Origin of the sequence: Streptomyces sp. R33, assembly GCF_041200175.1 — a bacterium.
Lineage (GTDB): Bacteria > Actinomycetota > Actinomycetes > Streptomycetales > Streptomycetaceae > Streptomyces > Streptomyces katrae_B.
The window spans coordinates 4,832,909-4,943,610 of sequence record NZ_CP165727.1 but is presented as its reverse complement, the minus strand read 5'-3'; the positions used below and the strand labels follow the sequence as shown (position 1 = coordinate 4,943,610).

Below are 110,702 nucleotides of genomic sequence, written 5' to 3'. Positions count from 1 at the left end.
GCGTCACGTACCGGGCCGCGAACTCCAAGTCGTCGTTCGTCGCGTACCTGCTCGCCGTGGCGCCCGACGGAACGGCGCACATCGTCACGCACGCCCCGTACTCCGACCTCGACTCACCGCCGGACAGCCTGGTCAGCGCCGACATCGAGCTGCAGGCGACGGCGTACGACGTCCCGCGCGGGCACCGGCTGATGCTGGTGATCGACGCCCGCGACCCGTTCTACGGGGACGCCAACCTGCCGCGCGCGACGCTGGCCTTCACCTCCCCGGAGGCCACGCCGTCGTACCTGGACCTGCCGCTGGGATGACGGCCCGATGAGGACTGCGCCCGCACCACCGGGCACCCCCGTGGCCGGCGGGGCGGGCGCAGTCCCGGACCCGACGGGTTCAGGAGGGCCGGGCGGTGCGGCGCGTCAGGTCCATCGTCCAGTTGAGGAGCCAGGTCGCGCCCTCGTCGAGGGAGAAGTACTGCTCCCAGCGGGCGGAGTCGGCCCGGACGTCCTTCCAGACGAACCGCGCCCGGACGGCCTTGCCGGCGTGGGTGTCCTCGCCCTCGAAGACGCCGGTGCCGTCCGTGAAGCGGCCGGTGACCGGCGGGAAGAGGGTGCCGGTGCGGCGGCTCGCCCAGTACAGCGACCACTGCTCGCGCTCCGGGTCGTACAGGCGCAGGGTCAGGCCGGCGAAGCCCTTCGTCGGGAACTCGATCTCGTCGAAGTTCGCGGCGCCGTCGAAGTGGCGGGAGGCCTTGGACAGGGCCGGGAACTCCTCCCAGTCGCTGTCGGGGTCGAGGAAGTCGGTGCGCCAGCGGTTGGTGACGTCCCAGGTGCCGAAAAGAAAGTCGAAGTCGTTCATGCCCCGCACCGTAGGAGGATTCCACTGACATCCTGTGTCAGTGAAGTCCAGCCGACTGCTGTCGATCCTGCTGCTGCTCCAGACCCGGGGGCGGATGACCGCCGCCGAGCTCGCGCAGGAGCTCGAGGTGTCCGTACGCACGGTCTACCGCGACGCGGAGGCGCTGGCCGCGGCGGGCGTCCCGCTGTACGGGGACGCCGGGCACAGCGGCGGCTACCAGCTGCTCGCCGGCTACCGGACCCGGCTGACCGGGCTGAGCACGGGCGAGGCGGAGGCGCTGTTCCTGAGCGGGATGCCGGGTCCGGCGGCGGAACTCGGTCTCGGGCAGGCCCTGTCGGCGGCCCAGCTGAAGCTGCGGGCGGCCCTGCCGGCGGAGCTGCGGGAGCAGGCCGACCGGATGCGGCTGCGGTTCCACCTGGATGCGCCGGGGTGGTACGCGGAGCACGAGGAGACCCCGTACCTGGCGCAGGTCGCGGACGCGGTGTGGCGGGGGCGGGTGATCGAGGTCCGCTACCGGCGGTGGAAGGAGCCGCAGGAGGTGGACCGGCGGCTCGAGCCTTACGGGCTGGTGCTGAAGGCGGGCCGCTGGTACCTGGTGGCCGCCCCGGCGGAGCCCTCCGGGCGGTCCGGGGCGGCGGGCGCGGCAGGGCCGCGGACGTACCGGGTGGACCAGATCCTGTCGGTCCGCGAGACGGCCGAGGAGTGCCTGCTGCCGGAGGGCTTCGAGCTGGCGGCGCACTGGCGCAGGACCCAGGAGGAGTTCCATGCGCGGCTCCATCCCGAAGAGGCGGTGGTACGGCTCTCCCCGCGGGGCGCCGCGCGGCTGACGGGGGCCCAGGCGCGGGCCCTGGCCGCCGGGGGCGCCCCGGACCCGGAGGTGGCGGGCTGGACCCGGGCGGTCCTGCCGATCGAGTCGCAGGAGCAGGCGCAGGCGCAGTTCCTGGCCCTGGGCCCCGACGCGGAGGTCCTCTCCCCACCGCCCCTGCGGGCCCTGATCCGGGATGCGCTGGGGGCGATGACGGCCCGGTACGGGGACGGGGAACGAGACGGATCAGGCCCCGACGCCTGACTCGCCCAGGCGGATCGTGCCCGGGATCAGGCGGCGACCGCCTTGCGGCCCTGGGAGCGGACCGCGCCCATGCTCGCCCCGATGACCAGCGCGATCGCCAGTGCGTCCAAAGCCGACATCGCCTGGTTCAGGATCAGGAACCCGGCCGTGGCCGCGATCGCCGGCTCCAGGCTCATCAGGACCGCGAACGTCGGTGCGGGCAGGCGGCGCAGCGCCAGGAGTTCCAGGGTGTACGGCAGGACGGAGGACAGGACGGCGACACCGACCCCGAGGGCCAGGGTGCTCGGGACCAGGAGGTCGGAGCCCGCTTCGACCACGCCCAGCGGGAGGGACAGCACCGCCGCCACCGCCATGGCGAGGGCCAGCCCGTCCGCCTGCGGGAAGCGGCGGCCCGTACGCGCGCTGAACACGATGTACGCCGCCCACATCGCGCCCGCTCCGAGGGCGAAGGCGGCGCCCAGGAGGTCGAGGCCGCCGAAGCCGCTGCCGCCGCCGTGGGTGGCCAGCAGGGCGACTCCGGCCAGGGCCAGGCCCGCCCACAGCAGGTTCACCAGACGGCGCGAGACGGCGACCGAGAGGACCAGCGGGCCGAGCACCTCGAGGGTGACGGCCGGACCGAGCGGGATCCGGTCGATGGACTGGTAGAAGAGCCCGTTCATGCCGGCCATCGCGACGCCGAAGGCGACGACGGTGACCCAGTCCGCGCGCGAGTACCCGCGTACCTTCGGGCGGCACAGGGCCAGCAGCACCAGCGCGGCGGCCGCCAGCCGCAGCGTGACCACGCCCGCGGCGCCCGCCCGCGGCATGATCATGACCGCGAGCGCGGCGCCGAACTGCACCGAGACCCCCGCCGCGATCACCAGTGCGACCGGGCCGAAGCGCGACGGGCCGGCGGCCGGCGGGAGGGCCGGAACCGCGGGGGCGACGGCCACCGGGGTGGGGGTGGGGGCGGATTTGGGGGAGGGTGCGGGCATTCATCCAGACTAAGGGGTAGGTAAGGGCCATCGGGGCGTGCGTTGCCTTACAGGTGCGTTGCCTTACAGGCCCTCCGCCAGCAGCTCCGCCAGGTGGCGGGCCGCGCGGCTTCCGCCGTCGGAGAGCTGGGCGATCTGGGTACGGCACGAGAACCCGTCCGCCACGATCGCGGCGCCGGGCGGGGCCGCGCGCAGGGCGGGGAGCAGCTGTTCCTCCGCGCAGGCGACGGAGACCTCGTGGTGGCCCGGTTCGAAGCCGAAGTTCCCGGCGAGGCCGCAGCAGCCGCCGCTGAGCTCGCCGCTCAGCCCGGCCCGCTCGCGCAGCCGGCGGTCGGCGGAGTCGCCGAGGACGGCGTGCTGGTGGCAGTGGGTCTGGCCGACGGCCGGGCGGTCGAGGCGGGGCGGCTGCCAGTGGGGGGCGTACTCCTCGAGGGTCTCCGCGAAGGTCCGGACGGCGCGGGCGAGGCGCTGCGCGCGCGGGTCGTCGGGGAGGAGGTCGGGGAGGTCGGTGCGCAGGGCTGCGGCGCAGCTGGGTTCGAGGACGAGGACGGGGTCCTGGACGTGCGGGTCGCCCACGGCGTCGAGGGTGCGGCGCAGGACTTTGCGGGCGCGGTCGAGTCGGCCGGTGGAGATGTAGGTCAGGCCGCAGCAGACTCCCGCCGGGGGGAGGTCCACGGCGAGGCCGGCGGCCTCGAGGACGCGGACGGCCGCCTGGCCGGTCTGCGGGGACAGGTACTCGGTGAACGTGTCGGGCCAGAGCGTGACGCGGGGCCGGTCGGAACCCTGCGGGCGGCCTTCTCCCCCGCCCCGCCCCTTCCCGGACCCCGGCCTGCCGGGGGCGAGCCCGGTCGAAGGGCCGGAGGGCTGCGCGTTGCGGCCCGCGCCGTGCCACCAGCGGGTGAACGGCTCGCCGGCCAGCGGCGGGAGGGGGCGCTGCGGCGTCAGGCCCGGCAGGCGGAAGCGGCGGGCCACCGCGTTCGCGGGGGCCGTGGCGCGGAGGGCGGCGATCAGACGGAGCCAGGCCGGCAGGCCGCCCAGGGTGTAGTGGGACAGCGGCCGGATGCGGCCCGCCCAGTGGCGGTGCAGGAACTCCGCCTTGTACGCGGCCATGTCCACGCCCACCGGGCAGTCGCTGCGGCAGCCCTTGCAGGCCAGGCAGAGGTCGAGCGCCTCCGCGACCTCCGGCGAGCGCCAGCCGTCGGTCACGATCTCCCCCGCCAGCATCTCGTGCAGCAGACGCGCCCTGCCCCGTGTGGAGTGCTGCTCCTCCCCCGTCACCCGGAACGACGGGCACATCACCCCTTGCCCGGGCGCGTCCGTCGAGCGGCATTTCGCCACGCCCACGCAGCGGGCCACTCCATCCGACAGGCCCCCACCCGGCAGGACCGCGAAGCGCAGGTTCTCGTCCAGGCGGGCAGGGCGGACCAGGATGTCCGGGTTCATGCCGCCCGCCGGGTCCCACACGTCCTTGTACGCGCCGAAGAGCCGGACGACCTCCTCCCCGTACATCCTCGGCAGGAGCTCGGCCCGCGCCTGCCCGTCCCCGTGCTCCCCGGAGAGGGAGCCGCCGTGGGAGACCACCAGGTCCGCCAGGTCCGAGGAGAACGCCCTGAAGCGGGCGATCCCCGCCTCCGACACCAGGTCGAAGTCGATCCGTACGTGGACGCAGCCCTCGCCGAAGTGCCCGTACGGGGTCCCGCGCAGCCCGTGCGCCGCCAGCAGCGCGCGGAACTCCCGCAGGTACGCGCCCAGCCGGGCCGGCGGCACCGCGCAGTCCTCCCACCCCGGCCAGGCCATCGAGCCGTCCGGCATCCGCGTCGCCGTGCCCGCCGCGTCCTCACGGATCCGCCACAGCGCCCGCTGCCCCGCCGGGTCCGTGACCACGGCCGAGTCCACCGCGTCGGCGGCCCGTACGAGGGACCGGGCGGCGCCCTCGTCCCCCATCTCGACGAACAGCCAGGCTGCCCCGCGCGGGAGCCCGGCCGCGCCGCGGACCAGGTCGGCCGCCATGCCCTCCACCGTCAGCGGCCCGAACCGGAGCAGCCCCGCCGCCGCGTCCGCCGCCGCGCTCTCGTCCGCGTACCCGAGGACCGCGAGCGCCGGCGCGCGCGGCGCCTCCACCAGGCGTACGACCGCCTCGGTCACCACCCCGAGCGTGCCCTCGCTCCCGCAGAACGCCCGGGCCACCTGCACGCCCCGCTCGGGCAGCAGCGCGTCCAGCCCGCCGTATCCGGAGATCCGCCGCGAGAAACCCCCGCCCCCGGCCATGCCCGTACGCAGCACCGCCAGGTTCTGCGACACCAGTTCGCGCAGGCCCGCCGGGGCTCCCGGCCAGCCCGTGCCGAGCCGGTACGAGGAGCCTCCGTACGCCGTCACCGCCAGCTCCGCCACGTTGTCCGCGGTGGTCCCCCAGGCCACCGAGTGGGCCCCGCACGCGTTGTTGCCGATCATGCCGCCGAGCGTGCAGCGGGAGTGGGTGGAGGGGTCCGGGCCGAAGGTCAGCCCGTACGGGCGCGCCGCGCCGCGCAGCCGGTCGAGCACGAGGCCCGGCTGGACCACGGCCGTGCGGGCGTCCGGGTCCAGCGACACGAGGGCGTTCATGTGCCGGGTCAGGTCCAGCACCACGCCGACGCCCGTGGCCTGCCCGGCGATCGACGTGCCGCCGCCGCGCGGGACGACCGGTACGCCGGCGTCCGCGCAGATCCGCAGCGCGGCCGCCACGTCCTCGGCGTCGCGCGGCGCGACCACGCCGGCCGGGACGCGCCGGTAGTTCGAGGCGTCCATCGTCGCGAGGGCGCGCGCCGCGGCCCCGAAGTCCACCTCCCCGCGCAGGTTCTCCCGCAATGTCCGTTCGAGTTCCCCGGGTGACGTCACGGCCCCACCCTCCCACCGGCCGGACTCGTCTCATCGGGTGGACGCGCCTCCAAGGCGTGGACCGGGACCGGATACGCTCCGCTCGTGGCCGAGATCCAGATTCCCGCTGACATCAAGCCCGCCGACGGACGCTTCGGCGCGGGCCCCTCCAAGGTGCGGACCGAGGCGCTGGACGCCCTCGCCGCCACCGGTACCTCCCTGCTCGGAACCTCGCACCGCCAGGCCCCGGTCAAGAACCTGGTCGGCTCGGTGCGTCAGGGCCTGCGGGACCTCTTCTCCCTCCCCGAGGGCTACGAGGTGATCCTGGGCAACGGCGGCTCCACCGCCTTCTGGGACATCGCGACGCACGGGCTGATCGAGCAGAAGTCCCAGCACCTGACCTTCGGCGAGTTCTCCTCCAAGTTCGCCAAGGCCGCGAAGCTCGCGCCGTGGCTGGACGAGCCGACCGTGATCTCCTCCGAGCCGGGCACGCACCCCGAGCCGGCGGCCGAAGCGGGCGTCGACGTGTACGCGTACACGCACAACGAGACCTCGACGGGTGTGGCCGCACCGGTCAAGCGCGTCGCGGGCGCCGACGCCGGGTCACTCGTCCTGGTGGACGCGACCTCGGGTGCCGGCGGCCTGCCGGTGGACATCATCGAGTCCGACGTCTACTACTTCGCCCCGCAGAAGTCCTTCGCCTCCGACGGCGGTCTGTGGCTGGCGGCGTTCTCCCCGGCGGCCCTGGAGCGCGCGGCGCGCGTCCACGCGTCCGGCCGGCACATCCCGGAGTTCTTCTCGCTGCCGACGGCGATCGACAACTCGCTGAAGAACCAGACGTACAACACCCCGGCGCTGTCCACCCTCTTCCTGCTGAACCAGCAGCTGGAGTGGATGAACGGCCAGGGCGGCCTGGAGTTCACGACCGGCCGTACGGCGGCCAGCGCGCGCAACCTGTACGGCTGGGCCGAGGCGTCGAAGTACGCCACCCCGTTCGTCACGGACGCCGACAAGCGCTCCGCCGTCATCGGCACGATCGACTTCTCGGACGACATCGACGCGGCCGCCGTCGCCAAGGTGCTGCGCGCCAACGGCATCGTGGACACCGAGCCGTACCGCAAGCTCGGCCGCAACCAGCTGCGCATCGCGATGTTCCCGGCGATCGACCCGGCGGACGTGCAGGCGCTGACCGCGTGCATCGACTACGTGATCGAGAAGCTCTGACCGCACCCCGCCTCCGGTACGCGTACGGAGCCCCCGGTGACCTCGTGTCGCCGGGGGCTCCGTCGTTGCGTACGCGGCGCGCGGTCCGGGACCCGGCGAGCCGGGAGGCGGAGCCGTCGTCGGCCGCACGGGCCCGGCACGGGCCCGGCCGCCCCGACTGCCGGGGGCCGCACGCGATACCTTCATGGCCTCGGCATTCGGCATTCGGTGAATGCAGTGCAGTGCAGGACAGCTTGGAGGCAGCGGCGTGAGCGTGCGAGTGACGGCGGCCCAGGGTGGCGTGGACCCCTTCGGCACGGCCCGGCTGCGGCGCGGGGTGCTCGACGCCTGGGGCGCGGGCCCGGCCCGCTTCCGGGAGGACGCCAACGCCGAGGAGGACCTGGCCCTCGGCGGCTACCGCGACCGGCTCGTCGTCGAGCTGGCGCAGAACGCGGCCGACGCCGCGGCCCGGGCCCGGGTGCCCGGCCGGCTCCGGCTCACCCTGCACCCCGGCGAGGGCGGGCACGCGGTGCTGGCCGTCGCCAACACCGGTGCCCCGCTGGACGCGACGGGCGTGGAGTCGCTGAGCACCCTGCGGGCCTCCGCGAAGCGGGAGTCCACCGGTTCGGGTGACACCGTGGGCCGCTTCGGCGTCGGCTTCGCGGCCGTCCTCGCGGTGTCCGACGAGCCCGCCGTACTCGGCCGCCACGGCGGTGTCCGGTGGTCCCTGGCCGAGGCCCGCGAACTGGCCCGCGACGCCGCCAACGGCAGCCCCGGCCTCGGCGACGAACTGCGCCGCCGTGACGGGCACGTCCCGCTGCTGCGGCTGCCGCTGCCCGCCGAGGGCACCGCCCCCGAGGGCTACGACACCGTGGTCGTCCTCCCGCTGCGCGACGCCGCCGCCGGGGACCTGGTGCAGCGGCTGCTGGCCGGCATCGACGACGCGCTGCTGCTCACCCTGCCCGGGCTGGCCGAGATCCTCGTGGAGACCCCGGAGGAGGGCACCCGTACGCTGCGCCGCCGCGACGAGGGCGCGTACACCGTCATCGAGGACTCGGCCGGCGGCGCCGACGGCGAGACCCGCCGCTGGCGCACCGTCCGCCACAGCGGCCCCATCGCGCGGGCGCTGCTCGCCGACCGGCCGGTCGAGGAGCGGCTGCGGCCGACCTGGACGGTGTCCTGGGCCGTGCCCGTCGACACCGACGGCGCTCCCGTACGCCCGGCCACCGCAAGCGTGGTGCACGCGCCGACCCCGACCGACGAGCCGCTGGGCATCCCCGCCCTGCTCATCGCGACGCTGCCGCTGGACACCACCCGCCGGCACCCCGCGCCGGGGCCGCTGACCGACTTCCTCGTGGAGCGCGCGGCCGACGCGTACGCCGAACTGCTGGGCGCCTGGGACCCGGTGACCACCGCGCTCGTGGACCTCGTACCCGGGCCGCTCGGCAAGGGCGTCCTGGACGGGGCGCTGCGCGCCGCCGTGCTGCAGCGGCTGCCCCGTACGGCCTTCCTCGCCCCGGCGGCGCCGGCCGAGCACGCCGAGCACGCCGAGGAGCGGGCCGCCCTGCGCCCCTTCGAGGCCGAGGTGGTGGAGGGCGCCGGCGCCGAGACCGTACGGGTCCTCTCCGAGGTGCTGCCGACCCTGCTCCCCGCCGGGCTGGAGCGCCGGCCGGAGCTGCGCACGCTGGGCGTGGGCCGGCTGCCGCTGGGCGACGCCATCGAGCGGATCGCGGGCATCGAGCGCGGCCCGGAGTGGTGGCACCGGCTGTACGACACCCTGGCCGGGGTGGACCCGGACCGGCTCTCGGGCCTGCCGGTGCCGCTGGCCGACGGGCGGACCACGATCGGCCCGCGCCACGTGCTGCTGCCCGACGCGGAAACCCCGAAGGACCTGGCCCGGATGGGCCTGAAGGTGGCCCACCCGGACGCGGCGCACCCGCTGCTGGAGCGCCTCGGCGCGCTCCCGGCGACGCCCCGCGCGGTCCTGACGACCCCGCAGGTACGGGCCGCGGTGGCCGCCTCCCTGGACGCCGGGGAGGTCTGGGACGAGGACGCCCTCGACGCGGACGAGCTGGCCGAGGTGGTCCTGGGCCTGGTCCGGGACGCCGACCTCGAGCCGGGAGACGAGCCGTGGCTGGGCGCGCTGGCCCTCCCGGACGAGGACGGCGAGCTCACGCCCGCGGGCGAGCTCCTGCTGCCGGGCTCCCCGCTGGCCTCGGTGATCCGCGAGGACGAAGTCCCGTACGTGGACGCCGAACTGGCCGACCGGTGGGGTGCGCAGCCGCTGACCGCCTGCGGGGTGCTGGCCGAGTTCCAGCTGGTCCGCGCCACCGACGTGGTCCTCGACCCGGACGAACTGGAGCCGCGCGAGGGGGACTTCGCCGAGCCCGACGACGCGGGCCTGCTGGACGCGGTGGACGTGTGGTGCGAGGACGTCCTCGACCAGCTCCCGGACACGCCGCTGCCGCCCGTGGCCACCGAACTCGTCGCCGTCCGGGACCTGGACCTGGTCGACGACGACTGCTGGCCCCAGGCCCTGGCGATGCTGGCCCGGCCGCCGCTCCGGGACGCCCTGACCCAGCCCGTCAGGATCCTCCTCCCGGACGGCACCACGCAGTCGGTGCGCCCGTACACCGCCTGGTGGCTGCGCGACCACCCGGTCCTCGACGGCCGCCGCCCGGCGGGTCTGCGCGCGGCGGGCGGCGATCCGCTGCTGGCGGGCCTGTACACCCCGGCGGACGCCACGGGCTTCGAGGACGAGCAGGTCCTGCGGGCGCTGGGCGTACGCACGACCGTGCCGGCGCTGCTGGACGAGCCCGGCGGCGCCGCCGAGCTCCTGGGCCGGCTCGCCGACCCGGACCGCGAGGTGTCGGACCGCCAACTGCACGCCCTGTACGGGGCCCTGGCCGACCTGGACCCCGAGCAGGTCACGCTCCCGGACGAGCTGCGGGCGGTGGTGGACGGCGAGGTCGTCGTGGTCGACGCGGCGGACGCGCTGATCGCGGACGCCCCGGACCTGCTGCCGCTCACGGCGGGCCTCCCCCTGCTGCCGGTGGCCCCGGCCCGCGCGGCCGACCTGGCGGAGCTGCTCCAGGTCCGCCGCGTCTCGCAGACGGTCCCGGCTGAGGTGACGACCCCGGGCGAGGAGCACGACGTCCCGGAGTCGGTCCGGATCCTCCTGGGCCCCTCGACGCCGGAGACCTACCTGGAGCACGAGGAGCTCATCGCGGGCGGCGTGGAACTCGACTGGCGCCGCACCCCCGACGGCACCCTGCACGCCTCCACCCTCGAGGGCGTGGCGGCGGGTCTGGCCTGGTCGGCCGGCCAGTGGCCCCGCCGCTTCGAGGTCGCGGCCCTCCTGGAGGACCCCTCCCGCACGGCAGAACTGGCCCGCGACCGCTGGTTCGACTGAACCCGGCCGGACCGGCCGTCCCCCTCCCCGGGGCCCCCTCCCCACGGGGCGGAACGTGAAGCCGCCGTCAGCAGCGGCGGGTCTGGTACGGGACGGGCGTGGGGGTCGGGCACGGTTCGGGCGGGGTCGGGCAGCGGGTCAGGGCCGTGAGGAAGGTCAGGGCGATGCCGCCCGCCACGGCGAAGAGGGCGGTGCTGATCCCCTCGGCGGTGGCGGCGCGGAGCCGTACGCCGGAGAGGCCGTCGAGGCCGGCGGTCGCGATCAGGACGAGGACGGCGAGGCCGACCGCCGCGCCCACGCCCGAGCCGGTGGAGGCGATGCCCGAGGCGGTGCCCTGGTCCCGGTCGGGGACGCCGGTGGCGGCGGTGATGAACATGGTGGTGAAGACGATGCCGTCGCCGATGCTGAGCGCCACCAGGCCGGGGATCAGGTCGGTGTACGAGCCGTCCGGCGCGACGGCGAAGCCGAGGGCGACGGCACCGAGTGCGCCGACGGCGAGGGCTGCGGTCAACGTGGTTCTGAGGCCGAACCGCGTCACCAGCCGGCCGGCCGTCGTCGAGCCGGCGACCACCACCGCCGTGGGGATGAGGAAGCCGGCGCCGGTCTGCAGGGCGTCGTAGCCGAGGACTTCCTGGAAGTAGAGGGACAGGAAGTAGAGCACCGAGCCGAACGTCGCCATGAACATGAACGCGATGACGACGCCGGTGACGAGGTGGGGGTTGGCGAGCAGCCGGGGCGGCACGAGCGGGTCGTGGCTGCGCCGCTCGATGACGGAGAAGGCGGCGATCAGCAGCAGGCCCGCCGCCGCGCTGCCGAGGAAGCCCGGCGAGAGCCAGCCGAGGGCAGGTCCCTGGACCAGGGCGAACACGATCAGCGTGACGCCCACGGTGACGCTGAGCGCCCCGGGCAGGTCGAAGGTGCGGCCCCTCTCGCGCGGGCCGTCCGGCGGGATCACCACGAAGGTGAGCAGCAGCGCGGGCCCCGCCAGGGCCACGTTGACGAGGAACACCGCCTCCCAGCCGAAGGCCTGCGTCAGGAGGCCGCCGAGCAGCACCCCGATCACGAGTCCCGCCGCTCCGGCACCGCCCCAGATGCCCAGGGCGCGATTGCGCATCCGGCCTTCGGCGAAGGTGGTGTTGACGAGGGCCAGGGTGGTGGGGAAGACGAGGGCGCCGCCGAGACCCTGGACCGCGCGGGCGGCGAGCAGCGTCCCGGGCCCGGTCGCGAGGCCGCCCGCGAGCGCCGCAGCGGTGTACAGCCCGAGGCCGGTGGCCAGCACGCGTCGCCGTCCGAGCAGGTCGGCTGCGCGGCCGCCGAACAGGAGGAAGCCGGCCGAGGTCACCGCGTAGGCGCTGATGACGGACTGCAGCGTCTGTGCGGAGTAGCCCAGGTCCCGGGCGATGTCGGGGAGCGCCACCACCACGATGTACTGGTCGAGCGACACGACCAGCATGGCGAAGGACAGCAGTGCCAGGGTCGCCGTCCCCCGGTCCCGGCCCATGTCGCCCTCCGGCCTAGGCCGGGAACTTCCGGTCGACCCAGCGGAACGTGAACTCGATCAGGACCGATGCCGCCGCCGCGATGGCCACCGCCGTCCACGGGAGCTGCGTGCCCACCAGCTTCAGCTGGAAGAAGTCCTGGAGCCACGGGACGACCAGGACGATCAGGAACGCCGCGCCCATCGCGCCGACCAGGGCGACCCGCCACCACGTGTACGGGCGGGCGATGATCACCAGGACCCACATCGAGGTCAGGAACAGCGTCAGCGTCGCCGCGCTCGTCTCGGCGTTCAGGGCTTCCGGGCCCGTGTAGTGGTGGCGGGCGACCAGGTACGTCACGAAGGTGGCCACGGCCGCGATCACTCCGCCCGGGATCGCGTACCGCATCACCCGTTTCACGAAGTGCGGCCTCGCCCGCTCCTTGTTCGGGGCCAGGGCGAGGAAGAACGCCGGGATGCCGATGGTGAGGGTGGACAGCAGCGTCAGGTGGCGCGGCAGGAAGGGGTACTCGACCTGGAAGCAGACCACCAGGATCGCGAGGAGGACCGAGTAGACGGTCTTCGTGAGGAAGAGGGTGGCGACCCGGGTGATGTTGCCGATGACCCGGCGGCCCTCGGCGACCACCGAGGGGAGGGTGGAGAAGCTGTTGTTCAGGAGGACGATCTGCGCGACCGCGCGGGTGGCCTCCGAGCCTGAGCCCATCGACACGCCGATGTCCGCGTCCTTGAGGGCCAGGACGTCGTTGACGCCGTCGCCCGTCATGGCGACCGTGTGGCCTTTGGACTGCAGTGCGCCGACCATGTCGCGCTTCTGCTGCGGGGTGACCCGCCCGAAGACGGCGTTGTCGTCGAGCACCCTGGCCATCTCGGCCTGCTCGGCCGGCAGCTTGCGCGCGTCGACCGTGTTCTCGGCGCCCGGCAGGCCGAGCTTGCCGGCCACCGCGCCGACGGAGACCGCGTTGTCGCCGGAGATGACCTTGGCGTGGACCTTCTGGTCCTCGAAGTAGCGCAGGGTGTCGGCGGCGTCGGGGCGCAGCCGCTGTTCCAGGACGATCAGGGCGGTCGGCCGGGCCCCGGCCCCGACGGCCGGGTCGTCGAGCTCGCGCGCGGCCTTGGCGAGCAGCAGGACGCGCAGGCCCTGTTCGTTGAGCCCGTTGATCTCGTCGAGGGCCGGGTCGCCGACCGGCAGGAGAACGTCGGGGGCGCCGAGCAGCCAGGTGTTGTTCTCGCCGTCGCCCTCGCTGAAGCTGGCGCCGCTGTACTTGCGGGCGGAGGAGAAGGGCAGCGATTCGGTGCAGCGCCACTCGGCGCTGACGGGGTAGGCGTCGATGATCGCCTGGAGGCTGGCGTTGGGGCGCGGGTCGGACTCGCCGAGCGCCCCGAGCACCTTCCTGACGTACACGTCCTCCGCGCCGCCGAGCGGGCGGAGCTCGGTGACGTCCATGCCGCCCTCGGTGAGGGTGCCGGTCTTGTCGAGGCAGACCACGTCGACGCGCGCGAGACCCTCGATGGCCGGCAGTTCCTGCACCAGGCACTGCTTGCGGCCGAGCCGGATGACGCCGATCGCGAAGGCGACGGAGGTCAGCAGGACCAGGCCCTCGGGGATCATCGGGACGATGCCGCCGACGGTGCGGGCGATGGCGTCCTTGAGGTTGTCGTCCTTGACGACGAGCTGGCTGATGATCAGGCCGATCGAGGTCGGGATCATCATCCAGGTGACGTACTTGAGGATGGTGGAGATGCCGGAGCGCAGCTCCGAGTGGACGAGCGTGAAGCGGGTGGCCTCTTCGGCCAACTGGGCGGCGTAGGCCTCGCGGCCGACCTTGGTGGCCGTGAACGCGCCGCCGCCGGCGACGACGAACGACCCGGACATGACCGGGTCGCCGGGCTTCTTCAGGACGGGGTCGGCCTCGCCGGTGAGCAGGGACTCGTCGATCTCCAGGCCGTCGGCCTCGCCGACGGCTCCGTCGACGACGACCTTGTCCCCCGGCCCGAGCTCGATGACGTCGTCGAGGACGATCTCGGAGGTGGAGATCTCGGCGGTCCGGCCGTCGCGGCGGACGCTGGGTTTGGCCTCGCCGATGACGGCGAGGCTGTCCAGGGTCTTCTTGGCCCGCATCTCCTGGATGATGCCGATGCCGGTGTTCGCGATGATCACGTAGCCGAAGAGGCTGTCCTGGAGCGGCGCGACGATGAGCATGATCACCCAGAGCACGCCGATGATGGCGTTGAACCGGGTGAAGACGTTGGCGCGGACGATGTCGGCGGTGGAACGGCTGCTGCGGACGGGCACGTCGTTGACTGCTCCGCGGGCAACGCGTTCGGCGACTTCGGCGGTGGTCAGGCCGGCGGGCTTGAACCGGGGCGCGGGCGGCCGGACCGGGTGCACCGGGTCGAGCTCGGCTCCGGCGTCGATGGCCGCGCCGCCGGGTCCCCTGCTGCCCGCCGGCTCGGAACCGTCGGGGTCGATGTCTGCCCGCTGCGTCATGCTTTCGACGGTAAAGGGGGTTCTACGGCTTCACCCGCCGAGAAGTCCGAAGATCCGACTTCGGGATGACCCGAATCGTCCCCTGGTCCCCCAGACCCCTGGACCTGTGGCCCCTCAGCCTGGACCTGTGGCCCCTCAGCCGGCGCTGCTCTCCCCGTCCCCCGCGGCCCGCGCGGCTGCGTGCCGCTTCAGTGCCGCGTCCCGGCCCCGGACGTACCAGAGGCCGATCAGGCCGAGCACGCCGCCGGCCGCGCAGCACCAGACCCACCACAGCAGGTCCCGGTCGGCGAACCAGCCGTAGAAGGGGAGCTGGACCAGGAACAGGGCGAACCAGATGATCGTGCCGCCGGTGACGGTCGCGACGATCGGGCCCTCGAGGGGCTCGGGCGCCTCGTGCTTCGCAGTCCATTTCGCCATGCCCTCAAGTCTAGGTGCGCGGAAACGGGGTCTACGCGCGGAGATGGACGGGCTTTCGTTCATGTGTTCATACTGAAACGGTGTGGGCATGGCCCATTTTCTTCGTATGAATCCCCCAATGCCCCCGCAATGAGGACCCAGAGGACCGCATGAGCACGTCGGCCCCCGCCCCCGCGCCCGCCCTCCCGGAACCCGCCCCCCACGGCACGTCCGGCCTTGACCGCTACTTCAAGATCTCCGAGCGCGGCTCGACGATCGCCCGCGAGGTCCGCGGCGGTTTCGCCACCTTCTTCGCGATGGCCTACATCATCGTGCTGAACCCGATCATCCTGGGCAGCGCGAAGGACATGTACGGGCACCAGCTCGACGGCGGCCAGCTCGTGACCGCCACCGTCCTGACGGCGGCCTTCACCACGCTCCTCATGGGCGTCATCGGCAACGTCCCGATCGCGCTCGCCGCCGGCCTCGGCGTGAACACCGTCGTCGCCCTCCAGCTCGCCCCGCGCATGAGCTGGCCCGACGCCATGGGCATGGTGGTCCTGGCCGGCTTCGTCGTGATGCTGCTGGTCGCGACCGGCCTGCGCGAGCGGGTCATGAACGCCGTCCCGCTGGGCCTGCGCAAGGGCATCGCGATCGGCATCGGCCTGTTCATCATGCTGATCGGCCTGGTCGACTCGGGCTTCGTCACCCGCATCCCGGACGCCGCGCACACCACCGTGCCGCTCCAGCTCGGCACGGCCGGCCACCTGCACGGCTGGCCGGTGCTGATCTTCGTCGTCGGCGTCCTGCTGACCCTCGCGCTGCTGATCCGCAAGACGCCCGGCGCGATCCTGATCTCCATCGTGGTCATGACCGTGATCGCCGTCGCCGTCCAGCTGATCGCCGGGCTGCCCGACTCGGGCTGGGGCCTGACCGTCCCCGAGTGGCCGGGCAACCCGGTGGCCGCGCCCGACTTCGGGCTCGTCGGCCAGGTCAGCCCGTTCGGCGGCTTCGGCAAGGTCGGCCTGCTGACCGGCATCCTCTTCGTCTTCACCGTGCTGCTGTCCTGCTTCTTCGACGCGATGGGGACCATCCTCGGCGTCGGCGACGAGGCCAAGCTGATCGACAAGAAGACCGGCGAGTTCCCCGGCATCAACCGGGTCCTGCTGGTCGACGGCCTGGCCGTCGCGTCCGGCGGCGCCACCTCGTCCTCGGCCACCACCTGCTTCGTGGAGTCCACGGCCGGCGTCGGCGAGGGCGCCCGTACCGGTCTGGCGAACGTCGTGACCGGCGGACTCTTCGCGGTGGCGCTGTTCCTGACCCCGCTCGCCACCATGGTCCCGTCCCAGGCGGCCACCCCCGCGCTCGTGGCGGTCGGCTTCCTGATCCTGGCGGGCTCGGTCAAGGACATCGACTGGAGCGACTTCACCATCGCCGTCCCGGCCTTCCTGGCCATGGTGATGATGCCGTTCACGTACTCGATCACCAACGGCATCGGCTTCGGCTTCATCAGCTTCTGCGTCCTGCGGCTGGCGACCGGCCGGGGCCGCGAGGTCCCGGCGGCCATGTACGTCGTGTCGGCGGTGTTCGTCTTCTACTACGCGATGCCGGCCCTCGGCCTCACGTAAGGCCGCCCACCCGGGCGCGGCTCACGTGAGCCCGTAGAACTTCTCCGTCTCGTCGACCGCCGCCTTGAAGCGCTCGTCGAAGTCATCGCGAATGAGCGTCCGGACGACATAGTCCTGGACGCTCATTCCGCGTTTGGCGGCATGAGTCCGGAGGCGGTCGAGCAGCTCCCCGTCTATGCGCATGCTCAGCACGTGTGTCCCCATGCCGAAAGGGTCGTGGCACAGACCGTGGACGCGTGTCGCTTTCCGCTGCCGTCTCACCCGTACGAGTGACCCACTCAAGTGGCATTCTTTAGCGAGAGTAATGAGGTAGTCTAAAGAGATGCTCGACCTTACCCATGGCGACGACGCTGCCGCCGTGAACGACCTCCGCTCCGCCGTCATGCGGCTGGGCCGGCGCCTCAAGCACCAGCGCGTCGACGAATCGCTGAGCCCGACCGAGATGTCGGTCCTCGGCACGCTCGCCCGGTGCGGCCAGGCCACCCCCGGTGAGCTGGCCCGGCGCGAACACGTCCAGCCGCCGTCGATGACGCGCATCGTCGCGCTGCTGGAGGCCAAGGGACTGGTCAGGCTGCAGCCGCACCCGGACGACCGCCGCCAGAAGGTGGTCACCCAGACCGAGGAGGCCGAAGCGATGCTCGAGGAGAGCCGTCGCAAGCGGAACGCCTTCCTGGCCGGGCTCGCGGCCGAGCTCACCGAGGACGAATGGGCCAAGCTGCGCGAGGCAGCGCCCGTCCTGGAGAAGCTCGCGCACTTGTAGGAGACGACGCCAGGAGGCGACCGCTTTTGAGTACGGGAAACGGAGCAGACTCCGCACCCGGCCATACATCCACCACTAGCACCGCGCGCACGACGCGCGCCGCGGGCACGGACAACTCGATGTTCAGCTCGCTGAAGATCCGGAACTACCGGCTCTTCGCCACGGGACAGGCCGTTTCCAACACCGGCACCTGGATGCAGCGCATCGCCCAGGACTGGCTGGTCCTGTCCCTGACCGGCTCGGCTTCCGCCGTCGGCATCACCATCGCGCTGCAGTTCCTGCCGATGATGGTGTTCGGCCTCTACGGAGGCGTACTCGCCGACCGGCTGCCCAAGCGCCCGCTGCTGATCGCCACGCAATCCCTGATGGGCCTGACCGGTATCGCGCTCGCCGTGCTCACCCTGGCCGGACACGTCCAGGTCTGGCACGTGTACCTCGCGGCCTTCCTGCTCGGCCTCGTCACCGTCGTGGACAACCCCGCACGGCAGACGTTCGTCTCCGAGATGGTCGGCCCGGAGCAGCTCGCCAACGCCGTCAGCCTGAACTCCGCCAACTTCCAGTCCGCACGGCTGGTCGGCCCGGCGATCGCCGGTGTGCTGATCACCGCCGTCGGCTCCGGCTGGGCCTTCCTGCTGAACGGACTGTCCTTCGCCGCGCCCGTCGCCGGCCTGCTGCTGATGCGGACGCGCGAACTGCGCCCGATCGAGCCGCAGCCCCGCGCCAAGGGGCAGCTGCGGGAGGGCCTGCGCTACGTCGCCGGGCGCCCGGAGCTGATCTGGCCGATCGTTCTGGTCGGCTTCATCGGCACCTTCGGGTTCAACTTCCCGATCTGGCTGTCGGCGTTCGTCAGCGACGTGTTCCACGGGGACGCGGGCACGTACGGGCTCTTCAACACGCTGATCGCCGCGGGCTCCCTGGCGGGTGCGCTGCTGGCGGCGCGGCGGGGCAACTCGCGGCTGCGGCTTCTGGTCGCGGCGGCACTGCTGTTCTCCGTACTGGAGATCGTGACGGCCTTCGCGCTCGGGTTCTGGCTGTTCGCGGCGCTGCTCGTGCCGATCGGGATGTTCGGGCTGACGGTCAACGTGACCGCCAACGCGAGCGTCCAGATGGCCACCGACCCCGAGATGCGGGGGCGGGTGATGGCGCTGTTCATGATGGTGTTCACGGGCGGCACCCCGATCGGTGCACCGATCGTCGGCTGGGTGACGGACACGTACGGGGCCCGGATCGGCATGGCCGCGGGCGGACTCGTCTCGCTGGCCGCGGCCGCGGCGATCGCGGTGATCCTCTCCCGCGTGGGCAACCTCCGCCTGAGCGTGACCCGCAAGGGAGTCACGTTCGTCCCGACCCCCCGCCCCCGCGAGCTGGTCGCGGCGGCGTGAGGACCCCCGGTCAGGAGTCCCCTCGGGGCCGGCGGCGGAAGAGCCGCTTGGCCCCGAGCACCAGCACCGTGCCCACGGCCAGCACGGCCGCGCCCTTCGTGAAGCTGCCCCCGCCCTGCTCGCCCGCAGGGCCGGGGGCCCCGGCGGCCGGAGTCGTGCCCGGCTTCGCGGGGGCGGGGGAGCCGCCGGACGCCGGTTTCACCGGAACCGCCACCACCCTGCTCGACTCCCCCTCCGAGCCGAACATCAGCGCCGACCCGTCCGCCGAGTACGTCACCGACTCCGCCTGCCCCTGCCACGGCGCGTCCACCCGCTCGCCCTCGCCCTCCGGCTTCCCGTCCTTCCACGGGTAGGTCCGCGCGAAGAAGTAGCCGCGCAGCGTCAGGCGGCCGCCGTCCGGCGAGAACGCCCCGTCCGTGACCCACGGCAGGTCCGCCACCCGCCGGAACACGTTCGGCCCCGACGCGGACAGCTCCTTGGGCCCCTCGTACAGCCCGCCCTTGTCCTCGCTCTTGCTCGCGATGTACACCCGGCCCGTCACCGGATGCACCATCAGTGCCTCCGCGTTGCGCGCCCCGTCCGCGTACTTCACCGTGAACTGCTCGGCCTTGACCGTGACATCGGCCAGTTGCTTCGGCTCCGGGAAGCGGTAGACCCAGACGTGGTCCCAGCTCCCGTTCAGGTTGTCGCCGATGTCCCCGACGTACAGCTGCCCGTCCGGGCCCAGCGAGATCGCCTCGACGTCGCGCGGGGTCCCGACCCCGGTCAGCGTCACCCGGGCCACGGTCCTGCCGGTCGCCGAGTCCACCGCGTACACGAACGGGCCGTCGTCGCTGTCGTTGTGCGTCCAGTACACGCCCGGGTGGATCCGGCTCGCCGCCAGCCCGCTCGACTCCTTGATCCGCGGATCGGCGATCGTGAACCCCGACGGCACGGAGGGGGGGCTCTGGGCGGCCGCGGCGGCCGAACCCGGCAGCACGGCAAGGGCAATGACGGCGGTCAACGGCAGCAGGCGCATACCCCAAGCGTGCCAGCCCGCCCCGCGTGTCCGGCATCACAGGGGCTCCCGGCGCGTGATCCGCGATGATGACCGGATGCGTTTCATGTTCGTCGGCGACTCCATGACCATCGGACGCGCCGGCGACTACACCTGGCGCTACCGGATGTGGCAGCACCTCGATGCCGCCCTCGGCGGCCCGTACGAGATCGTCGGCCCGCGCTGCGAGCTGTTCGACACCTCCGCGAACGAGCCGACCAGCCACGCGTACGCGGACCCCGGCTTCCCGGAGCACGCCCGCCGCCACCTCGCCGGCTGGGGCGAGGGCTGGCAGCACATGGCCCCGCTCATCGGCTCCGCCGTGCGCTCCGGCGGAGCCGACATACTCCTTGTCTCCCTCGGCCTGATCGACCTCGGCTTCTACACCGGCGCCGAGGAGACCGCGGCCAATGCCCGCCGCTTCGTCGCGGAGGCCCGCGCCGCCCGGCCGGACATACGGATGATCCTGCTCCCGGTCATCCCGAACGTCCGGGCCGAGTCCGACGCACCCTTCGCGGCCGAGGTCGCCCGGTTCAACGAGCTCCTCGCGAAGGCCGTCGCCGACCTGTCGACCGAGGCCTCGCCGATCCTGCTGGCCGCGCGCCCGGCCTCGTACGAGATCCACCAGGACACCTACGACGGCACCCACCCCAACGCCTCGGGCGAGCACCGGCTGGCCGGGGAGTTCGCGGCGGTCCTGCACCAGGCCTGGGGCATCGCAGGCCCCTACCGCCCCGCCGCGGACCGCTGACACCCGTTCCCCCGGCGGCACTTGCCCCGCGCCGTGCGGCGCGGCCGCCGCATCACCGGGACGCGGCGGCCGTACACCGTGCTGCTACCGGATCACCAGGCGAAGGCTTCGGGCGAGGGGCCCGGGCCGGGGAAGATCTCGTCCAGGCCGGTGAGCACCTCCTCGGACAGCTCCAGCTCGAGCGCGCGCAGCGCGCTCTCCAGCTGCTCCGCCGTACGGGGACCCACGATCGGGCCCGTCACCCCGGGCCGGGTCAGCAGCCACGCCAGGGCCGTCTCGCCGGGCTCCAGGCCGTGCTTGTCGAGCAGGTCCTCGTACGCCTGCACCTGCGCCCGCACCGCGGTGTTGGCCAGCGCGTCCGCCGAGCGGCCCTCGGCGCGGCGGCCGCCCGCGACCTCCTTCTTGATGACGCCGCCGAGCAGCCCGCCGTGCAGCGGGGACCACGGGATCACCCCGAGCCCGTACTCCTGCGCCGCCGGGATGACCTCCATCTCGGCGCGCCGCTCCGCGAGGTTGTACAGGCACTGCTCGCTGACCAGCCCGACCGAGCCGCGCCGGGCGGCCGCCTCGTTGGCCTGGGCGATCTTGTACCCGGGGAAGTTCGACGACCCGGCGTACAGCACCTTGCCCTGCTGGATCAGCACGTCGACGGCCTGCCAGATCTCCTCGAAGGGGGTCCGGCGGTCGACGTGGTGGAACTGGTAGACGTCGATGTAGTCCGTCTGCAGCCGCTTGAGACTGGCCTCGACGGCCCGGCGGATGTTCAGCGCCGAGAGCTTGTCGTGGTTGGGCCACGGGTCGCCGTCGCCGGCCATGTTCCCGTACACCTTGGTGGCCAGCACGGTCTTGTCCCGCCTGCCGCCGCCCTGGGCGAACCAGGTGCCGATGATCTCCTCGGTGCGGCCCTTGTTCTCCCCCCACCCGTAGACGTTGGCCGTGTCGACGAAGTTCAGACCCGAGGCGAGCGCCGTGTCCAGGATCGAGTGGCTGGTGGGTTCGTCTGTCTGCGGACCGAAGTTCATCGTGCCGAGTACAAGTCGGCTGACCTTGAGTCCGGTGCGTCCCAGCTGTGTGTACTTCATGGCTCCCAAGCCAACTGCTTGGAGCCCACTCCAGGCAAGGCCCCCGCGGGCAGGAGCTACTGGCCCACGGCGGCTGCCACTGCCACGACGACGAACATCAGCACGAGTACACCGGCCATTACGCGGTTTCGGGTCTTGGGATCCACCCGTCGAGCGTAACGCGGTCCTCCGCCGTTCCCGTACCGAGGGTCAAGCGCCCAGGGGCCAGGCCTCGAGGACCTCGTAGCGGGGCTGCTCTCCCGGGACTCCGCCGGCCGGGAGGTTGCTGCGGACCAGGCTGAGCTCCCCGACCTGCCAGGGCGTGCCCTCGAAACCCGCGAGGGCCTCCAGGTACGGGTGCAGGTCGGTGCCGCCGTGGCTGCGGGCCAGGGTGAGGTGGGCGCTGTACCGGCGGTGCTGGTCCATGGGGATCCCGGCCCGGCGGGCGGCGGCGTCCGCGCGCTCGGCGAGCATCCGCATCTGGTCGAGCCCGCCGGCGGCGCCGACCCACAGGGCACGCTCGCCGAAGTGCCCGGAGCCGTGGATGCGGAGGGGGAAGGGGTCGGTGCGGTGCGCGGCGCGGCCCAGGCGGGCGTACAGGTCGGGCAGGACCTCGTCCCGTACCTCGCCCATGAAGGCGAGCGTGAAGTGCCAGCCCGCCTCCCCGGTCCAGCGCAGCCGGTCGTGCCGGCCGGACCGGTCGTGCCCGAGGGCCGGGTCGTCCCCGACGGGCGGGGCGTCCCGGACGGCCTCGACGGCCTCGCGGAGCTCGTCGACGGCCTCCCGGGGCGGCATCACCGCGGCGAACAGCCTCATGACAGCCTCATGGCGCGAGCCTAACCCGTGTGGGTCAGGCCCGCGCCGGGCAGCGGGTTACGCCTCCGCGATCGGGATCTGGTGGGACGAGGATGCCGTGCTGCCGTTCACCGGGGTGGTGCCCGGGGCGGCCCCCGGGGCGGCCGGCTGGGACATCGACGCGAGCAGCTGGCGGGCCAGGCCCAGCCCGGTGCCGCCCATGGTCAGCGCCTTCGCGAACATCTCCGACATGCCCTCCGCGCCGTTCAGGAGGACCATGTGCTCCACGTTGCCGAAGGCACCCGCGCCCGCCTCCACGATCGCCGGCCAGTTCTCGGCGAGCTGCTGCGCGACCACCGCCTCCTGGTTCTCGGCCAGTGCGGCGGCCCGCGCCTTGATCGCGTCGGCCTCGGCGAGGCCCTTCGCCTTCGCCGACGCCGCCACCGCGAGGCCCTTCGCCTGGGTGGCCGCGGCCTCGGCCTCACCGGTCGCCCGGGTGGCCTTCGCGGCGGCGAGCCCCCTGGCCTCGGTGGCCGCCGCGTCCGCAGTCGCCGCCGTGGTCACGCGCGTGGCCTCGGCTGCGGCCGCCAGCTCCGTCTCCTTGGCCTTGGCCTGCGCCGCCGAGATGCGGGCGTCGCGCTCGGCCTCGGCCCGGGTGCGGGTCTCGTACGCCGCCGCGTCCGCGGGCTTGCGTACGTCGGCCTGGAGCTGCTGCTCGCGGCGGTGCGCCTCGAGCTCGGCGACCCGGGTCTCCTGGACGACGACCTCCTGGCGGGCCGCCGCCTCCGAGAGCGGGCCCGCCTGGCGGGCGGTCGCGGCGGCCTTGTCGCGCTCGGCCTGGTAGCCGGCCTGGAGGATCTCGCTGTCGCGGGTGGCCTCCGCCATCCGCGCGAACGCGGTCTGCTCGGCCTCGGTGGCCAAACGGTTCGCCTCGGCCTGCGCGATGCGCGCGTCCCGCTGGACGGCGGCCGCGTGCGGCATCGCCAGGTTCTTGATGTAGCCGGTCGGGTCCTCGATCTCGTGGATCTGCAGCGAGTCGACGATGAGGCCGAGCTTCTCCATCTCCGTGCCGCAGGCCGCCCGGGTCTGCCCGGTGAGCTTCTCGCGGTCGCGGATCATGTCCTCGACCGTCAACCCGCCCACGATGGACCGCAGATGGCCCGCGAAGACGATGTGCACCCGCTCGGGCATCATCTTCTGCTGGTCCAGGAAGCGGCGCGCCGCGTTCGCGATGGACACGAGGTCGTCGCCGATCTTGAAGATCACGACGCCTTTCACGCGCAGCGGGATGCCCTGGTGGGTCACGCAGTCCACGTTCAGCTGGGTCTCGTTGAGGTCCAGCGACAGCTTCCGTACCGCCTGGACGCCGGGCACCACGAGGGTTCCGCGCCCGGTGACGATCCGGAACCCCATGCCCTCGCCGATGCCCTCGGTGCGGTGCGTGGAGCCGGAGATGACGAGTGCCTCGTTCGGTTCGGCCACTCGCCACATGAGCTTGAACAGCCCGATCAAAGCCAGGATTGCGGCGAGAACGATTCCCGCCACGACGCCGATAGCCATCGGCAACGCCCCCTTATCGCAGTGCCGTTCGACACTGACGAGGGCGAGTGTGCTCCTGTGCCGGGCCGTTAAGAAGACGCTCGCGCTTTCTTGTCGCCATCTTGATACGAACCACATCCGCGCAGGTGGCGCCGGAGCTCAGTTGTCGTAGGCCGCCATCACGTACACCGTGCGCGGCGGCAGGTACTCGACGACGGTCACGACCGTGCCGACCGGCAGCCGGCCCGTCCCGGGCGCCGGGTGCGCGAGGAAGTGCTCCGCGCCGCCCCGGATGCGGACGATGACCTCGCCCACCAGGCCCGGGCCCACCGTCCCGGTCACCCGGCCGTCCCGCCCCACCATGCCGTCTTCCCCCATGGGGCGAGGGTACGCCGCCCTGCCGGGGCCGTCGCCCCGCCGGCCGGCTCGGGCTCCTCGCCGCGTACGGCTACGAGTGCCCGAGGTCCGCGGCCGGGAGGTCCGTCGAGGGGACCGAGCCCGTGTCGGGGGCCGGGCGCAGCAGGAACTCGTCCGAGGCCATCGAGTCGAGCACCGGCGGCGCCGGGCGCAGCGGCTTCGGCATGACCGCGGCCTCGGAGTGGCCGCCGCAGCCGTACGAGAGGGAGACGAGGTGTCCGTCGGCCGGGCCGAACTCGTTGGCGCAGACGCCGAAGGCCTGGCCGAGCGAGCCGCCGATGGCGACGAGGAAGCCGCAGGAGACGCAGGAGGCGGGCGCCGCCTGCGCCATCGGCGTCTTGGCCCCGAAGCCCTCGTCCCAGCGGTCGGCGGCGCTGTGCAGCCCGTAGCGGGACAGGACGCGGGCGCGCCGCATGCCGAGTTCCTCGGCGACGGAGGTGATGGAACCCCGTACGGGTACCACGGTGCGGTCGGTGACGTCGGCGTCCTCGGCCTCGACCAGTTCCGCCATCTCGGTGGAGACGACCGAGTTCGGCGGCGGTACGTCCTCGCCCGACCAGCCCGGCTCCAGCCGCAGGTCCTCGGCGTCGGTGGGCAGCAGGTCGCCGGGGCCCATGTCGCCGGGGCGCAGCCGCTCGCTCCACGGCACCCACTCGGGGGCCAGGAGGGCGTCGTCGCCGGGAAGCAGCACCGTTTCGTCGAGGGTGACGTTCTTGGCGCGGGAGGCGCGCGTCACGGTGACGGCCCAGCGCCAGCCGCGGTAGCCGGGGTCCTTGCACTCGAAGAAGTGCGTGACGACCCGGTCGCCCTCCGCGACGGCCGAGACGTGCTCGCCCACCACTCCGGGAGCGGCGGCTTCCTCGGCCGCCGCGCGGGCGAGGTCTACCGCCTCGGCGCACAGGCGGTCGGGGGTACGGCTTCGCGTCGTCGCAGCACTCACAGGTCTCGTTCTCTCCTACGCCGTCTCACGAGTGCGCCGTCCGTACTGTCGTCCACAACGACCCGTCGGTCCTGTCCGTACGTGGCGCGGGCGGAGCGGACCAGAGGGCCGCGTCGACGTCCGCACCCGATCGGCCTCGGGCGCACCTACCTGCTATCCATTCTGCGGGATCGCGAAGAGGCGCGCGGCCGAGAGCAACCGCCGGTGGCGCGCTACGCACGCTACCTCCTCCGAAGCCTCGGGCCCACATGCAAGGTCCGATTCGCGGACAAGCCCGCGCGCCGACACCACTCCTCCACCCTCCGGACCACGACCGGACAGCGGCCCGACGGCGACCCGACGGGCGCCCGTAACGCGCCGGGACGGGACCCGGCGGGGTCCGTGGGGCACTATGTCGAGTGTGGCACCCGTACGGTCGTCCCGTGACGGCTCGGGACCGGCCAGACGGGCCGGCCGGGCCGTCGGGCGTGCCCTGCAGCGCCCTTTCACCGGTACGGCCCGCGGGATCCGGCGGGCCACGCACGCGCACGGGGCCGGCGAATCGGGCCTCGGCAAGCTGATCGAGCTGCACGCCATCAACGGCGCCGGCGATGTGATGATCACCGTGGCGCTGGCCTCGACGGTGTTCTTCTCGGTCCCCACGGACGAGGCACGCGGCCGCGTCGCCCTGTACCTGGCGATCACGATGGCCCCCTTCACCCTGCTGGCCCCGGTGATCGGCCCGGCGCTGGACCGGCTCCCGCACGGGCGGCGGGCCGCGATGGCCGTCGCGATGCTCGCGCGGGCGCTCCTCGCGGTGATGATGTCCGGCGCCGTGGCCACGGGCGGGCTGGAGCTCTACCCGGCCGCGCTGGGCGTGCTCGTCGCGTCCAAGGCGTACGGGGTGGTCCGCAGTGCGGTGGTGCCGCGGCTGCTCCCGCCGAAGTTCTCACTCGTCAAGGCGAACTCCCGGGTCACCCTGGCGGGCCTGCTGGCCACGGCGGCGGCGGCGCCGGTCGCGGCGGGGCTGCACGCCATCGGGCCGCCGTGGCCGCTGTACGGGGCCTGCGCCATCTTCATCGGGGGCACGTTCGCGGCGTTCACGCTGCCGCACAAGGTGGACGAGGCGAAGGGCGAGCGGCGGGCCCGGCTGTCCACGCACGAGCCGCACTCCCGAAAACCGGGGCTGCGCACGGTCAGCCCGTCGGTGCTGTGCGGGCTGCTGGCGAACGCGGCGATGCGCGCACTGTCCGGGTTCCTGATCTTCTTCCTGGCGTTCCTGCTGCGGGAGCACCCCCTCGCCGGGCAGAGCGCGGCGGTGTCGCTGGGCATCGTGGGCGTCTCGGCGGGAGTCGGGAACGCGTGCGGGACTGCGGTGGGCGCCTGGCTGCGGGCCCGGGCGCCGGAGACGATCATCGCGGCGGTGCTGTCGGTGACCCTGGGGATCGCGGTCCTGGCGGCGGTGTTCTTCAGCGGGCTGTTCATGGCGGTCCTGGGGGCCACGGCCGGGTTCTGCCAGGCGCTGGCGAAGCTGTCGCTGGACGCGATGATCCAGCGGGACGTGCCGGAGGCGGTACGGACGTCCGCGTTCGCCCGTTCGGAGACGCTGCTCCAGGTGGCGTGGGTGCTGGGCGGCGCGATCGGCATCGCGCTGCCGCTGAACGGGGCACTGGGGATGGCCGTGGCCGCGGCGATCGTCGCGGCGGGCACCACGATGGCCTTCCGCGGCCTCCTCACCTCGCCCCGCCACCACCACCCGGGCTCCCCCCGCCCCCGAGTGGCGTAAGGCCGGGCCGGGCGCCGGTCCGGCCCCGCCCGGAGGGCGCCACGCCGCGCCGCAGGCCACGCGGGACCCCCGTGCGGCGGCGGAGCCGGGTGGCCCGATAGCCTTCGGCTCATGACCGCACCGCTTTTCTCGGGTAGGGGCCGCCGCAGCGTCGCGGCCCTCGGAGCCGTGTCCGCCGGCCTCCTCCTCCTCTCCGCCTGCGACAAGCCGACGCCGCTGGCGACCGTGACGGTCGGCACGTCGTCGGTGTCCACCGAGGCCGCCTGCTCCGACGACAAGGAGCTCTCCATGGACAAGGTCCAGGAGTGCCTCACCGACATGAAGGACGCCAAGACCATCGAGTACGGCCGCGGGGACACCCTGCGCCTCGGTGTCGAGCCGGAAGTCGTCGAGGACGGCAAGCGGTGGCAGGCGGTCCTGGACGGCCAGCCGATCACCGAGCCCTCCTCCAACACCTACCGCAGCTTCCCCGGCGCCGACATCTTCGCCACCGGCGGCCAGGGCGAGGCCCCGTCCTCCAAGAAGCTGAACATCGTCCAGGTCGGCGAGGACGGCAAGCCGCTCGCCGTCTGGGCCTACAACGTCAAGCTCAAGTAGCCCCGTACCGACGGTGCGCGCGCTCATCGTGACCGCGGTGGCGGCGGAGGCAGACTCCGTCGTCAGTGGCCTGACCGGGCCCACCCCTCATCCGGACCCGGTGACACCGGAGCCGCGCGCCCTTCCCGGCGGATACCCGCTCTCCCGGCGGGATCTGCCCGGCCTCGCCGCCGACGTGCTCGTCGGCGGGGTGGGGCCGGCCGCCGCCGCGGCCGCCACGGCCACCGCGCTCGCGCTGGCCGACTACTCCCTCGTCGTCTCCGCCGGCATCGGCGGCGGGTTCGCGCCCGCCGCCCCCGTCGGCTCCCTCGTGGTCGCCGACGCACTCGTCGCGGCCGACCTCGGGGCCGAGACCCCCGACGGCTTCCTCGGCGTACAGGAGCTCGGCTTCGGGCACAGCGTGCACCTGCCGCCCGCCGAGCTCGCCGCCCGCGCCGCCGAGGCCACCGGGGCGCTGCTCGCGCCCGTCCTGACCGTCTCCACCGTCACCGGCACCGCCGGCCGCGCGGCCCTGCTCGCCGCCCGTCATCCGCTCGCCGGGGCCGAGGCCATGGAGGGCTTCGGGGTCGCGGAGGCGGCCGCCGCGCACGGGCTGCCCGTGCTGGAGATCCGCGCCGTGTCCAACGCCGTCGGCCCCCGTGACCGCGACGCCTGGCGGATCGGGGACGCGCTGGCCGCGCTCACCGCCGGATTCCGCGCCCTGGGGCCCGTACTCGTCCATTGGGGAGAGCACCGACATGAGTCGTGAGCCGGACCAGGCGGTCAAGATCGCCTATTCGCCCTGTCCGAACGACACCTTCGTCTTCGACGCCTGGGCCCACGGGCGCGTCCCGGGCGCGCCCGGCCTCGACGTCACCTTCGCCGACATCGACATCACCAACGGCATGGCCGAGCGCGGCGAGCTGGACGTGCTGAAGGTGTCGTACGCCGTGCTGCCGTGGGTGCTGGAGGAGTACGCGCTGCTGCCCTGCGGCGGGGCGCTGGGACGCGGGTGCGGGCCACTGGTCCTGACGCGGGAGCCGGGCGTGGACCTGGCCGGGAAGACCGTCGCCGTGCCGAGCGAACGCTCCACCGCCTACCTGCTGTTCCGGCTGTGGGCGGCGGCCGTGCTCCCGGAGGGCGTCGGCAAGGTCGTCGTCCTGCCGTTCCACGAGATCATGCCGGCCGTCCGCGACGGCCGGGTGGACGCCGGACTGGTCATCCACGAGGCCCGGTTCACCTATCAGGACTACGGGCTGCACCGCCTCGCCGACATGGGCGAGCACTGGGAGTCCACGACCGGGCTGCCGATCCCGCTCGGCGCGATCATCGCCAAGCGCTCGCTGGGCGCCGAGACCCTGCACGCGCTCGCCGAGTCGGCCCGTACCTCGGTGCGGATGGCCTGGGACGACCCGGAGGCCTCGCGCCCGTACGTCCGCGCCCACGCGCAGGAGCTGGACCCGGCCGTCGCCGACCAGCACATCGGGCTGTACGTCAACGAGTTCACCGCCGACCTCGGTGATGCCGGGTACGCGGCGGTGCGCGGGCTGTTGACGCGGGCCGCGGCCGAGGGGCTGGTACCGGCCATCGCACCGGATGCGCTGGCCTTCCCCTGAGGCCCTTTCAGGCGGGTACGACGGTGCCCCGGCCCTCTTGAGGAGGCCGGGGCACCGTCGTGCGTACGGGATCAGACGTCGAGCTGGTCGGCCACCGCGCGCAGCAGGCCGGCGATCTTCGTGCCGTGCACCTTGTCGGGGTAGCGGCCGCGCTCCAGCATCGGAGTGATGTTCTCCAGCAGGGTCGTGAGGTCCTGCACGATCGAGGCCAGCTCGTCGGGCTTGCGGCGCTGCGCGGCCGCGACGGAGGGCGCCGGGTCCAGCACCGTCACGGAAAGCGCCTGGTCACCGCGCTGTCCGGCCACGACGCCGAACTCGACGCGCTGGCCGGGCTTGAGTGCGTCGACCCCGGCCGGGAGCACCGACGAGTGGACGAAGACGTCACCGCCGTCGTCGCGGGAGAGAAAGCCGAAGCCCTTCTCACTGTTGAACCACTTGACCTTGCCGGTAGGCACGTCCGTCCTCTGTCCTTGTGCTCGTCGGGGTCCGGAACGCCGCACAGCGGCTCCGGACAACAGCGCAGCGGGTCATGGTGACCCGCCGTATCCAGGCTAGTGGGCGATCGACAGGTGACAAGACGTTCCCCGGTCCTTCGCCGGCTCTTCGCTGTCGGCTGTGCTGTCGGCTGCTTCGGCCAGGGAACTACCCTGGTGGGGTGACTGTTACTCCTCATTCCGACGAAGCGCGGCCCGGCGACGGCCTGGTGCGCGCCGGCGGCATCGTGTTCATCGTCGGGGCCGTGGCCACCCTCGCGACGATGGCCCCGCTGTTCCTGCACACGGACCCGTTCCCGTCGTACGCGTGGGCCGTGTGCATGCTGATGGGCGTCGGCTTCGCCATCTCGGCGGCGGGTGTGCTGCGCTCGGCGGCGGCCCAGCGCCGGGCCGCCCGCGCCTCCCAGGCTTGAGGCCGCGCCTGGCCCGCGCCTGGCTCAGTCCCGGCCCGGGCCCGGCCCCCGGATCAGACCTGCTGCGTGCGGACGTACTCCGCGAGCCACTGCGGCAGCGCCGTGAGGTCCGGCAGCACCACGTCCGCGCCGGCCTCGCGCAGTTCCGGCTCGGGGCACGGGCCGGTCGGGACCGCCACCGACAGCGCGCCGGCCGTACGGGCGCCGCGTACGTCGCCCACGTGGTCGCCGACGTAGACCTGCGCCCCGTACTCGCGCAGCGCGCCCGCCTTGGCCTCGGCCCACAGCCAGCCGATGACCGCGTCCGGCTCGATGCCGAGGTGCGCGAGGTGGAGCCGGGCGTTCGGCTCGTGCTTGGCCGTGACGACGATCGCGCGGCCGCCGAGCGCCTGGACGGCCTCGATCGCCTCGCGGGCGCCGGGCATCGCGGGCGTCGGCCCGATGGCGTATGTGGGATAGATCTCCCGGTACCGGTCGGCCATGGCGGGGATCTCCGCCTGCGGGAACCAGTACGCGAGCTCCTCGTCCAGCGGCGGACCGAGCCGCGTGACCGCCTCGTCCGCATCGATGAACGTGCCCGTCTCGGCGGAAAGTGCCTGGTAGGCGGCCTTGATTCCGGGGCGCGAGTCGATGAGGGTCATGTCGAGGTCGAAGCCGACGGTCAGCTGGGCGGGCACGGTGGGGGTCTCGGAGCTCATACGGCCATTGTGCCGAGCCGGGGCGGACGGCCGGGAACGTGGACTTGGCCTCGCCTTACCGGACAGTGAAATTCGGTGACGTGTCAGCGCCCCTCCCCGTGGCCCCGGAGGCGGACGAGCCGCGCAGCGCCTCAGCGGCGACGGCCGCGCCAGGCCAGGTACAGCGCTGAGGCGACGGCCGCGGCCCTGGCCAGCCAGGGCCACATGTCCTGGTAGACCCCGCCGAGGCCCTCGTCCGTGAGCGGCGCCCCCCAGCGCCCCTCGAGCCGGCCCCACAGCCACACCACCGCGCCCGCGAACACGGCCCCCGGCAGCCCGAACACGACGACCTTGCGCTCCGTCGGCCCGAGCACCCGCGAGGCGTACGCCAGCAGCCAGCCGCCGATCAGCAGCAGCCAGGACCCCGTGACGGCTCCCGCCACGAGCACGACCGCGGCCAGCAGCAGGAAGGCGTGCGGCTTCGGGCGCGGGGCGGCGGCCGCCGCGGGCGCCTTTCCCGGGTCCGCCGCGGCCGACTTGGCCTGCCGGCGCTGCTTCAGGAACCGCACGAGGCCCCGGACGCCGGACGTCCCTTCGGCGGCCGGAGCCCCGGCCGGACCCGCCGCGGGCTCCGGCTTCTCCTCTTCCGGCTTCCTGAACAGCTCCGGGATCTCCACCCCGCCCGCGAAGCCCTCCACCTGCGGCCCGGCGCCGTACGGCCCCGGGGCGACCCGCCACCAGTCGGGCTCCGCCCCGCCGTCGGAGCCGAGTTCGTCGAGCCCGGCCAGGTGCGGCGGCGCGGGCGCGCTCTGCGCCGGGCTCGGCGGCGGGACCGTCTTGCGGCGCAGCCGGCCGGGCCCCCGCTGGGTCGGCACCGCCGGCACCCGGTCGGGGGTGGCGGCGGGCGTCGCCGGGGCCGGGGAGGCGCCCACGCCGTCGAGGACCTCCTCCGGCGTACCCATCCGCTCCAGGATGCGGCGTACGGCCGCCGGGGTCTCCGGCTCGTACTTGGCGCGCCGGCGGTCGATCTCGTCCCGCAGCCCCGCCACCAGGCGCATCCGGTCCCCGGAGGACAGCTGCCGCCGCTGCGCCAAGTCCCCGACCCGGCTCAGATATTCGTAGACCAGATGGTCGCTCTCGATCCCCACGCCCGGCTCCTCCCGTACCACCACTCGAAAAGGTAGCGCGTGCGCCCGTGGAGCGGCCGAGGGCGCAGCGGATACCGTTGGCCGGATGGGGACCGGCCGACGCGACCATGGAGGCGACCGTGCCTGAGCCAAGCAGCGCTGCGGGAAGCGCCACAGCGAGCAGCGCGCCGCGCTCCCTCGCCGAGGCGCTGCGCGCCCGCGACGACGCATCCCTCGCCGCCCTGCTCCACGCCCGCCCGGACCTGCTCGGCCCGGTGCCGGGCGACATGACCCAGCTGGCGACCCGGGCCGGCACCCGGGCCTCGGTGGTCCGCGCGCTGGACCGGCTCGACCGTTTCGCGCTGCAGACCGCAGAGGCCCTCGCGGTGGCCCCGGAACCGTGCCCGTACCCGGTGCTGGAGTCGCTGCTGGCCGGCGAACAGGGCTCCACGGGCGAGGACAACGGCGCCCGCGCCGAACTCCCCCGCGCCCTGGCCACCCTCCGCGACCAGGCGCTGGTCTGGGGCGACGACGAGCGGCTCCGGCTGGTCCGCACCGCCCGCGAACTGCTCGCGCCGTCCGCCGGCCGGCCCTCTCCCACCGGCCTCGGCCCGACCGTCGCCGAGGCCACCTCCGGGATGTCGCCGACCCGGGTCCAGGAGATCGTGGCCGCCGCCGGGCTGCCCGCCACGCACGACCCGGTGTCCGCCGTGACGGCGCTGACCGGCCTGTTCGCCGACCCTGAGCGGATGTCGGCGCTGCTGGACGAGGCCCCCGCGGAGGCCCACCAGGTGCTCGGCCGGCTCGTGTGGGGGCCGCCGTACGGGGAGGTCACGCCGAACCCGACCGCGCCCGTGCGCTGGCTGCGCGACCGCGGGCTGCTGCTGCCGGCCTCGGCGCGGACCGTCGTCCTGCCCCGCGAGGTGGCGCTGCACCTGCGCGGCGGCCTCGCACACCGGGTGACGGAACCGGTGGCCCCGGCGGTACCCGCGGACCGCGAGCACCGTCCACAGCTTGTGGACGCCAATGCGGCCGGGCAGGCACTGGCGGCGCTGTCCACCGTCGAGGAGCTGGTGAAGTCCTGGGAGCACACCGGGCCGCCGGTGCTGCGGGCCGGCGGGCTGTCCGTACGCGACCTGAAGCGGACCGCGGCCACCCTGGACACCACCGAGGCGACGGCCGCGTTCTGGATCGAACTCGCCTACGCGGCCGGGCTGCTGGCCAGCGACGGGGAGGCGGACGAGCGCTACGCGCCCACCCCCGCGTTCGACGACTGGCTCGAACTCCCGCCCGCCGAGCGGTGGTCGGTCCTGGCCGCGGCCTGGCTGCCGGCCACCCGCACCGCAGGCCTGGTCGGCGATCAGGACTCCAAGGGCCGCACCCTGTCCGCGCTGGGCCCCGAACTCGACCGCTCCGCCGCCCCCGAGGTGCGCCGGCGCGTCCTCGAGCTCCTCGCCGCCCTGCCCGAGGGGGGCTCCGCCGCCCCGGACGCCCTCCTCGCCCGGCTCGACTGGGAGCGCCCCGTACGCGGGACGAGCGCGCTGCGCGCCCGCCTCGCCCAGTGGACGCTGACCGAGGCCGAGGTGCTCGGCGTCACCGGCCGCGGCGCACTCGCCGCCCACGGGCGCGCGCTCCTCGAGCACCGCGACCCGGCGCCGCTGCTGGCACCGCTGCTCCCGGAGCCCGTGGACCACGTACTGCTCCAGGCCGACCTGACGGCAGTGGCACCCGGGCCGCTGCGCCGGGCCCTCGGGGATGTGCTGGCCGTGCTCGCGGACGTGGAGTCCAAGGGCGGGGCGACCGTCTACCGCTTCACGCCCGGCTCCGTACGCCGCGCCCTGGACTCCGGGCGGACCGCCTCCGACCTGCACGCCTTCCTCGCCGAGCACAGCATCACGCCGGTCCCGCAGCCGCTGGCGTACCTGATCGACGACGTGGCCCGGCGGCACGGGCACCTGCGGGTCGGCGCGGCGTCCTCGTACGTGCGCTGCGACGACGACGGCATGCTGAACGAGATCCTGGCCGACAAGCGGTCCGCCGGGCTGGGCCTGCGGCGCCTCGCCCCGACCGTGCTGGCGGCGCAGGCCGAACCGGGAGCCCTGCTCGACGGGTTGCGGGCGATGGGTTACGCGCCGGCCGCGGAGTCCCGTACCGGCGACGTACTGGTCGCGCGGGCCGACGCCCACCGCACCCCGGCGCGTTCGGCGCCGGTGCCGGTGCCGGACGGCCCGCCGGTGCCGGACGCGACGCTGCTGGCGGCGGCCGTACGGGCCATCCGCGCGGGCGACCTGGCGGCGACGGCGGTGCGCAAGGAGCCGGCGACGACACCCGTGGTGGCGGGCGAACTTCCGCGCACGAGCGCGGCGGAGACCCTGGCCACGGTGCAGGCGGCCGCGCTGACCGGGTCGGCGGTGTGGATCGGGTACGTGAACGCGGACGGCGCGGCGAGCCAGCGGGTCATCGACCCGGTCCGGGTCGAGGGCGGCTTCGTCACCGGGTACGACCACACGGCGGACGAGGTCCGGACGTACGCGCTGCACCGGATCACGGGGGTCGCGGAACTGGCGGAGGAGCACTTGTAAAACCGCTCGCGGCGCGACGTCCCACCGAGCACCCTTGCCGCATGCAAGAAGCTCACGACAACCGGCAGATCAGGGCCGCCCACACCGGCACCACGGTGACGGTCTACCAGGCGTACGCACCCGCGCTGGGGCTGCCCGCGGCCCGCGACGGCCGGTTCCCGCCCGCCTGGAAGCGGGAGCGGATGACATGGATCAAGCCGTCGTTCCTGTGGATGATGTACCGCTGCGGCTGGGCCACCAAGGCCGACCAGGAGACGGTGCTGGCCGTCGAGATCACCCGCGAGGGCTTCGACCACGCCCTGCGCCGCGCCTGCCTGTCCCACTACGAACCCGGCACGCACACCGACCGGGAGGCCTGGCAGCAGGCCCTGCGCGACTCCCCCGCCCGCGTCCAGTGGGACCCGGAGCGCGACCTGCACCTGAACCCGCTGGCCCACCGCTCGCTCCAGCTGGGCCTGTCCGGGCCGGCCTCGCGCGCGTACGCCGACGAATGGACGGTCTCGATCCGCGACGTGACCCCGCTGGCCCGCGAGATCCACGGCCTGGTCCGCTCCGGCGACGAGGCCGCGGCGCGGGCGCTGCTGCCGCTGGAGACCCCGTATCCGGCGCCCCCGCTGGGGCACTTGGGCGCGTAGCGGATCCGCACCGCGAAAGCGGAATGCGAACCATCGTTTTCCCAGTTCAGAAGGGGTGCGAGCGTCTCCGGTTCCTGTTGCAGAGCGGTGACAGACGGGCGATGGATCGGTGATCCACGATGTGTGAAGATCAGTTCATCGCAGCAAGCGGCCGAGGAAGCAGAACCGGCGCCGGAGCGAAAACCCGCACCACCCGCCACCGGCGCTCTGCCACGGCACCTCGCACGTCCTCTTCCGTCTGCCCTGCCGGCCGCCACCGCTCTGCGCTGCTCGCCTGCCTTCGTGATTCCTTGGGGGGAGTCCACCATGTCCGCTCGCACCGCCACCCGCCGCACCCTCCGCTCCGCGGCCGCCACCGCTGTCGTCGCCGCCGTCGCCGGTACCGTCCTGATGCCGCTGTCGGCGTACGCCGCTCCGGCCGAGGACAACCACCACGCGCTGAAGATCACGATGGGCGCCCCGGTGCCGAGCGGCCCGCTGACCCGCGGCGGTGCGACGGAGACCTTCGAGCTGACGGCCACCAACACCACGGACAAGCCCAGCTCGTTCCACCCCTGGATCCTGGGCACCCCGACCGGTGCCAAGCCGCTCGAGAAGGCCGACGTGATCTTCAAGGTCGAGGGCGTGACGGCGCCGGCGACCGACTCCTTCATCGGTCAGCAGGACGGCGAGTGGCAGGGCATGTTCCACCCGGCGGGCAAGAGCGGGGAGGGCTTCGAGATCCCGGCGGGCGCCAAGCTCACCTGGAAGGTCACGATCGGCCTGACCAAGAGCTACCCGTCCATCGACGGTGACTTCGCACTGCGCGCCACGAGCTACCAGGGCGAGGTCGCGCAGGGCGGCGACGCCACCCTGGTCTTCAAGGCCGAGCAGACGGTCAAGACCCCCACCCTGGAGACCTGGTTCGACCAGATCAACCCCTGCCAGGACAAGACGCCCGAGTACCAGTGCCGCGAGATGGACCTGCGCTACCGCGCCACCGGTGAGGGCGAGTTCGGCACGGCCCTGGCCACGTACCTGGAGAACCAGGTCAAGGGGGGAACCCCCGAGGACGCCGACCTCCGCTACCAGCTGCAGGTCGACGGCCAGTGGAAGGACCTGTCGCAGAAGGACGGCTACCGTCTGCCCGACATCGCGAAGGGCTTCGGCAAGGCCTCCGGCGAGCGCAAGGTGCACCTGCGCGTCAAGGTCGGCCCCCACGCGAAGCTGACGAAGGAGACCACCGCCATCCTGTACGCGCCGGTCCGTCCGGCCGACGACAACACCTTCGCGTTCGCGACCGCCGAGGCCAGGTTCCAGATCGCCCCGGCCACCGCGACCACGTCGCCGTCGCCGACCCCGAGCAAGTCCGCCACGACGCAGCCGTCCACGAGCCCGTCGCCTTCGTCCTCGTCCTCCGCCACCGCGGTCGCCGCGGCGAACACCAACACCAAGGCCACCGGCGCCTCGGGCTCCCTGGCCAACACCGGCGCCGACTCGAACACCGGCCTGTACTCCGGCCTGGCCGCCGTCCTCGTCGCTCTCGGCGGCGGCGCAGCCTGGCTCGGCGCCCGCCGCCGCCGCGCGACGCGCGCCTGATCACCCGCACCACGGAAGGGGCCCGGCACACCAAGTGCCGGGCCCCTTCGCCGTGCTCACCGGGCGGCGTAATCGACGAATTCCGCGTCGAACGGCCACACTTCACGGAGCCATCGCGTCACGGCCTCGTACAGCACCTTGTCGAGCGGCGCCCGGTCCGCCCGTACCCAGGAGCTGACGCCCACCCGCCCCGGCGCCTCTTTCCCCGGGTAGATGTAGAGGCAGCCGATGACTTCGTCCCCCTCCAGGACGCTGTACGTGAAGCCCTTCCGGGCCGCGAAGTCCTGCGCGTGCCGTGCCAGATCGGCCAGGTTCGCATCGGCGGTCATCCCCTCGACGGGCGGCCACCCGCGCCCCTGAAACCCGGGCGTGGCCCGAACGTGCGCGATGCTCCCGCTCCAGGCGGCGAGATCGCGCGCATTGTGCGCCTCCCCGAGCGGCTCGAGCCGGAACCCGTCCCCCTCGAACCCGAGCGGCACCTCGAACGTGTCGGCTCCCGGTACGAACAGCCGCTGATCATCACTCATGCGGCGACCCTACGCAGCCCTCAGCCGTGCCGTGAGCGGCGGATCTCGCGGCGGCTCGTGCGCAGCCCGGGGGCGATGGCTGTCCCCCCAGCAGGCGGATACGGCAGACTGGAGGTTTGGCCGTCCGCGCCCGGGCAGCCACCCCACGCCGGAAAGGGACGTTTGTGAACGGGCCTCTCATCGTCCAGAGCGACAAGACACTCCTCCTCGAGGTCGACCACGAGCTCGCCGGCGCCGCGCGCCGCGCCATCGCCCCCTTCGCCGAGCTCGAGCGGGCCCCCGAGCACATCCACACGTACCGGATCACCCCGCTGGGCCTGTGGAACGCCCGGGCCGCGGGGCACGACGCCGAGCAGGTCGTCGACGCGCTCGTCGAGTTCTCCCGGTACCCCGTCCCGCACGCGCTGCTCGTCGACGTCGCCGAGACCATGGCGCGCTACGGCCGCCTCACCCTCTCCAAGCACCCCGTCCACGGGCTGGTCCTGACCAGCACCGATCGGCCGGTGCTGGAGGAGATCCTGCGGTCCAAGCGGATCACCCCGCTGGTCGGGGCCCGGCTCGACCCCGACACCGTGGCCGTGCACCCCTCCGAGCGCGGGCAGATCAAGCAGACCCTGCTGAAGCTGGGCTGGCCGGCCGAGGACCTCGCCGGGTACGTCGACGGCGAGGCGCACGCCATCGACCTCGTCGAGGACGGCTGGGCGCTGCGGCCGTACCAGCAGCAGGCCGTCGAGGGCTTCTGGCACGGCGGCTCGGGCGTGGTCGTGCTCCCCTGCGGCGCCGGCAAGACACTGGTCGGCGCCGGGGCCATGGCGAAGGCCAAGGCGACGACGCTGATCCTGGTCACGAACACCGTCTCGGCCCGGCAGTGGAAGCACGAGCTGGTCAAGCGGACCTCGCTGACGGAGGAGGAGATCGGCGAGTACTCCGGCACCCGCAAGGAGATCCGGCCGGTCACCATCGCCACGTACCAGGTCCTGACGACGAAGCGGAAGGGCGTCTACCCGCACCTGGAGCTGTTCGACTCCCGGGACTGGGGGCTGATCCTCTACGACGAGGTGCACCTGCTGCCGGCGCCGGTGTTCAAGTTCACCGCGGACCTGCAGGCGCGGCGGCGGCTCGGCCTGACCGCGACGCTGGTGCGCGAGGACGGCCGCGAGTCGGACGTGTTCTCGCTGATCGGCCCGAAGCGGTTCGACGCGCCGTGGAAGGAGATCGAGGCGCAGGGCTACATCGCCCCGGCGGACTGTGTCGAGGTCCGGATCAACCTCACCGAGACGGAGCGGCTCGCGTACGCGACCGCCGAGACGGAGGAGAAGTACCGCTTCTGCGCGACGACGGCGACGAAGCGGAAGGTCACCGAGGCGCTCGTCGCCAAGCACCGGGGCGAGCAGACGCTCGTCATCGGGCAGTACATCGACCAGCTCGACGAGCTCGGCGAGCACCTGGACGCGCCCGTCATCAAGGGCGAGACCTCGAACGCGCAGCGGGAGAAGCTCTTCGACGCCTTCCGCCAGGGCGAGATCAGCGTGCTGGTGGTGTCGAAGGTCGCGAACTTCTCCATCGACCTGCCCGAGGCCACGGTCGCGATCCAGGTGTCCGGCACGTTCGGCTCCCGCCAGGAGGAGGCCCAGCGCCTGGGCCGCGTGCTGCGCCCGAAGGCGGACGGCCACGAGGCGAGGTTCTACTCGGTCGTCGCGCGCGACACGATCGACCAGGACTTCGCGGCGCACCGCCAGCGCTTCCTCGCCGAACAGGGCTACGCCTACCGGATCATGGACGCCGACGAACTCCTGGCAACCGACTGACCGGCTCCGGGCGTGGTGCCGCGCCCGAGCACTACGCTGGGAGAGACGCACGTCCGCCAAGGAGAGACGCATGGCGCACCAGGAGATCTACGAGGTCCTCTACACGGAGTCGGCGGGCCAGGCCCGGGACCGGCTGGACCCCGCGCGCCGTGCATCCTTCGACAAGGCCATCGACATCCTGGCCCGCGACCCCTACACCGAGCTGTCCCAGCCGATAGGACCGGGCGAGCAGGATCGCGAGATCCGGCTCACCTCACAGATCGTGGCCGAGTACATGGTGTCGCGGGGGCGCCTGCTGCTCGTGGTGCTGCGGATCTTCGACGACGCGGACATCCTGCTGCCCGAGGGGTGACCTTCGTACGGGGACCAGGACGAGGCCGGGCTTCGGGGCCCGGCGGCGGCGGGTCGTCGCCGACCGGGTCAGGAGGACGAGCAGGGGGACGGACCAGACCCACAGGTGCGGCCAGTCCAGCAGCAGGGCCCGCCCGGAGGCGGCCGGGTGCCGGGCCCAGAAGTCGGCGGATGCCTGCGGGAGGACGAGCAGCCCGAGCAGGGCGGTCCCGGCGAAGGCGCCCAGCGCCGTCAGGCCGGCCCGGATCCGGCCGGTCAGCAGCAGGTACGGGACGAACAGCGCCGGGGTCAGGGTGATCCCGGCGGCCGTGCCCAGTGCGAACCCCTTGCCGAGCGCGGCGCGGGGCCGGCGCAGGTCCCACAGGACCAGGCAGGCGAGCGCCAGGTTGACCTGCCCGGCGAGCAGGCTCTGGAACAGCGGTTCCGCCCACAGCCCGGCGATGGTGGCGGCCAGGACGGGCCCGGGCCGGGCCCGCAGTCCCGCGAGGCGGCAGGACATCAGGATCAGCAGGGCGAGCAGGCCGGCGTTGCCGAGGACGAAGACGGTCTTCAGGACGCCGACGGGCAGCCAGGCGGCCGGCGTGAACAGGATCGCCGCGAATGGCGGGTAGGCGGCGGGAGGGCGCCATTCCGCGGCGCAGAACCCGGCGACGAGCCGGTCGGCGATCGGGATGCGCAGCGCGATGCACAGCACGCCGAGCACGAGGAGCGGGCCCGTGACCAGTACGCCGGCCAGGGGCGACGGCGGGGGGCTGGGACGGGTACTCCGGGTCACGCGCGTGACCCTAGTGGATCAGCGCAGGCGCTCCGCCGGTATCCGGCCAGGCCACTGCGCGCGGCGGCCGCGGCGGTCAGCGGCGGTCAGCGGCGGTCAGCGGCGTATGACGCCCGCGTCCTCGGCGTACTCGCCCAGCACGACGACGCTCACGGCGGCCGCCACGAAGACCTTCGCGGCGCGCAGGGCGTTGCCCACGACGTGGCGGGGAGGGGAGTCGGAGGTGGCGGTGGCGCCGCTAGGGCGGCCGCCCTGGATCGGGGTGAAGGTTGCGGTGCTCATGTATCCATGGTGCGTTTTCGCCCCGGATATCACATCGCCCTGCGGGTGGAACCGCAGTCCCTCCCGCCTACTCCTCCCGGCCCATGCCGCCCCCTAGTGGCTCTGCCCGAGGTCTGACACTCCCAGGTATGACACCCGTACGGACGTCCCGCCCCGGAGGGACTTACGTCCCGGTATTGCGTTCGCGTCCCGGCTGCCCGCTGACTACAATCTCCGCTCTTGCCGCCTCCCGCCGCCGTTTCGGGGAGAGCCGCCCGCCGGACGGAAACCGGCGGGCTTCGTTCCGTACCGATCCCCGTAACGATCAGCAGCTGGAGGCATCCCCGTGTCCGCGCACGCCCCCGAAACCGACAGCGACAGCGACAGCGACAGCCACGGCGACTCCGGCGCCCACCCCCTGGCCCGCGAGCAGGCCCACCTCACCGCCTCCCGCGCCGCGCTCCGCGCCATGCGCGAGGACGTCGAGGCCCTCGACATCCGCGACGTCACCGCGAACTGGGTCAACGCGATCGTCCTCCAGGCCCAGATCGACGACCGGATCAAGGCGCTGGCCGACCTCGCCCACACGCCGCTCTTCTTCGGCCGCCTCAACTACCTGCACGCACCCGGCGCGGAGCTGGCCGAGGGCGCGGAGGGCGAACAGTTCTACATCGGCCGCCGCCACGTCCACGACGCCGACGGCGACCCCATGGTCATCGACTGGCGTGCGCCCGTCTCCCAGCCGTTCTACCGGGCCTCCAAGAACGACCCGCAGGACATCGCCCTGCGCCGCCGGTTCGGCTACACGGGCGGCGAGCTCACCGCGTACGAGGACGAGCACCTCTCCGACCCCGCCGAGGCGGCCGCCGTCAGCAAGCTGCTCCAGCAGGAGATCGAGCGCCCGCGCGTCGGCCCCATGCGTGACATCGTCGCGACGATCCAGCCCGAGCAGGACGAGATCGTCCGCTCCGGCCTGTCCGGCTCGGTCTGCGTGCAGGGCGGCCCCGGCACCGGCAAGACCGCGGTCGGCCTGCACCGCGTCGCGTACCTGCTGTACGCCCACCGCGAGCGGCTCGCCCGTACCGGCACGCTCGTCATCGGGCCGAACCGGTCCTTCCTGCACTACATCGAGCAGGTCCTCCCGGCCCTGGGCGAGCTCGAGGTCAAGCAGGCCACCGTCGAGGACCTGGTGGCACGCGACGGCCTGGAGATCCGCGGCACCGACGCCGCCGCGACCGCCGTCGTCAAGGGCGACGCCCGGATGGCGCAGGTGCTGCGCCGTGCAGTCCGCTCGCACGTCAGCATGCCCGCCGAGCCGCTGATGGTGGTGCGCGGTTCGCGCCGCTGGCGGGTCCCGGCGTACGAGCTCGAGGAGATCGTGGCGGAGCTCCTCGACCGGGACATCCGCTACGGCGCCGCCCGCGACGCACTGCCGCAGCGGATCGCGCACACCGTGCTCGTACGGATGGAGCAGGCGGGCGAGGCGCCCGACGACCGCGTCCAGGACGCGGTGGCCCGGGGTGCCGCCGTGAAGGCGGCGGTCAAGGCGGTGTGGCCGGCGGTGGAGCCGGCGAAGCTGGTGCTGCGCCTGCTGTCGGACGCGCAGTTCCTGGCGGAGCACGCCGAGGGCGTCCTGTCGGAGGAGGAGCAGCAGCTCCTGCTGTGGGCCAAGCCGTTCCGGAGCGTGAAGTCGGCGAAGTGGTCGGCGGCGGACCTGGTCCTGATCGACGAGGCGGCCGACCTGGTGGAGCGCACGCACTCGCTGGGCCATGTCGTCCTCGACGAGGCGCAGGACCTGTCGCCGATGCAGTACCGGGCGGTGGGCCGGCGCTGCACGACCGGCTCGGCGACGGTCCTGGGCGACCTCGCGCAGGGCACGACCCCGTGGGCGACGCGCAGCTGGGACGAGGCCCTGGCGCACCTGGGCAAGCCGGAGGCGGCGCTGGAGGAACTGACGGCCGGCTTCCGCGTGCCGCGCGAGGTGATCGCGTACGCCTCGCGGCTGCTGCCGTCGATCTCCCCGGGGCTGGCCGCGGTCTCCTCGGTCCGCGAAACCCCGGGCTCGCTGGTCGTCACGCCGACGCCGGACCTGACGGCGTCGGTCCTGGACGCCTGCCGCGCTGCGCTGGCCCACGAGGGCTCGACCGGCCTGATCGCGGCCGACGCCCGGATCCCGGAGCTGGCCGAGGCGCTGCGCGCGGCGGAACTGCCGTATCTGGCACCGGGCGAGGAGACGACGGCGCGGGCCCGGCTGACGCTGGTGCCGGCGTCGCTGGCGAAGGGCCTCGAGTACGACTACGTGGTGCTGGACGAGCCCGCCGCGATCGTCTCCGGCGAACCCGACGAACGCACCGGCCTGCGCCGCCTCTACGTGTGCCTCACCCGTGCCGTCTCGGGTCTGCACGTCCTGCACGCCGCCGCGTTGCCGGCAGCCCTCGGGCCTGCCCTTCCGTAGCTCCGGTGGACACGGCCGGTGGGCGGCAGGACGATGGACGTGTTCACACCTCCCCGGGCCCGGTTCTTGCGTGATCCATCCGAGGAAGGACGAACGATGAAACCCCGCATTCGACTGGCCGTGCTGGCGCCTGTGCTCGTGTCCTCGCTGGCACTCGGGTCGGCACCGTTGCTGGCGGCTTCCGCGCAGGCGGCAGCGGTGCCTTCCCTGACGTGCAGCGTGAAGCAGACCCCCAACACCACGGGCAAGTACGACGTCTCGGTCACAGGAGCCCAGCCGGGGACGACCGTCACCGTCCACGGTGGCAATGCGACGCACCAGTTCAACTTCGCCACCAATGCCGACGACGACGGGAACGCCTCCACCAGCGGGTTCATCCCGGCCGGCAAGGTGACGGCCTCGAACGAGGACGACAAGGTCAGCTGCGGCACCGTCAAGCAGGCCGAACAGAAGAACGCCCAGGACCAGTACAACGCGGGCTTCCAGAGGGGTCTGTCCGAAACACTGAAGACCTGCAAGGAGAATTCCGCCAACCAGGGGTTCGCGCAACCGGACCCGAACTACGAGCGCGGCTACAACGCGGGCGTGGACAAGGCACTCAGCAGCCCCAAGTGCAAGTAGGGCTGATCACCCGTCACCGAAGCGGCCGGCGGCCGGCGGCTGCGAAAGGGCCTTACGCCACTCCGCGACCGCCGCCGCCGAGACCGGGGCGTCCCACCCCTGCGGCCGGGCCGCCCCGCCGATGTGGAAGGCGTCGATGCCCGCGGCCCGCAGCCGCGGCAGGTGCGCCAGGGTGAGGCCGCCGCCGACCATGATCCGCGCCACGTACCCCGGCTCTCCCCGGCGTGCCGCCTCGGAGATCAGGACGGGAAGACCCGCGTCGACCCCGTTGGCCGAGCCCGCCGTCAGGTAGGCGTCGAGCCCCGGCAGGTCGGCGAGGGTCTTGCGCGCCTGGTCGCGGTCCGCCGCCCGGTCAAGCGCCCGGTGGAAGGTCCAGCGGCAGCCTTCCAGCTCCGCCAGGACGGCCTCCACGGCGGCCAGGTCGGGGCTGCCGTCCGGGGTCAGGAACCCGAGGACGAACTCCTGCGCCCCCTCCGCCCGCAGCGCCCGCGCCTGCTCCACCAGCAGGTCGACCGGCCCGGCGGCGAACCCGTCCGTACGGCGGATCATCACGCGCAGCGGGATGTCGACCGCCGCGCGGATCGCCGCGAAGGTCTCGCGCGGCGGGGTGAGCCCGTCGGCCGCCATGTCGGTGACCAGCTCCAGCCGGTCCGCCCCGCCGGCCTGGGCCGCGACCGCGTCCCGGGCATCGAGGGCGATCACCTCCAGCAGCGCCTGGTTGCTCATTCGATGCCATCCTTCACATACGGAAAATAGGTCTAGTCCAATATGAAGGGTACGGGCCCGCGCCCGCGCATCACCAGCACAAACACGCCACCCCCACAATGTGCCCATGACCTCCGACCTCCGCGACCGCTGGCACGCCACCACCACCGCCGCAGGCGCCGGCCCCGACCGCGACCCCGCCCCCTACGCCGACCGTCTCCTGGCCGCCTGGGCGGAGCCCCAGCGCCGGTACCACACCACCGCGCACCTGGCCGACGTACTCGCGCGGCTCGACGTACTCGCCCCGCACGCCGCCGACCCGGCCGCCGTCGAGCTCGCCGCCTGGTTCCACGACGCCGTCTACCGCCCCGACCGCTCCGAGAACGAGGAGCGCAGCGCCGCCCTCGCCGAGCGCGCCCTGCCCGAGCTCGGCATCGACGCCGCCCGAACCGCCGAGGTGGCCCGCCTGGTCCGGCTCACCGTCACCCACGACCCGGCCCCCGGCGACACCAACGGCGAGGCGCTCTGCGATGCGGACCTGGCCGTCCTGGCGGGCGGCCCGGACGCGTACGCCGCGTACGTCGCCGCAGTCCGCGCCGAGTACGGGTTCGTCCCCGAGGACGCCTTCCGCGCCGGCCGGGCCGCCGTACTGCGCCAGCTGCTCGCGCTGCCCCGCCTCTTCCGCACCCCGTACGGCACCACGCACTGGGAGGCCCCGGCCCGCCGCAACCTGGCCGCCGAGCTCGCCGTCCTGAGCGCCGGGGAATGAGACCCGGGGAATGAGACCCGCGGCGCGGAGGTTCGCACAGAACGTGCCCCCAGCCTCCGCCGCCGCCACTGCCCGTATGCCCGTCGCCGTCTACGTCCTCGGCCTGGCCGTCTTCTCGCTCGGAACGAGCGAGTTCATGCTGTCCGGGCTGCTGCCGCCCATCGCCGAGGACATGGGCGTCACCATCCCGCAGGCGGGCCTGCTGATATCGGCCTTCGCGATCGGCATGGTCGTCGGGGCCCCGCTGCTGGCGGTGGCCACGCTGCGGCTCCCGCGCCGCACCACCCTCATCGCGCTCATCAGCCTCTTCGGCCTTGGGCAGGTGGCGGGCGCGCTGGCCCCCTCGTACGAACTCCTCTTCGCGTCCCGCATCGTCTCCGCGCTCGCCTGCGCCGGCTTCTGGGCGGTCGGCGCGGCCGTCGCCATCGCGATGGTGGACAAGGACCAGCGGGCCCGCGCCATGGCCGTCATGATCGGCGGCCTGTCCATCGCCAACGTCCTCGGCGTCCCCGCCGGCGCCTTCCTCGGGGAGCACCTGGGCTGGCGTTCCGCGTTCTGGTCGGTCGGCGCGGCCTCGGCTGTGGCCCTCGTCGGCATCCTGGCGCTGATCCCGGACATCCCGCCGCCCGCGGTACGACCCACCCTGGCGCGGGAGCTGCGCATCTACCGCGACCGGCAGGTGTGGCTGTCCATCGGCGTCACGGCCCTGGCCGCGGGCGGGGTCTTCTGCGCGTTCAGCTACCTGTCCCCGCTGCTGACGGAGGTCGCCGGGCTGGATGCGGACCGGGTGCCGTGGGTGCTGGCGCTGTTCGGGGTCGGCGCGCTCGTCGGCACGACGATCGGCGGGCGGGTCGCGGATGCGCACCTGTTCGGGGTGATGCTGTGGGGCATCGCAGCATCCACGGTCTTCCTCGTCGCCCTGGCCCTGCTGGCGTCGGCGGCGGTGGCGACGGTGGGGCTGTCGTTCCTGCTCGGCGTCTCGGCGTTCTTCACGGCGCCGGCGCTCAACGCCCGCATGTTCAACGTCGCGGGCGCGGCCCCGACCCTGGCCGGAGCCACCACGACGGCGGCGTTCAACCTGGGCAACACGGGCGGCCCCTGGCTCGGCGGCACGGTGATCGACGCCGACTACGGCTTCGCCGCCACCGCCTGGGCGGGCGCCGCGATGACGGTCACGGCGATGGCCCTGACCGCGATCGCCCTGCGCCTCCACCACCGCACCCCGCCCGCCCCGACCCGGGTGATCGCCTCGTCGGGAGCAACCGCACCGGCCTCGGCCGCACAACCCGCCGCGCACTGACCCCGGCTGACCCGGTCCCGGCCGGCTCCGCTACGCCGGGCGGCCCTTCGGGCGGCGCAGGCCCGCGGACGTCAGGCGGCGGACCAGTTCCTTGCTGCCCACCTCCACCGCGCCCGCGGCCACCGCATCCGCGTAGCGGTGCGACGGCACGTCGTAGTGGTCGCGCTCGAAGGCCCTCGGCGGGCAGCCGATCGACGCCGCGAAGGCGTGCAGCTCCTCGTACGAGACGTCGCTGACCAGGTGCGACCACATGCGGCCATGACCCGGCCAGGTCGGCGGGTCGATGTAGAGCGTCACCGGCGGCTCACCGGCCGACACCGAAGACGGGGGCGAGGCCGCCGACCGCGGCCACCTTCACCCCTGCCTTGGCGCACACCCAGTGCGGGTCGGGTCCCAACTCCGGCTCCACGTCCAGCGCGTGCGGATCGCCGTGCGAGCAGACCGGGCACAGCGGCCAGCGCCCGTACTTCTCCAGCAGCGCGTCCTGCACGTCCTGGGCGACGAGTCCGGGAAGGTAGTCGACCCCCTCCGGCCACTGCTCCACCCACCACCGGCGGTGCGTGACCGAGTCCTCGACGAGGGAGACGACATCGGCCTCGGCGACCTCGCCCGCGACGAGATCGGCGAGGACAAGGGCGCGGGCGGTGTGCAGCGCCTGTTCCAGGGGGGTCGCGTGGTCCATGCGCCCATTGTGAACCCGTACGGCCCAAGTGGTGAAGGTCCGTCCCGGTGGGGGCCGAATGGTGCCTTGACCGCCACCCCGGCCGAAAATAGATTTCAGGAATGAGCGACGATCCGAAAGTAATTTTCAGCGAGGGGGACGGGCAGGACGAGGACGCCGGCTCCGGTGTGCCGCTGCGGGCCCGCGTCCGCAGTCTCGGCCCCTCCATGACCCGCTCCGTGCAGGCCGTCGCCGAGACCGTCGCCGCCGACCCCGCCGGGTGCTCGCGCCTCACCGTCAGCGCGCTCGCCGCGCGCACCGGCACCAGCGAGGCCACCGTCGTCCGCACCGCCCGCCTCCTCGGCTACCCCGGCTACCGCGACCTGCGCCTCGCCCTCGCCGCGCTCGCCGCGCAGCAGGAGTCCGGGGCGGCCCCCGCCGTCACCGCCGACATAGCCGTCGACGACCCCATCGCCGACGTCGTCGCCAAGCTGGCCCACGAGGAGGCCCAGACCCTCGCCGACACCGCAGCCGGACTCGACCTCGCCGCCCTCGCCGCCGCCGTCACCGCGCTCGCGACCGCCCGCCGGATCGACATCTACGGCGTCGGCGCCTCCGCCCTCGTCGGCCAGGACCTGGCCCAGAAGCTGCTGCGCATCGGCCTCGTCGCCCACGCCCACAGCGACCCCCACCTGGCCGTCACGGGCGCCGTGCAGCTGCGCCCCGGCGACGCGGCCGTCGCGATCACCCACTCCGGCGCCACGGGCGACGTGATCGACCCCCTCCGCACGGCCTTCGAGCGCGGCGCCACCACCATCGCGCTCACCGGGCGCCCGAACGCCCCCGTCTCCCACTACGCCGACCTCGTACTGGCCACCTCCGCCGCCCGCGAGACCCGGCTGCGCCCGGCCGCCATGTCCAGCCGGACCAGCCAGCTCCTCGTCGTCGACTGCCTGTTCGTGGCCGTCGCCCAGCAGACGTACGAGACCGCCGCGCCCGCCCTCGCCGCCTCGTACGAGGCGCTCGCCCCCCGCCGAACCGCCAGGAGCCCCCGCCCATGACCGCGTCGTACGCCGCACTGCGCGCCCAGCTCGACACGCTGACCACCGAGGCCTTCCGCCCCGAACTGGCCGAGATCGACCGGCTGTCCACCCTCGAGATCGCCCGCACCATGAACGCCGAGGACGCCGGCGTGCCGGCTGCCGTCGCCGCGCAGCTGCCGCGGATCGCCGCCGCGATCGACGCGATCGCGCCGCGGATGGCCCGGGGCGGGCGGCTCGTCTACGCGGGCGCCGGCACCGCCGGGCGGATGGGCGTCCTCGACGCCAGCGAGTGCCCGCCCACCTTCAACACCGACCCGGCCCAGGTCGTCGGCCTGATCGCGGGCGGGCCCGGTGCCATGGTCCGGTCCGTGGAAGGCGCCGAGGACTCCGCCGAGCTGGCCGCCGCGGACCTGGCCGCCCTGGAGCTGACCGCCGACGACACCGTCATCGGGATCTCCGCCTCCGGCCGCACCCCGTACGCGATCGGCGCCGTCGCGTACGCCCGTACGCGCGGCGCGCTCACCGTCGGCCTGTCCTGCAACGCCGACTCGGCGCTCGCCGCGGCCGCCGAGCACGGCATCGAGGTCGTCGTGGGGCCCGAGCTGCTGACCGGATCCACCCGCCTGAAGGCCGGCACCGCGCAGAAGCTCGTCCTGAACCTCGTCTCGACCATCACGATGATCCGGCTCGGGAAGACGTACGGGAACCTGATGGTCGACCTGCGCGCCTCCAACGAGAAGCTGCGCGCCCGCTCCCGCCGGATCCTGGCACTGGCCACCGGCGCACCGGACGAGGAGATCGAGGCGGCGCTCGACGCCACCGGCGGCGAGGTCAAGCAGGCCGTGCTCGTGCTCCTCGCGGGCGTGGACGGCCCGACCGCGGCCGGGCTGCTCACCGCCTCGCAAGGCCACCTGCGCGAGGCGCTCGCCCGTACGGCCGCCGCCGCCGAGTGACGCCACCGGCCCTCCGGCCCTCAGCCCCAGCCGACCCCGCTGACCTCGCTGACCCCGCTGACCTCGCTGACCTGCTGACTGCCCCGTTCCCCCGACGCAAGGCGATCACCACATGTCCACTGACAAGAACCGCGCCACAGCCGCCGCGATCCTCCCCCTGGTCGGCGGCCCGGACAACATCAGCTCGATCGCGCACTGCATGACCCGCCTGCGCATCGCGCTGCACGACCGCTCGCTGGTCGACGACGCGGCCCTCAGGGCGCTGCCCGCGGTGCTGGGCGTCGTCGAGGACGCCGACACGTACCAGATCGTGCTGGGGCCGGGGACCGTCGCCCGGGTGACCCCGGAGTTCGAGGCGCTGGTCGAGCAGGGCCGCCCGGCCGGGCACCCGCCGCGTACGGCCGGCCCAGCGGTCACGGCCGAGGAACTCGCCGACCGGGGCGCCGCGTTGAAGCAGGCGCAGAAGGCCCGCAACAGCACCCCGGTGAAGCTGTTCCTGCGCCGGATCGCGAACGTCTTCGTCCCGCTGATCCCGGCGCTCATCGGCTGCGGCATCATCGCCGGCCTGAACGGCGTGCTGCTCAACACCGGTTGGCTGCCGGCGGTCGTCCCGGCGCTCGCCGCGATCGCCTCGGGGTTCATGTCGCTGATCGCGGTGTTCGTCGGCTACAACACGGCCAAGGAGTTCGGCGGCACCCCGATCCTCGGCGGCGCCGTCGCCGCGATCATCGTCTTCCCGGGCATCGCGAAGGTCGACGCTTTCGGCCAGCACCTGTCCCCCGGCCAGGGCGGCGTACTCGGCGCCCTGGCCGCCGCGTGCCTCGCCGTACAGGTGGAGAAGCTGTGCCGCAGGTGGGTCCCCGAGTCGGTGGACGCGCTGGTCACCCCCACCGTCACCGTGCTGGCCTCCGGGCTGGTGACGATTTTCGGCCTGATGTTCCTCGCGGGCGAGGTCTCCACCGCCATCGGCTCCTTCGCGACCTGGCTGCTCGCCAGCGGCGGCGCCTTCGCCGGGCTGGTCCTGGGCGGCCTGTTCCTGCCGCTGGTGATGCTGGGCCTGCACCAGGCCCTGATCCCGATCCACACCACCCTCATCGAGCAGACCGGCCACACCGCCCTCCTGCCGGTCCTCGCCATGGCGGGCGCGGGCCAGGTCGGCGCGGCGCTCGCGGTCTACTGCCGGCTGCCGCGCAACCGGTCGCTGCGGACGACCATCAGGTCCGCGCTCCCGGCCGGCTTCCTGGGCGTCGGCGAACCGCTGATCTACGGGGTCTCGCTCCCGCTGGGCCGCCCCTTCGTCACCGCCTGCGTGGGCGGGGCGGCGGGCGGGGCGTTCGTCGGGTTCTGCAACCAGCTGGGGGTCGCGTTCGGCTCCACGGCCATCGGCCCGTCGGGGTGGGCGCTGTTCCCGCTGCTGGACGGCCCGTCGGGGATGGGCCTGAACCTCGCGATCTATGCGGGCGGCCTGCTCGTCGGCTACCTGGTGGGCTTCGCCGCCACGTACTTCTTCGGATTCACGCGGCAGATGCTGACCGAGCTCAACGCCGATCAGGAGCCAATTCCGGCCACCGCCCCACCGGCCACGGAGCCCGCTATGGCGTAAATAGAGGTCGGCCGGGGAGACTGCGCCAATGCAGCTCCCCGCCGAAGCCGTTGCCGCCACCGCTGTCGTCGAGGTCGTACGCCTCTCCGCGCGCCCCGAGCGCTACGGCGACCCCATGACCGGCCCGGTCGTCTCCCGCTGGACGGGCAGAGAGGCCGCCGACTCGCTCGGGCTGATCTCGTCGATGCCGCCGGGTGAGCCGCGCATCTGCTTCGCGCCGGGCTGGGGCCTGCGGGCGTACGACGCCCTGGACGAGCCCCTGTTCGAGCTGATCTTCTGCTTCAGCTGTCACCACAGCTGGCTGTGGGGGCAGGCCGTCCCGCCCGGCATGGGCTTCGACACCATCTCGGGCAGCACCGCCGACGCCGAGGCCCTGATGGCGCACTTCCGGGACGCGGCATGACCCTCGCCCCGGCGGTCCCGCCGGGACGGATGGCGGCCCTCCCCCAGCCGGTCCTCGACCTGCCGGGCGTGCTCCACCTGCGCCCGTGGACCCCGTACGACGCCCCCGCGCTGGTCGAGTCCTGCCACGACCCGGAGATCCGCCACTGGAACCGCCCCGCCCTGCTGTCACCGGCCGAGGCCGTGGCCCGGATCGAGCGCTGGCAGGAGCGCTGGCACGCCGAGAAGGCCGCGATCTGGGCGGTGGCCCCCGCCTCCGGCGGCCTGCCCGTGGGCCTGATCGGCCTGGGCGACCTCGATCTGGCGGGCGGGAGCGGCGAGTTCCTGTACTGGCTCCTGCCCGCGGGCCGCGGAAGCGGTGTCATGGTGGAGGCCACGGCCCGGGTCACCCGCTGGGCCTTCGAGGAGCTGGGCCTGCACCGCCTGCGCATCACCCACTCCGTGGCCAACCCGGCCTCCTGCCGCATCGCGACGAAGGCCGGCTTCCCCCTGGAGGGCACCATGCGCGGCGCCCTCCTCCACGCGGACGGCTGGCACGACGAACACCTCCACGCCCGCCTCCGCACGGACTGACGTCAGCACGCCCCAACCCTGCTCACCCCTTTGGGCTAACCCTCCGCCATGGACCGGCCAGGCTCTGGCATATGCCTCTAGCGTTTGCCCCAGCCGTAGCCGAACGGAGTCGAAGATGGCGCTTCAAGCGATCCTGCCCAGGACTCACAGGGGCGCCATGGAGGCGAGGAGGCGACGCCATGACCGCCAGCTCCACCAAGCGCCCACAGATGTCCCTCGATGACTTCGAAGCACTTGAACACGGCGCTCCAGAGAGCGTGACGCTCGAATTCATTGCAGGAAAGCCAGAGGTAAAGCCGGTGCCTGACGGCGACCGCGCAGAGATCGCCATGTGGCCTCACGCCGTGCATGCAACAGCGCCCCGATCTGGCGCTCTACCCGGAACAGGGCTTGAAAGTCGAGCAATACCGCGCCGGCCGCGCCCGCCCGGACGGTTCACTCGCTCCGAAGGGCTCCTTCGCAGGCAAGAGCGAGTGGGCTGATCCTGCTCACGTCCTGCTGGTCGTGGAGGTCACCTCCCACGACGCCGACACCGACAGGCGCGACCGGAACGAGAAGCGGGACGGCTACGCGGCCGCCAACATCCCCGTCTACCTCCTCATCGACCGGGAGCGGCACAGCCTGACCGTCTACAGCGAGCCCGCGGACGGGAGGTACGGGAACGACCCCGCCTTCGCCTACGGCGAGATGATCGAGATCCCCGCCCCCGTCGGCATCACCCTCGACACCGAGGCCCTGAAGGAGTTCGCGACGTGACTCACCAGCCGATCGCGGGGGCCACGTCGAAGATCGGCGGGAGGCGGCCGTCGTCGTCGAGGTTGACGAACGTCCGGCCGTAGAGGGCGAACGACTCGCCCAGCCGGAGGCCCCGCAGGACCGTCGACTCGCCGCGCGGCTTCCCGGTGCCCGGGTCGAGGTGCCAGAGGTGGGTGTACGTGCCCTCCGTGACCACGGCGATCCGGCCGGACCGGTCGTCGGCGGCCAGGGTGCGGATCCGCCATTCGTCCTCGAAGGCGCGGGTCCACAGGTGGCTGCCGTCCTTCAGGGAGAACGCCGCCAGGACCTCCCGCTTCTCCCGTTCCGGGACCGACGCGTACAGCACCTCGCCTGCGACCAGCCACTCCGTCTCGCCCGTCGTCGGGACGTACGGCGCCTCCGACTCGCCGCGCGGGCGGCCCGCGTCGTCGAACACCAGCAGGCGCCCGTCCCCGACGGCGGCGGCCGGGGACGCCGACACGATGCGCGGGGACTCGTACCCGACCGGCATCGGGAACTGCCAGGCGACGCCACCGGTGCGGGCGCCGAGCGCGAACAGCTCGACGCCCTTGTCGGTCCTGGCCATGAGCAGGACCCGGTCGGGGCCGGCGGCCACCTCCAGGGCGACGGCGCCCGCGGGCAGCGGGGAGCGCCACCGCTCGGCACCGGTGACCAGGTCGTGGGCGAGTACGGCGTCCGCGGTCGCGGTCACGGCGAGGGAGCCTCCCGCGGACGGCTTGCCCACGAGTCCGGGGATGTCCTTGCTCCAGCGCTGGTCGCCGGACGTGACGTCCACCGCCGTCAGGCGGTTGCCACACGTGCTCTCCGCGGTGGACACGGTGAGCAGGCCGGTGCCGGAGGAGGTGTCGCCGCTCATCGCGCACACCGCGCCGCCGGGCGGGGCGGGGATGCTCCAGCCGCGGCGGCCCTCCCCGTCGTAGCCGATCACGCGGTCCGCGCGGCCCCGGATCACGAACCCCGTGGCCGGGTCGCCCGCCCAGGAGCCGAGCGGCTTGTCCGCGCCGGGGCCGTCCGGGACCTGGTACGAGAAGAGGTCCATGTGCGGGCCGCGCAGCCACGAGAAGCCGAGCCAGCCCGGCCACAGCGCGACGAGCCCGACGGTGACGGCCACGACCCAGCCGACGGCGGAGCGGTACCCGCGGCCCTTCACGGCCGACCACCACAGGCCGCCCGCGGCGAGCCCGGCGACCAGCGTCCACAGCACCAGCGGACCCAGCCCGCGCGGGCAGCCGCCGTCGCTGCACACGACCTCGGACATGTCCTCGGCGGTCAACTTCAGGCACAGGACGGCGTACAGCAGCGTGACGGCGCTGAACGCGCAGGCCGCGGCGAGCCGCACGTGGTCCCGGAGCCGCTTCACGAGCGGCGGTGGCGTGTTCATGATCCCCCCTGGCCGCAGCCTAGCCGCGGCGGGGGCGCACTAGCCCCGGGCGGCCTCGATGAAGGCGCGGATCAGGTCGGGGGACTTCACCCCGCGCTCCCGCTCCACCCCGCTCGACACGTCCACGCCCCAGGCGCCCGTGGTCGCCACGGCCTCCCGTACGTTCCCCGGGTTCAGCCCGCCGGCCAGCAGCCAGCGCCCCTCGGGCGCGGTGAACTCCTGCGACGCCCAGTTCCACGGCTTGCCGGAGCCGGGGTCGGGCGCGTCGATCAGCAGCAGGTCCTCGCCGTATTCCCCGCAGCGCCCGACGTGCAGGGCGGTGGCCCGCAGCAGCGTCCGCCCCTCGGCGCGCAGCGCCTCGTAGTACTCCGGGCCCTCGTCGCCGTGCAGCTGGACTCCCCGTACGCCGCTCTCCTCGGCCAGCCGCCGGACCTCCTCGACCGGCTGCCCCCGGAACACCCCGACGCTCAGCACCGAGTCCGGCACCCGCGCCGCCAGCTCCCGCGCCTCGGCGGCGCCGATCGTCCGGGGGCTCCCCGGCGCGAAGACGAACCCGACGGCATCGGCCCCTGCGGCCACGGCCACGTCGACGTCCGGCCCGGTCTTCAGCCCGCAGATCTTCACGAACAGCTCGCTCATGCCCCCAGTCAACCAAAGCCACCCGTTCGATGGTGATCCGTCCCGGGGACCGGGCGGGACCGTCCTGCCGCCACTAGTCGTGGAACGGGGCTCACGCCCGGTACACGGCACGCCACGCGGAGGACCACGGTTCTGCGCAGCAGGGCCGCGGAAACGCCCGAGGGCGGCACCCCCCGTGTGGGGAGTGCCGCCCTCGTTCGAGAACAGCCGATCAGCCAGGGGCCGATCAGAAGTCCATGTCACCGCCCGGCATGCCGCCGCCGGCCGGGGCGCCGGCCTTCTCGGGCTTGTCGGCGATGACGGCCTCGGTCGTCAGGAACAGCGCGGCGATGGACGCGGCGTTCTGCAGGGCAGAGCGCGTGACCTTCGCCGGGTCGATGATGCCCTCGGCGATCATGTCCACGTACTCGCCGGTCGCGGCGTTCAGGCCCCAGCCGACGGTCAGGTTGCGGACCTTCTCCACGACGACGCCACCCTCGAGGCCACCGTTGACGGCGATCTGCTTGAGCGGGGCCTCCAGGGCGAGCTTCACGGCGTTGGCGCCGGTCGCCTCGTCACCCGACAGGTCGAGCTTCTCGAAGACCGCGGAGGCCTGGAGCAGGGCCACGCCACCACCGGCGACGATGCCCTCCTCGACGGCCGCCTTCGCGTTGCGGACGGCGTCCTCGATGCGGTGCTTGCGCTCCTTGAGCTCCACCTCGGTCGCGGCGCCGGCCTTGATGACGGCCACGCCGCCGGCCAGCTTCGCGAGGCGCTCCTGGAGCTTCTCGCGGTCGTAGTCCGAGTCGGAGTTCTCGATCTCGGCGCGGATCTGGTTGACGCGACCCTGGACCTGGTCGCTGTCACCGGCACCGTCGACGATCGTGGTCTCGTCCTTGGAGATGACGACCTTGCGGGCGCGGCCGAGCAGGTCGAGGCCCGCGTTCTCGAGCTTGAGGCCGACCTCCTCGGAGATGACCGTGCCGCCCGTGAGGATGGCGATGTCGCCGAGCATGGCCTTGCGGCGGTCGCCGAAGCCCGGGGCCTTGACGGCGACGGACTTGAAGGTGCCGCGGATCTTGTTGACGACCAGGGTCGACAGGGCCTCGCCCTCGACGTCCTCGGCGATGATCAGCAGCGGCTTGCCGGACTGCATGACCTTCTCGAGCAGCGGAAGGAGGTCCTTCACGTTGCCGATCTTGGAGTTGACGATCAGGATGTACGGGTCGTCCAGGGACGCCTCCATACGCTCCATGTCGGTGGCGAAGTACGCCGAGATGTAGCCCTTGTCGAAGCGCATGCCCTCGGTGAGCTCGAGCTCCAGACCGAAGGTCTGCGACTCCTCGACGGTGATGACGCCTTCCTTGCCGACCTTGTCCATGGCCTCGGCGATGAGCTCGCCGATCTGGGTGTCAGCGGCGGAGATGGAGGCCGTCGAAGCGATCTGCTCCTTGGTCTCGACATCCTTCGCCTGCTCGAGCAGGGCGCCCGAGACGGCCTCGACGGCCTTCTCGATGCCGCGCTTGAGGGCCATCGGGTTGGCGCCGGCGGCCACGTTGCGCAGGCCCTCGCGGACGAGCGCCTGGGCGAGCACGGTGGCGGTGGTCGTACCGTCGCCGGCGACGTCGTCCGTCTTCTTGGCGACTTCCTTGACCAGCTCGGCGCCGATCTTCTCGTACGGGTCCTCGAGCTCGATCTCCTTGGCGATGGAGACACCATCGTTGGTGATCGTGGGGGCGCCCCACTTCTTCTCAAGGACGACGTTGCGACCCTTGGGGCCGAGGGTGACCTTGACGGCGTCGGCGAGCTGGTTCATCCCGCGCTCGAGACCGCGCCGGGCCTCCTCGTCGAACGCAATGATCTTGGCCATCTGAAGTGGTCCTCCAGGACTGGGGTTCCCCCTGCACCGTCGGTACGAGGGGAGGGTTGGATTGCTCCGGACCGCGCCCGCGCCCGCGACGGACGGCCTGCGTGCCCGGCGGTTCCTTCCCGCCGGACCCTGCGGGCCTCACCGACCCGGTCCTGTGTAGTAGCACTCTCAGCAGGAGAGTGCTAACGCCAATGATTAGCACTCGACCCCCTCGAGTGCAAGCGGCTTGGGGGAACGCCGGGCCAACGTACGGACCCGGCCACGTCGGCGGCACGGGGGCGACACGGGGGGGGCACGCGGGCAGCACGAAGGGCCCGCATCCCTCCTCAAGGATGCGGGCCCCTCATGTGTATGCGTCGGTGGTCGATCGCGCCGGGGCTAGACGGCGAGCTTGACCATGTCCGCCTGCGGACCCTTCTGGCCCTGCGAGATCTCGAACTCGACCCGCTGACCCTCTTCAAGGGTGCGGTACCCGTCCATCTGGATGGCGCTGTAGTGGACGAACACATCCGCACCACCGTCGACCGCGATGAAGCCGTAGCCCTTCTCCGCGTTGAACCACTTGACGGTGCCCTGAGCCATGCCTAACTCCCCTATTACTGGCCCTTGCGCAGGACCGCACTTCGCGGTCCCGGGTCAGAACTTGCGCCGGAACGCCTCGACCGGGGCTGAATGTATCTGCACCGCTGCTGTCTGCAACAGGTCAATCCGACGAGAAATCTGGACACGGGGATACATTGAAATAGAGTGAAAATTTGGCATATTGCCGGGCAACTCGGACCCGGCATATCTCGCCAAAGCCCCATACCGCACTTGCATATTGACTCAATGTCAACCCTCACACGACCCGCTCATATGCGGGTGGCAAGAACAGCGGAGGGGACTTCCCCAACTCTACCGCGCCCAACCAAGCAGAATTGCCCCCTCCGCTTTTAGCGGAGGGAGCAATTCTGGGCTTTCGCGTGTCAGCAGCCGCCGGCGACGGCGGGGATGATCGAGACGCCCGCGCCGTCCGGCGTCACCGCGTCCAGGCCGCCCTCGAAGCGCACGTCGTCGTCGTTGACGTAGACGTTCACGAAGCGGCGCAGCTTGCCCTGGTCGTCCAGGACGCGCGCGGCGATGCCCGGGTGGTTCGCCTCCAGGGACGCGATGACCTCGGAGAGGGTCGCGCCCTCGGCGGCGACCTCGGCCTGGCCGCCGGTGTAGGTGCGCAGGATGGTGGGGATGCGGACGTTGACGCTCATGGCGCTACTGCCTTCCGGGAGCAGGGGGTGGGGGTCAGGCCAGGCCGGCGGCGCGGAACGCGTCCAGGCTCGGGCGGATGGTGGCGGTCTGCCCGCTGTCCGCGGCCACCGCCTCCAGGGTCTTGAGGCCGTCGCCGGTGTTCAGGACCACCGTGGTCAGCGCGGGGTCGAGCTGCCCGTTCTCGATGAGCTTCTTGGTCACGCCGACGGTCACGCCGCCCGCGGTCTCGGCGAAGATGCCCTCGGTCTGCGCGAGGATCTTGATCGCCTCGACGACCTGTTCGTCGGTCACGTCCTCGACGTAGCCGCCGGTGCGGCGCGCGATGTCCAGGACGTACGGGCCGTCGGCCGGGTTGCCGATGGCCAGCGACTTGGCGATGGTGTTCGGCTTCTGCGGGCGGACCACGTCGTGGCCGGCCTTGAACGCGGTCGAGACCGGGGAGCAGCCCTCGGCCTGGGCGCCGAAGATCTTGTACGGCTTGTCCTCGACCAGGCCGAGCTTGATCAGCTCCTGCAGACCCTTGTCGATCTTCGTCAGCTGCGAGCCGGACGCGATCGGGATCACGATCTGGTCGGGCAGCTGCCAGCCGAGCTGCTCGCAGATCTCGTACGCGAGCGTCTTGGAGCCCTCGCCGTAGTAGGGGCGCAGGTTGACGTTGACGAAGCCCCAGCCCTCGCCCAGCGGGTCGCCGATGAGCTCGGAGCAGAAGCGGTTGACGTCGTCGTAGTTGCCCTCGATGCCGACCAGGTCGCCGCCGTACACACCGGCCATGACGACCTTGCCCTGCTCCAGGTCGTGCGGGATGAACACGCAGGAGCGGAAGCCGGCCCGGGCGGCCGCGGCGCCGACGGCGCCGGCCAGGTTGCCGGTGGAGGAGCAGGACAGGGTGGTGAAGCCGAAGGCGCGGGCGGCCTCGACGGCGATGGCGACGACGCGGTCCTTGAAGGAGTGCGTCGGGTTGCCGGAGTCGTCCTTGACGTACAGCTTGCCGGTGACGCCGAGCTCCTTGGCCAGGTTGGCCGCGTCCACGAGCTTGGTGAAGCCGGGGTTCAGGCTGGGCTTGGAGGCCACGTCCGCGGGGACGGGCAGCAGCGGGGCGTAGCGCCAGATGTTGTTCGGGCCGGCCTCGATCGCGGCGCGCAGGGTGTCCGGGTCCCCGGTGGGAAGGTCGTAGGCGACTTCCAGAGGTCCGAAGCACTCGACGCAGGCGAAGATGGGTCCGAGCTCGAAGCGGGTACCGCACTCACGACACGAGAGGCCGGTGGCAGGTCCGAGATCGACAGAGGTGGCAACAGTCTGTGCAGCCATGATGGCGAGGCCCTTTCTCCTCATCTTCCCCATGGCGCACTTCGCCATGAGACGGAATTGGCACCTTCCCTAGCCGGGGACCTCGCTGCTGCAAGCAAGCGCGAGAACCGACTGGAGGGTTGCCGGGGCTTCAACGGGCCGTGTCCCTCTGCCCCTCTGGATGAGCGGTATGGCACCGGTCCGCGCGCTCCATGGCGCGTCCGGGCGTTTGTACGCGGGGACCCCCGGCATGCGGTGGTCCTTCGCGTTGTTCAAGACTGTAACGGAAGGTCCGGGTGGTTGAGACAGCCGTCCGAACCGCGAGATGGATCACTTTTCGGCTGAAACCCGCCGAGGGCGAACGAGGAAACAGGGAGTGCCGAACGTGCTGGAAGAGGTGGAGCGCTGGTTTGCGGACCGCTCCTGGTCCGCGGCCGACCGACCGCTCGACCAGCTGCTTTCCGCCAAGCGGGCGGCAGGCACCACGGTCAGCGTCGTCCTGCCCGCGCTCGACGAGGAGGAGACGGTCGGTGCCATCGTCGAGGTGATCCGCCGCGATCTGATCGACGGGCTGCCGGTGCCGCTGGTCGACGAACTGGTCGTCGTCGACTCCGGTTCCACCGACCGGACCGCCGAGGTGGCCGGGAAAGCCGGCGCCCGCGTGGTGCACCGCGACGACATCCTGCCGCGGATCCCGGCCGTGCACGGCAAGGGCGAGGTGCTGTGGCGCTCGCTGCTGGTGACCACCGGCGACATCGTCTGCTTCGTGGACGCCGACCTGCGGGACTTCTCCTCCGCCTTCGTGTCCGGGATCGTCGGCCCGCTGCTGACCGAGCCGGACGTGCAGTTCGTCAAGGCGATGTACGACCGCCCGCTGGGGGACTCCCCCGGCCAGGGGGGCCGGGTCACCGAGCTCGTCGCCCGCCCCCTCCTCAACCTCCACTGGCCGCAGCTGGCCGGCTTCGTCCAGCCGCTGGGCGGCGAGTACGCCGTGCGCCGCGCCCTGCTGGAACGTTTGCCCTTCCCCGTCGGGTACGGGGTCGAGCTGGGCCTGCTGGTGGACGCGCTGCACACCGTCGGGCTGGACGCGCTGGCCCAGGTGGACGTCGGCGTACGGCTCCACCGCCATCAGGACGGCCAGGCGCTGGGCCGGATGGCCGCGGCGATCTACCGCACGGCGCAGCTGCGGCTCTCGCGGGGCCACTCCCCCGGCTACCGCTGGGGGTACCCCCACGTACGGCCGGAACTGACCCAGTTCGAGCGCGGGCCGAACGGGTTCGTGCCGCGGACGCACGCCGTGGACACCGAGGAGCGGCCGCCGATGGCCGGGGTCAAGGAGTACTCCGGCCGCAGGGTGGCGTGAGGGAACTGACGTTTGAGCAGGCAGGCCCCGGGCTAGGTTCGCGGCATGGCTTCCCAGGTACTCGTTGCAGCGAACCGCGGCCCGCTCTCCTACCAGCTCGGCGACGACGGCACCCTCACGGCCCGGCGCGGCGGGGGCGGTCTCGTCTCCGGCCTCTCCGCCGCCCTAGCCCGCCAGCCGGAGGCGCTGTGGATCTGCGCCGCGCTGTCGGAGGCGGACCGGGAGGCGGTCCGCCGGGGCGTATCCGAACCCGGTGTCCGGATGCTGGACATCGATCCCACGACGTACGACGACGCGTACAACGGCATCGCGAACTCGGTGCTGTGGTTCACGCACCACCACCTGTACGACATCCCGCGCGAGCCGGTCTTCGACGCGGAGTTCCGGCGGCGGTGGGATTCGTACGTCGCCTACAACCACGCCTTCGCGCTGGCGCTGGCGCAGGAGGCCGGCGAGGGCGCGGCGGTCCTCGTGCAGGACTACCACCTGGCGCTGGTCCCGGGTGAGCTGCGGGAACTGCGGCCGGACCTGAAGATCGGCCACTTCACGCACACCCCGTGGGCCTCGCGCGAGTTCCTGGACATGCTCCCCGACGACGTCCGGGCGCAGCTGATGTGGGGCATGCTCGGGGCGGACGAGGTGGGCTTCCACACGTGGGCGTGGGCGCACAGCTTCATGACCGCGGCGCAGCTGGACGACGAGCGGGGCATCGCGGAGCCGAAGATGGCGGCCGGGGTGGACCCGAGGGAAGCGCCCTACGTCGAGAAGATGACGAGGGGCCCGGTGCGGCACCGGCGGACGAACGTGGCCGTGTACCCGCTGGGCGTGGACGGCGACGAGCTGCGGGCCCTGGCGCACCGGCCGGAGGTGAACGACAAGCTGGCGGCGCTGCGGGCGGAGGTCGGGGACCGCAGGACGATCGTCCGGGTGGACCGGACCGAGCTGTCGAAGAACATCGTGCGGGGCTTGCTGGCGTACCGGGAGCTGCTGACGGTGCACCCCGAGTGGCGGGGGCGGGTGGTGCACCTGGCGTCGGCGTACCCGTCCCGGCAGGACCTGGCGGTGTACCGGTCGTACACGGAGGCGGTGCGGGAGCTGGCCGAGCAGATCAACGAGGAGTTCGGCACGGAGGACTGGCAGCCGGTGATGGTGTCGGTGAAGGACGACTTCGCGCGCTCCCTGGCGGCGTACCGGCTGGCGGACGTGGCGCTGGTGAACCCGGTGCGGGACGGGATGAACCTGGTGGCGAAGGAGATCCCGGTGGTCTCGGACGCGGGGTGCGTGCTGGTGCTGTCGACCGGGGCGGGGGCGTACGGGGAGCTCCGCGAGGACGCGCTGACGGTGAACCCGTACGACGTGTCGGCGACGGCCGATGCGCTGCACGCCGCGCTGGCGATGCCGGCCGAGGAGCGGCTGGAGCGTACGAAGCGACTGGCTTCGGCAGCCACCGCCCTCCCGCCGACCGACTGGTTCACGGCCCAGCTGTCGGCTCTGCGGGAGGCGTAGCCGCTGCCGCTGCGCGGGGCTCCTCTCCCGGCCCCGCCGGCGGTTGAGGCACGGGGGCGGGGCGGAGGGGAGGATTCCCGCGCAGCGCTTTACGGTGTCGGGCTCGCGGAGCGGATGGCTTCGGCCAGGGTGGCCAGGAAGGCGACGACCTCGGCCGGGCCGTTCACGACGAGGTCGGCCCGGGAGACCAGCTCGGGAACCTCGGCCGAGCCACTGGCCACCAGCAGCCCCGGTATGCCGTCCGTACGGAGCTTCTCGACGGCGGCATACGCGGCGAGGTCCCCCAGGTCGTCCCCCGCGTACAGCACCGCTTCCGCGCCCGTCTCCGCCAGGTACTCGGTCAGGGCCACGCCCTTGTCCATCCCCGGCGGGCGCAACTCCAGCACCGCCCGCCCCGGCTCCACCATCAGCCCGTGCCGCGCCGCCAGCTCGGCCAGCGGCTCGCGCAGCGCGGCGAAGGCCGCTTCCGGGTCATCGGCGCGCCGGGTGTGGACGGCCAGAGCCCGGCCCTTCTCCTCGATCCACGTACCGCGCCAGGCGCCGATGGTGTCCAGGAACCCGGGCAGCTCCGCCCGTACGGCGGCGACTCCCGGGTGCTCGGCCGGCGTGTGCACGATGCCGCTCACCGCGTCCCAGCGCTCGGCCCCGTAGTGGCCGAGGACCACCAGGTGTTCCAGGCCGGCGGCACCGGCGAAGCCCCCGTAGCGGACCGCGACCCCCGCCGGCCGGCCGGTGATCACGGCCACCGAGGCGACCTCCGGGGCCAGGGCGGCCAGCGCCCCGACGGCTCCCGGGTGGGCGCGCGCCTGGTCCGGGTCCGGGACGATCTCGGCGAGGGTGCCGTCGAAGTCGAGCGCGACCACGGAACGGCGGGGTGCGCGGAGGAGGGCTTCGAGTCCCTCCCGACCGGCGGCGGTGACGGGCATCGGCATGCTGTGCGGATGGCTCCCCATACGGACGACCCTAACGGCCCTGCCGGGCCACGGCTACGGCGCGCGGCGGGCCCGTGGGCGCCGATGCGTCAGCGCCGGGCCCGCTGGGCCTCGCGTATGCGGCGGAGCCGGTTGACGGTGCCGGGCGCGTGGGCCAGCGCCCGCGGGTCGTCCATCAGCACGTTGAGCAGCTGGTAGTAGCGGACCGGGGTCATCCCCAGCCCTTCCCGTATGGCCCGTTCCTTGGCCCCGGGCCCGGGCCAGGTGCGTCCCTCGTACGCGAGCACCGCGGCCTCGGTGGCCGTCAGCCCCACGTCGTCCGTCATACCGCCAGATTAACGCCGCCCTCCGACAGCCGGCGGGCGGTGTCGGCAGGGCCCGTTCAGTGGGCGTCCGCCTTGCGCGCCGTCTCCGCGATGTCCTCGAGGACCTTCGCCGGCTGCCCGCCCGGCTGCACGCTCTTGCCGATGTTCTGCTTGACGTCCTCGCTCACCCCGGCCCAGGACTTCTTGCCGACCGGGTAGAGCCGGGCGTTCGGCAGCGCCTGCAGGAACGTCTTGAGCTGCACGGCCGATCCGCCCGTACTGGCGTCCATCGCCCGGTAGCCGCTCGTCGTGACCGGCAGCAGGTCGTACTTGTTGGTGAAGGCCGTCACGTTCTTCGCCTCGTACAGGTAGTCCAGGAACTTCCCGGACTCCTTGCGGTGGCCGTTCTTGAAGGCCATCACCCAGTCCGCGACGCCCATCGCCGGGTGCTCGGTCCCGTCGGCGGTCGGCATGGCCACCATGCCGAACTTCACGCCCTTCTCCCCCGCCTGCTTGATCAGCGTGGGGTGGCCGTTGAGCATGCCGACCTCGCCCCGCGCGAAGGCGTCGAACGCGGCCTGCCGGTCCGTCTTCGCCGGTTCCGCGGCCCCGGTCAGACCCTGGCCGACCATCTTGTCGCGCAGGAACTCGAACGTCTTGACGTTCTCCGGGGAGTCGATCGAGTACGCCTCCTCGTTGTCGGTGTAGCCGCCACCGCCGGAGAGCATCCACATCATCGATTCGGCCTGTGCCTCCTCGCGGCCCAGCGGCAGCGCGAAGGGGGTCGCCACGCCCGCGGCCTTCAGCTTCTTCGCGGCGGCCTCCAGGTCGGCCCAGCTCTTGGGCTGCCAGCCGCCCTTGGCGTCCTTCGGGATGACCCCGGCGTCGCTCAGCAGCTTCTCGTTGTAGAAGAGCAGGCGGGTGCTGGCCACGAACGGCATGCCGTACTGGATGCGCCTGACCTTGCCCGCGTCAGCGAGCGGCGCCAGGAAGTCGGCCTCGGTGGTGACGGAGAGCAGCTCGTCCGCCGTGTACAGCTTGCCGGCGGCCGCGTAGTCCGCGTAGGCGCCGATCTGGGCGATGTCGGGGGCCTTGCCGGCCTTGACCATCTCCGCGACCTTGGCGTCGACCTCGGACCAGGAGTAGACGCTGACCTCGACCTTGACGCCGGGGTGCTCCTTCTCGAAGTCGGCGGCGAGGTCCTTCCAGTACCCCGACGAGGAGTTCTGCGGATTGTCCCCGTAGTCGGCCGCCACGACCCGCAGGGTCACCTCGTTGTCCCCTGTGAGGCTTCCCACGGCTCCGCAGCCGCTCAACGCCACGGCGGTCAGGCCCAGCGCGGCTCCGGTCGCGGCCAGGCTCAGGTAACGGCCCTTCACAGTTCTCGATCCACCCCTTGTTGTACGTACGATCCACGTAAGGTCTACACCACTTTGGCGGCTCGTCCACATCCGGGAACGCGCCGCACCGGTTCGCGGCCCGGCCGAGGCCGCGAATTTGTATGGCAGCTCAACAATCCCCACCAATGGACTAGACCTTTCCCCGCCGAGCACGCGAGACTGTCACCTGTGAAACCCGTGAAACACGCCGTGAAGCACGTCATCGCCCTCGATGTGGGCGGCACCGGGATGAAGGCCGCCCTCATCGCCGGCGACGGCACCCTGCTCCACGAAGCGCGCCGCGCCACCGGCCGCGACCGGGGCCCCGACGCCGTCGTCGAGACGATCCTGGAGTTCGCCGCCGAGCTGTCCGAGCTCGGCCGCGAGCGCTTCGGCGTGCCCGCTTCCGCGGCCGGCGTCGCCGTCCCCGGCATCGTCGACGCCGAGAACGGGATCGCCGTCTACGCCGCGAACCTGGGCTGGCGCGACGTACCGATGCGCGAGCTGCTCAGCAGACGGCTCGGCTCCCTCCCGGTGGCCCTGGGCCACGACGTGCGCACGGGCGGACTCGCCGAAGGCCGCATCGGCGCGGGCCGCGGCGCCGACCGCTTCCTGTTCGTCCCCCTCGGCACCGGCATCGCCGGCGCCATCGGCATCGCCGGCCGCATCGAGGCCGGCGCCCACGGCTACGCGGGCGAGATCGGCCACATCGTGGTCCGCCCCGGTGGCCCCGCCTGCGGCTGCGGCCAGTACGGCTGCCTGGAGACGCTCGCCTCCGCGTCCGCCGTCAGCCGCGCCTGGGCGAGCGCCTCCGGCGACCCCGCCGCGGACGCCGCGGACTGCGCCAAGGCCGTCGAGTCCGGCGACGCGCGCGCCCGCGAGGTGTGGCAGGCCGCCGTCGGCGCCCTCGCCGACGGCCTGGTCACCGCGATCACCCTGCTGGACCCGCGCACGCTGATCATCGGTGGCGGGCTCGCCGAGGCGGGGGAAACCTTGTTCACACCACTACGGAAGGCCGTCGAGGAGCGCGTGACGTTCCAGCGGCTCCCCGACATCGTTCCGGCGGCCCTCGGGGACACCGCCGGATGCCTGGGCGCAGGGCTGCTCGCCTGGGACCTACTCGCCACGGAGGTACCTGCCTGATGTCCGGAAGCGCACACAGCACCGTTCTTTCCGGCGCCAGGGTGGTGCTGCCCACCGGGACCGTGGCGGGCGGCCGCGTCATCGTCGAGGGCGAGCGCATCGCCGGCAGCTCGGGCGAGGGCGCACGGACCGTCGACCTGTCCGGGCACTGGATCGTCCCCGGCTTCGTGGACATGCACAACCACGGCGGCGGCGGCGCCTCCTTCACCTCCGGCACCGCCGAGGAGGTCCTGAAGGGCGTACGGACCCACCGCGAGCACGGCACCACCACGCTCGTCGCCTCCACCGTCACCGGCGACCTGGACGAACTGGCCCGCCGCGCAGGGCTGCTCGCCGAGCTGACCCAGCAGGGCGAGATCGCGGGCATCCACTTCGAGGGCCCGTTCATCAACGCCTGCCGCAAGGGCGCGCACAAGGAGGAGCTGCTGCGCGACCCCGACCCGGCCGAGGTCCGCAAGCTGATCGACGCCGCGCACGGCGCCGCCCGCATGTTCACCCTCGCCACCGAACTCCCGGGCGGGCTGGACTCCGTACGGCTGCTGGCCGAGCACGGGGTCATCGCCGCGATCGGCCACACCGACTCCACGTACGACGAGACGCGCCAGGCCATCGACGCGGGCGCGACCGTGGCCACCCACCTGTACAACGCGATGCCCGGCATGGAGCACCGCGCCCCCGGCCCGATCGCCGCGCTGCTCGAGGACGAGCGCGTCACCGTCGAGCTGATCAACGACGGCACCCACCTGCACCCGGCGATGCTGGAGCTGGCCTTCCACCACGCAGGCGCGCACCGCGTGGCGCTGATCACCGACGCGATGGACGCGGCGGGCTTCGGCGACGGGATCTACCACCTCGGGCCGCTGGAGGTCGAGGTCAAGGAGGGCGTGGCCCGCCTCGTCGAGGGCGGTTCGATCGCCGGCTCCACGCTGACCCTGGACACCGCGTTCAAGCGGTCGGTGACCCTGGACAAGCTGCCCGTCGAGTCCGTGGTCCAGGCGATCTCCGTGAACCCCGCCAAGCTGATCGGCCTGTACGACGAGGTCGGCTCGCTGGAGCCGGGCAAGTACGCCGACCTGGTCGTCCTGGACGCGGAGTTCGACCTCAAGGGCGTCATGCGGCGCGGCGAATGGATCGTGGATCCGCTGGTCTGAGCGGGTATGGCAGGCAGCGGGCGGCCCGCGGGACTGGGCCGCCCGTACTGCTGTTTGGCATGATCCCGGCACACACCGAGACCGGGGCCTGCCATGATCCTGACCGTGACGCTCAACACCGCACTCGACGTCACCCACCACGTGCCGAAGCTGATCGCGCACACCACGCACCGGGTCACCGCCGTGACCGAGAGACCCGGCGGCAAGGGCCTCAACGTCGCCCGCGTGCTCGCCGCACTCGGCCACGAGGTCACCGCGACCGGCTTCGCGGGCGGCCGCACCGGCGCCGTCGTACGCGAACTGCTCGCCGGATCCCCGCAGGTGACGGACGCTCTGGTGCCCTGCGCGGGCACCACCCGGCGCACCCTGGCCGTCGTCGACGAGGCCTCGGGCGACACCACGCAGTTCAACGAGCCCGGCCCACTGATCAGTTCCGCGGAGTGGGCGCAGTTCCTCGCCCGCTACGAGGCCCTGCTGGCCGGCGCCGGCGCGGTCGCCCTGTGCGGCAGCCTCCCGCCGGGCGTGCCGGTGGGTGCGTACGCGGTGCTCGTACGGGCCGCCCGCGCGGCCGGGGTCCCGGTCCTCCTGGACACCAGCGGCGAGGCCCTGCGCCGCGGGGTCGCCGCCCGCCCGGAGATGATCAAGCCGAACGCCGCCGAACTCGCCGAGCTGACCGGCTCCCGCGAGCCGCTGCAGGCCACCCGCGACGCCCGCCGCCGCGGCGCGCACGCCGTGGTCACCTCGCTCGGCCCGGGCGGGCTGCTGGCGGCCACCGCCCAGGGCACCTGGCAGGCGGCCCCGCCCCGCGCCCTGTCGGGCAACCCGACGGGAGCCGGCGACTCCGCGGTGGCGGGCCTCCTGTCGGCCCTCGCGGAAGGCCTGGACTGGCCGGCCCGCCTGACCCGGGCGGTGGCCCTCTCGGCAGCCACGGTCCACGCCCCGACGGCAGGCGACTTCGACCCCCACACCTACGAGGAGCTCCGGCACGCCATCTGCGTCACCGCCGGCAACTGACCACACGCCCCAGGCCCCTGACGGAGTTTCCGGTGATGCGAGCGGCGGGCACGCAGAGCGGCGACAGCGGCTGGGTCCACTGCGGCTAGCAGGTCGCCCGGAACGGCGAAGTCCGGCCCGCCGCGCGTGCGGTGGGCCGGACTCGTCTCCTGCCGAGGGCGGCGACCGGCGGCCGGACCGCCGGGCACCGGCCGGCGGTCAGCGCTTGATGTGACCCTGGCCCAGGTCGAGCTGGTCGAAGACCGCCTCGCACTGGTTGCCGGGCTCGCACGAGATCTTCATCGTGTTCGTGCCCTTCTTGAGGGTGATCCACGCGTACGTGCGCTGCCAGCCCTTGTCCCAGGCCCCGGCTTCGGCCTTGGCGAAGTTCGCCAGGTTCAGGGACTGGTTCGGGCTCTGCCCGTTGACCGTGAGGGTCGCCTTCGCGTCCTTCCCGGGCACGCCGTAGTTCACGAACAGCGTGTAGTCCCCGGCCGCCGGAACGTCCACCGTCCAGGTCAGCGCCGCACCGGGGGTGTTGAAGCCGCCCACGTACTGGCCGCCCGCGCTCTTCGCGCCCGGGATGGCGGCTTCCAGGTGCGCGCCGCCCGTGAGGGACATGCCTGCGCCGGAGGCGTCCGCCTTGGGCAGCGGGGCCTGCGGGGAGTCCGAGGGGCTCGGCTGCGTCGACGGCGAGTTCTGCGGCTGCGCGGACTGCTGTCCGCCCGCCGTGTTGCCCTTGCCGTTCTTGTCCTTGTCCTTGTCGCCGAAGGCCACGGCCGCACCGATGCCGATCGCGACCGCTGCGACCACCGCGACCGCTGCGATGAGCATGCCCTTGCGGCTGGAACCGCCGCCTCCGCCGTGGCCCCCGTGGCCGCCCGGCGCGGGGATCGACGCCGTGGCCTGCCCCTGCTGCGGCGGAACCCCGTAGCCGCCCGCCTGGAGGGCCTCAGGGGCCTGGTACTGCGCCTGGTAGGCCGGCGGCTGCTGCTGCGGCGGAACCTGGGCGCCGCGCTGGCCGCCGTACGTCCGCTCGCCGACCGTGCGCACCTGGTTGTACGAGGTACGGGGGACACCGGGCTGTACGCCGGGCTGACCACCGACCGTCGGGCCGGGGTAGCCGTATCCACCGCCCGGCGCGGGCGGGGTGGCTCCGGCGGCCTGGCCGTCCGCGTAGAGATAGCCGAACGGGTCGTCGTCCTCGGGCTGGTTCGCCCCACTGTTCGAGCCGTGGTTCGCGGGCGTCGTCATCGCAGGTCACTCCTTTCAACCCACGGGAGCCTACCCCGAACACGTGCACCCACGGGCGGCCGATCGCCTCATCCGGCCCGGCGGTGCGCCTTGGAACGGGACCTTTTCTCGATGTACATCCGCTGGTCGGCCGAGCGCAGCACCTCGTCCGCCGACATGCCGCAGCTGGCCCAGCCGATGCCGAAACTCGCGCCCACCCGGACCGCACGGCCGTCCACCCGGATCGGCGGGATGATCGCGTTGCGCAGCCGGACGGCCAGGTCGGCCGCGTCGGCGGCGCCCAGTCCGTCCGCGAGGACGACGAATTCGTCACCACCCAGCCGAGCGACGGTGTCACCGTCCCTGACGCCCGTCGTCAACCGCCGGGCCACCTCGATCAGGACCGCGTCACCCGTGTGGTGCCCGAACCGGTCGTTGATCGACTTGAACCCGTCGAGGTCGCAGAAGAGCACCGCGAGCCCCTTCGTCCCGTCGTCGATGTCCGTCGCGGGCGCCACCGTGTGCACGTGGTGGTCGTACGGGCCCGCCCCCGCGCCGGGTGTCCCGGGGGCGCCAGGGGCCCCGGGCACCGCGGGCGCGCCGGGGAACTCGAAGGGCTCGGGGAAGGCGTCGGGCTGAAAGCCGTGCTCACCGCCGCCACCACCCGCCGGGAGCCCCCCGCCGACGCCGTGCCCCTCATAGGCGGCGTCGAGCGCCTCCACGGCGGTGGCCCGGACCGACTGCGGCCTGCGGCACAGCCGCGCGCCGAGGCGGGCGCGCAGCTCGGCGCTGTTCGGGAGGCCCGTCAGCGAGTCGTGGCTGGCCCGGTGGGCCAGCTGGAGCTCGTGGCGCTTGCGCTCCTCGATGTCCTCGACGTGCGTGAGCAGGAACCGCGGCCCGTCGGCGGCGTCCGCGACGACGGAGTTGCGCAGCGACACCCATACGTACGTGCCGTCGCGCCGCCCGAGCCGCAGCTCGGCCCGGCCGCCCTCGGCGGAGGTGCGCAGCAGGGTCCCGATGTCCTCGGGGTGGACCAGGTCGGAGAAGGAGTACCGGCGCAGTACGGAGGCGGGCCGGCCCAGCAGCCGGCACAGCGCGTCGTTGGTCCGCAGCAGCCGCCCGTGCTGGTCCCCGCCCATCTCGGCGATCGCCATGCCGCTGGGGGCGTACTCGAAGGCCTGCCGGAACGACTCCTCGCTCGCGCGCAGCGCCTGCTGTTCACGCTCCAGCCGGACCAGGGCCCGCTGCATGTTCGCCCGCAGCCGTGCGTTGCTGATCGCAATCGCGGCTTGGAAGGCGTACATCTGGAGCGCTTCGCGCCCCCACGCGCCGGGGCGGCGGCCATTGCGCGGTCTGTCCACCGAAATGACACCCAGAAGTTCCCCGCCGGACGCATACATGGGTGCATAGAGCCGGTCCTCGGGGTGCCACTCGTCCTCGAAGCGCGGATCGGGGCCGTCCGTGTGCCACTGGGGCACGTCGTCCTCGAGCAGGACCCAGCCCTCGGTGTGCGGGATGAAGCGGAGCCCGTCCCAGCTCTCCCCCATCGTCAGACGGCGCTCCCAGGAGGCGCGGGAGCCGACGCGGCCGGTGATCAGGGCTTCTGCTGCGGGGTCGCCGGCGAACGCGGCGACGACGAGGTCCCCGTCAGGGCGTACGAGGTTGACACAGGCGAGCTGGTAGCCGAGGCCCACGACAATGCCGTCCACGACGGTCTGCAGAGTGTCCGCCAGGCTCCTGGCCGTATTGAGCTCGGCCACCACCTGATGAAGCTGCCGCAGGGTCGCAAGACGGACGTACGGCTCCGACTCGGTCTCCATTGCTCGCTCTCCCCGAGACCTCGACAGCAACTCCAGGTTTGTCATCGGCGTTTCGTTGCGGTGTCCCGTCCACTGAATCACAGTGAGCTGTGCGCCAGGTACACAGGGTCAACAAATCTTGCCCTCTGTGACTCAAGTCACATGAGATGAATAAAGGCGAGCGGTGGGGAGGGCGGCGCCCGGGAGCGCTCCCCTGCATTCCCGGGAGCAAACGATACGCCCGGGCCCAGGGCGGCCTAGGTCGACGGGCCGGGACGCGGCTCGGACTCGGGCCCGATGTGCGCCGCGGGAGGGCGAGACTAGCGTTCTGGGCGTGCCGAAGACGACCCCCGTACCCATGCCGATCGCCTCCACCCTTCATCCTGAGGGCGTGAGCAACGACGAGTTCCGGGCCGCGATGTCCCGCCTGGCGGCGGGCGTGTGCCTGATCACCGCACACGAGAACCCGCTGACTCCGGACGGTCCGGGCGGCGAGGACGTCGGCATGACGGCCACCGCCTTCATGTCCGTGTCCCTGGACCCGCCGCTGGTCCTGGTGAGCCTGCGCGAGGGCTCCCGGATGGACGACCTGCTGGCCGAGCAGCCCCTGTGGGCCGTCTCGGTCCTCGCCGACCACCAGGTGCAGGTGGCGAGCCGCTTCTCGATGAAGAACCGCATCAGCGACCGGCTGCTCTTCGCGGACCTGCCCTACGGCCGCGGCGAGGTCTCGGGGGCGCCGCTGCTGACGGGCGCCCTGGCGACCCTCGAATGCCGTACGGAGAACCGCGTCGAGGCCGGCGACCACACCCTGGTCATCGGCCGCGTGCTCACCTCGGCGCTCCCGTCCCCCGACTCCCCGCCGCTGACCTACTTCCGCGGCCGCTACCGGCACCTGGCGGGCTGAGGCTCCCGGCAGCGTTACCAGTCGCGGCCGGTGCGGCCGCGCTTGGTCTCCGCCCGGGCCTTCTTCTCCCGGAGGCGGCGTTCGTTGATCCCCCGCGGGATCTTCGTCGCACGGCGCGCCTTGGGCGGCGGGGCGGTGGCCTCCGCGAGCACGGACGCCATCCGGACCAGCGCCATCTCCCGGTTGCGGAACTGCGACCGGTGCTCGGAGGCCCGCACCGTCAGCACCCCGTCCACCAGCCGGGCCGCGAGCCGCTCCAGCGCCCGCTCCTTCCACACGTCCGGGAGCGCCTTCGTGGCCGCCACGTCGAACAGCAGCTCCACGCGCGAGTCCGAGGTGTTGACGTGCTGCCCGCCCGGCCCGGAGGACCGCGAGAAGCGCCAGGCGAGCTCCGCCTCGGGGAGCACGACCGAACCGCGGATGACATAGGGACCAGGCATGCCCCCTATGATCCCGTCCCGCGCGGTGCCCGTCACCCGTATTTCCGCGGCTGAATGGTGGGGGATTCCGCGGGGAGAGCACGGAGTGGAACCTACGGCCCCCCTCCCCGCGTTATGAAGGTCAGCGGTACCTTGGCCACAATCTCGCGGCCATGCGACGAGGAAGGGACACCAGTCAAAATGGCAGTAAGCCTGTCCAAGGGCGGCAACGTCTCGCTCACGAAGGAGGCCCCCGGCCTCAGCGCCGTCACGGTCGGCCTCGGCTGGGACGTCCGTACGACGACCGGTGTCGACTTCGACCTGGACGCCTCCGCCATCGCGGTCAACGCGATGGGCAAGGTCGTCTCCGACGGTCACTTCGTCTTCTTCAACAACAAGTCCACCCCGGACCAGAGCATCGTCCACACCGGTGACAACCGGACCGGCGAGGGCTCCGGCGACGACGAGTCCATCAACGTCAACCTCGCCGCGCTCGCGGCCGACGTGGACAAGATCGTCTTCCCGGTCTCCATCTACGACGCCGACGCCCGCAGCCAGAACTTCGGCCAGGTCCGCAACGCGTACATCCGCGTCGTGAACCAGGCCGGCGGCGCCGAGATCGCCCGCTACGACCTCTCCGAGGACGCGGCCACCGAGACCGCCATGGTCTTCGGCGAGCTCTACCGCAACGGCGCCGAGTGGAAGTTCCGCGCGGTCGGCCAGGGTTACGCCTCCGGCCTGACCGGCATCGCCCAGGACTTCGGCGTCAACGTCTGATCCGGAGCCAGAGCGGCCGGCCGTGGCGCGGCCGGCCCCGGCTCGCGCCTGACCGGCCGACCCTCTGACCGGCCGACACCGTCGCAGCCGAAGCCCCCTCCCGGCCGTCCGGGGAGGGGGCTTCGCTACGGTTCGGCGGGTGATCCTCCAACCGCTCGTCGCCGTGGACGGCGCCCTGCCCGGCCCCGTCCTCACCGAGATCGCCGCGCTCTACGCGACCAACCGCGCCTTCTTCGAGCTCAGCGGCGATTTCCCCGACCCGGGCCGCATCACCGTCGAACAGGTCGCCGCGGCCCTCGCCGGCGAACTCGCCCACGACGGCGCCGAGGTGCTCCTGGCCCGCTCCGCCGGCCGGCTGGTCGGCCTGGCCGCCACCCTCGCCCGCCACCCGGATCCGGCCTCCGGCGACCCGGACCCGTGGATCGGCCTGCTGCTCGTCGACGCCACCGCGCACCGCCGGGGGTACGGGCGCAGCATCGCCGGCCTCGTCGAGGACCGCTTCCGCGCCGCGGGACGGGCCGGCCTACGGCTCGCCGTACTGGACGGCAACCCGGCCGGCCTGGCGTTCTGGCAGGCCCAGGGCTACACCGCCCTGCGCCGCGCCAAGGACCGCGAGCAGGGCCGGGACTGCACGGTGCTGCGCAAGGACCTGTAGGACGCCCGCGCAAGGCCTACTTGGGACGGCCCTCCCCGTACAGCCAGACGTCCCAGACCTTCTTCAGGTCGTGCCCCGTCGTCCGCTCCGCGTACGCGGTGAACTCGGCCGTACTCGCGTTCCCGTACCGGTGGTCCTGGGCCCAGCCGCGCAGCAGGGCGAAGAACTTCTCGTCGCCCACCTCCTGGCGGATCCGCTGCAGCACCATCGCGCCGCGGTAGTACACCGGATTCTCGGAGATGTCCTTCGCCTTGGGCGGGTCGGCGGGCGGGAAGGCGTCCCAGTCGCTGTCGGCGTCCTTGTCGACCGCGGTGTCGCCCGCGAGGAACGCGTCGAAGTACTGCTGCGCGGTCGTCCCGCCGTGGTCCTCGGACCACAGCCACTCGGCGTAGGTGGCGAAGCCCTCGTTGAGCCACATGTCCTTCCAGGACTTCGGCGACACCGAGTCGCCGAACCACTGGTGGGCCGTCTCGTGCAGGACCAGCTTCTCGTCGGGTGCGCCGGAGAAGACGGGCTTGGTCTGCGTCTCCAGCGCGTACGTGAGAGTCTCGGCCGGCAGCACGATCGCCCCCGCGGTGCCGAAGGGGTACGGGCCGAACCGGCGGCTGCCCCACTCCACGATCTCCGGCAGCCGGGCCAGCGCCGGCGCGCTGGCGGCGGCCTCCCCGGGCGTGACGGCCTCGTAGAGGGCGACCCCCGACGGGGTCCGCCCGGTGGTCACCTTGAACTTGCCGATCGCGGCGGTGGCCAGGTAGCTCGCCATCGGCTCCGGGCTGTGCCACGCGAACTCGGTCCGCCCGTCGGCGGTGTCGGTGCGGGACTTCAACTCGCCGTTGGACACCGCCTCGTAGCCCTTGGGGACGGTGAGGGTGATGTCGTACGTGGCCTTGTCGCTGGGGTGGTGGTTCCCGGGGAACCAGGCCATCGACCCGATCGGCTCGCCGACCCCGACGGCACCGTCCTCGGTGGTGATCCAGCCTTCCTCGGCGCCGTCCGCATCGGTGATGGGCTTCGGCTTGCCGCGGTAGTCGATCTCCGTGCGGAAGACCTCGCCCTTCTTGAGGTCCTCGGCCGGACGCACCGTCAGCTCCCGGCCGATCCGGTTGAACCGCGCGCCCTCGCCCTGCACGGTGACGCCCTCGACCTCCAGGCCGCTCAGGTCGAGGTTGAAGGAGCTGAGCCCCTGCTCCGCGCGGGCGGTGATGACGGCGGTGGCGTTCAACTCCCCGCCGGCGGGGTCGTAGTCGAGGTCCAGGTCGTAGTGCTCGATCTGGTAACCGCCGTTGCCGGCCTTGGGGAAGTACGGGTCGCGCAGCCCGGACGCACCCGGCCGCCCCTGCACCGTGCCGGCCGTACACGCCGTGGTGAGGGCGAGCAGGGCGGCAGCGGCGGCGGCTGCAGGGGCGGCGAGGCGGGGGAAAGCGCGACGGTGTTCCACCCGCCCGATCCTAGATCGGGCGGGTGGAGCCGAGGCCTACTTGGCCAGGGCGTCGACGCCGGCCTTGGCGAACTTCTCGTCCAGGTCGCCGCTCGGGGCACCGGCCACGCCGATGCCCGCGACCGGGGCGCCGTTCGCCTGGACCGGGGTACCGCCGCCGAGGAAGAGGGTGCCGGGGATGTCCTTCAGGTTCGGGGCCTGGGCGAGGCGGCCCGCGAGCACCGAGGTCGGGGCGTTCCAGGACACGGCGGTGAAGGCCTTGCGCTGCGCCGACTCGTAGGACTGCGGGCCCGCGCCGTCGCCGCGCAGGGTGACGATGGTGTTGCCGCCCCGGTCCACGACCGCGACCGTCACCTTCTGGTTCTCCTTCTGCGCCGCCTCGAGCGCGGCCTGGGCGGCGCGGGTGGCGGCGTCGATGGTGAGGTGGGTCGTGGTGGTGAAGTTCTTGTCGGCCGGCTGGTCGTCCTTCTTGGCGGCGGCGACGGCCGGGACGGTCTCGGTCTGGGCGGCGCTGGCGCTGACCGCGCCGAAGGTCCCGGCGCCGAGCGCGACGGCGAGGGCGGTACCGGTGAGAACGCGGGTGCGGGTGTTCATGTCTGCTGCTCCTGGGTGCATCGGCCGGGTGCGTCGGCGCCGGGCATCGGTGTCGGGCATCGGTGCCGACCGGGTGCGTCGGCTCGCTCTGCTGCTCCAAGCCTGGGCCCGCACCCGGTGCCCACCGGTCCCCGTACCGGCTCGCGACGGCTGCCGCACCGGTTGACCCCGGGGTCAACCGATCGGTCGATGCGGACCGGGTACGCCTACGGATTGGCTGGTCGGCGCCATCGCGTACGACCAGGCACGATGGAGGAGCCAGACACCGACCCGGGAGCCCGCCGTGAGCCACGTGAGCCGCACCCCGCCACCGGCGCCGGGGACGCCCGGCGGGCCCGGCACACCGGGCAAGGCCGACACGCGCGCCCTGGCGACCGTCATGCACACGGCGTTCTTCCTGCTCCTCGGCGCCTCCGTGGCCCGCTTCCTGCTGCGCCACCCCGGCTCGCCCAGCACCCCGTGGATCATCGCGCTCAGCATCGTGCTGGCCCTGCTGTACGTGCTCGGCCCCGCGCTCGGGGCCGCGCCCACCGTGCGGCGGCTGATCTGGCTCGGGCTGGTGGTGGCGACCTGGGTGGTCCTGGTCGTCCTCGCGCCCAGTTTCGCCTGGTGCGCCGTCCCCCTCTTCTTCACCGCCCTGCGCACCCTGCCGCCCCGCGCGGCGATCGTCCTCGTGGCCCTGCTGACCGTGTTCGTGGTGGCGGCCCAGCTCAAGCTCTCCAGGCAGTTCGACCCGAACCTCCTGCTGGCCCCGCCCGCGATCGCCGCCCTCGCCACCGCCGTCTTCGTCCACATGGAGCGCCAGGCCGAGTCCCAGCGCGCGCTGATCGACGACCTGATCCGCACCCGCCGCGAACTGGCCGCCACCGAGCGCCGCGAGGGCACGCTCGCCGAGCGGCAGCGGCTGTCGATGGAGATCCACGACACGCTCGCCCAGCACCTGTCCAGCCAGCAGATGCTGCTCCAGGCCGCGGACCGCACCTGGGACAGCGACCCGGCGACCGCCCGCGCGCACGTCCGTACCGCCACCGGCATCGCGGCGCGCGGGCTGGCGGAGGCGCGGCGGCTGGTCCACGACCTGGCCCCGCCGGAGCTCGAAGGGGGCGGTGGCCTCGCGGACGCGCTGCGCGCGCTCGACGCGGGCCCGGACATCGAGGTCCGCTTCCACCTGGAGGGCACGCCCGCCCCGCTCCCCGACCGCGTCCAGTCGGCGCTGCTGCGGATAGCGCAGGGGGCGCTGGCGAACGTCCGCGAGCACGCGCACGCCCGGACCACGGCCCTGACCCTGAGCTTCCTCGGCGACCAGGTGGTCCTGGACGTCGCGGACGACGGCGAGGGCTTCGCCGAGCCGCGGCCGGGTGCGCGCGGGGCGGCCGGCGACCGCGGGCACGGGCTCCCCGCGATGCGCGCCCGCGTCCGCCAGCTCGGCGGCACCCTGACCCTCGAATCCACCCCCGGCGAGGGCACGGTCCTCTCCGCGGCCATCCCCCTGGAGCCCACCGGATGACGACTGGAACCGGCCCGACGACGATCCTGCTCTGCGACGACCACGCCGTGGTCCGCGCCGGCCTGCTGGCGCTGCTGGGCAGCGCCCCGGACATCGAGGTCCTGGGCGAGGCGGGCAGCGGCGAGGAGGCCGTGGCCCTGGCGGCGAAGCTGCGCCCCGACGTGGTGCTGATGGACCTCCAGCTGGGCGAGGGCATCGACGGGGTGGAGGCCACCCGCCGCATCACGGCGGTGACCGACCCCCCGCACGTCCTGGTCCTCACGACGTACGACACGGACGCGGACGTCACCCGCGCCATCGCGGCGGGCGCCACGGGCTACCTGCTGAAGGCGGAGCGCCCCGAGGAGCTGTTCTCCGCGATCCACTCGGCGGCGGCGGGCCGCACGACGCTCTCCCCGCCGGTGGCGAGCCGCGTGATGGCCGCGATGCGGGGCTCCCGCCCGACGCTGACCGACCGCGAGCTGGACATCCTGGGCCAGTTGGCGCGGGGGCTGGGCAACCGCGACATCGCGCGGGCCCTGTTCATCAGCGAGGCCACGGTGAAGACCCACCTGGGCCGCATCTACGACAAGCTCGGCGTGGACACGCGCGCGGGAGCGGTCTCGGTGGCCAAGGAGCAGCGCCTGCTGCCGTGACGGGGCTCGTGCCGTGACGGGGGCTCGGGCCGTGACGGGGCTCGTGCCCTGACGGCGCTCCCCGCTCCCTGCTGCCCTGACGGCGTCGGGTTCCGGACACCCGGCGGGGGCTGTTCGGACAACCCGGCCGGCCACCCCGAAATTCTTGTCGCAGACCTGCCAAAACCAGGGGCCCCGCCCGGCACTCTTCTACCTCCTCGCCGAAGGCAGCGGCCCCAAGGAGATCAACAAGATCTCCTACGACTCCCCCACCTACGACGGCTCCAAGCTGCTCGGCATCGGCCGGGACAAGGCCGTCCGCATCTGGTACCGGGCCCTGAGCAGCCGCATGACCTCCACCACCGACTACGCCCGCGCCCGCACCGCCACCCTCATGGCCGCCGCCGACCTCTACGGCCCGGGCAGCGCCGAGTACGGCCGCGTCGCCGCTGCCTGGACGGCCGTCAACGTCCGCTGACGGCACACCGCCGACCGCGGTTCCGGCAGGCGTTGCGGGGGCGGTGACCCGCGATGCCCGGTGACCCCCGCGACGCCTGTGGGCGGTGGCGGTGACGGTTCCGGAGGGGCGGTGTCCGGGACGTGCGGGGCACGCGCCGCATGCAGGCCCGCAGCCGCCCAGGCCCGCCGGGACGACTGCCGGATGCGGCGCCTGCAGCCCGTCATCCCCCGGGCTCAAGACGCCCCACCGACGTCCCGTCCCACGCGCCCGCCCCACCGTGACACCATCGGGTACGTGCTCGACATCGGCTACTCCCTCTCCCGGCGCTTCCCGGACCCCCCGCAGACCGACTACCGCTCGGCGGACGTCCACTCCCTGCGCCACGACCTCTTCTGCGGGGACGTCTACCTCGCCGACACCGCCAAGGACCGGGAAGTGTCCACAGCCTGGGGATGGGTCCCCGTACTCGACTTCGCCTGGGCGCTCTGCGACATCGTCGAACAGCTCGACCAAGACCCCCGCGGCAGCCGCTCCGCCCACCGCCAGTACGCCGAACTCGACTTCACCGAATCCACCGACCGCATGCTCTTCGAGCGCCGCTTCGGCTGGGTCGACATCGAGGCCGACTGGATGCCGCCGGAAGAAGAACCGCTGACCTTCAGCCACCGCCTGCTGCGCCGCGAAGCCCGCGACTTCCTCCACGACCTGATCGCCGACCTCATCGACATGCACGACGGTCTCGCCGACAACCCCGCCATCTGGACCCTCCAGGCCCGCTTCCCCCGCGTGCCTGCCTAGCCCTGGCCGGGAGCAGCCCCCGACAGGGGACTACGACACGACGCGCAGGCCCAGCTGCGCAGCCAGCGCCGGGGCCAGGTCGAGGAGCTGGGACGGGCTGATCACCGCCCCGGACAGCGCATCCACCCCCCGCGCAATGTCCAGCTCCGCGGCCCCCCGCAGATCCACGTCCGCCATCCGCGCCCCGGTGAAATCCACCCCCCGCAGCGCACACCCGCGGAACTCCACCCGCTCCAGCACCGCACCTCCGAAGTCCGCCTCCACCAGCACACACCCCTCGAACACCACGTCCTTGAGCCGCGCCTTCCGCAGGTTCAGGTAGTCGATCTTGCCCCCGCGGACCACCACCCGCTCCAGCACCGCACCGTGCAGCTGCACGCCACCCAGACGCGCCTCCACCAGCTCCACGTCCCGCAGCGAGGCCCCCGACAGGTCCGTCCCCACCCCCCGGACGCCCTCCAGCACCGAGTCCAGGATCCGCGCCTTCGCCAGCCCCGTCTCGTCCAGCGCGCACCGCCGCAGCGCGCAGTCCATGAACCGGGCCCCGATGCCCTCCTGCCCGCCCAGGTCCAGGTCCGCGAACTCCAGCCCGTCGTAGTCCCCGTCCGGCTCCAGCTCACCGCCCGCCCACGCACTCAGCTCCGGCAGCCGCACCTCCGGCCGCCGCGCCGCCATCACCGTCTCCCGCTGCCCCTGCTGCCCCTTGCGCGCCATCCCCCCATCGTCCCCCGCCCCACTGACAACGGCAGCCGGCGCCTCGAGCCCCGACCCGCCGGTAATACCGGATGACAGCAGCCCGTACCCCCACCACGTACCGTCCCCCGACGTGGACCCGCTCACCGAGAAACAGATCCGTTCGTCCTTCGTGAACTGCACCAAGGGCGAGGCAGCCCGCCTCAGACTCCCCCTGGACTTCGGCGAACTCCCCTGGGAAGAACTCGACTTCCTCGGCTGGGTGGACCCCGGCGCCCCGCTCCGCGCCCACCTCGTGCGCCAGGACACCGACGGCTCCCCCGTCGGCATCACCCTGCGCGTCCCCGGCACCAGCCGCACGAGCGCCCTCAAGTCCAGCGTCTGCCAGATCTGCCTCACCGGCCACGCCGCCTCCGGCGTCTCCCTCCTCGTCGCCCCCCTCGCCGGGGCCCGCGGCCGCGAGGGCAACACCGTCGGCATCTACGTCTGCGCCGACCTCGCCTGCTCCCTCTACATCCGGGGCAAGCGACAGCCCAAGCTGCGCGCCGGCCGCTACGAGGAGACCCTCACCCTCCCCGAGAAGATCGACCGCGCCCGCACCAACCTCGACGCGTTCACCGCCAGGATCACCGGCTGACGGCGCACCGGCACACCAACACCACCGGCTCGGCGCAGCCGCCTCAGCCCTGCGCCGAGCCCAGCTTCCTCAACGACTCGTCCGTCAGCCGGTACACCGACCACTCGTCCTGCGGCCGCGCACCCAAGGCCTCGTAGAACGCGATCGTCGGCTCGTTCCACTTCAACACCGCCCACTCGAGCCGCTCGTACCCGCGCTCCACACAGATCCGCGCCAGCTCCGCCAGCAGCGCCTTCCCGTGCCCGCCACCGCGCACGCCCGGCCGCACGTACAGGTCCTCCAGGTAGATCCCGTGCACCCCGCGCCACGTCGAGAAGTTCAGGAACCACACCGCGAACCCGACGGCCTCCCCGTCCTCCGTCTCCGCGATGTGCGCGAACGCCGCGGGCCGCGCCCCGAACAGCGCCTCCCGCAACTGCTCCTGCGTGGCCCGCGCCTCGTGCGGCGCCTTCTCGTACTCCGCCAGCTCCCGGATCATGGCGTGGATGACGGGCACGTCTTCGACAACAGCGCTACGGATCATGCCGTCAGCCTAGAAGGCCCGAACCACCCCTCACCGCCGGCCCAGCAGAGCCCCCGCCCCCGCCACATCAGCCAAACGGCCACCTCCCCCGCCCCAAAACCCGACATCCGGTACCTGGACACCCCTCCGGCACGCCCTGTACCAACTCCCCATGACGATCAACGGCGGCATCTCCTACTGGTACGCGACGGACCAGCAGACCCCCCAGCCACCCCGCGCCCCCCTCACCGGCCACGCCACGGCCGACGTCGTCATCGTCGGCGGCGGCTACACCGGCCTGTGGACCGCGTACTACCTCAAGACCGCCGCCCCCGACCTCCGCGTCACCGTCCTCGAGCAGAAGTTCTGCGGCTACGGAGCCTCCGGCCGCAACGGCGGCTGGCTCTACAACGGCATCGCCGGCCGCGACCGCTACGCCGAACTCCACGGCCACCAGGCCGCGCTCCGCCTCCAGCAGGCCATGAACGACACCGTCACCGAAGTCATCGACACCGCCGCCAAAGAATCCATCGACGCCGACATCCACCGCGGCGGCGTCCTCGAAGTAGCCCGCACCCCCGCCCAGCTCCACCGCCTCAAGGCCTTCCACGCCGCCGAACTCGCCTTCGGCGAGACCGACCGCGAGCTCTACGACGCCACCGACACCCGCGCCCGCATCGACATCGCCGACGCCGTCGGCTCCAGCTGGACCCCGCACGGCGCCCGCATCCACCCCCTCAAGCTCGTCAAGGGCCTGGCCGCCGCCTGCGAACGCCTCGGCGTGGTCATCCACGAATCCACGCCCGTCACCGAGATCGCCCCCCGGCAGGCCATCACCCCGTACGGCACCGTCCGCGCCCCCTACGTCCTGCGCTGCACCGAGGGCTTCACCGCAGCCCTCAAGGGCCAGAAGCGCTCCTGGCTCCCGATGAACTCGTCGATGATCGCGACGGCCCCGCTGCCGCCCGAGGTCTGGTCCCGCATCGGCTGGTCGGACGCCTGCACCCTCGGCGACATGGCCCACGCCTACATGTACGCCCAGCGCACCGCGGACGACCGCATCGCGATCGGCGGCCGCGGCGTCCCGTACCGCTTCGGCTCGCGCACGGACACCGACGGCGCCACCCAGCAGTCGACGATCGACTCCCTGACCGCGCTCCTGACGTCCTTCTTCCCGGTCCTCACGGGAGTGGAGATCGCCCACGCCTGGTCGGGCGTCCTCGGCGTCCCCCGCGACTGGTGCGCCACGGTCACCCTGGACCGCACGACGGGCCTCGGCTGGGCCGGCGGCTACGTGGGTTCGGGCGTGGCCACGTCGAACCTCGCGGCCCGCACCCTGCGCGACCTGGTCCTGGGCGAACCCTCGGACCTGACCACCCTCCCCTGGGTCAACCACCGCGTCCGCCGCTGGGAGCCGGAACCCTTCCGCTGGCTCGGCGTCCAGGCCCTCTACGCGGCCTACCGCGAGGCGGACCGCCACGAATCCGCGACCCACACCCCGACCACAACCCCCTTGGCCCGCCTGGCGAACCGCATCTCGGGCCGCCACTGACGACAAAGCGGAAGGCTCCGGATGATCATCCGGAGCCTTCCGCTTCTGTACGAATCCCCTGGGCCGGCAAGTCTCTGACCTGGGATGGGGCCCCCTGTCGGATTCGAACCGACGACCTTCCCATTACAAGTGGGGTGCTCTGGCCGGGCTGAGCTAAGGGGGCACATATGACACTGCACAGCGCACAGAATCGCCTTCACTTTACACAGCGAGCCGACTTCTCCGCGAAGAGCTTTCCGGCCTACGTAACCCCTCGCCCTCGCGTTCGTTATCCGTACTGGAGTGCACGTCCGACTATCGGACCGTAGGGCTGGGGAGGGACCGTGGCCGAAGCCACCGAGCAGGAGACCCGCGTCATAGGCGCGGAGGCCAAGCGCGTCAAGCGCGAGGTCCTCGGCATCCCCGACCAGCGCAAGCACCGGGAACGCGCTGCCAAGCCGCTCACGAGCCGGGCGAAGGAACCGGGGACGCAGCAGCGGGTGTACCGCTACCGCTTCTACCCGACCGGCGTGCAAGCCCATCAACTGGTGCAGACGTTCGGCGCCTGCCGGTGGGTCTACAACGAGGGCCTCGCACTGCGGGCAAACGCCTGGCGCGACCATCACGTGTCCGTCGGGTTCGCCGAGACCTCCCGCGCACTGACGGGTTGGCGGCAGGCCAGGGAGACCTCGTGGCTGCAGGCCGTGTCCTCGACCGTGCTCCAGCAGTCACTGCGCCACCTCGACGCCGCCTTCGCCCGCTTCTTCAAGGGAACGGCCAAGTACCCGAAGCCGAAGCGCAAGCACCGGTCCCGGGATTCGGCGACGTACGTCCGCACCGGGTTCCGCTGGCGGGAGGATCCGGAGCGGCCGGGTACCGGGCTCATCTCCCTGGCCAAGCAGACCGACCCACTGGACGTGCGCTGGTCCCGTCCGCTGCCGGCCGGAGTGCTACCGGTGAAGCTGACGGTCAACCGCGACCGGGCGGGCCGGTTCTTCCTGTACGTCCTCGTGGAGGAGCGGATCGCCCCCCTGCCCGCCGCGTTCGTCACCGGTTCCAGTGCTCCCAAGGCCGTCGGCCTGGATCTCGGTCTGGCCGCCCTCGTGACCACGGACGACGGCAGCACCGTGGAACACCCCCGGCTGCTGAAGAAGTACGAGAAGAAGCTGGCGCGGCTCCAGAAGGAGCTGCACCGCAAACAGAAGGGATCGAGCAATCGCGCCAAGGTCCGCGAGAAGATCGCCCGGCTGTACGCCTTGATCACTGACGTCCGCAAGGACGGACTCGACCAGCTCACCACCCGCCTCGTGCGCGAGAACCAAGTGCTCGCGGTGGAGGATCTGGCGGTCGCGAATCTGCTGCGGTCCCCCTCGGGGGCCGGGCGTCGACGGAAGGCGAAACTCAACCAGTCGATCAGCGACGCCGCCTGGGGCCAGTTGCTGCGCATGCTGCGCTACAAGTGCGAGTGGTACGGCCGCACGCTGGTGATCGTGGACCGGTTCTTCCCGTCGACGCGCCGCTGTTCTTCTTGTCACGCGAAGGGGGAGCGGCTCGACGTGTCGATCCGGTCTTGGACCTGCCGGGAATGCGGGGCGGTACACGACCGTGATGCGAACGCCGCGGTGAATCTCCGGGACGAAGGTCTACGGCTGTACTGGTTGGTGGCCATGGCACTGCCGCCGGGGCGGGCAACGCCAACGGTGATCAGGGCGTCGGAACTGCCGGGGTGCGTCGTGGCCGCGTAGGCCGCGCAGGAGTACGGGCCGACGGGCCGTCGGTCTTCTCGCCTGTGGAGTTCGTGTCAGACCGTCCGGTGCGGCCTTGAGGGCCGTGCCGGGCGGCAACGGACGGCGAAGCAGGAATCAGGGTCAAAAGGCAAGCGCTCTGCCGCGGCTCCGGAGGTCAAAAGTGCGGCTGGCGTCAACCGGGTCAGCCGGGTAGCCGGTGCGGCTCAGCATCGTTGCCACCTGGGCCAGGTCCAGTCCGGGGAGGACGCCGAGCAGTCGGGTCCGACAGATCGCACAGAGTTCGAAGTCACGGCCCTGGGGGTGCTGACAGGGAGGGAGTGGGCCGGTAGCGTCGGGCGGAGTCCTGGTTACTGGACTAGACCTTCCACTCGGATCGTCCGGCACGTTCCTGCCGGTAGAAGGGATTCATCACCATGGCTTCTGTCACCTTCGACAAGGCGACCCGGCTGTACCCCGGCGGCGACAAGCCCGCCGTCGACGAGCTCGAGCTGCACATCGAGGACGGCGAGTTCCTCGTCCTCGTCGGCCCCTCGGGCTGCGGCAAGTCCACCTCGCTGCGCATGCTGGCCGGCCTGGAGGACGTCAACGGCGGCGCCATCCGCATCGGCGACCGCGACGTCACGCACCTGCCGCCCAAGGACCGGGACATCGCGATGGTGTTCCAGAACTACGCGCTGTACCCGCACATGACCGTCGCCGACAACATGGGCTTCGCGCTCAAGATCGCCGGCGAGGACAAGGCGACCATCCGCAAGAAGGTCGAGGACGCGGCGAAGATGCTCGACCTCACCCAATACCTCGACCGCAAGCCGAAGGCGCTCTCCGGCGGCCAGCGCCAGCGCGTGGCGATGGGCCGCGCCATCGTGCGCAAGCCGCAGGTGTTCCTCATGGACGAGCCGCTGTCGAACCTCGACGCCAAGCTGCGCGTGTCCACCCGTACGCAGATCGCCGCACTCCAGCGCGACCTCGGGATCACCACCGTCTACGTCACCCACGACCAGGTCGAGGCCATGACGATGGGCGACCGCGTGGCGGTCCTCAAGGACGGTCTGCTGCAGCAGGTCGACACCCCGCGCAACATGTACGACCGTCCGGCGAACCTGTTCGTCGCCGGCTTCATCGGTTCCCCGGCCATGAACCTGGTCGAGGTCCCGATCGCCGACGGCGGCGTGAAGTTCGGCGAGACCGTGGTCCCGGTGTCGCGCGAGGCGCTGTCCGCCGCCGCGGACGCGGGCGACCGCACCGTCACGGTCGGCGTGCGCCCGGAGCACTTCGACGTCGGCAGCGAGGGCGGTCTGACGATCACCGTCAACGTCGTCGAGGAGCTCGGCGCCGACGGCTACGTCTACGGCCGGACCACCGAGGCCGCGGGCGGTCAGGACATCGTGGTGCGCGTGGGCGGCCGCCAGGTGCCGGAGAAGGGCTCGACGCTGCACGTGGTGCCGCGGGCCAGTGAGATCCACGTGTTCTCGACGTCGTCGGGTGAGCGGCTCTCCGACTGACACCCCGGACGAGCAAGGCGACAGGGGCGCTCCCTCCCGGGGCGCCCCTGTTCGCCATCCGGGGCAGACCGGCCCATTCGGGCCCACTCGTCAACCCTTAATTCGAAAAGCCACGTCGAACCATCCCCCGACCGGGTGACTAAATGTCGCCAAATCTTCACCGAGCGCTACTCTCGCCCTCGTGACCCACACTGCCCGCCGTATCGGCCGATCCCTCGCCCTGGTCCTGCCCGTCGTCCTGGTCCTGTCCGGGACCCTCGCGGTCACCATGGTCCCCTGGGCGGACAACACCCCTTCCCAGATCCTGACCGCCTCCGCCGAGGACGTCTCCGTCCCCGCGAAGCCGCGCGCCGCGCAGGACGTGCTGCGCGACAAGCTGCTGAGCGAGCTGCAGCAGGGCGAGACGCCGGGTGACGTACTGACGCACCTCCAGCGGGAGGTGGACCGGCGGCCGTCGCTGGCCGAGCACTGCGTGGGGATCGCGCGGGCGCTGGGGCGGGCTGCGGTGGATGCGTACGGTCCGACGAAGGCGCAGTCCTTCGCGCGGCCCGTGTGCGACACCTCGTACGCGACCGGTGTCGCCTCCATGGGCTGACGGGCGTCGCCGTACTCCTCCGGGTCTGGGCCTCTACCCTGACGGCCATGACCGACGTACCTCCCGTGTCCCGCTCCTCCGTTTCCGCGGCCGCGTTCCCGGCCTCCCTCGCTCAGGCGCCCGCTCAGGCGGTCGTGTTGGCGGGTGGCCAGGGTTCGCGGCTGCGTCCGTATACGGACGACCGGCCGAAGCCGATGGTGGAGATCCCGGGGACCGGGGTGCCGATCATCGGGCATCAGCTGGCGTGGCTGGCGGCGGAGGGGGTGACGGACGCCGTGGTGTCGTGCGGGCATCTCGCGGAGGTGCTGCAGGGCTGGCTGGCCAAGGCCGACCTGCCGCTGAGGGTGACGACGGTGGTGGAGGAGGAGCCGCTGGGGCGGGGCGGCGGGCTGAAGTACGCGGCCCGGCACCTGCCGCATCCGGACCGGGCCTGGTACGCGACGAACGGGGACATCTGGACGCGGTTCTCGCTGCGCGAGATGGCGGCGTTCCATGCGGAGCGGGGGGCGACGGCGACGCTGGCGCTGGCGCGGCCGCGGATTCCGTGGGGGGCGGTGGAGACCAACGAGTTCGGGCAGGTCCTGGACTTCATCGAGTCGCCGCCGTCGCCGTATCTGATCAATGCGGGCGTGTACGTCTTCGGTGCCGAATTCGCGGCGCTGCTGCCGGACTTGGGTGATCACGAGCGTACGACGTTCCCGCGGCTGGCCCGCGAGCGGCGGCTTGCGGGCTTTCCGCTGCCCCAGGGGGCCTACTGGCGGGCGATCGACACGGTGAAGGACCTGACCGAGGCGGCACGGGAGTTGGCCGCGCAGAGCGGCTCCTGAGGCCCTGCGCGTACCGTACGAGGCCGGGGCCGGCGCGCTGTGTGCGCGCCGGCCCCGGCTTCGTTTCGTCGCGTCCCGCCGTCAGCCGAGGAGGCCGCCGACCAGGCCGGGCTTCTTGGACGGCGCGTCGCCGCCGCCGCTGCCGCTGCCCGAGGTGGAGGACGGCGGCTTCGGGGTGGACTGCTTGGGCGTGCTGCCCGAGCTCTGGCCGCTGCCGGAGCCGCGGGTCGCGGTGGGCGACTGCGAGCCGGTGCCGGCGGTCTCCTTGGTGGTGGAACCGGCGGTGCCCCGGCCGGACTTGGCGGCGGGCGCCGAGGCGCTGGCGGTGGGTTCGGCCGGCTTGGAGGGCTGCTGGGAGGCGGGCTGGCGCTGCTGTTGCTGCTGCTTGGCGGGGGCCTGCGGGAGCGGGGAGCCGGGCAGGTAGTTGCTGGGGGCCTGGCCGGGTCCGGGGACGGTGACCACGGTGGTGGAGCGGACGGCGCCGCCGAGGAGCGAGCCGATGAGGAGGGTGAGTCCGCAGACGACGGTGGCCATGATGGTTCCGCGGCGCAGGACGCGGCGGCGCAGCCGCCAGATCTCGGAGCGGGGTCCGAGGGTGCGCCAGGCTTCGCCGGCGAGGCGGCCGTCGAGGGAGTAGACGGGGGCGCCGGCGATGATCAGCGGGCTCCAGGCGGCGAGGTAGATGATGTCGGGGGCGTCGTAGGCGGGGACGGTCTTCCAGCTCACCGTCATGAGGAGCGCGGCGGACAGCAGGGCGCCGACGCAGGCGGCGAACCGCTGCCACAGGCCGAGGACGGTCAGGACGCCGACGACGACCTGGAGGAAGGCGACGCTGAGGCCGGCTCCGACGGGGTGGGCGAGGGCGAAGTCGCGCAGGGGTTCGGCGAGTGCCCAGGGGTGGAGGGTGCGGAGCCAGGTGACCATGGAGCCGCGTTCGCCGCCGTCGAAGTAGACGGGGTCGCACAGCTTGCCCATGCCGGCGTAGATGCAGATGAAGCCGAGGAAGACGCGCAGCGGGAGGAGGACGACGCCGAGGTTCATGCGGCGGCCGGGGTAGTACGAGGCCTGCCCGCGGGTGTCGGAGGTGGCCCGGCGGGAGTCGGTGCCGGGTCGGGCGTCGTGGCCGCCTTGGCCGCCTTGGCCGTCGTAGGGGCCGCCGCCCGCGTACCGGGTGTCGTACGGGAGGTCGCGCACGGGGGTCAGCGGGCGGGTCTCGTCCGGGTCCCCGTAGGTGCGCTGGCCGATGACGGTCGGCGTGGCGAGGGTGTCGTCGGCGAGGTCGTGGGCGAGGTCGACACGGGGGATGGTCTGGGTGGTGCCGCCGTCGTATGCGTCGTGGCCGCCGTGTCCGCGCCCGTGTTCGCGTACGGCTTGGATGAGTCCGCCCATGGCGGCGGTGTCGCCGGGGGCGGACCTGCCGCTCCAGACGACGGGGGCCCGGCGGCGGCCGGCACCGGCGGCGGCGACCACGGCGCCGCCGAGGACGGGCACGCGGCCGGGGGCGTTCGCGGGCTTGGAACGCGCGCTCGGGCTCGGTGCGAGCCGCACGCGGAAGCTGGCGTGGTTGACGATGACCTGTGCGGGATCGCACGGCACCTTGACCATGCTCAGCGCGGGCTGGTCGTCGAACCCTGACGTTCTGGTGTCCACACTCATCTAACCGAGTGATCAGTGTTTAGGACACTGCCTTGACAGGAGGGATGTGTCCGAGACCCGTCAAGATCAAGCCACCCCGCCCGAAAGGGGCGGGGTGGCACGCTCACGGGTCACTTCCTGTGAGCCAAGTGGATCAAGGCGGCGGGGCCGCCCGGGGGTCAGACGCGGCCGCGGGTGGCCCGGCGGCGGGCCGCCTCGTAGAGCACGACGCCCGCGGCGACACCGGCGTTCAGCGACTCGGCGCCACCCGGCATCGGGATGCGGACGAGGTAGTCGCAGTTCTCCCCGACGAGGCGGCCGAGGCCCTTGCCCTCGGAGCCGACGACGATGACGACGGGACCGCCGAGCGCCTCCAGGTCCTGCACCTCGTGCGTGCCCTCGGCGGCGAGGCCGACGATGGCGATGCCGGCCTTCTTGAAGTCCTGGAGGGCGCGGGTCAGGTTGGTGACGCGGGAGACCGGGGTGCGGGCGGCCGTGCCGGCCGAGCTCTTCCAGGCACCGGCGGTCATGCCGGCCGCGCGGCGCTCGGGGATGACCACGCCGTGGCCGCCGAAGGCGGAGACGGAGCGGACGATCGCGCCGAGGTTGCGGGGGTCGGTGACCCCGTCGAGGGCGACGATCAGCGGGTCGTCGCCCTCGTCGTACGCGGCGGCGGTGAGGTCCTCCGGGTGCGCGTACTCGTAGGGCGGGACCTGGAGGACCAGGCCCTGGTGGTTGAGCCCGTTGGTCATGCGGTCGAGCTCGGGGCGCGGGGCTTCCATCAGGTTGATGTTGCCGCGCTCGCCGGCGAGCTGGAGGGCCTCGCGGACGCGCTCGTCGTTGTCGATGAACTGCTGGACGTAGAGGGTGGTGGCGGGGACGCCGTCGCGCAGCGCCTCGAAGACCGGGTTGCGGCCGACGACCATCTCGCTGGTGCCCTTGGGGCCGCCGCGGCGCGGGGCCGGGCGGCGCTTGGCGGCCTGGCGGGCCATGGCATTGGCGATGCGGTTCGCCTTGTGCTTCTTGCGGTCCTCGGCCTTGGGCGTGGGGCCCTTGCCTTCCAGGCCCTTGCGCCGCTGGCCACCGCTGCCGACCGTGGCGCCCTTCTTGTTGGACGTGCGGCGGTTCCTGCGCTGGCTGTTCCCGGCCATGACCTCTACCTGTTTTCGTTGGTGCTGCGATATGTACGTATGAAGAGTGTGCCGCCCGGAGCGCCGGGCGGCACAACATGGCTGGTCCGGGGGCCCGGATCAGCGGGGGCCGAGGGTCCAGCGCGGGCCGCTGGGGCTGTCCTCGATGATCAGACCGGACTGGTTCAGCTGATCGCGGATGGCGTCGGCCGTGGCCCAGTCCTTGCGGGCCCGGGCGGACTCGCGCTGCTCCAGGACCAGGCGTACGAGCGTGTCGACCGCACCGTGCAGTTCCTCGCCCCGGTCGCCCTCGCCCGCCCACTGGGGGTCGAGCGGGTCCAGTCCGAGCACGCCGAGCATCGCGCGCACTTCGGCGAGGCGGGCGACCGCCGCGTCCTTGTCGTCGGCGGCGAGGGCGCTGTTGCCCTGGCGGACCGTGGTGTGGACGATGGCGAGCGCCTGCGGGACGCCCAGGTCGTCGTCCATGGCCTCGGCGAAGGCGGGCGGGACCTCGGGGGCGGGGTCGACGGTCTTGCCGGCCTTCTCGATGACGCGCTGGCAGAAGCCCTCGATGCGCGCGAACGCGGACTCGGCCTCGCGCAGCGCCTCTTCGCTGTACTCGATCATCGAGCGGTAGTGCGGGGTGCCGAGGTAGTAGCGCAGGACGATGGGGCGCCAGTGCTTGACCATCTCGGAGACGAGCACCGAGTTGCCGAGGGACTTGGACATCTTCTCGCCGGACATGGTGACCCAGGCGTTGTGGACCCAGTACCGGGCGAACTCGTCGCCGAAGGCCTTGGCCTGGGCGATCTCGTTCTCGTGGTGCGGGAAGATCAGGTCCAGGCCGCCGCCGTGGATGTCGAAGGCCTCGCCGAGGTACTTGTGCGCCATGGCGGAGCACTCGAGGTGCCAGCCGGGGCGGCCGCGGCCCCAGGGGGTCTCCCAGTCGGGCTCGCCGGGCTTGCTGGCCTTCCACATGGCGAAGTCGCGGGGGTCGCGCTTGCCGGTGATGCCTTCCTCGGCGGGCTGCTGGAGGTTGTCGAGCTCCTGGTTGGACAGGGCCAGGTACTCGGGGTACGAGCGGACGTCGAAGTAGACGCTGCCGTCGGCCTCGTAGGCGTGGCCGCGCTCGATGAGGCCGCGCATCATCTCGATCATCTCGGTGACGTGGCCGGTGGCGCGGGGCTCGTAGGTGGGCGGGAGGCAGCCGAGGGCGTTGTAGCCGTCGTTGAAGGCCCGCTCGTTCTCGTAGCCGATGGACCACCAGGGGCGGTTCTGCAGCCCGCCCTTCGCGATGATCTTGTCGTCGATGTCCGTGACGTTGCGGATGAAGGTGACGTCGTAGCCCCGGTACGTGAACCAGCGGCGCATCATGTCGAAGTTGAGGCCCGACCTGATGTGCCCGATGTGAGGGGCCGCCTGGACGGTGGCGCCGCAGAGGTAGATCGAGACGCAGCCCGGGACGAGCGGGGTGAAGTCGCGGATCTGCCGGGCGCTGGTGTCGTACAGGCGAATAGTCACGGCATCCAGGGTAGTGGGCCTGCGGCAGTGCCCCGCGACCCTTTGGGGGCGCGGGGGCGCTTTGTTGCCGAAGCGGTGTCGTCGGGGAGCCGTCGGGACGAGCTATGCAGGGGTCGTCCGGTACACCAGTGCGGTGGCGATGGCGGCGAGGCCCTCGGCGCGGCCGGTGAGGCCGAGGCCGTCGGTGGTGGTGCCGGAGACGGAGACGGGGGCACCGGCGGCCGCGGCGAGCGCCTTCTGCGCTTCGTCGCGCCGCTTGCCGATCTTCGGGCGTACGCCGATCACCTGGATGGCGATGTTGCCGATCTCGAAGCCCTCGGCGCGGACGATGCGGGCGGCTTCCGCCAGGAGGGTGACGCCGGCGGCGCCGGACCACTCGGGGCGGGAGGTGCCGAAGTGCGCGCCCAGGTCGCCGACGCCGGCGGCGGAGAAGAGGGCGTCGCAGGCGGCGTGGGCGGCGACGTCGCCGTCGGAGTGCCCGGCGAGGCCGTCCTCGCCCTCCCAGAGCAGCCCGGCGCACCACAGCTCGCGCCCGGCCTCGAAGGCGTGCACGTCGGTACCGATGCCGACCTGGGGGATCGGCGGGGTGGCGGAACCTGCGGGGCTAGTACGCATCGGTGGCCCTCCTGCGGGCGAGTACGGCCTCGGCGAGGACCAGGTCGAGCGGGCGGGTGACCTTGAAGGCCTCTTCGTGGCCGGGGACCACCATGACGGTGATGCCGAGCTGTTCCACCATTCCGGCGTCGTCGGTGGCGCCCTCGCCGTTGACGGCGATGGTCTCGTGCGCGCGGGCGAGGGTGGCGAGGTCGAAGCCCTGCGGGGTCTGCACGGCGCGCAGCCGGGCCCGCTCGGGGGTGGCGACGACCGGCTCGGGCTCGCCGGGCCCGCCGGGCTCGACCTCCTTGACGGTGTCGGCGAGCGGCAGCGCGGGGACCACGGCCGGCGAGCCGTCGCGTACGGCTTCGACGACGGAGTCGACGGTGTCCACGGGGACGAGCGGGCGGGCCGCGTCGTGGATGAGGACGCAGGTGATGTCCGCGGGGAGCGCGGCGAGGCCCGCGCGTACGGATTCCTGGCGGGTTTCGCCGCCGGGGACGACCAGGATCTCGGTCCGGTCGGGCAGGGCGTGCTCGTCGACGAGCCGGCGTACCTCGGCGGCGCCGTCGGACGGGGCCACGACGACCACGAGGGAGACGGCCCGGGAGCGGGCCATCGCGCGGACGGCGTGGATGAGCATGGGGGTGCCGCCGAGGGCCCGCAGGGCCTTGGGGGCGCCGGGGCCGAGGCGTACCCCGCGGCCGGCGGCCGGGATCACCGCGGCGGTGCGGTGGGGGCGCGTTTCGTCAGACATCAGTAGCTCCGAGCCAGGTTTGTGACTTCGGCCGACATGGGTATGGCCTGAAGGGTGCCGGGTGCGACGCCCTCGCCCCTTCCGTGACGACCGGTCGAGCAGGCTGTCCGGACCCGGCACGCCGGTGAGAAAAGCCGGTGGAAAAAGATGTGGGTGCAGACATGCCGCAGCGCCCGGCAACAGCCCTCTCGTGGAGGAGAGGGCGTGTCATCGGGCACCGCGGCACAACCGTGTGAACGCTGTTTTCCTGGGCGGCACGCCGCGTCAGGACGCGAGAACCTCGTCGAGGAGGGCTTCCGCCTTGTCCTCGTTGGTGTTCTCGGCGAGCGCGAGCTCGCTCACCAGGATCTGGCGCGCCTTCGCGAGCATGCGCTTCTCGCCCGCGGAAAGCCCGCGCTCACGCTCACGACGCCACAGGTCACGCACCACTTCGGCGACCTTGATGACATCGCCAGAAGCGAGCTTCTCCAGATTTGCCTTGTAGCGCCGGGACCAGTTCGTCGGCTCTTCGGCATACGGTGCACGCAGCACCTCGAAGACCCGGTCCAGCCCGTCCTGGCCGACTACGTCGCGAACGCCGACGAACTCCGCATTGTCCGCAGGCACACGAACCGTCAGGTCGCCCTGGGCGACCTTGAGCACCAAGTAGGTCTTGTCCACGCCTTTGATCTGGCGAGTTTCGATGGCCTCGATCAGCGCGGCCCCGTGATGGGGATAGACCACGGTGTCGCCAACCTTGAACGTCATGTGACAGGTACCCCTTCCGTGGCTATCCAGGGTAACACGAGAACTGACTGTTATGAATGGCGTTTTCGCAGGTCAGGGCACATCTCGGGGCTTGACAACAGCGACACGAACGTGCTGCGAGGGGCTTCCGGAGGGGGGTATTCGCAGGTCGGAGGCGCTGTGCGGACCGGGCGAAACGACCACGCTACACCCGGGCGATGACCCCACCCCTGTGATGTACGTCCCGTTTTGCCGGTTTCGAAGCCGGGAAACCGAACTACTCCGTTCGACTGGCGACCACCCGTACGGAGCGGTTCCGGCCCAATCCGGAATTGATCACGGAGGGCCGTTCGAAGGAATCCCGGAATTGATCACGGCAGGCCCGGGGGACGATATGCGGGCGGCACATGATCGGCAGATGAACGGCGCGGGAAGTGCGCGGCGGAAGGGCGGGCGGAAGAGCTGCCGGAAGCGCCGGCGGAAGAGCCCGTGGAAAGGAAGATCGCGGGGCCGGTAGAGGGCGGCCCGTGCGCTGCGGAGGGTCGGGTGCGGGGGCGGGGCGGCGGCTCGGTAACCTAAGCGCGCTGACACACCCTTAGGACGGCTTTACCTCGGCCGCCCTGGGACTGCCCACCCTTCCGTTCCGTACGTCCAAGGAGTTGCCGCCGCCGTGAGCCGCAGCCTTCGACGCGGCGCCCTCGCCGCCACCGCCATCGTGTTCTCGATCGCCTCGCTGGCCGCTTGCGGTGCAGGCAACAACGCGGAGACGCTCCAGATCAAGCCGGACAACGCCGCCGTCACCAAGGGCGACATCAAGATCCAGAACGCGCTGGTGATCACTCAGGGCGAGAAGGGCAAGAAGGGCCCGGCCGCGGTCTCCGCGACGGTCTTCAACTCCGGCGACAAGCCGCAGACCCTTGACGCCATCACCCTGCCGGGTGGCAAGTCCAAGGTCGTCCTGAAGGGCGCCGAGGGCGCAGCCGGCAAGGTCACCGTGCCGGCCGGCGGCTCCGTGGTCATCGGCGGCAAGGGCAACGCCTCCGCCGTGATCGAGGGCGGCGAGGCCGTGCAGAACGGCAACGCGCAGAAGGTCGTCTTCCAGCTGAGCAAGGCGGGTGACGTGGAGATGGAGGCGTTCGTCGTCCCGGGCTCCGGCATGTACGCGGGCTTCGGCCCGACCGAGGCCCCGGTCGCGGCCCCCGGCTCCACCCCGTCGGGCAGCCCCTCGGGCACGCCGTCGGGCAGCCCGTCCGGCTCCCCGGCCACGACCCCGTCGGGCGCCGCTTCGGGCACCCCGTCGGGCGCGGCCTCGGGTTCGCCGTCGGGTTCCCCCTCGCACAGCGCCGGCCACTGAGCCGGTAGCACCCCGTACGAAAGGGCCCCCCTCCGCTCCGGCGGAGGGGGGCCCTTTCGTATACGCACCACGGATCACACCTGCCGGCTACGACTTACGGCTCGAACTTGTAGCCCAGGCCGCGGACCGTGACCAGGTAGCGCGGCGCGCCCGGGTCGGGCTCGAGCCCCTCCCGCGTGCGCCCCTCGCGCCGCTCGGCCCTGGAGGGCCTCCCGGGCTTCGGGCCGCTGGACCGGCCTCCGGCCGGCCGTGGCCGGCCCGGAACCCGCACCACCGCCGGAGGTTTACGGCTCGAACTTGTAGCCCAGGCCGCGGACCGTGACCAGGTAGCGCGGCGCGCCCGGGTCGGGCTCGATCTTGGCGCGGAGGCGCTTCACGTGGACGTCCAGGGTCTTGGTGTCGCCGACGTAGTCGGCGCCCCAGACCCGGTCGATCAGCTGCATGCGGGTCAGTACGCGGCCCGCGTTGCGCAGCAGCATCTCGAGCAGGTCGAACTCCTTGAGCGGGAGGTCCACCTTGGCTCCGGCGACGGTGACCACGTGGCGGTCGACGTCCATCCGTACGGGGCCGGCCTCCAGCGCGGCCGGGGTGACCTCCTCCGGCTCGCCGCGGCGGCGCAGGACCGCGCGGATGCGGGCGACCAGCTCCCGCGAGGAGAAGGGCTTCGTGACGTAGTCGTCGGCTCCTATCTCCAGCCCGACGACCTTGTCGATCTCGCTGTCCTTGGCCGTCACCATGATGACGGGGACGTTGGAGCGGCCGCGCAGCTGCCGGCAGACCTCCGTGCCGGGCAGGCCGGGGAGCATCAGGTCGAGGAGGACGAGATCGGCGCCGTTGCGCTCGAACTCGTCGAGCCCGTCGGGCCCGGTCGCGGCGATCGCGACCTCGAAGCCCTCCTTGCGGAGCATGTAGGACAGGGCGTCGCTGAAGGATTCCTCATCCTCGACGACGAGCACTCGGGTCACGGAAGGACCTCCGGGGCAGGAATGGCTGGTTCTGTTTTCAGGCGGGGGTGGGGTGGCTGGGTGCGGGGGCGGGCTCCGCGGCCGGGGCGGCCGCGGGTGCCGGAGCCTGAGCAGCTGCTTCCGGCAGGCGCAGGGTGAACGTGGAGCCCTGACCCTCCGAGCTCCATACGGACACCTCCCCGCCGTGCGAGGCCGCCACGTGCTTCACGATCGCAAGACCGAGGCCGGTTCCTCCCGTGGCACGGGAGCGGGCCGGGTCCACGCGGTAGAAGCGCTCGAAGATGCGCTCGCGGTCCTTTTCCGGGATGCCGATGCCCTGGTCGGTCACGGCGATCTCGATCAAGTCTCCCCCGGGTGCCGCGACCCTGCGTCCGGCTATGCCGACGCGGGTGCGGGCGGGGCTGTAGTTGACGGCGTTCTCGACCAGGTTCCCGAGGGCCGCCGCGAGCTGGCCGCGGTTGCCCCAGACGCGCAGGTCGGCGGTGCCGCCCGCGGCCATGGTGATCTGCTTGGAGGACGCCGTGTGGCGGCAGCGGTCGATGGCCTCGGCCACCAGCGTGTCCACTCGTACGGGCTCCGCGTCCTCGAGCGGGTCGTCGTTCTGTACCCGGGAGAGGTCGATGAGCTCCTGCACGAGGTTGATCAGGCGGGTGGCCTCGATCTGCATGCGGCCGGCGAAACGGCTGACCGCCTCGGGGTCGTCCGCGGCGTCCATGACGGCCTCGGACAGCAGCGAGATGGCTCCGACCGGCGTCTTCAGCTCGTGCGACACGTTCGCGACGAAGTCGCGCCGTACGGCCTCGATGCGGCGGGCCTCGGTGAGGTCCTCGACCAGGAGCAGGACGAGGCGGGAGCCGAGGGGGGCGACGCGCGCCGAGACCGCGAGGGCCTCGCCGCGGCCGGTGCCGCGCCGGGGCAGGTCGAGCTCGACCTGGCGTATCTCCCCGTCGCGGCGGGTGTCACGGGCCATGTGGAGCATGGGTTCGACGGCCAGTTTGCCGCCGCGTACGAGCCCGAGGGCGTATGCGGCGGACGAGGCCTTGACGACCGCGTCCCCCTCGTCGAGTACGACGGCGGAGGAGCGGAGCACGGAGAGGACGGTGTCCACGCCGGGCGGGAGCACCGCGTTGATGTCGGGGCGCATGGAGCTCCGGGTGGGGCGGGCCTGGTCGCGCTCGCTCCAGCGGAACGCCAGCATCGCGATCACGCCGGTGCAAAGACCGGCGATCGCTGCAGCTGCGGCGACCGCCGCGTTCACGTCCATGCATCAAGGTTAAGCAGGCCCGACGGCACTTCCACAGCCGTTCGGGTGGCAGCTCGAACAGTCGTCGCCCAGAGTTCACCGTGGCGACGGGGTTGATTCATTTGTGATGCCGGAGTCGGACGCGTTTACGGCCCACCGTGTCAACGTGGGGGCACGAGGCCGCCCCGGCCCGGCCCGTGGGGCAAGAGGCAGTAGGCAAGAGAGGGACGAAACCCATGCGTGACGCGTACCACGAGGAACTGGACTCGATCGGAGAAGGCCTGGTCGAGATGGCGCGGCTCGTCGGTTCCGCGATCGGGCGGGCCACGACGTCCATGCTCGACGCCGACCTGAAGCTCGCCGAGAGCGTCATCGCCGCCGACCAGAAGGTCGACGACCTCCAGCACGACCTGGAGGCCCGTGCCATCGCGCTGCTGGCGCGCCAGCAGCCCGTCGCCACCGACCTGCGCATCGTGGTGACCTCGCTGCGCATGTCCGCCGATCTGGAGCGCTCGGGCGACCTGGCCCAGCACGTGGCCAAGCTGGCCCGGCTGCGCTTCCCGGACACGGCGGTGCCGCGCGACCTGCACGCGACCATCCTGGAGATGGGGCAGCTGGCGCAGCGCCTGATGGCGAAGGCGGCCGAGGTCATCATCACGAAGGACGTCGACCTGGCGCTCCAGCTGGAGCAGGACGACGACGAGATGGACCAGCTGCACCGCACGCTGTTCCAGCACCTGATGGACGACCGCTGGAAGCACGGCATCGAGACCGCGGTCGACGTGACCCTGCTGGGCCGCTACTACGAGCGCTTCGCGGACCACGCGGTGTCGGTGGCCAAGCGCGTGGTCTACCTGGTGACGGGCGAGCACGCGGACGAGCTGCAGGCGCCGACGCAGGTCGACGGCGTCTGAACCGTTCTGCCCCCGTGCGCCGTTGACGCGCCGGTGCGGCTGGGCATGAATGAGGGCGAAGGCCAGTACGACTCCCTGTACGCCGCCTGCGAGGAGGATCCATGCCCGATTCCCCCGTCCCCATCACCCCGGAGCAGGAGCAGCCGCCGAGGCCGGAGCCCCTCCGGCTCACGCTGCTCGCAGCCTGCGGCTGCGGCTCGGGCTGCGGCTGCGGCTGCCAGTCCGGCGCGCCCTGCCAGTGCGGCGGCTGACCCCGCCCGCCCGGCATCCCGTACGTGAAGGGCCCCGACCGCATCCGCCGGCCGGGGCCCTTCCGTCTGCACGTACCCCGCGTGAGGCAGCGGCGGGCCTTGCCGGCGGTAGCGACCCTGCCCGGGGGCCGGCGGAGAGCTTCGGCGATCGATCAGACTCCAGGGTGCTGGTAGGGCTGCTGCGGCTGCCCGTACGCCTCACCGTCGGGAGCGCCTGCGGCCTGTGCCTGCGACTGCTCGGCCCATTCCTTGGGCACCTCCTGCTCCATGCCGCAGAACGTGCACTGAGTCGCGTACTTCGTCGAGACCGGGAACAGCGGCAGGAAGAACAGCGTGAACTTGGTGACGTACTTCGTGACCGTGTGCGCCACGGGATTGCCGCAGTGACGGCACGTCAGCATGAGTATCGCGAGCCGGTACAGGTACACCCTGGTGCCGAAGATGATCATGGGTTCGGCCCTCCTAGGCAGTGCCTACCGATGGGCGGGAGACGGTGACCGATGTCCCCTCTCCCATGTTCCCAGGAAGCAGCCGGGCCGCACTGAGGACCCCAGTGGGCCCGGAACAGACGAAAGCCCCCGACCTGCACCATGCGTGCAGGCCGGGGGCGTGATCGCTCTTGTTACTTCTTCTTGCCCTGGTTCTTGACGGCCTCGATGGCGGCCGCCGCGGCGGCCGGGTCGAGGTAGGTGCCGCCCGGGTTGAGGGGCTTGAAGTCGGCGTCCAGCTCGTAGGAGAGCGGGATGCCGGTCGGGATGTTGAGCCCCGCGATGTCGGCGTCGGAGATGCCGTCCAGGTGCTTGACCAGGGCGCGCAGGCTGTTGCCGTGTGCGGCGACCAGGACGGTGTGGCCGTCGAGGAGGTCCGGGACGATCGAGTCGTACCAGTACGGGAGCATGCGGACGACGACGTCCTTGAGGCACTCGGTGCGCGGGCGCAGCTCCGGCGGGATCGACGCGTAGCGCGGGTCCTCGGACTGGGAGAACTCCGTACCGTCCTCGAGGGCCGGCGGCGGGGTGTCGTACGAGCGGCGCCACAGCATGAACTGCTCCTCGCCGAACTCGGCGAGGGTCTGCGCCTTGTCCTTGCCCTGGAGCGCACCGTAGTGGCGCTCGTTCAGGCGCCAGGAGCGGTGGACCGGGATCCAGTGGCGGTCGGCGGACTCCAGGGCGAGCTGCGCGGTGCGGATCGCGCGCTTCTGGAGGGACGTGTGGACCACGTCGGGGAGCAGGCCGGCGTCCTTGAGCAGCTCACCGCCGCGGACCGCCTCCTTCTCGCCCTTCTCGTTGAGATTGACGTCCACCCAGCCGGTGAACAGGTTCTTCGCGTTCCACTCGCTCTCGCCGTGGCGGAGGAGGATCAGCTTGTACGGTGCGTCGGCCATGCGTACGAGCCTAATGGACGCGCGGGGGCGCTCGCGCGCGGTGTCCACGGCCGTGGATTGACGGTGCGCGTCAATCCGGTGGCCTTCGCAGACCCCCCGCCCGTAGGGTGCGGTGAGCAGGAGCGCCACTTACATCGCCGGGGGGATTCCGTATGTCCGTTGCCAGTCTCAGACGGGCGGCGCGCGAGAGCGTGTCGGGTCTGCCGCGGGAGTTCTGGTGGCTGTGGACCAGCACGCTGGTCAACCGGCTCGGGGCCTTCGTCGCCACGTTCCTGACCTTGTACCTGACCGTGGACCGGGGCTATTCGGCCTCCTTCGCCGGACTCGTGGTGGCGTTGCACGGGCTCGGCGGGGTGATCTCCTCGCTCGTCGCGGGCGTGATGACCGACCGGCTGGGCCGGCGACCGACGCTGATGGCGGCTCAGGCCTCGACGGCCTTCTCGGTGGCGCTGCTCGGGTTCATGCAGCACCCGGCGGCCATCGCGGCGGTGGCGCTGCTGGTCGGCATGACCTCGAACGCCTCGCGCCCGGCGGTCCAGGCGATGATGGCGGACATCGTCCGGCCGGAGGACCGGGTACGGGCCTTCGCGCTGAACTACTGGGCGATCAACCTGGGCTTCGCCGTCTCGGCGACGGCGGCGGGCTTCGTCGCCGAGTACAGCTACCTGGCCGGGTTCCTCGGGGAGGCGGCGCTGACGCTGGTCTGCGCGGTGCTCGTGTACGTGAGGCTGCCGGAGTCGCGGCCGGAGCGGACCTCCGCGGAGAAGGCGGCCGCCGAGCCGGAGATCGGGCTCGGGACGGTGCTGCGCGACGGGCGCTTCATGGGCGTGGTCGGGCTGTCGTTCCTGATCTCGCTGATCTTCACGCAGGGCTCGTTCGGGCTGCCGCTGGCCATGGGCTCGGGCGGCTTCTCCGCCGGGGACTACGGGCTGGTCATCGCCGTCAACGGGGTGCTGATCGTGCTGCTGCAGCTCCCGGTCACCCGGTTCCTCGAGACGGGCGACCCGCAGAAGCTGCTGGTGGTCTCGGCGCTGCTCGCCGGGTACGGGTTCGGGCTGACGGCCTTCGCCGGGTCGGTGTGGAGCCTGGGGCTGACCGTCTGCGTGTGGACGCTGGCCGAGATCATCAACTCCCCGACCCAGATGGGCCTGGTCGCCCGGCTCTCCCCGCTGCACGGGCGCGGCCGCTACCAGGGCATGTACACGATGTCCTGGGCCGTGGCCTCGCTGGTGGCTCCGCTGATGGCCGGGTCCATGATCGACCGGTGGGGCGCGGGCTGGCTCTGGGCCTCTGTGGCGCTGCTGGGCACGGTGGCGGCGCTGGGCTACTGGCTGCTGATGCGGAACCTGGCCGGGACCGAGCCCGGGTCCGTGGTCTCGGCATCGGCTGCGGCGCCGGTGGCTCCGGCCCCCGCCCCCGCCGTCGACACCGCCTGAGGCGGGTCAGGACGACGGCTGCGTCAGGTGCTTGAAGGCGTCCAGGTTGTACGTCGGCTCGCCGCGCGAGACGCGCCATGCGTACTCGCGGCGGATCGCGCTCGCGAAGCCCAGCTCCAGCAGGGTGTTGAACGCGCCGTCCGCCGCCTCCAGGACCGTGCCGAGCAGCCGGTCCAGGTCCTCGGGGGTGACCACGGACAGCGGGAGCCGGGCCGTCAGGTAGACGTCGCCGAGGCCGTCGACCGCGTAGGCCATCCCGTACAGCTTGAGGTTGCGCTCCAGCAGCCAGCGGTGGACGCCCGCCTCGTTCTCGTCGGGGTGCCGGATGACGAAGGCGTTCACGGACAGGGAGTGCCGGCCGACCCGGACCGAGCAGGTGGTGCTCAGCTTGCGGGTGCCGGGCAGCTGGACCACGTACGAGCCCGGCTCCGGGCTCTCCCACGCGAGTCCGGCCTCGGCGAGGGTGCTCTCGATGATCGCGGCGGTGTCGGCGGTGTCAGCGTCAGCCATGGTGGGAGCGTACGCGACGGCGGTGATCATGCATGGCTGCGGTGTACACGTCCGCCGTGCCGCTCGCCGCCGTGTCCCAGCCGAAGAACTGCGCGTGCCGCGCGGCCTCGGCGCCCATCCGGCCCGCGAGCCCCGGGTCGTCCACGAAGCGCCGCAGCTCCCGGGCGTAGTCCACCGGGTCGTGCCCGGGTACGAGGATCCCCGTCACGCCGTCGTTGACGGCGACCGGCAGCCCGCCGACCTGGGCGGCCAGCACCGGCGTGCCGGTGGCCTGGGCCTCGATCGCCACGAGTCCGAAGGACTCGCTGTACGAGGGCATGACCAGCACGGACGCCGCCCGGAACCAGTCGGCGAGCGCGTCCTGGCGGACCGGCGGGTGGAAGTGGACGAGGTCGGCGATGCCGAGCTTCGCCGCGAGCTTCTGCAGCCCCTCCGGCTTGGCGAGGCCGCTGCCGCTGGGGCCGCCGACGACGGGGACGAAGAGGCGGTGGCGCAGCGAGGGGTCCCGGTCGACGAGCTCGGCGACCGCGCGCAGCAGGATGTCGGGGGCCTTCAGCGGCTGGATCCGGCCGGCGAAGAGCGGGATGACGGCGTCCTGCGGCAGGCCGAGGCGAGCGCGGGCGGCGGCGCGGCCGTCGGCGACGGTGAAGCGGTCGAGGTTCACGCCGGGGTGGACGACGGCGACCTTGCCGGGGTCGGCGTCGTAGTGCCGGACCAGCTCTTCGGCCTCTTCGGTGGTGTTCGCGATGAGCCGGTCGGCGGCGGCCACGATCTGGGTCTCGCCGATGACGCGGGCGGCGGGTTCGGGCGTGTCGCCCTCGGCCAGCGCGGCGTTCTTGACCTTGGCCATGGTGTGCATGGCGTGGACGAGGGGGACGCCCCAGCGCTCGGCGGCGAGCCAGCCCACGTGGCCGGAGAGCCAGTAATGGGAGTGGACGAGGTCGTAGTAGCCGGGCCGGTGGCCGGCCCAGGCCTGCATGACGCCGTGGGTGAAGGCGCACAGCTGGGCCGGGAGCTCCTCCTTGGCCAGGCCTTCGTACGGGCCCGCGTCCACGTGCCGTACGAGGACGCCGGGGGCCAGCTCGACCACGGGCGGCAGGCCGCCTTCGGTGGCGCGGGTGAAGATCTCGACCTCGATGTTGATCGCGGCGAGGCGCTTGGCCAGCTCCACGATGTACACGTTCATACCGCCGGCGTCGCCCGTGCCGGGCTGGTGCAGCGGTGAGGTGTGCACGCTGAGCATGGCGACGCGGCGCGGCTTGCGGTGGTGGCCGACGGCCGGCAGGCGCAGGCGGGGCGGGTCGTGGCGGGTGCCGCGGGCGGCGGCGATCCGGCCGCTGAGGCTGCCGCCGAGGCGGGACACGTACTGGCTCAAGGGAGCAGTTCCTCTCGCTCGGACGGCGGCGTGCTGGACGGGACGTGCATGGAGGGCAGCGCTGACGGAGCGCGCGCGGCGCCCTCCAAGGAGTGCAACCGGTGCGGCCGTGTCCCGCATTCCGGGAGCCGGGGTTTTTTCCTCGGTGTTTGCGGCGCGGTCTGCCCTCTTTTCATCCGGCGGGGGCCCTTTTTCCTCCGGCGGGGGCCCTCCGCTTACGCTCGGCGCATGTCCTCGCGCTCCGCCCCGCCCCCGCGCCGCCCTGTGGGCACGGTGACCCGCGGGACGACGAACCCGAACCGGCTGCGCCGGATGGACCGCTGGATCGCGGCCACGCACGGGGCGGTGCTGCGGCGCGCACAGGCGCCGGTCGCGGTGGACCTCGGCTACGGGGCCGCGCCGTGGACGGCGGTGGAGCTGCTGGCCCGGCTGCGGGAGGCGGCGCCGCGCGTACGGGTGGTCGGCATCGAGATCGAGCCGGCACGGGTCGCGGCGGCGAAGCCGTACGAGCGCGAGGGGCTCAGCTTCCGGCACGGCGGGTTCGAGGTGCCGCTGGAGGGCGGGGCCCGGCCGGCGCTGATCCGCGCGGCGAACGTCCTGCGCCAGTACGACGAGGAGCAGGTGGCGGCGGTGTGGGAGCGGCTGTGCGCACGCCTGGCCCCGGACGGGCTGCTCGTCGAGGGGACCTGTGACGAGATCGGGCGGCGCCATGTGTGGGTTGCGCTGGGGCCCGAGGGGGCGCGCACGGTGACGTTCGCGACCCGGCTGGGCTCCCTCGAGCGCCCTTCGGACCTGGCGGAGCGGCTGCCGAAGGCGCTCATCCACCGCAACGTGCCGGGCGAGCCGGTGCATGCGTTCCTGCGCGACTTCGACCGGGCGTGGGCGGCGGCCGCCCCGTACGCCTCGTACGGGGCGCGGCAGCGCTGGATCCGGACGGCGCGGGCGCTGGCCGCCGACTGGCCGCTGGCGGACGGGCCGGTGCGGTGGCGGCAGGGGGAACTGACGGTGCGCTGGGAGGCGTTGCGCCCGGCGGGGTGAATGTGGCGCGGCGGGGAACCGGTTACCGGGGTGGCCCGTTGAGCCGTCGGGATGCGTATGGGGGACTGGGGAAGATCGGGATGGCACCTGCGAGGGTGTTGGATTTCACCGACTCGTGGCACCATCCCGAAGGCAGCGCAAAGTTACTGATGAATAGTCAGATGCGATGTCGGGTCCGGTGCGGATCTGACGTCGGGTCGGACTCGGGGCACCTTGGGGGGACCATGGGGACCGTGGAGCGTAGGCGGCGCAGCGGTATGTCCGCTCTCACGCTGCTGTGTACGACGGCGCTGCTCGCCGTGGCGGGCATGAGCGGTGCGGCACAGGCGGCGCCACTGCCGGAGCCGGGCGCCAAGTCCCTCGAGCAGGTGCGCAAGGAGATCGACGAGCTCTACCGCCAGGCGGGCACGGCGACGGACGCCTACAACCTCGCCGAGAGTGAGGCCAAGGCCCAGTCCGCCAAGATCGTCGAGATCGCGAAGCAGGTGACGGCGGGTCAGGACCGGATCACGGCCCTGAAGAACCGTGCGGGAGCCGCCGCGCGCGCCCAGTACCGCTCGGGCGGGATGCCGGCCGGCGCGCAGCTGGCGCTGAGCGGCACCCCGAGCCAGTTTCTCGACGGGGCGGACCGGATCCGCCGGGGCGAGAAGGCCGCCACGGACCTGATGTCCGAAATGAACCGCACGCAGAGCGACTTGCAGCAGTACGCGAAGGACGCGAGCGCTCAGTGGGAGAAGCTCGAGGCCAACCGGATCAAGCAGGAGACCTCGAAGAAGCAGATCGAGGAGAAGATCAAGGCGGCGGAGGCGCTGGAGAGCAAGCTGCAGGCCGAGGAGAAGGCCCGGCTGATCCAGCTCGAGCAGGAGGCGCAGTACAAGGCGCAGACGGCATGGCTGTCGACGGGCGTGCTGAAGGAGATCAACAGCTCGGCGTCGGAGTCGGGGAAGAAGGCGATCCAGTACGCCACGGCGCAGATGGGCAAGCCGTACGTGTGGGGCGCCGAGGGCCCGGACTCGTTCGACTGCTCCGGCCTCACCTCACAGGCGTGGCGCGCGGCGGGCAAGGGCATCCCGCGCACCTCCCAGGAGCAGCTGCGGCTGCTGCCGAAGGTCGCGATCAAGGACATGCGGCCGGGTGACCTGATCATCTACTTCGACGACGCCAGCCACGTCGGGATGTACGTGGGCGATGGCGCGATCGTCCACGCCCCCCGCCCGGGCCGCAGCGTCACCCTGACGGGCGCGGGCTCGATGCCGATCAAGGCAGTGGTCCGCCCGGACGCGTAGCCGCAGCCCGCGGGCGGGAAAGGCCGTGGCGGAGGGAACCCGCGGGGGATTCCGCGCGTCTCGCCAGGCGGGACGACGAGGGCCTGCGTCGTGACGTTGGTCATTCAGTGGTCAGTCAGTGAGGCGCATTCCCCCGCGATAACGGCATATGACGGCGGCCCTGTCCCGGAACGCCATTCCGTTCTGCGGCCGCCGACCGCTAGGGTCTGCCGGACGCACCCTCGGGGGGAGGGAAGGAACCGGAGACGATGGCCGTACCCGTACCGCGGCAGAGGGAGACCCCCGCCACGGAGAGCGCGCAGGCCGCCCAGGCGGTCCTGGCCGCTCAGCTGCCCGCAGCGCCGCACGCCACCGCACCCCAGGCGTCCCTGACCCTGCTGGTGATCGAGGACGACCCCGCAGGCGGGCTCACGGTGCCCGAGATCCTCGACGCCGACCGGCACCGCATCCGGCTCCGCACCGCCCGCAACCTCACCGAGGCCGCGCGCCTGCTCACCCACGACGTGCACTGCATCCTGCTGGACCTCTCCCTCTCCGGGACGGGGTCCACTGCCGGCGGCTCCCGTACCGCGGTCGTCGACGAGCTGGCCACCCTCCGCGAGGTGCTGCGGATCGCGCCCGGCCACGCCGTCCTCGTCCTCACCGCCGAGGCCGACGCCGAGCGGGCCGCCGAGGCCGTCCGGGTCGGGGCGCAGGACTTCCTCTTCCGCGACGAGCTGGACGGCCGCCTCCTCAGCCGGGCGATCCGCTACGCCGTGGAGAGAAAGCGGGCGGACATCGCCCAGTACAAGCTTGCAGAATCGAAACTTCGGGCCCAGGAGAACGCCCGCCTCGAGCGCGGCCTGCTCCCCAACCCCCTCCTCGAGGGGTCGGACCTGCGCTTCGCCGCCCGTTACCGCCCCGGCCGCAGCCGCGCGCTCCTCGGCGGGGACTTCTACGACACCGTCCGCACCCCCGACGGCACCGTCCACGCGATGATCGGCGACGTCTGCGGCCACGGCCCCGACGAGGCCGCCCTCGGCGTCGAGCTCCGCATCGCCTGGCGCGCCCTGACCCTGGCCGGCCTGTGCGGCGACGACCTGCTGGCCACCCTCCAGGAGGTCCTGGAGGTGGAGCGCCCCTGCGAGGAGATCTTCGCGACCCTGTGCACGGTGGACATCTCCCCCGACGGCCGCCGTGCGGGCCTGTGCCTGGCCGGCCATCCGGCGCCGCTGATATCCCGGCCGGGCCGCCGCGCGCAGCTGCTCCCCTACGAGAACAGCGGTCCGGCGCTCGGCCTGCTGCCCAAGGCCCGCTGGCCCCGCCGGCAGGTCGAGCTGGGCGGCACCTGGAGCCTGATGCTCTACACCGACGGCCTGATCGAGGGCCGCATCGGTGACGGCAAGGAGCGGCTCGGGCAGGACGGCATGGTCGAGATGATCAACCGGCACCTGGGTGAGGGCCTGAGCGGCGAGGGCCTGCTGGAGGCCTCCGTCACCGAGGCCCGGCGCCTGAACGGCGGCGAGCTCACCGACGACGTGGCCGTGGTCCTGCTCTCCCGCGCGGAGGGCTGACCGGCGGACGAGCGGCGGCGGGTCAGCGCCCGCCGTTGTACGGGCCGTACGGGCCGTCGCTGCTGCTGCCGCCCTTGCGCCGGCCGCCACCGCCCGAGACCTGCTTGAGGGCCGGGCGTACGTCGACGAAGAACACGATGGTGGCCACGAGGCCGGCGATCTGCAGGAACAGCATCCCCAGGAAGAAGTCCACCAGCACGGTGACCCCGAGGATGACCAGCCAGAACGTCTTGGTCTGCTTGTCGGCGGCGCGGTACGCGTCCTCGCGCGCGAGGGCCGCGAAGACGAGGGCCACGACGGCGAGCGCCAGCATGGCGAACCCGAGCAACGGGAGCACTCCGTTATCGAACCCGTTCATCAACATCGCCTTGACCGCCTTCTCACGCTTCGCACGCCTGATGCCGCCTGCCTCCACGCTACCGGCAGAGCGGCCCTCGCAGACGACAACGGGCCGGACACCCCGCTGGTGCCCGGCCCGCCGTCACGCAATCCGCTTCCGGTCCGCGATTCAGCTCTCGTCGCCCGCCATGACGGCGGCCTTCTTCGTGTTGTTCCTGCGCGCCGGGGACTTCCGGGCCGAGGGCTTCTCGTCCTCGGAGCCCGCGGCCTCGGCGGAGGCGTCGGCGGGCTCCTGCGCCGGCTGCTCCTGCTTCGGCTCGACGGCGACCGCGATGTCGACGATCTCCTCGGAGACCTCGCCGCGCCAGGTGCGCACGGCCTGCTCGCCGTGCTCGGCGACCTTGTCGTACGTCTCCTTCGCGCGCACCGCGTACTCGGCGGCCACGCCGACCCCGCGCAGCGCCAGGTCCTGCGCGGTCTCCCCGAGCTTCTTCGGGTCGATCGCGGTGAGCACCTCGGCGAACTTGGCGGTGACCGCCTCCTGCGCCTCCCTGGCCTTCTCCTGCACGATCTTCGGATCGGTGTTCTTCACGGCCTCGATGCGTGCGGGTGCCTCGGCGCGCAGCTGCTCGATGAGCCCGGGCACCTTCTTCGCCTGCTGCACCGCGAGGTCTGCGGTGCCGGCGGCGAAGTAGAGCGGAGTCGGGTCGGTGAGGGTCTTCTTCAGGTCATCGGCGATGGCCATGTGGCTGGTCCTCCCGGATCACAGTTCAGTTCGTAGGGTGCATGTCGGTGTCGTCGTCGTCCGCGCCGGCCGGTTCGGTCTCGGCCGCGTTCTCCTTGCGGAACGAGTCGTAGATCTGGAGCAGCACCTGCTTCTGCCGCTCGTTGATGGACGGGTCGCCGAGTATCGCGGCCCGCGTCTCCACCTCGTCGCGATCCCGCTCGTCGAGGATCCCGGCCTGCACGTACAGCGTCTCCGCGGAGATCCGCAGCGCCTTGGCCAGCTGCTGCAGGATGTCCGCGCTCGGCTTGCGCAGCCCGCGCTCGATCTGGCTCAGGTACGGATTCGACACCCCCGCCGCGTCGGCCAGCTGCCGCAGCGAGAGCTGGGCCTGCCGCCGCTGCTCGCGGAGGTACTCGCCGAGATTTCCGACGTTGAGCGATGCCATGCGTCGATCCTGCCGGACTCCGCTAACTATTGCAAGCGCCTGCTTGCAAAATCACCCACCGGCGCGCGGCTGGTTGAAGCGCAGCATGTTGCCGGCCGGGTCGCGGAAGGCGCAGTCGCGGACCCCGTACGGCTGGTCGACCGGCTCCTGGAGCACCTCGCCGCCCGCGGCGCGGATGCGCTCGAAGGCGGCGTCGACGTCGTCGGTGGAGAAGATCACGCCGCGCAGCATGCCCTTGGCGAGCAGCTCGGCCATCGCCTGCCTGTCGGCCGGCGAGGCGTTCGGGTTCGCGGCCGGCGGTTCGAGGACTATCTCCACGTCCGGCTGCGCGGGTGAGCCGATGGTCACCCAGCGCATCCCCTCGAAGGCCACGTCGTTGCGGACCTCCATGCCGAGGGCGTCGCGGTAGAAGGCGAGCGCCCTGTCGTGGTCGTCGACGGCGATGAAGCACTGGGACAGCTTGATCTCCATGCCACCGACGCTACGGGCGGGCGCCCGTTTCCGCTCCTCCGCCCGCGACCGTGCCCCTTCGGACCGGCCGGGTGTGGATCTTGGCGATGCACGCCGGGACGGCCGCGCCGGGGTCGTGGCGGCGGGCCCGGTACGCGCTCGGGCTCTCGCCGACCAGCTCCGTGAAGCGGGAGCTGAACGACCCGAGCGAGGTACAGCCGACCGCGAAGCAGACCTCCGTCACACTGAGGTCGCCCCGCCGCAGCAGCGCCTTGGCCCGCTCGACGCGGCGGGTCATCAGATAGCTGTACGGGGTCTCCCCGAAGGCGGCCCGGAAGCTGCGCGAGAAGTGCCCGGGCGACATGAGGGCGACCCGCGCCAGCGCCGGGACGTCCAAGGGCTGCGCGTAGTCGCGGTCCATCGCGTCCCGGGCCCGGCGCAGCCGTACGAGGTCCTCGAGGTTCACGCTGCCAGCCTAAGGCGGCGGTGGCGGCGGTGATAGGAAACCGTGACGGCCGCCAGGAGGGGCCCCCAGGCGACAAGGGGGAGGTAGAGGAACCCCACGACCGTTGCCCCCACGGGGGTCATGTCCGAATTGGGGAGCGTCCACCACAGGAGGAACGGGGTCCACAGGCAGGTCAGGACGACGGCCCCGGCGCCGGCCACCACCGTGACCGGCCGCGGCGGGACCCGGCGGCCGCCGAAGAACGGGACCCGGGACGGGAGGACCTCGCCCCAGGGCCGGACCAGGCCGAGCGTGAGCAGCGCCAGCAGCTCGCTGCCCACGCTGACGGCGGCCACGATCACCCGGCCCCAGCCGGGCAGTCCGGCGGCCGCGTAGCCGGTCTCGGTGTACCCCGCGAGGAAGCCCGCGGCCAGGAGCAGGCGCCAGATGCCCGACGGAAGGGTGAGCAGCGCGGTGGCGTGCGCGGCCCGGACCGCCCAGCGGGGCGCCGGCGCAGCGGTGGGGCCGATCTGCTGAGTGTTCGTCATGTACACCATCGTGTCGGCCGGCCGGTGCCCGTACATCGGCCCCGGGAACCGGCTCGGAGCCGCCCGGGGAAGGAGCCGCGGTCGGCCGGTCCTCCCCCGGACGGGGGAGGACCGCCCGACCGGTCAACTCGTTCGCCCCGTCACCGCGTTGTCCGTACGCTCACCCCATGACCGCACCCGGGAACGTCGAGGCGTGGCAGCGTGTGGAGTCCCGCCCCGACCTCGTCGCGTACCTGCTCCTGCTTTCGGCCGAGGACGGGGCCGCCCGCGCGGACCGGGGCGTCGACGGCTTCCTGTGGGGCTGGGTGACGGTACTGGACCGGCACCTCGACGCCGCCGCGTCGCTCGGCGGCGGCTGGCGCGGGCTGGCCTGCCAGCTGTACCGGGCGCGCACGGCCGAGCCGCGTCGGGACCCCGCGCTCGCCGAGCCCCCGACGGACGAGGACGCGGTGTCGGACGCGGCGGACCTGCGCCGGTACCTGGCGACGCTGGCCGTGGACTTCGCCCGCGACAGGCGGGAGATGCGCGCCCGCGCCGCCCGCGGCCTGTGGGCCGGCGACGGCGGCAGCTGGGCTCACGGCACCCCGCACGCGTGGTTCGACGCCTGGGCCGCATGGCTCGCGGCCACCCCCCATGCCCACGAACTCGAGCCGGTCACCTGGCGGTCGGTCGCCCAGCAGCTCGGTGCCGCGCAGGTCTACGAATAGGAACCGAGCCTTTGTCCTGGTGCTGCCCGGCCTTCCGGCCGTGCCGGCCTATGCCGCGCGGGTGCCGATCACCACCGTGGCGTGCAGTTCCTCCGACGTGGTCGCGCGGACGGCCAGGCCCGCCGCCGAGAGGGCCGAGGCCGTCTGCGGGGACTGGCGGGCGCTCGTCTCGATCAGCAGCCGGCCGCCCGGCGCCAGCCACGGCAGGGCCCCCGCCGCGACCCGGCGGTGGACGTCCAGGCCGTCCGCGCCGCCGTCCAGGGAGGCCAGGGGCTCGTGGTCGCGGGCCTCCGGGGGGAGCAGCCCGATCTCCTCCGTCGGCACGTACGGGGCGTTGACCACCAGCAGGTCCACCCGGCCGCGCAGCGAGTCCGGGAGCGCGGCGTACAGGTCGCCCTCGTGGACCCGCCCGCCGTAGGGGGCCACGTTGAGCCGCGCGTACGCCAGCGCCGCCGGGTCGATGTCCGCCGCGTGCAGTTCCACCCGGCCGCCCAGCTGCGCCGCCACCGCCGCGCCCAGCGCGCCGACCCCGCAGCACAGGTCCAGCACCACCGCGTCCGGCCGGCCCAGCGCCACGGCCTCCTGCACCAGGAACTCCGTGCGCCGGCGCGGTACGAACGCCCCCTCGCCCACGCGCATGCGCAGCCCGCAGAACTCCGCCCAGCCGACGACGTGTTCCAGCGGTTCGCCGCCGCTCCGGCGGGCCACCAGGTCCGCCAGGTGGCCGTCGTCCTCGGCGGCAGCCGTCAGCAGCTCCGCCTCCTCCTCCGCGAAGACGCAACCCGCCGCGCGCAGGGTTTCCACAATCGAAGCCACGTAGTTCAGCCCACTCCTCGGTCGTGCACCAACAATCCCATGCCCT

The 110,702-nt window shown here is 72.6% G+C and carries 110 protein-coding genes, 1 tRNA gene, 1 pseudogene and 1 riboswitch (2 of these 113 running past the window's edge); of the genes and pseudogenes, 54 read left to right on the top strand and 58 right to left on the bottom strand.

Annotated features, from left to right (window positions below; translation table 11 throughout):
* Window positions 1-308, top strand: partial view of an alpha/beta fold hydrolase gene (locus AB5J51_RS22730; RefSeq protein ID WP_369778512.1) — the final stretch only. Its footprint begins 1,306 nt before the window's first position; the window shows 308 of its 1,614 coding nt (coding positions 1,307-1,614); its start codon lies off the left edge, out of view; it ends in the stop codon at window positions 306-308.
* A gap of 79 nt (window positions 309-387) precedes the next feature.
* On the opposite strand, the gene AB5J51_RS22725 is transcribed toward AB5J51_RS22730, so the two are convergent.
* Window positions 388-852 carry a hypothetical protein gene (locus tag AB5J51_RS22725; protein WP_369778511.1) on the bottom strand — a complete coding sequence of 155 codons (465 nt, stop codon included), beginning with the start codon at window positions 850-852 and terminating at the stop codon, window positions 388-390.
* 40 nt (window positions 853-892) lie between these two features.
* Between AB5J51_RS22725 and AB5J51_RS22720 the strand changes: the two genes are divergently transcribed.
* Window positions 893-1,921, top strand: coding sequence for a helix-turn-helix transcriptional regulator (locus AB5J51_RS22720; RefSeq protein ID WP_369778510.1), 1,029 nt, complete (start codon window positions 893-895; stop codon window positions 1,919-1,921).
* A gap of 26 nt (window positions 1,922-1,947) precedes the next feature.
* Here AB5J51_RS22720 and AB5J51_RS22715 read toward each other — a convergent pair whose 3' ends face one another.
* Both AB5J51_RS22715 and AB5J51_RS22710 read right to left on the bottom strand, forming a co-directional pair.
* Window positions 1,948-2,895, bottom strand: coding sequence for a DMT family transporter (locus AB5J51_RS22715; RefSeq protein ID WP_369778509.1), 948 nt, complete (start codon window positions 2,893-2,895; stop codon window positions 1,948-1,950).
* Between the two features lie 63 nt (window positions 2,896-2,958).
* Window positions 2,959-5,769 (bottom strand): FAD-binding and (Fe-S)-binding domain-containing protein, encoded by a 2,811-nt coding sequence (locus AB5J51_RS22710; protein ID WP_369778508.1) that lies wholly within the window; start codon window positions 5,767-5,769, stop codon window positions 2,959-2,961.
* 84 nt (window positions 5,770-5,853) lie between these two features.
* Here AB5J51_RS22710 and serC point away from each other — a divergent pair, with 84 nt between their 5' ends.
* Entirely contained in the window at window positions 5,854-6,972 is a 1,119-nt protein-coding gene (serC, locus tag AB5J51_RS22705; RefSeq protein WP_369778507.1) for a phosphoserine transaminase, read from the top strand.
* A gap of 247 nt (window positions 6,973-7,219) precedes the next feature.
* Window positions 7,220-10,363: a sacsin N-terminal ATP-binding-like domain-containing protein gene (locus tag AB5J51_RS22700; protein WP_369778506.1), complete on the top strand. Its 3,144-nt coding sequence runs from the start codon at window positions 7,220-7,222 to the stop codon at window positions 10,361-10,363.
* A 67-nt stretch (window positions 10,364-10,430) separates the two neighbouring features.
* Here the strand turns inward: AB5J51_RS22700 and AB5J51_RS22695 are convergent, their stop codons facing one another.
* The 3 genes from AB5J51_RS22695 to AB5J51_RS22685 form a co-directional block, all read right to left on the bottom strand.
* Window positions 10,431-11,864 (bottom strand): MFS transporter, encoded by a 1,434-nt coding sequence (locus AB5J51_RS22695; protein WP_369778505.1) that lies wholly within the window; start codon window positions 11,862-11,864, stop codon window positions 10,431-10,433.
* A gap of 13 nt (window positions 11,865-11,877) precedes the next feature.
* Window positions 11,878-14,349, bottom strand: a complete 2,472-nt coding sequence (locus tag AB5J51_RS22690; protein ID WP_369778504.1) for an HAD-IC family P-type ATPase — start codon at window positions 14,347-14,349, stop codon at window positions 11,878-11,880.
* 135 nt (window positions 14,350-14,484) lie between these two features.
* Window positions 14,485-14,766, bottom strand: coding sequence for a DUF2530 domain-containing protein (locus AB5J51_RS22685; protein WP_053786519.1), 282 nt, complete (start codon window positions 14,764-14,766; stop codon window positions 14,485-14,487).
* Between the two features lie 149 nt (window positions 14,767-14,915).
* Between AB5J51_RS22685 and AB5J51_RS22680 the strand changes: the two genes are divergently transcribed.
* Complete coding sequence (locus tag AB5J51_RS22680; protein WP_053786520.1) at window positions 14,916-16,373, top strand: NCS2 family permease; 1,458 nt, start codon at window positions 14,916-14,918, stop codon at window positions 16,371-16,373.
* A 21-nt stretch (window positions 16,374-16,394) separates the two neighbouring features.
* On the opposite strand, the gene AB5J51_RS22675 is transcribed toward AB5J51_RS22680, so the two are convergent.
* A complete protein-coding gene (locus AB5J51_RS22675; RefSeq protein ID WP_030156886.1) occupies window positions 16,395-16,577 on the bottom strand; it encodes a hypothetical protein in 183 nt (60 codons plus the stop codon).
* 118 nt (window positions 16,578-16,695) lie between these two features.
* Between AB5J51_RS22675 and AB5J51_RS22670 the strand changes: the two genes are divergently transcribed.
* Both AB5J51_RS22670 and AB5J51_RS22665 read left to right on the top strand, forming a co-directional pair.
* Window positions 16,696-17,133, top strand: coding sequence for a MarR family winged helix-turn-helix transcriptional regulator (locus tag AB5J51_RS22670; protein ID WP_030156888.1), 438 nt, complete (start codon window positions 16,696-16,698; stop codon window positions 17,131-17,133).
* 26 nt (window positions 17,134-17,159) lie between these two features.
* The gene (locus tag AB5J51_RS22665; RefSeq protein WP_369778503.1) at window positions 17,160-18,515 is read left to right on the top strand and encodes an MFS transporter; all 1,356 of its coding nucleotides are present in this window, start codon (window positions 17,160-17,162) and stop codon (window positions 18,513-18,515) included.
* Window positions 18,516-18,525: 10 nt separating this feature from the next.
* On the opposite strand, the gene AB5J51_RS22660 is transcribed toward AB5J51_RS22665, so the two are convergent.
* Entirely contained in the window at window positions 18,526-19,533 is a 1,008-nt protein-coding gene (locus AB5J51_RS22660; RefSeq protein WP_369778502.1) for a WD40 repeat domain-containing protein, read from the bottom strand.
* Between the two features lie 76 nt (window positions 19,534-19,609).
* Between AB5J51_RS22660 and AB5J51_RS22655 the strand changes: the two genes are divergently transcribed.
* Window positions 19,610-20,302 (top strand): GDSL-type esterase/lipase family protein, encoded by a 693-nt coding sequence (locus AB5J51_RS22655; RefSeq protein WP_369778501.1) that lies wholly within the window; start codon window positions 19,610-19,612, stop codon window positions 20,300-20,302.
* A 92-nt stretch (window positions 20,303-20,394) separates the two neighbouring features.
* Here AB5J51_RS22655 and AB5J51_RS22650 read toward each other — a convergent pair whose 3' ends face one another.
* The 5 genes from AB5J51_RS22650 to AB5J51_RS22630 form a co-directional block, all read right to left on the bottom strand.
* Window positions 20,395-21,384: an aldo/keto reductase gene (locus AB5J51_RS22650; RefSeq protein ID WP_053786524.1), complete on the bottom strand. Its 990-nt coding sequence runs from the start codon at window positions 21,382-21,384 to the stop codon at window positions 20,395-20,397.
* A gap of 189 nt (window positions 21,385-21,573) precedes the next feature.
* Entirely contained in the window at window positions 21,574-22,179 is a 606-nt protein-coding gene (gene thpR / locus AB5J51_RS22645) for an RNA 2',3'-cyclic phosphodiesterase (protein WP_369778500.1), read from the bottom strand.
* Between the two features lie 57 nt (window positions 22,180-22,236).
* Window positions 22,237-23,724, bottom strand: coding sequence for a flotillin family protein (locus AB5J51_RS22640; RefSeq protein ID WP_078987318.1), 1,488 nt, complete (start codon window positions 23,722-23,724; stop codon window positions 22,237-22,239).
* Between the two features lie 132 nt (window positions 23,725-23,856).
* The gene (locus AB5J51_RS22635; RefSeq protein ID WP_030298651.1) at window positions 23,857-24,075 is read right to left on the bottom strand and encodes a hypothetical protein; all 219 of its coding nucleotides are present in this window, start codon (window positions 24,073-24,075) and stop codon (window positions 23,857-23,859) included.
* 70 nt (window positions 24,076-24,145) lie between these two features.
* Window positions 24,146-25,054: a DUF3027 domain-containing protein gene (locus AB5J51_RS22630; protein ID WP_053786526.1), complete on the bottom strand. Its 909-nt coding sequence runs from the start codon at window positions 25,052-25,054 to the stop codon at window positions 24,146-24,148.
* 391 nt (window positions 25,055-25,445) lie between these two features.
* Between AB5J51_RS22630 and AB5J51_RS22625 the strand changes: the two genes are divergently transcribed.
* The 4 genes from AB5J51_RS22625 (at window position 25,446) to AB5J51_RS22610 (ending at window position 29,011) form a co-directional block, all read left to right on the top strand.
* Window positions 25,446-26,819: an MFS transporter gene (locus AB5J51_RS22625; protein ID WP_369778499.1), complete on the top strand. Its 1,374-nt coding sequence runs from the start codon at window positions 25,446-25,448 to the stop codon at window positions 26,817-26,819.
* A 111-nt stretch (window positions 26,820-26,930) separates the two neighbouring features.
* Window positions 26,931-27,416 carry a hypothetical protein gene (locus AB5J51_RS22620; RefSeq protein ID WP_030298656.1) on the top strand — a complete coding sequence of 162 codons (486 nt, stop codon included), beginning with the start codon at window positions 26,931-26,933 and terminating at the stop codon, window positions 27,414-27,416.
* A gap of 13 nt (window positions 27,417-27,429) precedes the next feature.
* Entirely contained in the window at window positions 27,430-28,164 is a 735-nt protein-coding gene (locus tag AB5J51_RS22615; RefSeq protein ID WP_053786528.1) for a futalosine hydrolase, read from the top strand.
* Window positions 28,154-29,011 (top strand): 1,4-dihydroxy-6-naphthoate synthase, encoded by an 858-nt coding sequence (locus tag AB5J51_RS22610; protein WP_369778498.1) that lies wholly within the window; start codon window positions 28,154-28,156, stop codon window positions 29,009-29,011. Before AB5J51_RS22615 ends, AB5J51_RS22610 begins: the two co-directional genes overlap by 11 nt.
* Window positions 29,012-29,082: 71 nt before the next feature.
* Here the strand turns inward: AB5J51_RS22610 and AB5J51_RS22605 are convergent, their stop codons facing one another.
* Window positions 29,083-29,466 (bottom strand): cold-shock protein, encoded by a 384-nt coding sequence (locus tag AB5J51_RS22605; protein WP_030012939.1) that lies wholly within the window; start codon window positions 29,464-29,466, stop codon window positions 29,083-29,085.
* A gap of 200 nt (window positions 29,467-29,666) precedes the next feature.
* Between AB5J51_RS22605 and AB5J51_RS22600 the strand changes: the two genes are divergently transcribed.
* Window positions 29,667-29,918, top strand: coding sequence for a hypothetical protein (locus AB5J51_RS22600; RefSeq protein ID WP_053786530.1), 252 nt, complete (start codon window positions 29,667-29,669; stop codon window positions 29,916-29,918).
* 53 nt (window positions 29,919-29,971) lie between these two features.
* Here AB5J51_RS22600 and AB5J51_RS22595 read toward each other — a convergent pair whose 3' ends face one another.
* Both AB5J51_RS22595 and AB5J51_RS22590 read right to left on the bottom strand, forming a co-directional pair.
* A complete protein-coding gene (locus AB5J51_RS22595; protein ID WP_053786531.1) occupies window positions 29,972-30,616 on the bottom strand; it encodes an HAD family hydrolase in 645 nt (214 codons plus the stop codon).
* 131 nt (window positions 30,617-30,747) lie between these two features.
* Window positions 30,748-31,743 carry a hypothetical protein gene (locus AB5J51_RS22590; protein WP_369778497.1) on the bottom strand — a complete coding sequence of 332 codons (996 nt, stop codon included), beginning with the start codon at window positions 31,741-31,743 and terminating at the stop codon, window positions 30,748-30,750.
* Between the two features lie 107 nt (window positions 31,744-31,850).
* Between AB5J51_RS22590 and AB5J51_RS22585 the strand changes: the two genes are divergently transcribed.
* From AB5J51_RS22585 to AB5J51_RS22575, 3 genes are all read left to right on the top strand, one after another.
* On the top strand, window positions 31,851-34,304 hold the full coding sequence (locus AB5J51_RS22585) for a helicase C-terminal domain-containing protein (protein WP_053786573.1): 2,454 nt from the start codon (window positions 31,851-31,853) through the stop codon (window positions 34,302-34,304).
* A 41-nt stretch (window positions 34,305-34,345) separates the two neighbouring features.
* Window positions 34,346-34,939: a DUF4291 domain-containing protein gene (locus AB5J51_RS22580; RefSeq protein WP_369778496.1), complete on the top strand. Its 594-nt coding sequence runs from the start codon at window positions 34,346-34,348 to the stop codon at window positions 34,937-34,939.
* A gap of 306 nt (window positions 34,940-35,245) precedes the next feature.
* Window positions 35,246-36,517: an LPXTG cell wall anchor domain-containing protein gene (locus tag AB5J51_RS22575; RefSeq protein WP_136225751.1), complete on the top strand. Its 1,272-nt coding sequence runs from the start codon at window positions 35,246-35,248 to the stop codon at window positions 36,515-36,517.
* Between the two features lie 56 nt (window positions 36,518-36,573).
* Here AB5J51_RS22575 and AB5J51_RS22570 read toward each other — a convergent pair whose 3' ends face one another.
* Entirely contained in the window at window positions 36,574-37,044 is a 471-nt protein-coding gene (locus AB5J51_RS22570; RefSeq protein WP_369778495.1) for an N-acetyltransferase, read from the bottom strand.
* Window positions 37,045-37,208: 164 nt separating this feature from the next.
* Between AB5J51_RS22570 and AB5J51_RS22565 the strand changes: the two genes are divergently transcribed.
* A complete protein-coding gene (locus AB5J51_RS22565; RefSeq protein ID WP_369778494.1) occupies window positions 37,209-38,852 on the top strand; it encodes a DNA repair helicase XPB in 1,644 nt (547 codons plus the stop codon).
* Between the two features lie 70 nt (window positions 38,853-38,922).
* A complete protein-coding gene (locus AB5J51_RS22560; protein WP_053786537.1) occupies window positions 38,923-39,204 on the top strand; it encodes a hypothetical protein in 282 nt (93 codons plus the stop codon).
* Here AB5J51_RS22560 and AB5J51_RS22555 read toward each other — a convergent pair.
* Together AB5J51_RS22555 and AB5J51_RS22550 are read right to left on the bottom strand one after the other, a co-directional pair.
* Window positions 39,106-39,978: a glycosyltransferase family 87 protein gene (locus AB5J51_RS22555; protein ID WP_133897659.1), complete on the bottom strand. Its 873-nt coding sequence runs from the start codon at window positions 39,976-39,978 to the stop codon at window positions 39,106-39,108. The two genes, AB5J51_RS22560 and AB5J51_RS22555, sit on opposite strands and share 99 nt — an antisense overlap.
* Window positions 39,979-40,074: 96 nt before the next feature.
* Window positions 40,075-40,260, bottom strand: a complete 186-nt coding sequence (locus AB5J51_RS22550) for a hypothetical protein (protein WP_053786538.1) — start codon at window positions 40,258-40,260, stop codon at window positions 40,075-40,077.
* 325 nt (window positions 40,261-40,585) lie between these two features.
* Between AB5J51_RS22550 and AB5J51_RS22545 the strand changes: the two genes are divergently transcribed.
* Both AB5J51_RS22545 and AB5J51_RS22540 read left to right on the top strand, forming a co-directional pair.
* A complete protein-coding gene (locus AB5J51_RS22545) occupies window positions 40,586-42,694 on the top strand; it encodes an AAA family ATPase (protein ID WP_369778493.1) in 2,109 nt (702 codons plus the stop codon).
* A gap of 96 nt (window positions 42,695-42,790) precedes the next feature.
* A complete protein-coding gene (locus AB5J51_RS22540) occupies window positions 42,791-43,315 on the top strand; it encodes a hypothetical protein (RefSeq protein WP_369778492.1) in 525 nt (174 codons plus the stop codon).
* 6 nt (window positions 43,316-43,321) lie between these two features.
* Here AB5J51_RS22540 and AB5J51_RS22535 read toward each other — a convergent pair whose 3' ends face one another.
* Window positions 43,322-44,041 carry a copper homeostasis protein CutC gene (locus tag AB5J51_RS22535; protein WP_369778491.1) on the bottom strand — a complete coding sequence of 240 codons (720 nt, stop codon included), beginning with the start codon at window positions 44,039-44,041 and terminating at the stop codon, window positions 43,322-43,324.
* A 106-nt stretch (window positions 44,042-44,147) separates the two neighbouring features.
* Between AB5J51_RS22535 and AB5J51_RS22530 the strand changes: the two genes are divergently transcribed.
* Both AB5J51_RS22530 and AB5J51_RS22525 read left to right on the top strand, forming a co-directional pair.
* Window positions 44,148-44,789, top strand: coding sequence for a hypothetical protein (locus AB5J51_RS22530; RefSeq protein WP_107093492.1), 642 nt, complete (start codon window positions 44,148-44,150; stop codon window positions 44,787-44,789).
* Window positions 44,790-44,865: 76 nt separating this feature from the next.
* Window positions 44,866-46,089: a Cmx/CmrA family chloramphenicol efflux MFS transporter gene (locus tag AB5J51_RS22525; protein ID WP_053786575.1), complete on the top strand. Its 1,224-nt coding sequence runs from the start codon at window positions 44,866-44,868 to the stop codon at window positions 46,087-46,089.
* 30 nt (window positions 46,090-46,119) lie between these two features.
* Here the strand turns inward: AB5J51_RS22525 and AB5J51_RS22520 are convergent, their stop codons facing one another.
* Complete coding sequence (locus tag AB5J51_RS22520) at window positions 46,120-46,386, bottom strand: DUF4031 domain-containing protein (RefSeq protein WP_030298691.1); 267 nt, start codon at window positions 46,384-46,386, stop codon at window positions 46,120-46,122.
* Window positions 46,387-46,393: 7 nt separating this feature from the next.
* Window positions 46,394-46,771 (bottom strand): hypothetical protein, encoded by a 378-nt coding sequence (locus AB5J51_RS22515; RefSeq protein WP_030298692.1) that lies wholly within the window; start codon window positions 46,769-46,771, stop codon window positions 46,394-46,396.
* Between the two features lie 101 nt (window positions 46,772-46,872).
* On the opposite strand from AB5J51_RS22515, the gene AB5J51_RS22510 reads away from it, so the two are divergent.
* From AB5J51_RS22510 to AB5J51_RS22485, 6 genes are all read left to right on the top strand, one after another.
* On the top strand, window positions 46,873-47,811 hold the full coding sequence (locus AB5J51_RS22510) for a MurR/RpiR family transcriptional regulator (protein WP_369778490.1): 939 nt from the start codon (window positions 46,873-46,875) through the stop codon (window positions 47,809-47,811).
* Window positions 47,808-48,746, top strand: coding sequence for an N-acetylmuramic acid 6-phosphate etherase (gene murQ, locus AB5J51_RS22505; protein WP_369778489.1), 939 nt, complete (start codon window positions 47,808-47,810; stop codon window positions 48,744-48,746). Before AB5J51_RS22510 ends, murQ begins: the two co-directional genes overlap by 4 nt.
* Window positions 48,747-48,858: 112 nt before the next feature.
* Window positions 48,859-50,349 (top strand): PTS transporter subunit EIIC, encoded by a 1,491-nt coding sequence (locus AB5J51_RS22500; protein WP_369778488.1) that lies wholly within the window; start codon window positions 48,859-48,861, stop codon window positions 50,347-50,349.
* Between the two features lie 28 nt (window positions 50,350-50,377).
* Window positions 50,378-50,752: a hypothetical protein gene (locus tag AB5J51_RS22495; RefSeq protein WP_053786546.1), complete on the top strand. Its 375-nt coding sequence runs from the start codon at window positions 50,378-50,380 to the stop codon at window positions 50,750-50,752.
* On the top strand, window positions 50,749-51,324 hold the full coding sequence (locus tag AB5J51_RS22490) for a GNAT family N-acetyltransferase (RefSeq protein WP_369778487.1): 576 nt from the start codon (window positions 50,749-50,751) through the stop codon (window positions 51,322-51,324). Before AB5J51_RS22495 ends, AB5J51_RS22490 begins: the two co-directional genes overlap by 4 nt.
* Window positions 51,325-51,672: 348 nt before the next feature.
* Window positions 51,673-52,080, top strand: coding sequence for a Uma2 family endonuclease (locus AB5J51_RS22485; protein ID WP_369778486.1), 408 nt, complete (start codon window positions 51,673-51,675; stop codon window positions 52,078-52,080).
* A 1-nt stretch (window position 52,081) separates the two neighbouring features.
* Here the strand turns inward: AB5J51_RS22485 and AB5J51_RS22480 are convergent, their stop codons facing one another.
* The 6 genes from AB5J51_RS22480 to thrC all read right to left on the bottom strand — a co-directional run bounded on the left by AB5J51_RS22480 (window position 52,082) and on the right by thrC (window position 58,523).
* Window positions 52,082-53,482, bottom strand: a complete 1,401-nt coding sequence (locus AB5J51_RS22480) for a PQQ-binding-like beta-propeller repeat protein (protein WP_369778485.1) — start codon at window positions 53,480-53,482, stop codon at window positions 52,082-52,084.
* Window positions 53,483-53,521: 39 nt separating this feature from the next.
* Entirely contained in the window at window positions 53,522-54,121 is a 600-nt protein-coding gene (locus AB5J51_RS22475) for a phosphoribosylanthranilate isomerase (protein WP_369778484.1), read from the bottom strand.
* A gap of 226 nt (window positions 54,122-54,347) precedes the next feature.
* Window positions 54,348-55,970, bottom strand: a complete 1,623-nt coding sequence (groL, locus tag AB5J51_RS22470) for a chaperonin GroEL (protein WP_030298711.1) — start codon at window positions 55,968-55,970, stop codon at window positions 54,348-54,350.
* A gap of 378 nt (window positions 55,971-56,348) precedes the next feature.
* Window positions 56,349-56,552, bottom strand: coding sequence for a cold-shock protein (locus tag AB5J51_RS22465; protein ID WP_005315736.1), 204 nt, complete (start codon window positions 56,550-56,552; stop codon window positions 56,349-56,351).
* A 383-nt stretch (window positions 56,553-56,935) separates the two neighbouring features.
* Window positions 56,936-57,214 (bottom strand): MoaD/ThiS family protein, encoded by a 279-nt coding sequence (locus AB5J51_RS22460; RefSeq protein ID WP_030298713.1) that lies wholly within the window; start codon window positions 57,212-57,214, stop codon window positions 56,936-56,938.
* Between the two features lie 34 nt (window positions 57,215-57,248).
* The gene (gene thrC, locus AB5J51_RS22455; RefSeq protein ID WP_053786554.1) at window positions 57,249-58,523 is read right to left on the bottom strand and encodes a threonine synthase; all 1,275 of its coding nucleotides are present in this window, start codon (window positions 58,521-58,523) and stop codon (window positions 57,249-57,251) included.
* 17 nt (window positions 58,524-58,540) lie between these two features.
* Window positions 58,541-58,690: riboswitch (SAM riboswitch) on the bottom strand.
* Between the two features lie 197 nt (window positions 58,691-58,887).
* On the opposite strand from thrC, the gene AB5J51_RS22450 reads away from it, so the two are divergent.
* Both AB5J51_RS22450 and AB5J51_RS22445 read left to right on the top strand, forming a co-directional pair.
* Window positions 58,888-59,865: a glucosyl-3-phosphoglycerate synthase gene (locus tag AB5J51_RS22450; RefSeq protein ID WP_053786577.1), complete on the top strand. Its 978-nt coding sequence runs from the start codon at window positions 58,888-58,890 to the stop codon at window positions 59,863-59,865.
* 45 nt (window positions 59,866-59,910) lie between these two features.
* Window positions 59,911-61,371 (top strand): trehalose-6-phosphate synthase, encoded by a 1,461-nt coding sequence (locus AB5J51_RS22445; RefSeq protein ID WP_136225761.1) that lies wholly within the window; start codon window positions 59,911-59,913, stop codon window positions 61,369-61,371.
* Window positions 61,372-61,460: 89 nt separating this feature from the next.
* On the opposite strand, the gene otsB is transcribed toward AB5J51_RS22445, so the two are convergent.
* The 3 genes from otsB to AB5J51_RS22430 all read right to left on the bottom strand — a co-directional run bounded on the left by otsB (window position 61,461) and on the right by AB5J51_RS22430 (window position 63,987).
* On the bottom strand, window positions 61,461-62,324 hold the full coding sequence (gene otsB / locus AB5J51_RS22440) for a trehalose-phosphatase (protein WP_136225762.1): 864 nt from the start codon (window positions 62,322-62,324) through the stop codon (window positions 61,461-61,463).
* Window positions 62,325-62,392: 68 nt separating this feature from the next.
* Window positions 62,393-62,629 (bottom strand): DUF3263 domain-containing protein, encoded by a 237-nt coding sequence (locus tag AB5J51_RS22435; RefSeq protein ID WP_030156982.1) that lies wholly within the window; start codon window positions 62,627-62,629, stop codon window positions 62,393-62,395.
* 56 nt (window positions 62,630-62,685) lie between these two features.
* Window positions 62,686-63,987 (bottom strand): extracellular solute-binding protein, encoded by a 1,302-nt coding sequence (locus tag AB5J51_RS22430; RefSeq protein ID WP_234382068.1) that lies wholly within the window; start codon window positions 63,985-63,987, stop codon window positions 62,686-62,688.
* Window positions 63,988-64,197: 210 nt separating this feature from the next.
* Here AB5J51_RS22430 and AB5J51_RS22425 point away from each other — a divergent pair, with 210 nt between their 5' ends.
* The 3 genes from AB5J51_RS22425 to AB5J51_RS22415 all read left to right on the top strand — a co-directional run bounded on the left by AB5J51_RS22425 (window position 64,198) and on the right by AB5J51_RS22415 (window position 67,295).
* Window positions 64,198-65,130: an ROK family protein gene (locus tag AB5J51_RS22425; RefSeq protein ID WP_136225804.1), complete on the top strand. Its 933-nt coding sequence runs from the start codon at window positions 64,198-64,200 to the stop codon at window positions 65,128-65,130.
* On the top strand, window positions 65,130-66,281 hold the full coding sequence (gene nagA / locus AB5J51_RS22420) for an N-acetylglucosamine-6-phosphate deacetylase (RefSeq protein WP_369778483.1): 1,152 nt from the start codon (window positions 65,130-65,132) through the stop codon (window positions 66,279-66,281). The genes AB5J51_RS22425 and nagA overlap by 1 nt, the downstream gene beginning before the upstream one ends.
* Before the next feature lie 93 nt (window positions 66,282-66,374).
* Window positions 66,375-67,295, top strand: coding sequence for a 1-phosphofructokinase family hexose kinase (locus AB5J51_RS22415; protein WP_053786559.1), 921 nt, complete (start codon window positions 66,375-66,377; stop codon window positions 67,293-67,295).
* A 198-nt stretch (window positions 67,296-67,493) separates the two neighbouring features.
* Here AB5J51_RS22415 and AB5J51_RS22410 read toward each other — a convergent pair whose 3' ends face one another.
* Window positions 67,494-68,528, bottom strand: a complete 1,035-nt coding sequence (locus AB5J51_RS22410) for a CBM35 domain-containing protein (RefSeq protein ID WP_133897642.1) — start codon at window positions 68,526-68,528, stop codon at window positions 67,494-67,496.
* 68 nt (window positions 68,529-68,596) lie between these two features.
* Window positions 68,597-70,327, bottom strand: a complete 1,731-nt coding sequence (cdgB, locus tag AB5J51_RS22405) for a diguanylate cyclase CdgB (protein ID WP_133897641.1) — start codon at window positions 70,325-70,327, stop codon at window positions 68,597-68,599.
* A gap of 337 nt (window positions 70,328-70,664) precedes the next feature.
* Here cdgB and AB5J51_RS22400 point away from each other — a divergent pair, with 337 nt between their 5' ends.
* Entirely contained in the window at window positions 70,665-71,210 is a 546-nt protein-coding gene (locus AB5J51_RS22400; RefSeq protein ID WP_051832751.1) for a flavin reductase family protein, read from the top strand.
* Between the two features lie 14 nt (window positions 71,211-71,224).
* On the opposite strand, the gene arfB is transcribed toward AB5J51_RS22400, so the two are convergent.
* On the bottom strand, window positions 71,225-71,650 hold the full coding sequence (gene arfB, locus AB5J51_RS22395) for an alternative ribosome rescue aminoacyl-tRNA hydrolase ArfB (protein WP_053786579.1): 426 nt from the start codon (window positions 71,648-71,650) through the stop codon (window positions 71,225-71,227).
* Window positions 71,651-71,830: 180 nt separating this feature from the next.
* On the opposite strand from arfB, the gene AB5J51_RS22390 reads away from it, so the two are divergent.
* Together AB5J51_RS22390 and AB5J51_RS22385 are read left to right on the top strand one after the other, a co-directional pair.
* Window positions 71,831-72,406, top strand: coding sequence for a TerD family protein (locus AB5J51_RS22390; protein ID WP_053786562.1), 576 nt, complete (start codon window positions 71,831-71,833; stop codon window positions 72,404-72,406).
* Between the two features lie 139 nt (window positions 72,407-72,545).
* Window positions 72,546-73,061, top strand: a complete 516-nt coding sequence (locus AB5J51_RS22385; RefSeq protein WP_136225765.1) for a GNAT family N-acetyltransferase — start codon at window positions 72,546-72,548, stop codon at window positions 73,059-73,061.
* Between the two features lie 16 nt (window positions 73,062-73,077).
* Here the strand turns inward: AB5J51_RS22385 and AB5J51_RS22380 are convergent, their stop codons facing one another.
* A complete protein-coding gene (locus tag AB5J51_RS22380) occupies window positions 73,078-74,499 on the bottom strand; it encodes a M1 family metallopeptidase (protein WP_369778482.1) in 1,422 nt (473 codons plus the stop codon).
* Between the two features lie 36 nt (window positions 74,500-74,535).
* Complete coding sequence (locus tag AB5J51_RS22375) at window positions 74,536-75,093, bottom strand: heme-binding protein (protein ID WP_107093493.1); 558 nt, start codon at window positions 75,091-75,093, stop codon at window positions 74,536-74,538.
* 283 nt (window positions 75,094-75,376) lie between these two features.
* Here AB5J51_RS22375 and AB5J51_RS22370 point away from each other — a divergent pair, with 283 nt between their 5' ends.
* The 4 genes and pseudogenes from AB5J51_RS22370 to AB5J51_RS22355 all read left to right on the top strand — a co-directional run bounded on the left by AB5J51_RS22370 (window position 75,377) and on the right by AB5J51_RS22355 (window position 78,472).
* Window positions 75,377-76,600, top strand: coding sequence for a sensor histidine kinase (locus AB5J51_RS22370; protein ID WP_369778481.1), 1,224 nt, complete (start codon window positions 75,377-75,379; stop codon window positions 76,598-76,600).
* On the top strand, window positions 76,597-77,235 hold the full coding sequence (locus AB5J51_RS22365; protein ID WP_030298751.1) for a response regulator transcription factor: 639 nt from the start codon (window positions 76,597-76,599) through the stop codon (window positions 77,233-77,235). The genes AB5J51_RS22370 and AB5J51_RS22365 overlap by 4 nt, the downstream gene beginning before the upstream one ends.
* Before the next feature lie 187 nt (window positions 77,236-77,422).
* Window positions 77,423-77,692, top strand: a pseudogene (locus tag AB5J51_RS22360) (M4 family metallopeptidase); the annotation flags it as partial.
* 276 nt (window positions 77,693-77,968) lie between these two features.
* Window positions 77,969-78,472: a hypothetical protein gene (locus AB5J51_RS22355; RefSeq protein WP_053786565.1), complete on the top strand. Its 504-nt coding sequence runs from the start codon at window positions 77,969-77,971 to the stop codon at window positions 78,470-78,472.
* 30 nt (window positions 78,473-78,502) lie between these two features.
* Here AB5J51_RS22355 and AB5J51_RS22350 read toward each other — a convergent pair whose 3' ends face one another.
* On the bottom strand, window positions 78,503-79,186 hold the full coding sequence (locus AB5J51_RS22350; protein ID WP_369778480.1) for a pentapeptide repeat-containing protein: 684 nt from the start codon (window positions 79,184-79,186) through the stop codon (window positions 78,503-78,505).
* 112 nt (window positions 79,187-79,298) lie between these two features.
* Here AB5J51_RS22350 and AB5J51_RS22345 point away from each other — a divergent pair, with 112 nt between their 5' ends.
* Window positions 79,299-79,802, top strand: a complete 504-nt coding sequence (locus AB5J51_RS22345; RefSeq protein WP_053786567.1) for an FBP domain-containing protein — start codon at window positions 79,299-79,301, stop codon at window positions 79,800-79,802.
* 43 nt (window positions 79,803-79,845) lie between these two features.
* Here AB5J51_RS22345 and AB5J51_RS22340 read toward each other — a convergent pair whose 3' ends face one another.
* Window positions 79,846-80,325: an N-acetyltransferase family protein gene (locus tag AB5J51_RS22340; RefSeq protein WP_369778479.1), complete on the bottom strand. Its 480-nt coding sequence runs from the start codon at window positions 80,323-80,325 to the stop codon at window positions 79,846-79,848.
* A gap of 151 nt (window positions 80,326-80,476) precedes the next feature.
* Between AB5J51_RS22340 and AB5J51_RS22335 the strand changes: the two genes are divergently transcribed.
* Window positions 80,477-81,856, top strand: coding sequence for an NAD(P)/FAD-dependent oxidoreductase (locus AB5J51_RS22335; RefSeq protein WP_369778478.1), 1,380 nt, complete (start codon window positions 80,477-80,479; stop codon window positions 81,854-81,856).
* A gap of 85 nt (window positions 81,857-81,941) precedes the next feature.
* On the opposite strand, the gene AB5J51_RS22330 is transcribed toward AB5J51_RS22335, so the two are convergent.
* Window positions 81,942-82,019, bottom strand: a tRNA-Thr gene (locus tag AB5J51_RS22330).
* Between the two features lie 160 nt (window positions 82,020-82,179).
* Here AB5J51_RS22330 and AB5J51_RS22325 point away from each other — a divergent pair.
* From AB5J51_RS22325 to AB5J51_RS22310, 4 genes are all read left to right on the top strand, one after another.
* The gene (locus AB5J51_RS22325; protein ID WP_369778477.1) at window positions 82,180-83,580 is read left to right on the top strand and encodes an RNA-guided endonuclease InsQ/TnpB family protein; all 1,401 of its coding nucleotides are present in this window, start codon (window positions 82,180-82,182) and stop codon (window positions 83,578-83,580) included.
* 416 nt (window positions 83,581-83,996) lie between these two features.
* Window positions 83,997-85,085 carry an ABC transporter ATP-binding protein gene (locus AB5J51_RS22320; protein WP_030300782.1) on the top strand — a complete coding sequence of 363 codons (1,089 nt, stop codon included), beginning with the start codon at window positions 83,997-83,999 and terminating at the stop codon, window positions 85,083-85,085.
* Window positions 85,086-85,266: 181 nt separating this feature from the next.
* Window positions 85,267-85,680 carry a hypothetical protein gene (locus AB5J51_RS22315; protein WP_053787873.1) on the top strand — a complete coding sequence of 138 codons (414 nt, stop codon included), beginning with the start codon at window positions 85,267-85,269 and terminating at the stop codon, window positions 85,678-85,680.
* Window positions 85,681-85,727: 47 nt separating this feature from the next.
* A complete protein-coding gene (locus AB5J51_RS22310) occupies window positions 85,728-86,507 on the top strand; it encodes an NDP-sugar synthase (protein ID WP_369778475.1) in 780 nt (259 codons plus the stop codon).
* Between the two features lie 81 nt (window positions 86,508-86,588).
* On the opposite strand, the gene AB5J51_RS22305 is transcribed toward AB5J51_RS22310, so the two are convergent.
* The 6 genes from AB5J51_RS22305 to AB5J51_RS22280 form a co-directional block, all read right to left on the bottom strand.
* On the bottom strand, window positions 86,589-88,163 hold the full coding sequence (locus AB5J51_RS22305; protein ID WP_369778474.1) for a DoxX family membrane protein: 1,575 nt from the start codon (window positions 88,161-88,163) through the stop codon (window positions 86,589-86,591).
* A gap of 158 nt (window positions 88,164-88,321) precedes the next feature.
* Entirely contained in the window at window positions 88,322-89,293 is a 972-nt protein-coding gene (rlmB, locus tag AB5J51_RS22300) for a 23S rRNA (guanosine(2251)-2'-O)-methyltransferase RlmB (RefSeq protein WP_053787875.1), read from the bottom strand.
* A 99-nt stretch (window positions 89,294-89,392) separates the two neighbouring features.
* Window positions 89,393-90,793 carry a cysteine--tRNA ligase gene (cysS, locus tag AB5J51_RS22295; protein WP_053787876.1) on the bottom strand — a complete coding sequence of 467 codons (1,401 nt, stop codon included), beginning with the start codon at window positions 90,791-90,793 and terminating at the stop codon, window positions 89,393-89,395.
* A 102-nt stretch (window positions 90,794-90,895) separates the two neighbouring features.
* Window positions 90,896-91,408, bottom strand: a complete 513-nt coding sequence (ispF, locus tag AB5J51_RS22290) for a 2-C-methyl-D-erythritol 2,4-cyclodiphosphate synthase (RefSeq protein WP_136225772.1) — start codon at window positions 91,406-91,408, stop codon at window positions 90,896-90,898.
* Window positions 91,398-92,144 carry a 2-C-methyl-D-erythritol 4-phosphate cytidylyltransferase gene (gene ispD / locus AB5J51_RS22285; protein ID WP_053787878.1) on the bottom strand — a complete coding sequence of 249 codons (747 nt, stop codon included), beginning with the start codon at window positions 92,142-92,144 and terminating at the stop codon, window positions 91,398-91,400. Before ispD ends, ispF begins: the two co-directional genes overlap by 11 nt.
* A 264-nt stretch (window positions 92,145-92,408) precedes the next feature.
* A complete protein-coding gene (locus AB5J51_RS22280; RefSeq protein WP_003953493.1) occupies window positions 92,409-92,891 on the bottom strand; it encodes a CarD family transcriptional regulator in 483 nt (160 codons plus the stop codon).
* A 649-nt stretch (window positions 92,892-93,540) separates the two neighbouring features.
* Here AB5J51_RS22280 and AB5J51_RS22275 point away from each other — a divergent pair.
* Window positions 93,541-94,224: a hypothetical protein gene (locus AB5J51_RS22275; RefSeq protein ID WP_053787879.1), complete on the top strand. Its 684-nt coding sequence runs from the start codon at window positions 93,541-93,543 to the stop codon at window positions 94,222-94,224.
* Between the two features lie 284 nt (window positions 94,225-94,508).
* Here AB5J51_RS22275 and AB5J51_RS22270 read toward each other — a convergent pair whose 3' ends face one another.
* Complete coding sequence (locus AB5J51_RS22270) at window positions 94,509-95,189, bottom strand: response regulator transcription factor (protein WP_007265514.1); 681 nt, start codon at window positions 95,187-95,189, stop codon at window positions 94,509-94,511.
* A 37-nt stretch (window positions 95,190-95,226) separates the two neighbouring features.
* Complete coding sequence (locus AB5J51_RS22265; protein ID WP_133897631.1) at window positions 95,227-96,453, bottom strand: cell wall metabolism sensor histidine kinase WalK; 1,227 nt, start codon at window positions 96,451-96,453, stop codon at window positions 95,227-95,229.
* A 215-nt stretch (window positions 96,454-96,668) separates the two neighbouring features.
* Here AB5J51_RS22265 and phoU point away from each other — a divergent pair, with 215 nt between their 5' ends.
* Window positions 96,669-97,346, top strand: coding sequence for a phosphate signaling complex protein PhoU (gene phoU, locus AB5J51_RS22260; RefSeq protein ID WP_053787880.1), 678 nt, complete (start codon window positions 96,669-96,671; stop codon window positions 97,344-97,346).
* 101 nt (window positions 97,347-97,447) lie between these two features.
* Window positions 97,448-97,597, top strand: a complete 150-nt coding sequence (locus AB5J51_RS22255; RefSeq protein WP_166663152.1) for a hypothetical protein — start codon at window positions 97,448-97,450, stop codon at window positions 97,595-97,597.
* A 152-nt stretch (window positions 97,598-97,749) separates the two neighbouring features.
* On the opposite strand, the gene AB5J51_RS22250 is transcribed toward AB5J51_RS22255, so the two are convergent.
* Window positions 97,750-98,046, bottom strand: coding sequence for a zinc-ribbon domain-containing protein (locus AB5J51_RS22250; RefSeq protein WP_369778461.1), 297 nt, complete (start codon window positions 98,044-98,046; stop codon window positions 97,750-97,752).
* Window positions 98,047-98,219: 173 nt separating this feature from the next.
* Window positions 98,220-98,981, bottom strand: coding sequence for a phosphoglyceromutase (locus tag AB5J51_RS22245; RefSeq protein ID WP_053787881.1), 762 nt, complete (start codon window positions 98,979-98,981; stop codon window positions 98,220-98,222).
* A 152-nt stretch (window positions 98,982-99,133) separates the two neighbouring features.
* On the opposite strand from AB5J51_RS22245, the gene AB5J51_RS22240 reads away from it, so the two are divergent.
* Window positions 99,134-100,417, top strand: coding sequence for an MFS transporter (locus tag AB5J51_RS22240; protein ID WP_136225773.1), 1,284 nt, complete (start codon window positions 99,134-99,136; stop codon window positions 100,415-100,417).
* A gap of 6 nt (window positions 100,418-100,423) precedes the next feature.
* Here the strand turns inward: AB5J51_RS22240 and AB5J51_RS22235 are convergent, their stop codons facing one another.
* Both AB5J51_RS22235 and mshA read right to left on the bottom strand, forming a co-directional pair.
* Entirely contained in the window at window positions 100,424-100,927 is a 504-nt protein-coding gene (locus tag AB5J51_RS22235) for a YbjN domain-containing protein (protein WP_053787924.1), read from the bottom strand.
* Window positions 100,920-102,302 carry a D-inositol-3-phosphate glycosyltransferase gene (gene mshA / locus AB5J51_RS22230; protein ID WP_369778460.1) on the bottom strand — a complete coding sequence of 461 codons (1,383 nt, stop codon included), beginning with the start codon at window positions 102,300-102,302 and terminating at the stop codon, window positions 100,920-100,922. The genes AB5J51_RS22235 and mshA overlap by 8 nt, the downstream gene beginning before the upstream one ends.
* Before the next feature lie 228 nt (window positions 102,303-102,530).
* On the opposite strand from mshA, the gene AB5J51_RS22225 reads away from it, so the two are divergent.
* The 3 genes from AB5J51_RS22225 (at window position 102,531) to AB5J51_RS22215 (ending at window position 106,179) form a co-directional block, all read left to right on the top strand.
* Window positions 102,531-103,340: a class I SAM-dependent methyltransferase gene (locus AB5J51_RS22225; RefSeq protein ID WP_199828073.1), complete on the top strand. Its 810-nt coding sequence runs from the start codon at window positions 102,531-102,533 to the stop codon at window positions 103,338-103,340.
* Between the two features lie 257 nt (window positions 103,341-103,597).
* Complete coding sequence (locus AB5J51_RS22220) at window positions 103,598-104,626, top strand: C40 family peptidase (RefSeq protein WP_240805449.1); 1,029 nt, start codon at window positions 103,598-103,600, stop codon at window positions 104,624-104,626.
* 248 nt (window positions 104,627-104,874) lie between these two features.
* A complete protein-coding gene (locus AB5J51_RS22215; RefSeq protein ID WP_133897627.1) occupies window positions 104,875-106,179 on the top strand; it encodes a PP2C family protein-serine/threonine phosphatase in 1,305 nt (434 codons plus the stop codon).
* 22 nt (window positions 106,180-106,201) lie between these two features.
* Here AB5J51_RS22215 and AB5J51_RS22210 read toward each other — a convergent pair whose 3' ends face one another.
* From AB5J51_RS22210 to AB5J51_RS22185, 6 genes are all read right to left on the bottom strand, one after another.
* Complete coding sequence (locus AB5J51_RS22210; protein ID WP_053787925.1) at window positions 106,202-106,543, bottom strand: DUF2516 family protein; 342 nt, start codon at window positions 106,541-106,543, stop codon at window positions 106,202-106,204.
* A 144-nt stretch (window positions 106,544-106,687) separates the two neighbouring features.
* On the bottom strand, window positions 106,688-107,263 hold the full coding sequence (locus AB5J51_RS22205; RefSeq protein ID WP_053787887.1) for a hypothetical protein: 576 nt from the start codon (window positions 107,261-107,263) through the stop codon (window positions 106,688-106,690).
* A 25-nt stretch (window positions 107,264-107,288) separates the two neighbouring features.
* Window positions 107,289-107,690, bottom strand: a complete 402-nt coding sequence (locus AB5J51_RS22200) for a helix-turn-helix domain-containing protein (protein ID WP_053787888.1) — start codon at window positions 107,688-107,690, stop codon at window positions 107,289-107,291.
* A 51-nt stretch (window positions 107,691-107,741) separates the two neighbouring features.
* Complete coding sequence (locus tag AB5J51_RS22195) at window positions 107,742-108,161, bottom strand: VOC family protein (RefSeq protein WP_369778459.1); 420 nt, start codon at window positions 108,159-108,161, stop codon at window positions 107,742-107,744.
* A gap of 10 nt (window positions 108,162-108,171) precedes the next feature.
* On the bottom strand, window positions 108,172-108,606 hold the full coding sequence (locus AB5J51_RS22190; protein WP_136225776.1) for a helix-turn-helix domain-containing protein: 435 nt from the start codon (window positions 108,604-108,606) through the stop codon (window positions 108,172-108,174).
* Window positions 108,603-109,133, bottom strand: coding sequence for a hypothetical protein (locus AB5J51_RS22185; RefSeq protein ID WP_234382332.1), 531 nt, complete (start codon window positions 109,131-109,133; stop codon window positions 108,603-108,605). Before AB5J51_RS22185 ends, AB5J51_RS22190 begins: the two co-directional genes overlap by 4 nt.
* Before the next feature lie 167 nt (window positions 109,134-109,300).
* Between AB5J51_RS22185 and AB5J51_RS22180 the strand changes: the two genes are divergently transcribed.
* Window positions 109,301-109,840, top strand: a complete 540-nt coding sequence (locus AB5J51_RS22180; protein WP_136225777.1) for a hypothetical protein — start codon at window positions 109,301-109,303, stop codon at window positions 109,838-109,840.
* A gap of 48 nt (window positions 109,841-109,888) precedes the next feature.
* Here the strand turns inward: AB5J51_RS22180 and AB5J51_RS22175 are convergent, their stop codons facing one another.
* Window positions 109,889-110,702, bottom strand: partial view of a putative protein N(5)-glutamine methyltransferase gene (locus AB5J51_RS22175; RefSeq protein ID WP_053787892.1) — the 3' portion only. Its footprint extends 5 nt past the window's final position; the window shows 814 of its 819 coding nt (coding positions 6-819); its start codon lies beyond the right edge, outside the window; its stop codon occupies window positions 109,889-109,891.

Bases quoted from the DNA above. Each gene is read 5' to 3' on its own strand.
- AB5J51_RS22725 (WP_369778511.1), bottom strand. From the start codon at position 852: ATGAACGACTTCGACTTTCTTTTCGGCACCTGGGACGTCACCAACCGC.
- AB5J51_RS22715 (WP_369778509.1), bottom strand. From the start codon at position 2,895: ATGCCCGCACCCTCCCCCAAATCCGCCCCCACCCCCACCCCGGTGGCC.
- AB5J51_RS22695 (WP_369778505.1), bottom strand. From the start codon at position 11,864: ATGGGCCGGGACCGGGGGACGGCGACCCTGGCACTGCTGTCCTTCGCC.
- AB5J51_RS22690 (WP_369778504.1), bottom strand. From the start codon at position 14,349: ATGACGCAGCGGGCAGACATCGACCCCGACGGTTCCGAGCCGGCGGGC.
- AB5J51_RS22685 (WP_053786519.1), bottom strand. From the start codon at position 14,766: ATGGCGAAATGGACTGCGAAGCACGAGGCGCCCGAGCCCCTCGAGGGC.
- AB5J51_RS22680 (WP_053786520.1), top strand. From the start codon at position 14,916: ATGAGCACGTCGGCCCCCGCCCCCGCGCCCGCCCTCCCGGAACCCGCC.
- AB5J51_RS22675 (WP_030156886.1), bottom strand. From the start codon at position 16,577: ATGGGGACACACGTGCTGAGCATGCGCATAGACGGGGAGCTGCTCGAC.
- AB5J51_RS22670 (WP_030156888.1), top strand. From the start codon at position 16,696: ATGCTCGACCTTACCCATGGCGACGACGCTGCCGCCGTGAACGACCTC.
- AB5J51_RS22660 (WP_369778502.1), bottom strand. From the start codon at position 19,533: ATGCGCCTGCTGCCGTTGACCGCCGTCATTGCCCTTGCCGTGCTGCCG.
- AB5J51_RS22655 (WP_369778501.1), top strand. From the start codon at position 19,610: ATGCGTTTCATGTTCGTCGGCGACTCCATGACCATCGGACGCGCCGGC.
- AB5J51_RS22650 (WP_053786524.1), bottom strand. From the start codon at position 21,384: ATGAAGTACACACAGCTGGGACGCACCGGACTCAAGGTCAGCCGACTT.
- thpR (WP_369778500.1), bottom strand. From the start codon at position 22,179: ATGAGGCTGTTCGCCGCGGTGATGCCGCCCCGGGAGGCCGTCGACGAG.
- AB5J51_RS22635 (WP_030298651.1), bottom strand. From the start codon at position 24,075: ATGGGGGAAGACGGCATGGTGGGGCGGGACGGCCGGGTGACCGGGACG.
- AB5J51_RS22625 (WP_369778499.1), top strand. From the start codon at position 25,446: ATGTCGAGTGTGGCACCCGTACGGTCGTCCCGTGACGGCTCGGGACCG.
- AB5J51_RS22620 (WP_030298656.1), top strand. From the start codon at position 26,931: ATGACCGCACCGCTTTTCTCGGGTAGGGGCCGCCGCAGCGTCGCGGCC.
- AB5J51_RS22610 (WP_369778498.1), top strand. From the start codon at position 28,154: ATGAGTCGTGAGCCGGACCAGGCGGTCAAGATCGCCTATTCGCCCTGT.
- AB5J51_RS22595 (WP_053786531.1), bottom strand. From the start codon at position 30,616: ATGAGCTCCGAGACCCCCACCGTGCCCGCCCAGCTGACCGTCGGCTTC.
- AB5J51_RS22585 (WP_053786573.1), top strand. From the start codon at position 31,851: ATGGAGGCGACCGTGCCTGAGCCAAGCAGCGCTGCGGGAAGCGCCACA.
- AB5J51_RS22580 (WP_369778496.1), top strand. From the start codon at position 34,346: ATGCAAGAAGCTCACGACAACCGGCAGATCAGGGCCGCCCACACCGGC.
- AB5J51_RS22575 (WP_136225751.1), top strand. From the start codon at position 35,246: ATGTCCGCTCGCACCGCCACCCGCCGCACCCTCCGCTCCGCGGCCGCC.
- AB5J51_RS22570 (WP_369778495.1), bottom strand. From the start codon at position 37,044: ATGAGTGATGATCAGCGGCTGTTCGTACCGGGAGCCGACACGTTCGAG.
- AB5J51_RS22560 (WP_053786537.1), top strand. From the start codon at position 38,923: ATGGCGCACCAGGAGATCTACGAGGTCCTCTACACGGAGTCGGCGGGC.
- AB5J51_RS22550 (WP_053786538.1), bottom strand. From the start codon at position 40,260: ATGAGCACCGCAACCTTCACCCCGATCCAGGGCGGCCGCCCTAGCGGC.
- AB5J51_RS22540 (WP_369778492.1), top strand. From the start codon at position 42,791: ATGAAACCCCGCATTCGACTGGCCGTGCTGGCGCCTGTGCTCGTGTCC.
- AB5J51_RS22535 (WP_369778491.1), bottom strand. From the start codon at position 44,041: ATGAGCAACCAGGCGCTGCTGGAGGTGATCGCCCTCGATGCCCGGGAC.
- AB5J51_RS22530 (WP_107093492.1), top strand. From the start codon at position 44,148: ATGACCTCCGACCTCCGCGACCGCTGGCACGCCACCACCACCGCCGCA.
- AB5J51_RS22525 (WP_053786575.1), top strand. From the start codon at position 44,866: ATGCCCGTCGCCGTCTACGTCCTCGGCCTGGCCGTCTTCTCGCTCGGA.
- AB5J51_RS22515 (WP_030298692.1), bottom strand. From the start codon at position 46,771: ATGGACCACGCGACCCCCCTGGAACAGGCGCTGCACACCGCCCGCGCC.
- AB5J51_RS22510 (WP_369778490.1), top strand. From the start codon at position 46,873: ATGAGCGACGATCCGAAAGTAATTTTCAGCGAGGGGGACGGGCAGGAC.
- murQ (WP_369778489.1), top strand. From the start codon at position 47,808: ATGACCGCGTCGTACGCCGCACTGCGCGCCCAGCTCGACACGCTGACC.
- AB5J51_RS22500 (WP_369778488.1), top strand. From the start codon at position 48,859: ATGTCCACTGACAAGAACCGCGCCACAGCCGCCGCGATCCTCCCCCTG.
- AB5J51_RS22495 (WP_053786546.1), top strand. From the start codon at position 50,378: ATGCAGCTCCCCGCCGAAGCCGTTGCCGCCACCGCTGTCGTCGAGGTC.
- AB5J51_RS22490 (WP_369778487.1), top strand. From the start codon at position 50,749: ATGACCCTCGCCCCGGCGGTCCCGCCGGGACGGATGGCGGCCCTCCCC.
- AB5J51_RS22485 (WP_369778486.1), top strand. From the start codon at position 51,673: ATGCAACAGCGCCCCGATCTGGCGCTCTACCCGGAACAGGGCTTGAAA.
- AB5J51_RS22480 (WP_369778485.1), bottom strand. From the start codon at position 53,482: ATGAACACGCCACCGCCGCTCGTGAAGCGGCTCCGGGACCACGTGCGG.
- AB5J51_RS22475 (WP_369778484.1), bottom strand. From the start codon at position 54,121: ATGAGCGAGCTGTTCGTGAAGATCTGCGGGCTGAAGACCGGGCCGGAC.
- groL (WP_030298711.1), bottom strand. From the start codon at position 55,970: ATGGCCAAGATCATTGCGTTCGACGAGGAGGCCCGGCGCGGTCTCGAG.
- AB5J51_RS22465 (WP_005315736.1), bottom strand. From the start codon at position 56,552: ATGGCTCAGGGCACCGTCAAGTGGTTCAACGCGGAGAAGGGCTACGGC.
- AB5J51_RS22460 (WP_030298713.1), bottom strand. From the start codon at position 57,214: ATGAGCGTCAACGTCCGCATCCCCACCATCCTGCGCACCTACACCGGC.
- thrC (WP_053786554.1), bottom strand. From the start codon at position 58,523: ATGGCTGCACAGACTGTTGCCACCTCTGTCGATCTCGGACCTGCCACC.
- AB5J51_RS22445 (WP_136225761.1), top strand. From the start codon at position 59,911: ATGGCTTCCCAGGTACTCGTTGCAGCGAACCGCGGCCCGCTCTCCTAC.
- otsB (WP_136225762.1), bottom strand. From the start codon at position 62,324: ATGGGGAGCCATCCGCACAGCATGCCGATGCCCGTCACCGCCGCCGGT.
- AB5J51_RS22435 (WP_030156982.1), bottom strand. From the start codon at position 62,629: ATGACGGACGACGTGGGGCTGACGGCCACCGAGGCCGCGGTGCTCGCG.
- nagA (WP_369778483.1), top strand. From the start codon at position 65,130: ATGTCCGGAAGCGCACACAGCACCGTTCTTTCCGGCGCCAGGGTGGTG.
- AB5J51_RS22415 (WP_053786559.1), top strand. From the start codon at position 66,375: ATGATCCTGACCGTGACGCTCAACACCGCACTCGACGTCACCCACCAC.
- AB5J51_RS22410 (WP_133897642.1), bottom strand. From the start codon at position 68,528: ATGACGACGCCCGCGAACCACGGCTCGAACAGTGGGGCGAACCAGCCC.
- cdgB (WP_133897641.1), bottom strand. From the start codon at position 70,327: ATGGAGACCGAGTCGGAGCCGTACGTCCGTCTTGCGACCCTGCGGCAG.
- AB5J51_RS22400 (WP_051832751.1), top strand. From the start codon at position 70,665: ATGCCGATCGCCTCCACCCTTCATCCTGAGGGCGTGAGCAACGACGAG.
- arfB (WP_053786579.1), bottom strand. From the start codon at position 71,650: ATGCCTGGTCCCTATGTCATCCGCGGTTCGGTCGTGCTCCCCGAGGCG.
- AB5J51_RS22390 (WP_053786562.1), top strand. From the start codon at position 71,831: ATGGCAGTAAGCCTGTCCAAGGGCGGCAACGTCTCGCTCACGAAGGAG.
- AB5J51_RS22375 (WP_107093493.1), bottom strand. From the start codon at position 75,093: ATGAACACCCGCACCCGCGTTCTCACCGGTACCGCCCTCGCCGTCGCG.
- AB5J51_RS22365 (WP_030298751.1), top strand. From the start codon at position 76,597: ATGACGACTGGAACCGGCCCGACGACGATCCTGCTCTGCGACGACCAC.
- AB5J51_RS22350 (WP_369778480.1), bottom strand. From the start codon at position 79,186: ATGGCGCGCAAGGGGCAGCAGGGGCAGCGGGAGACGGTGATGGCGGCG.
- AB5J51_RS22340 (WP_369778479.1), bottom strand. From the start codon at position 80,325: ATGATCCGTAGCGCTGTTGTCGAAGACGTGCCCGTCATCCACGCCATG.
- AB5J51_RS22335 (WP_369778478.1), top strand. From the start codon at position 80,477: ATGACGATCAACGGCGGCATCTCCTACTGGTACGCGACGGACCAGCAG.
- AB5J51_RS22320 (WP_030300782.1), top strand. From the start codon at position 83,997: ATGGCTTCTGTCACCTTCGACAAGGCGACCCGGCTGTACCCCGGCGGC.
- AB5J51_RS22310 (WP_369778475.1), top strand. From the start codon at position 85,728: ATGACCGACGTACCTCCCGTGTCCCGCTCCTCCGTTTCCGCGGCCGCG.
- AB5J51_RS22305 (WP_369778474.1), bottom strand. From the start codon at position 88,163: ATGAGTGTGGACACCAGAACGTCAGGGTTCGACGACCAGCCCGCGCTG.
- rlmB (WP_053787875.1), bottom strand. From the start codon at position 89,293: ATGGCCGGGAACAGCCAGCGCAGGAACCGCCGCACGTCCAACAAGAAG.
- ispF (WP_136225772.1), bottom strand. From the start codon at position 91,408: ATGCGTACTAGCCCCGCAGGTTCCGCCACCCCGCCGATCCCCCAGGTC.
- ispD (WP_053787878.1), bottom strand. From the start codon at position 92,144: ATGTCTGACGAAACGCGCCCCCACCGCACCGCCGCGGTGATCCCGGCC.
- AB5J51_RS22280 (WP_003953493.1), bottom strand. From the start codon at position 92,891: ATGACGTTCAAGGTTGGCGACACCGTGGTCTATCCCCATCACGGGGCC.
- AB5J51_RS22265 (WP_133897631.1), bottom strand. From the start codon at position 96,453: ATGGACGTGAACGCGGCGGTCGCCGCAGCTGCAGCGATCGCCGGTCTT.
- phoU (WP_053787880.1), top strand. From the start codon at position 96,669: ATGCGTGACGCGTACCACGAGGAACTGGACTCGATCGGAGAAGGCCTG.
- AB5J51_RS22255 (WP_166663152.1), top strand. From the start codon at position 97,448: ATGCCCGATTCCCCCGTCCCCATCACCCCGGAGCAGGAGCAGCCGCCG.
- AB5J51_RS22250 (WP_369778461.1), bottom strand. From the start codon at position 98,046: ATGATCATCTTCGGCACCAGGGTGTACCTGTACCGGCTCGCGATACTC.
- AB5J51_RS22245 (WP_053787881.1), bottom strand. From the start codon at position 98,981: ATGGCCGACGCACCGTACAAGCTGATCCTCCTCCGCCACGGCGAGAGC.
- AB5J51_RS22240 (WP_136225773.1), top strand. From the start codon at position 99,134: ATGTCCGTTGCCAGTCTCAGACGGGCGGCGCGCGAGAGCGTGTCGGGT.
- AB5J51_RS22235 (WP_053787924.1), bottom strand. From the start codon at position 100,927: ATGGCTGACGCTGACACCGCCGACACCGCCGCGATCATCGAGAGCACC.
- AB5J51_RS22225 (WP_199828073.1), top strand. From the start codon at position 102,531: ATGTCCTCGCGCTCCGCCCCGCCCCCGCGCCGCCCTGTGGGCACGGTG.
- AB5J51_RS22220 (WP_240805449.1), top strand. From the start codon at position 103,598: ATGTCCGCTCTCACGCTGCTGTGTACGACGGCGCTGCTCGCCGTGGCG.
- AB5J51_RS22215 (WP_133897627.1), top strand. From the start codon at position 104,875: ATGGCCGTACCCGTACCGCGGCAGAGGGAGACCCCCGCCACGGAGAGC.
- AB5J51_RS22210 (WP_053787925.1), bottom strand. From the start codon at position 106,543: ATGTTGATGAACGGGTTCGATAACGGAGTGCTCCCGTTGCTCGGGTTC.
- AB5J51_RS22205 (WP_053787887.1), bottom strand. From the start codon at position 107,263: ATGGCCATCGCCGATGACCTGAAGAAGACCCTCACCGACCCGACTCCG.
- AB5J51_RS22200 (WP_053787888.1), bottom strand. From the start codon at position 107,690: ATGGCATCGCTCAACGTCGGAAATCTCGGCGAGTACCTCCGCGAGCAG.
- AB5J51_RS22195 (WP_369778459.1), bottom strand. From the start codon at position 108,161: ATGGAGATCAAGCTGTCCCAGTGCTTCATCGCCGTCGACGACCACGAC.
- AB5J51_RS22185 (WP_234382332.1), bottom strand. From the start codon at position 109,133: ATGACGAACACTCAGCAGATCGGCCCCACCGCTGCGCCGGCGCCCCGC.
- AB5J51_RS22180 (WP_136225777.1), top strand. From the start codon at position 109,301: ATGACCGCACCCGGGAACGTCGAGGCGTGGCAGCGTGTGGAGTCCCGC.